This window comes from Actinomycetospora sp. NBRC 106375 (assembly GCF_030269665.1).
Lineage (GTDB): Bacteria > Actinomycetota > Actinomycetes > Mycobacteriales > Pseudonocardiaceae > Actinomycetospora.
Genome location: NZ_BSTS01000005.1, coordinates 224,990 through 338,713, shown reverse-complemented (window position 1 = coordinate 338,713; position 113,724 = coordinate 224,990). Strand labels below are relative to the sequence as shown.

The 113,724-nt window shown below is 75.1% G+C and carries 106 protein-coding genes and 1 tRNA gene (2 of these 107 only partly in view); 49 read left to right on the top strand and 58 right to left on the bottom strand.

Annotated features, from left to right (window positions below; translation table 11 throughout):
- The 5 genes from QSK03_RS11230 to QSK03_RS11210 form a co-directional block, all read left to right on the top strand.
- Window positions 1–316 carry the final stretch of a sulfurtransferase gene (locus QSK03_RS11230; protein WP_285651648.1) on the top strand. Its footprint begins 527 nt before the window's first position, so only the last 316 of its 843 coding nucleotides appear in the window; the start codon falls outside the window, past its left edge; it ends in the stop codon at window positions 314–316.
- Window positions 316–615, top strand: a complete 300-nt coding sequence (locus QSK03_RS11225; protein WP_285651645.1) for a DUF1416 domain-containing protein — start codon at window positions 316–318, stop codon at window positions 613–615. Before QSK03_RS11230 ends, QSK03_RS11225 begins: the two co-directional genes overlap by 1 nt.
- Before the next feature lie 251 nt (window positions 616–866).
- On the top strand, window positions 867–1,526 hold the full coding sequence (locus QSK03_RS11220) for a heme-binding beta-barrel domain-containing protein (protein WP_285651643.1): 660 nt from the start codon (window positions 867–869) through the stop codon (window positions 1,524–1,526).
- A gap of 12 nt (window positions 1,527–1,538) precedes the next feature.
- Complete coding sequence (locus QSK03_RS11215) at window positions 1,539–2,180, top strand: 5-oxoprolinase subunit B family protein (protein ID WP_285651641.1); 642 nt, start codon at window positions 1,539–1,541, stop codon at window positions 2,178–2,180.
- Window positions 2,177–3,079, top strand: a complete 903-nt coding sequence (locus QSK03_RS11210) for a 5-oxoprolinase subunit C family protein (RefSeq protein WP_285651639.1) — start codon at window positions 2,177–2,179, stop codon at window positions 3,077–3,079. The genes QSK03_RS11215 and QSK03_RS11210 overlap by 4 nt, the downstream gene beginning before the upstream one ends.
- Here QSK03_RS11210 and QSK03_RS11205 read toward each other — a convergent pair.
- Window positions 2,968–4,116, bottom strand: coding sequence for a hypothetical protein (locus QSK03_RS11205; RefSeq protein WP_285651637.1), 1,149 nt, complete (start codon window positions 4,114–4,116; stop codon window positions 2,968–2,970). The two genes, QSK03_RS11210 and QSK03_RS11205, sit on opposite strands and share 112 nt — an antisense overlap.
- Window positions 4,117–4,182: 66 nt before the next feature.
- Complete coding sequence (locus tag QSK03_RS11200) at window positions 4,183–5,190, bottom strand: DivIVA domain-containing protein (RefSeq protein WP_285651635.1); 1,008 nt, start codon at window positions 5,188–5,190, stop codon at window positions 4,183–4,185.
- Window positions 5,191–5,348: 158 nt separating this feature from the next.
- On the opposite strand from QSK03_RS11200, the gene QSK03_RS11195 reads away from it, so the two are divergent.
- The 4 genes from QSK03_RS11195 to QSK03_RS11180 all read left to right on the top strand — a co-directional run bounded on the left by QSK03_RS11195 (window position 5,349) and on the right by QSK03_RS11180 (window position 8,619).
- Window positions 5,349–5,792 carry a Fur family transcriptional regulator gene (locus QSK03_RS11195; RefSeq protein WP_285651632.1) on the top strand — a complete coding sequence of 148 codons (444 nt, stop codon included), beginning with the start codon at window positions 5,349–5,351 and terminating at the stop codon, window positions 5,790–5,792.
- Window positions 5,789–6,976 (top strand): CAF17-like 4Fe-4S cluster assembly/insertion protein YgfZ, encoded by a 1,188-nt coding sequence (gene ygfZ / locus QSK03_RS11190; protein ID WP_285651630.1) that lies wholly within the window; start codon window positions 5,789–5,791, stop codon window positions 6,974–6,976. The genes QSK03_RS11195 and ygfZ overlap by 4 nt, the downstream gene beginning before the upstream one ends.
- Window positions 6,973–7,941, top strand: a complete 969-nt coding sequence (locus QSK03_RS11185; RefSeq protein WP_285651628.1) for a threonine ammonia-lyase — start codon at window positions 6,973–6,975, stop codon at window positions 7,939–7,941. Before ygfZ ends, QSK03_RS11185 begins: the two co-directional genes overlap by 4 nt.
- Window positions 7,942–8,046: 105 nt before the next feature.
- Window positions 8,047–8,619 (top strand): RsiG family protein, encoded by a 573-nt coding sequence (locus tag QSK03_RS11180; protein WP_285651625.1) that lies wholly within the window; start codon window positions 8,047–8,049, stop codon window positions 8,617–8,619.
- Window positions 8,620–8,625: 6 nt separating this feature from the next.
- Here QSK03_RS11180 and QSK03_RS11175 read toward each other — a convergent pair whose 3' ends face one another.
- Complete coding sequence (locus tag QSK03_RS11175) at window positions 8,626–9,531, bottom strand: DUF8083 family protein (protein WP_285651622.1); 906 nt, start codon at window positions 9,529–9,531, stop codon at window positions 8,626–8,628.
- A gap of 136 nt (window positions 9,532–9,667) precedes the next feature.
- On the opposite strand from QSK03_RS11175, the gene QSK03_RS11170 reads away from it, so the two are divergent.
- Window positions 9,668–9,856, top strand: coding sequence for a DUF3073 domain-containing protein (locus QSK03_RS11170; RefSeq protein ID WP_285651620.1), 189 nt, complete (start codon window positions 9,668–9,670; stop codon window positions 9,854–9,856).
- A 79-nt stretch (window positions 9,857–9,935) separates the two neighbouring features.
- Window positions 9,936–10,157, top strand: coding sequence for a hypervirulence associated TUDOR domain-containing protein (locus QSK03_RS11165; RefSeq protein WP_285651617.1), 222 nt, complete (start codon window positions 9,936–9,938; stop codon window positions 10,155–10,157).
- Window positions 10,158–10,165: 8 nt separating this feature from the next.
- On the opposite strand, the gene purM is transcribed toward QSK03_RS11165, so the two are convergent.
- The 5 genes from purM to QSK03_RS11140 form a co-directional block, all read right to left on the bottom strand.
- A complete protein-coding gene (gene purM, locus QSK03_RS11160) occupies window positions 10,166–11,287 on the bottom strand; it encodes a phosphoribosylformylglycinamidine cyclo-ligase (protein WP_285651614.1) in 1,122 nt (373 codons plus the stop codon).
- 35 nt (window positions 11,288–11,322) lie between these two features.
- On the bottom strand, window positions 11,323–12,966 hold the full coding sequence (gene purF, locus QSK03_RS11155) for an amidophosphoribosyltransferase (RefSeq protein ID WP_285651611.1): 1,644 nt from the start codon (window positions 12,964–12,966) through the stop codon (window positions 11,323–11,325).
- 91 nt (window positions 12,967–13,057) lie between these two features.
- Window positions 13,058–15,226, bottom strand: a complete 2,169-nt coding sequence (locus QSK03_RS11150; protein WP_285651608.1) for a putative bifunctional diguanylate cyclase/phosphodiesterase — start codon at window positions 15,224–15,226, stop codon at window positions 13,058–13,060.
- A complete protein-coding gene (locus QSK03_RS11145) occupies window positions 15,219–16,025 on the bottom strand; it encodes an SAM-dependent methyltransferase (protein ID WP_285651607.1) in 807 nt (268 codons plus the stop codon). The genes QSK03_RS11150 and QSK03_RS11145 overlap by 8 nt, the downstream gene beginning before the upstream one ends.
- Window positions 16,026–16,102: 77 nt before the next feature.
- Window positions 16,103–16,504, bottom strand: coding sequence for a sterol carrier family protein (locus QSK03_RS11140; protein WP_285651604.1), 402 nt, complete (start codon window positions 16,502–16,504; stop codon window positions 16,103–16,105).
- 19 nt (window positions 16,505–16,523) lie between these two features.
- Between QSK03_RS11140 and QSK03_RS11135 the strand changes: the two genes are divergently transcribed.
- Window positions 16,524–17,213: an SGNH/GDSL hydrolase family protein gene (locus QSK03_RS11135; RefSeq protein WP_285651601.1), complete on the top strand. Its 690-nt coding sequence runs from the start codon at window positions 16,524–16,526 to the stop codon at window positions 17,211–17,213.
- A gap of 416 nt (window positions 17,214–17,629) precedes the next feature.
- Here QSK03_RS11135 and purL read toward each other — a convergent pair whose 3' ends face one another.
- Window positions 17,630–19,921: a phosphoribosylformylglycinamidine synthase subunit PurL gene (purL, locus tag QSK03_RS11130; RefSeq protein WP_285651746.1), complete on the bottom strand. Its 2,292-nt coding sequence runs from the start codon at window positions 19,919–19,921 to the stop codon at window positions 17,630–17,632.
- A gap of 348 nt (window positions 19,922–20,269) precedes the next feature.
- Between purL and QSK03_RS11125 the strand changes: the two genes are divergently transcribed.
- Complete coding sequence (locus QSK03_RS11125; protein WP_285651599.1) at window positions 20,270–20,779, top strand: hypothetical protein; 510 nt, start codon at window positions 20,270–20,272, stop codon at window positions 20,777–20,779.
- A 55-nt stretch (window positions 20,780–20,834) separates the two neighbouring features.
- Here QSK03_RS11125 and purQ read toward each other — a convergent pair whose 3' ends face one another.
- Complete coding sequence (gene purQ, locus QSK03_RS11120; protein ID WP_285651597.1) at window positions 20,835–21,515, bottom strand: phosphoribosylformylglycinamidine synthase subunit PurQ; 681 nt, start codon at window positions 21,513–21,515, stop codon at window positions 20,835–20,837.
- Window positions 21,512–21,748 (bottom strand): phosphoribosylformylglycinamidine synthase subunit PurS, encoded by a 237-nt coding sequence (gene purS, locus QSK03_RS11115; RefSeq protein ID WP_285651594.1) that lies wholly within the window; start codon window positions 21,746–21,748, stop codon window positions 21,512–21,514. Before purS ends, purQ begins: the two co-directional genes overlap by 4 nt.
- Window positions 21,749–21,790: 42 nt before the next feature.
- Between purS and QSK03_RS11110 the strand changes: the two genes are divergently transcribed.
- On the top strand, window positions 21,791–22,423 hold the full coding sequence (locus QSK03_RS11110) for an MBL fold metallo-hydrolase (RefSeq protein ID WP_285651592.1): 633 nt from the start codon (window positions 21,791–21,793) through the stop codon (window positions 22,421–22,423).
- Window positions 22,424–22,474: 51 nt separating this feature from the next.
- Here QSK03_RS11110 and QSK03_RS11105 read toward each other — a convergent pair whose 3' ends face one another.
- From QSK03_RS11105 to purB, 3 genes are all read right to left on the bottom strand, one after another.
- Window positions 22,475–23,188: a DUF2334 domain-containing protein gene (locus QSK03_RS11105; RefSeq protein WP_285651588.1), complete on the bottom strand. Its 714-nt coding sequence runs from the start codon at window positions 23,186–23,188 to the stop codon at window positions 22,475–22,477.
- 104 nt (window positions 23,189–23,292) lie between these two features.
- Entirely contained in the window at window positions 23,293–24,207 is a 915-nt protein-coding gene (locus tag QSK03_RS11100; protein WP_285651586.1) for a phosphoribosylaminoimidazolesuccinocarboxamide synthase, read from the bottom strand.
- A gap of 11 nt (window positions 24,208–24,218) precedes the next feature.
- Window positions 24,219–25,649, bottom strand: coding sequence for an adenylosuccinate lyase (purB, locus tag QSK03_RS11095; protein ID WP_285651584.1), 1,431 nt, complete (start codon window positions 25,647–25,649; stop codon window positions 24,219–24,221).
- Between the two features lie 119 nt (window positions 25,650–25,768).
- On the opposite strand from purB, the gene QSK03_RS11090 reads away from it, so the two are divergent.
- From QSK03_RS11090 to QSK03_RS11075, 4 genes are read left to right on the top strand one after another with little or no spacing between them, the layout of a single operon-like run.
- Window positions 25,769–26,977 carry a PP2C family protein-serine/threonine phosphatase gene (locus tag QSK03_RS11090; RefSeq protein WP_285651581.1) on the top strand — a complete coding sequence of 403 codons (1,209 nt, stop codon included), beginning with the start codon at window positions 25,769–25,771 and terminating at the stop codon, window positions 26,975–26,977.
- Window positions 26,974–28,638, top strand: coding sequence for a sensor histidine kinase (locus QSK03_RS11085; RefSeq protein ID WP_285651579.1), 1,665 nt, complete (start codon window positions 26,974–26,976; stop codon window positions 28,636–28,638). Before QSK03_RS11090 ends, QSK03_RS11085 begins: the two co-directional genes overlap by 4 nt.
- Window positions 28,635–29,078 (top strand): response regulator, encoded by a 444-nt coding sequence (locus QSK03_RS11080; RefSeq protein WP_285651576.1) that lies wholly within the window; start codon window positions 28,635–28,637, stop codon window positions 29,076–29,078. Before QSK03_RS11085 ends, QSK03_RS11080 begins: the two co-directional genes overlap by 4 nt.
- A complete protein-coding gene (locus tag QSK03_RS11075; protein ID WP_285651573.1) occupies window positions 29,075–30,103 on the top strand; it encodes a threonine aldolase family protein in 1,029 nt (342 codons plus the stop codon). The genes QSK03_RS11080 and QSK03_RS11075 overlap by 4 nt, the downstream gene beginning before the upstream one ends.
- Window positions 30,104–30,192: 89 nt before the next feature.
- Here the strand turns inward: QSK03_RS11075 and QSK03_RS11070 are convergent, their stop codons facing one another.
- The 6 genes from QSK03_RS11070 to purD all read right to left on the bottom strand — a co-directional run bounded on the left by QSK03_RS11070 (window position 30,193) and on the right by purD (window position 35,841).
- Complete coding sequence (locus QSK03_RS11070; protein WP_285651572.1) at window positions 30,193–30,972, bottom strand: potassium channel family protein; 780 nt, start codon at window positions 30,970–30,972, stop codon at window positions 30,193–30,195.
- A 34-nt stretch (window positions 30,973–31,006) separates the two neighbouring features.
- Entirely contained in the window at window positions 31,007–32,149 is a 1,143-nt protein-coding gene (locus QSK03_RS11065; RefSeq protein ID WP_285651743.1) for a pyridoxal phosphate-dependent aminotransferase, read from the bottom strand.
- A 59-nt stretch (window positions 32,150–32,208) separates the two neighbouring features.
- A complete protein-coding gene (locus tag QSK03_RS11060; protein WP_285651570.1) occupies window positions 32,209–32,631 on the bottom strand; it encodes a transglycosylase SLT domain-containing protein in 423 nt (140 codons plus the stop codon).
- A 611-nt stretch (window positions 32,632–33,242) separates the two neighbouring features.
- Window positions 33,243–34,214 (bottom strand): WXG100 family type VII secretion target, encoded by a 972-nt coding sequence (locus tag QSK03_RS11055; RefSeq protein WP_285651564.1) that lies wholly within the window; start codon window positions 34,212–34,214, stop codon window positions 33,243–33,245.
- 4 nt (window positions 34,215–34,218) lie between these two features.
- Window positions 34,219–34,515, bottom strand: coding sequence for a hypothetical protein (locus QSK03_RS11050; protein ID WP_285651561.1), 297 nt, complete (start codon window positions 34,513–34,515; stop codon window positions 34,219–34,221).
- A gap of 57 nt (window positions 34,516–34,572) precedes the next feature.
- Window positions 34,573–35,841, bottom strand: coding sequence for a phosphoribosylamine--glycine ligase (gene purD, locus QSK03_RS11045; protein ID WP_285651558.1), 1,269 nt, complete (start codon window positions 35,839–35,841; stop codon window positions 34,573–34,575).
- Between the two features lie 257 nt (window positions 35,842–36,098).
- Here purD and QSK03_RS11040 point away from each other — a divergent pair, with 257 nt between their 5' ends.
- Window positions 36,099–37,325: a glycerophosphodiester phosphodiesterase gene (locus QSK03_RS11040; RefSeq protein WP_285651555.1), complete on the top strand. Its 1,227-nt coding sequence runs from the start codon at window positions 36,099–36,101 to the stop codon at window positions 37,323–37,325.
- Between the two features lies 1 nt (window position 37,326).
- On the opposite strand, the gene QSK03_RS11035 is transcribed toward QSK03_RS11040, so the two are convergent.
- Window positions 37,327–37,626: a UBP-type zinc finger domain-containing protein gene (locus tag QSK03_RS11035; protein WP_285651552.1), complete on the bottom strand. Its 300-nt coding sequence runs from the start codon at window positions 37,624–37,626 to the stop codon at window positions 37,327–37,329.
- Between the two features lie 21 nt (window positions 37,627–37,647).
- Window positions 37,648–38,934, bottom strand: a complete 1,287-nt coding sequence (locus QSK03_RS11030; protein ID WP_285651550.1) for an adenylosuccinate synthase — start codon at window positions 38,932–38,934, stop codon at window positions 37,648–37,650.
- Between the two features lie 123 nt (window positions 38,935–39,057).
- Between QSK03_RS11030 and QSK03_RS11025 the strand changes: the two genes are divergently transcribed.
- Window positions 39,058–39,717, top strand: a complete 660-nt coding sequence (locus tag QSK03_RS11025) for a hypothetical protein (RefSeq protein WP_285651548.1) — start codon at window positions 39,058–39,060, stop codon at window positions 39,715–39,717.
- A gap of 154 nt (window positions 39,718–39,871) precedes the next feature.
- Window positions 39,872–40,126 carry a hypothetical protein gene (locus tag QSK03_RS11020; protein WP_285651546.1) on the top strand — a complete coding sequence of 85 codons (255 nt, stop codon included), beginning with the start codon at window positions 39,872–39,874 and terminating at the stop codon, window positions 40,124–40,126.
- A 7-nt stretch (window positions 40,127–40,133) separates the two neighbouring features.
- On the opposite strand, the gene QSK03_RS11015 is transcribed toward QSK03_RS11020, so the two are convergent.
- Genes QSK03_RS11015 through fbaA form a run of 3 tightly spaced genes read right to left on the bottom strand, consistent with a single transcriptional unit; the run spans window position 40,134 to window position 42,751 of the window.
- Window positions 40,134–41,228 carry an FUSC family protein gene (locus QSK03_RS11015; RefSeq protein WP_285651541.1) on the bottom strand — a complete coding sequence of 365 codons (1,095 nt, stop codon included), beginning with the start codon at window positions 41,226–41,228 and terminating at the stop codon, window positions 40,134–40,136.
- 13 nt (window positions 41,229–41,241) lie between these two features.
- Window positions 41,242–41,697 (bottom strand): DUF3151 domain-containing protein, encoded by a 456-nt coding sequence (locus QSK03_RS11010; protein ID WP_285651539.1) that lies wholly within the window; start codon window positions 41,695–41,697, stop codon window positions 41,242–41,244.
- Between the two features lie 19 nt (window positions 41,698–41,716).
- Window positions 41,717–42,751 carry a class II fructose-bisphosphate aldolase gene (gene fbaA, locus QSK03_RS11005; RefSeq protein WP_285651537.1) on the bottom strand — a complete coding sequence of 345 codons (1,035 nt, stop codon included), beginning with the start codon at window positions 42,749–42,751 and terminating at the stop codon, window positions 41,717–41,719.
- Window positions 42,752–43,111: 360 nt separating this feature from the next.
- Between fbaA and QSK03_RS11000 the strand changes: the two genes are divergently transcribed.
- The 3 genes from QSK03_RS11000 (at window position 43,112) to QSK03_RS10990 (ending at window position 45,235) form a co-directional block, all read left to right on the top strand.
- Window positions 43,112–43,669, top strand: coding sequence for a SigE family RNA polymerase sigma factor (locus QSK03_RS11000; RefSeq protein ID WP_460379062.1), 558 nt, complete (start codon window positions 43,112–43,114; stop codon window positions 43,667–43,669).
- Between the two features lie 86 nt (window positions 43,670–43,755).
- Complete coding sequence (locus QSK03_RS10995) at window positions 43,756–44,403, top strand: hypothetical protein (RefSeq protein WP_285651533.1); 648 nt, start codon at window positions 43,756–43,758, stop codon at window positions 44,401–44,403.
- Between the two features lie 85 nt (window positions 44,404–44,488).
- On the top strand, window positions 44,489–45,235 hold the full coding sequence (locus QSK03_RS10990) for a DedA family protein (RefSeq protein WP_285651531.1): 747 nt from the start codon (window positions 44,489–44,491) through the stop codon (window positions 45,233–45,235).
- Here the strand turns inward: QSK03_RS10990 and QSK03_RS10985 are convergent.
- The 4 genes from QSK03_RS10985 to QSK03_RS10965 are packed head-to-tail and all read right to left on the bottom strand — an operon-like array spanning window position 45,232 to window position 48,920.
- Window positions 45,232–45,900 (bottom strand): TrmH family RNA methyltransferase, encoded by a 669-nt coding sequence (locus QSK03_RS10985; protein WP_285651528.1) that lies wholly within the window; start codon window positions 45,898–45,900, stop codon window positions 45,232–45,234. The two genes, QSK03_RS10990 and QSK03_RS10985, sit on opposite strands and share 4 nt — an antisense overlap.
- Window positions 45,897–46,445 carry an orotate phosphoribosyltransferase gene (gene pyrE / locus QSK03_RS10980; RefSeq protein ID WP_285651526.1) on the bottom strand — a complete coding sequence of 183 codons (549 nt, stop codon included), beginning with the start codon at window positions 46,443–46,445 and terminating at the stop codon, window positions 45,897–45,899. The genes QSK03_RS10985 and pyrE overlap by 4 nt, the downstream gene beginning before the upstream one ends.
- A gap of 52 nt (window positions 46,446–46,497) precedes the next feature.
- On the bottom strand, window positions 46,498–48,114 hold the full coding sequence (locus tag QSK03_RS33125) for an SDR family NAD(P)-dependent oxidoreductase (RefSeq protein WP_352231979.1): 1,617 nt from the start codon (window positions 48,112–48,114) through the stop codon (window positions 46,498–46,500).
- Window positions 48,111–48,920 (bottom strand): TtfA family protein, encoded by an 810-nt coding sequence (locus tag QSK03_RS10965; RefSeq protein WP_285651523.1) that lies wholly within the window; start codon window positions 48,918–48,920, stop codon window positions 48,111–48,113. Before QSK03_RS10965 ends, QSK03_RS33125 begins: the two co-directional genes overlap by 4 nt.
- 152 nt (window positions 48,921–49,072) lie before the next feature.
- Here QSK03_RS10965 and QSK03_RS10960 point away from each other — a divergent pair, with 152 nt between their 5' ends.
- Window positions 49,073–50,722: an ABC-F family ATP-binding cassette domain-containing protein gene (locus QSK03_RS10960; protein ID WP_285651520.1), complete on the top strand. Its 1,650-nt coding sequence runs from the start codon at window positions 49,073–49,075 to the stop codon at window positions 50,720–50,722.
- Window positions 50,723–50,735: 13 nt separating this feature from the next.
- Here QSK03_RS10960 and QSK03_RS10955 read toward each other — a convergent pair whose 3' ends face one another.
- On the bottom strand, window positions 50,736–53,603 hold the full coding sequence (locus QSK03_RS10955) for an ATP-binding protein (protein WP_285651518.1): 2,868 nt from the start codon (window positions 53,601–53,603) through the stop codon (window positions 50,736–50,738).
- Between the two features lie 105 nt (window positions 53,604–53,708).
- Here QSK03_RS10955 and QSK03_RS10950 point away from each other — a divergent pair, with 105 nt between their 5' ends.
- Together QSK03_RS10950 and QSK03_RS10945 are read left to right on the top strand one after the other, a co-directional pair.
- Window positions 53,709–54,161 carry a MarR family winged helix-turn-helix transcriptional regulator gene (locus QSK03_RS10950; protein WP_285651515.1) on the top strand — a complete coding sequence of 151 codons (453 nt, stop codon included), beginning with the start codon at window positions 53,709–53,711 and terminating at the stop codon, window positions 54,159–54,161.
- A complete protein-coding gene (locus QSK03_RS10945; RefSeq protein WP_285651513.1) occupies window positions 54,158–56,776 on the top strand; it encodes a PEP/pyruvate-binding domain-containing protein in 2,619 nt (872 codons plus the stop codon). The genes QSK03_RS10950 and QSK03_RS10945 overlap by 4 nt, the downstream gene beginning before the upstream one ends.
- Here QSK03_RS10945 and QSK03_RS10940 read toward each other — a convergent pair.
- Window positions 56,761–57,858, bottom strand: a complete 1,098-nt coding sequence (locus QSK03_RS10940; RefSeq protein WP_285651510.1) for a class I SAM-dependent methyltransferase — start codon at window positions 57,856–57,858, stop codon at window positions 56,761–56,763. The genes QSK03_RS10945 and QSK03_RS10940 overlap by 16 nt on opposite strands.
- Before the next feature lie 75 nt (window positions 57,859–57,933).
- Here QSK03_RS10940 and QSK03_RS10935 point away from each other — a divergent pair, with 75 nt between their 5' ends.
- A complete protein-coding gene (locus tag QSK03_RS10935) occupies window positions 57,934–58,980 on the top strand; it encodes an alpha/beta fold hydrolase (protein WP_285651508.1) in 1,047 nt (348 codons plus the stop codon).
- Between the two features lie 78 nt (window positions 58,981–59,058).
- Window positions 59,059–59,718 (top strand): class I SAM-dependent methyltransferase, encoded by a 660-nt coding sequence (locus QSK03_RS10930; RefSeq protein ID WP_285651505.1) that lies wholly within the window; start codon window positions 59,059–59,061, stop codon window positions 59,716–59,718.
- Between the two features lie 139 nt (window positions 59,719–59,857).
- Here the strand turns inward: QSK03_RS10930 and clpB are convergent, their stop codons facing one another.
- Window positions 59,858–62,449: an ATP-dependent chaperone ClpB gene (gene clpB / locus QSK03_RS10925; protein WP_285651502.1), complete on the bottom strand. Its 2,592-nt coding sequence runs from the start codon at window positions 62,447–62,449 to the stop codon at window positions 59,858–59,860.
- 319 nt (window positions 62,450–62,768) lie between these two features.
- On the opposite strand from clpB, the gene QSK03_RS10920 reads away from it, so the two are divergent.
- Window positions 62,769–64,184, top strand: a complete 1,416-nt coding sequence (locus tag QSK03_RS10920) for an FAD-binding oxidoreductase (RefSeq protein WP_285651500.1) — start codon at window positions 62,769–62,771, stop codon at window positions 64,182–64,184.
- Between the two features lie 72 nt (window positions 64,185–64,256).
- Here QSK03_RS10920 and QSK03_RS10915 read toward each other — a convergent pair whose 3' ends face one another.
- The 10 genes from QSK03_RS10915 to QSK03_RS10870 all read right to left on the bottom strand — a co-directional run bounded on the left by QSK03_RS10915 (window position 64,257) and on the right by QSK03_RS10870 (window position 77,535).
- Window positions 64,257–64,757 (bottom strand): heat shock protein transcriptional repressor HspR, encoded by a 501-nt coding sequence (locus QSK03_RS10915; RefSeq protein WP_285651498.1) that lies wholly within the window; start codon window positions 64,755–64,757, stop codon window positions 64,257–64,259.
- Window positions 64,754–66,022, bottom strand: a complete 1,269-nt coding sequence (locus tag QSK03_RS10910; RefSeq protein WP_285651496.1) for a DnaJ C-terminal domain-containing protein — start codon at window positions 66,020–66,022, stop codon at window positions 64,754–64,756. Before QSK03_RS10910 ends, QSK03_RS10915 begins: the two co-directional genes overlap by 4 nt.
- A gap of 55 nt (window positions 66,023–66,077) precedes the next feature.
- The gene (gene grpE / locus QSK03_RS10905; RefSeq protein WP_285651493.1) at window positions 66,078–66,764 is read right to left on the bottom strand and encodes a nucleotide exchange factor GrpE; all 687 of its coding nucleotides are present in this window, start codon (window positions 66,762–66,764) and stop codon (window positions 66,078–66,080) included.
- A 212-nt stretch (window positions 66,765–66,976) separates the two neighbouring features.
- Window positions 66,977–68,839 carry a molecular chaperone DnaK gene (dnaK, locus tag QSK03_RS10900; RefSeq protein ID WP_285651491.1) on the bottom strand — a complete coding sequence of 621 codons (1,863 nt, stop codon included), beginning with the start codon at window positions 68,837–68,839 and terminating at the stop codon, window positions 66,977–66,979.
- 199 nt (window positions 68,840–69,038) lie between these two features.
- Entirely contained in the window at window positions 69,039–70,046 is a 1,008-nt protein-coding gene (locus QSK03_RS10895) for a C40 family peptidase (RefSeq protein WP_502872157.1), read from the bottom strand.
- 73 nt (window positions 70,047–70,119) lie between these two features.
- On the bottom strand, window positions 70,120–70,692 hold the full coding sequence (locus tag QSK03_RS10890; RefSeq protein ID WP_285651486.1) for a hypothetical protein: 573 nt from the start codon (window positions 70,690–70,692) through the stop codon (window positions 70,120–70,122).
- Window positions 70,676–72,616 carry a hypothetical protein gene (locus tag QSK03_RS10885; RefSeq protein ID WP_285651483.1) on the bottom strand — a complete coding sequence of 647 codons (1,941 nt, stop codon included), beginning with the start codon at window positions 72,614–72,616 and terminating at the stop codon, window positions 70,676–70,678. Before QSK03_RS10885 ends, QSK03_RS10890 begins: the two co-directional genes overlap by 17 nt.
- Before the next feature lie 158 nt (window positions 72,617–72,774).
- The gene (locus QSK03_RS10880) at window positions 72,775–76,005 is read right to left on the bottom strand and encodes an ATP-binding protein (protein WP_502872156.1); all 3,231 of its coding nucleotides are present in this window, start codon (window positions 76,003–76,005) and stop codon (window positions 72,775–72,777) included.
- Between the two features lie 67 nt (window positions 76,006–76,072).
- Entirely contained in the window at window positions 76,073–77,263 is a 1,191-nt protein-coding gene (locus QSK03_RS10875) for a hypothetical protein (RefSeq protein ID WP_285651481.1), read from the bottom strand.
- A gap of 5 nt (window positions 77,264–77,268) precedes the next feature.
- On the bottom strand, window positions 77,269–77,535 hold the full coding sequence (locus QSK03_RS10870) for a hypothetical protein (RefSeq protein WP_285651479.1): 267 nt from the start codon (window positions 77,533–77,535) through the stop codon (window positions 77,269–77,271).
- 560 nt (window positions 77,536–78,095) lie between these two features.
- Between QSK03_RS10870 and QSK03_RS10865 the strand changes: the two genes are divergently transcribed.
- Window positions 78,096–80,645 (top strand): heterodisulfide reductase-related iron-sulfur binding cluster, encoded by a 2,550-nt coding sequence (locus QSK03_RS10865; protein ID WP_285651476.1) that lies wholly within the window; start codon window positions 78,096–78,098, stop codon window positions 80,643–80,645.
- A gap of 162 nt (window positions 80,646–80,807) precedes the next feature.
- A complete protein-coding gene (dcd, locus tag QSK03_RS10860) occupies window positions 80,808–81,395 on the top strand; it encodes a dCTP deaminase (RefSeq protein ID WP_285651472.1) in 588 nt (195 codons plus the stop codon).
- On the opposite strand, the gene QSK03_RS10855 is transcribed toward dcd, so the two are convergent.
- Together QSK03_RS10855 and QSK03_RS10850 are read right to left on the bottom strand one after the other, a co-directional pair.
- Window positions 81,392–83,101 (bottom strand): diguanylate cyclase domain-containing protein, encoded by a 1,710-nt coding sequence (locus tag QSK03_RS10855; RefSeq protein ID WP_285651469.1) that lies wholly within the window; start codon window positions 83,099–83,101, stop codon window positions 81,392–81,394. The genes dcd and QSK03_RS10855 overlap by 4 nt on opposite strands.
- 207 nt (window positions 83,102–83,308) lie before the next feature.
- A complete protein-coding gene (locus QSK03_RS10850) occupies window positions 83,309–83,878 on the bottom strand; it encodes a glycosyltransferase family protein (protein WP_285651466.1) in 570 nt (189 codons plus the stop codon).
- A gap of 259 nt (window positions 83,879–84,137) precedes the next feature.
- Here QSK03_RS10850 and QSK03_RS10845 point away from each other — a divergent pair.
- The 3 genes from QSK03_RS10845 to QSK03_RS10835 all read left to right on the top strand — a co-directional run bounded on the left by QSK03_RS10845 (window position 84,138) and on the right by QSK03_RS10835 (window position 85,805).
- Window positions 84,138–84,211: transfer RNA gene (locus tag QSK03_RS10845), tRNA-Gly, on the top strand.
- A 530-nt stretch (window positions 84,212–84,741) separates the two neighbouring features.
- Window positions 84,742–85,257 (top strand): DUF3761 domain-containing protein, encoded by a 516-nt coding sequence (locus QSK03_RS10840; RefSeq protein WP_285651463.1) that lies wholly within the window; start codon window positions 84,742–84,744, stop codon window positions 85,255–85,257.
- A 38-nt stretch (window positions 85,258–85,295) separates the two neighbouring features.
- Entirely contained in the window at window positions 85,296–85,805 is a 510-nt protein-coding gene (locus tag QSK03_RS10835) for a GNAT family N-acetyltransferase (protein ID WP_285651461.1), read from the top strand.
- A gap of 1 nt (window position 85,806) precedes the next feature.
- Here the strand turns inward: QSK03_RS10835 and QSK03_RS10830 are convergent, their stop codons facing one another.
- From QSK03_RS10830 to QSK03_RS10820, 3 genes are all read right to left on the bottom strand, one after another.
- Window positions 85,807–86,289: an SRPBCC family protein gene (locus QSK03_RS10830; protein WP_285651459.1), complete on the bottom strand. Its 483-nt coding sequence runs from the start codon at window positions 86,287–86,289 to the stop codon at window positions 85,807–85,809.
- The gene (locus tag QSK03_RS10825) at window positions 86,289–86,648 is read right to left on the bottom strand and encodes an ArsR/SmtB family transcription factor (protein WP_285651457.1); all 360 of its coding nucleotides are present in this window, start codon (window positions 86,646–86,648) and stop codon (window positions 86,289–86,291) included. Before QSK03_RS10825 ends, QSK03_RS10830 begins: the two co-directional genes overlap by 1 nt.
- 76 nt (window positions 86,649–86,724) lie before the next feature.
- Window positions 86,725–87,603: an aminoglycoside phosphotransferase family protein gene (locus tag QSK03_RS10820; protein ID WP_285651455.1), complete on the bottom strand. Its 879-nt coding sequence runs from the start codon at window positions 87,601–87,603 to the stop codon at window positions 86,725–86,727.
- 51 nt (window positions 87,604–87,654) lie between these two features.
- Here QSK03_RS10820 and QSK03_RS10815 point away from each other — a divergent pair, with 51 nt between their 5' ends.
- Both QSK03_RS10815 and QSK03_RS10810 read left to right on the top strand, forming a co-directional pair.
- Complete coding sequence (locus tag QSK03_RS10815) at window positions 87,655–88,602, top strand: alpha/beta hydrolase (protein ID WP_285651452.1); 948 nt, start codon at window positions 87,655–87,657, stop codon at window positions 88,600–88,602.
- A 369-nt stretch (window positions 88,603–88,971) separates the two neighbouring features.
- Window positions 88,972–89,844 carry a transglycosylase SLT domain-containing protein gene (locus QSK03_RS10810; protein WP_285651450.1) on the top strand — a complete coding sequence of 291 codons (873 nt, stop codon included), beginning with the start codon at window positions 88,972–88,974 and terminating at the stop codon, window positions 89,842–89,844.
- Between the two features lie 82 nt (window positions 89,845–89,926).
- On the opposite strand, the gene QSK03_RS10805 is transcribed toward QSK03_RS10810, so the two are convergent.
- On the bottom strand, window positions 89,927–91,816 hold the full coding sequence (locus tag QSK03_RS10805) for a propionyl-CoA synthetase (RefSeq protein ID WP_285651446.1): 1,890 nt from the start codon (window positions 91,814–91,816) through the stop codon (window positions 89,927–89,929).
- Window positions 91,817–91,910: 94 nt separating this feature from the next.
- On the opposite strand from QSK03_RS10805, the gene QSK03_RS10800 reads away from it, so the two are divergent.
- Window positions 91,911–92,372 carry a MarR family winged helix-turn-helix transcriptional regulator gene (locus tag QSK03_RS10800; protein WP_285651443.1) on the top strand — a complete coding sequence of 154 codons (462 nt, stop codon included), beginning with the start codon at window positions 91,911–91,913 and terminating at the stop codon, window positions 92,370–92,372.
- 51 nt (window positions 92,373–92,423) lie between these two features.
- Window positions 92,424–93,848, top strand: coding sequence for an MFS transporter (locus QSK03_RS10795; RefSeq protein WP_285651441.1), 1,425 nt, complete (start codon window positions 92,424–92,426; stop codon window positions 93,846–93,848).
- 18 nt (window positions 93,849–93,866) lie between these two features.
- Here the strand turns inward: QSK03_RS10795 and QSK03_RS10790 are convergent, their stop codons facing one another.
- From QSK03_RS10790 to QSK03_RS10780, 3 genes are read right to left on the bottom strand one after another with little or no spacing between them, the layout of a single operon-like run.
- Entirely contained in the window at window positions 93,867–95,180 is a 1,314-nt protein-coding gene (locus tag QSK03_RS10790) for an amidohydrolase family protein (RefSeq protein ID WP_285651439.1), read from the bottom strand.
- A 12-nt stretch (window positions 95,181–95,192) separates the two neighbouring features.
- The gene (locus QSK03_RS10785) at window positions 95,193–95,834 is read right to left on the bottom strand and encodes a response regulator transcription factor (protein ID WP_285651437.1); all 642 of its coding nucleotides are present in this window, start codon (window positions 95,832–95,834) and stop codon (window positions 95,193–95,195) included.
- Window positions 95,834–97,135: a sensor histidine kinase gene (locus tag QSK03_RS10780; protein WP_285651434.1), complete on the bottom strand. Its 1,302-nt coding sequence runs from the start codon at window positions 97,133–97,135 to the stop codon at window positions 95,834–95,836. The genes QSK03_RS10785 and QSK03_RS10780 overlap by 1 nt, the downstream gene beginning before the upstream one ends.
- A gap of 133 nt (window positions 97,136–97,268) precedes the next feature.
- On the opposite strand from QSK03_RS10780, the gene QSK03_RS10775 reads away from it, so the two are divergent.
- Entirely contained in the window at window positions 97,269–97,709 is a 441-nt protein-coding gene (locus tag QSK03_RS10775) for a hypothetical protein (RefSeq protein ID WP_285651432.1), read from the top strand.
- Between the two features lie 32 nt (window positions 97,710–97,741).
- Here QSK03_RS10775 and QSK03_RS10770 read toward each other — a convergent pair whose 3' ends face one another.
- The 5 genes from QSK03_RS10770 to QSK03_RS10750 all read right to left on the bottom strand — a co-directional run bounded on the left by QSK03_RS10770 (window position 97,742) and on the right by QSK03_RS10750 (window position 100,669).
- On the bottom strand, window positions 97,742–97,867 hold the full coding sequence (locus QSK03_RS10770; RefSeq protein WP_285651430.1) for a hypothetical protein: 126 nt from the start codon (window positions 97,865–97,867) through the stop codon (window positions 97,742–97,744).
- 386 nt (window positions 97,868–98,253) lie between these two features.
- Window positions 98,254–98,946 (bottom strand): NYN domain-containing protein, encoded by a 693-nt coding sequence (locus QSK03_RS10765; RefSeq protein ID WP_285651427.1) that lies wholly within the window; start codon window positions 98,944–98,946, stop codon window positions 98,254–98,256.
- A gap of 41 nt (window positions 98,947–98,987) precedes the next feature.
- On the bottom strand, window positions 98,988–99,674 hold the full coding sequence (gene trmB, locus QSK03_RS10760; protein ID WP_285651736.1) for a tRNA (guanosine(46)-N7)-methyltransferase TrmB: 687 nt from the start codon (window positions 99,672–99,674) through the stop codon (window positions 98,988–98,990).
- Window positions 99,675–99,833: 159 nt separating this feature from the next.
- A complete protein-coding gene (locus QSK03_RS10755; RefSeq protein ID WP_285651425.1) occupies window positions 99,834–100,106 on the bottom strand; it encodes a hypothetical protein in 273 nt (90 codons plus the stop codon).
- A gap of 116 nt (window positions 100,107–100,222) precedes the next feature.
- Window positions 100,223–100,669: a hypothetical protein gene (locus tag QSK03_RS10750; RefSeq protein ID WP_285651424.1), complete on the bottom strand. Its 447-nt coding sequence runs from the start codon at window positions 100,667–100,669 to the stop codon at window positions 100,223–100,225.
- 135 nt (window positions 100,670–100,804) lie between these two features.
- On the opposite strand from QSK03_RS10750, the gene QSK03_RS10745 reads away from it, so the two are divergent.
- The 7 genes from QSK03_RS10745 to QSK03_RS10715 all read left to right on the top strand — a co-directional run bounded on the left by QSK03_RS10745 (window position 100,805) and on the right by QSK03_RS10715 (window position 110,336).
- The gene (locus QSK03_RS10745; RefSeq protein ID WP_285651419.1) at window positions 100,805–102,235 is read left to right on the top strand and encodes a dynamin family protein; all 1,431 of its coding nucleotides are present in this window, start codon (window positions 100,805–100,807) and stop codon (window positions 102,233–102,235) included.
- A 31-nt stretch (window positions 102,236–102,266) separates the two neighbouring features.
- Complete coding sequence (locus tag QSK03_RS10740) at window positions 102,267–103,961, top strand: hypothetical protein (RefSeq protein ID WP_285651417.1); 1,695 nt, start codon at window positions 102,267–102,269, stop codon at window positions 103,959–103,961.
- Between the two features lie 10 nt (window positions 103,962–103,971).
- Window positions 103,972–104,337, top strand: coding sequence for a DUF6802 family protein (locus QSK03_RS10735; RefSeq protein ID WP_285651414.1), 366 nt, complete (start codon window positions 103,972–103,974; stop codon window positions 104,335–104,337).
- A 40-nt stretch (window positions 104,338–104,377) separates the two neighbouring features.
- Entirely contained in the window at window positions 104,378–105,919 is a 1,542-nt protein-coding gene (locus QSK03_RS10730; protein ID WP_285651411.1) for a TldD/PmbA family protein, read from the top strand.
- Entirely contained in the window at window positions 105,916–107,334 is a 1,419-nt protein-coding gene (locus QSK03_RS10725) for a metallopeptidase TldD-related protein (RefSeq protein WP_285651409.1), read from the top strand. The genes QSK03_RS10730 and QSK03_RS10725 overlap by 4 nt, the downstream gene beginning before the upstream one ends.
- An 82-nt stretch (window positions 107,335–107,416) precedes the next feature.
- Complete coding sequence (locus tag QSK03_RS10720) at window positions 107,417–108,301, top strand: NAD-dependent protein deacetylase (protein WP_502872155.1); 885 nt, start codon at window positions 107,417–107,419, stop codon at window positions 108,299–108,301.
- Between the two features lie 205 nt (window positions 108,302–108,506).
- A complete protein-coding gene (locus QSK03_RS10715) occupies window positions 108,507–110,336 on the top strand; it encodes a phosphoenolpyruvate carboxykinase (GTP) (RefSeq protein WP_285651408.1) in 1,830 nt (609 codons plus the stop codon).
- Window positions 110,337–110,418: 82 nt separating this feature from the next.
- Here QSK03_RS10715 and QSK03_RS10710 read toward each other — a convergent pair whose 3' ends face one another.
- Window positions 110,419–110,793, bottom strand: a complete 375-nt coding sequence (locus QSK03_RS10710; protein ID WP_285651406.1) for an ester cyclase — start codon at window positions 110,791–110,793, stop codon at window positions 110,419–110,421.
- A gap of 48 nt (window positions 110,794–110,841) precedes the next feature.
- Window positions 110,842–112,407: a LuxR family transcriptional regulator gene (locus tag QSK03_RS10705; RefSeq protein WP_285651404.1), complete on the bottom strand. Its 1,566-nt coding sequence runs from the start codon at window positions 112,405–112,407 to the stop codon at window positions 110,842–110,844.
- Window positions 112,408–112,619: 212 nt separating this feature from the next.
- On the opposite strand from QSK03_RS10705, the gene QSK03_RS10700 reads away from it, so the two are divergent.
- Window positions 112,620–112,895, top strand: a complete 276-nt coding sequence (locus tag QSK03_RS10700; RefSeq protein WP_285651402.1) for a DUF3311 domain-containing protein — start codon at window positions 112,620–112,622, stop codon at window positions 112,893–112,895.
- Window positions 112,892–113,724, top strand: the 5' portion of a protein-coding gene (gene mctP / locus QSK03_RS10695; protein ID WP_502872153.1) for a monocarboxylate uptake permease MctP. The gene runs 829 nt beyond the window's last position; only the first 833 of its 1,662 coding nucleotides appear in the window; it begins with the start codon at window positions 112,892–112,894; its stop codon lies beyond the right edge, outside the window. Before QSK03_RS10700 ends, mctP begins: the two co-directional genes overlap by 4 nt.

Here is a 113,724-nt window from a genome sequence, read left to right as displayed (position 1 = left end):
GGCGCACCTCCCGCAGGAGCAGGCGCAGCGCGGCGGCCACATCCCCTCGGCGCTGAACGTGCCGTGGTCGAAGGCCGCCAACGAGGACGGCACCTTCAAGTCGGACGACGAGCTCCGGAAGCTCTACTCCGAGCAGGGCCTGGACTCCTCGCGCCCGACCATCGCCTACTGCCGCATCGGCGAGCGCAGCTCGCACACCTGGTTCGCCCTGCACGAGCTGCTCGGCGAGACCGACGTGAAGAACTACGACGGCAGCTGGACCGAGTACGGCTCGCTCGTCGGTGTGCCGGTCGAGACGGGAGACGGAAAGTCCTGATGTGCAGCGCACCTGACCAGAACGCCGACCTGCCCGCCGGCACCGACCTGAGCAAGGAGTCGGTCGTCGTCGGCAAGGTGACCTCCAGGGGCTCGCCCGTCGGCGGCGCCTACGTCCGCCTCCTCGACGGCACCGGCGAGTTCACCGCCGAGGTCGTCTCGTCCGCCTCCGGCGACTACCGGTTCTTCGCGGCCCCCGGCACCTGGACCGTCCGCGCGCTCTCGCGCTCGGGCAACGGCCAGTCCGAGGTCGCCGTCGGCGGTCCGGGCCTCTTCACCACCGAGGTCGCCGTCGCCTGACCCACCAGCGAAGTGCCGTCACGGACGCTCAGCGTCCGTATCGGTACTTCGATCACCGGGACGCTCACGTCGCCCGCTCGCCACGCCCGCACCGGGCGCGGCGGGCGGGCGGTGTCGTTTCGTTAGGGTGGGCCGGTGGCGTGGTTCTACACCGTCCTGCTCGCCGCGTGCAGCGCCGGGATCCTGACCGTCGGCGTCGCGCTGACGCGGCGACTCTTCCGCGACGAGGTCCTCACCGGCGAGGAGGAGAGATGAGCACGCCCCCGACCCCCGACGACGCCGACCTGCCCGAGGGCAGCAGCGGCAACGAGGCCATCCGGGCCGCGGCCGAGCGCGCCGAGCACACCCGCGACGCGAACCTCCCGGCCTGGCCCGATCTGCCGATCGAGAACGACACCGCCAACCTGCGCCTCGGCCCCGAGCTGAACGACGCGCTGCTCGGCCTGCTGCCACTGGTCGGGGTGTGGCGGGGCGAGGGCGAGGTCGTCTACCCGACGATCGACGGCCCGTTCCACTTCGGTCAGCAGATCACCGTGGCCCACGACGGTCGCCCGTTCCTGTCCTGGGAGGCGCGCAGCTGGATCCTCGACGGGCCCGGGGGCGCGGTCGTGCGCCCCGCCGCCCGCGAGGTCGGCTGGTGGCGCGCGCAGGAGGACGGCACGATCGAGCTCCTGCTCGCCCACCACACCGGGATCATCGAGCTCTACTACGGCGCGAGCCGCACCCAGACCTCCTGGGAGCTGCAGACCGACGCGATCGCGCGCACCTCCACGGCCAAGGAGGTCAACGGCGCGACGCGGCTCTACGGCATCGTCGAGGACGGCGACCTCGCCTACGTCGAGGAGCGCGCCATGGAGGGCCAGCCGCTGCAGCCGCACACCTCCGCCCGCCTGCACCGCGTCGTCGGCTGACGCGTCCCCACCGTGGAGGTCCGCCCGGCCGGCCCGGAGGCCCTCCTGGTCGACCTCGACGGGCTCGACCAGGTGGCCGCGGTCGGGTCCGCGCTGCGCCACGCCCTCGACCGGGGCCGGCTGCCGGGGATCGTCGACGTCGTGCCCGCCGCCCGCACGGTGCTCGTCACCGCGCCCGGCGACGGCGCGGCCCTGCGGGCGGTCCGGACACTGCTCGACGACGTCGACACCACCGCCGTCCCGGACCGGGACGACGCGGGCACCGTCGAGCTGCCCGTGGTCTACGACGGCGAGGACCTCCCGCTCGTGGCCCGGGACGCGGGCTGGTCGGCCGCCGAGGTCGTCACGGCGCACACCGGCGCGTCGCTGACGGTCGCCTTCGGGGGCTTCGCGCCGGGCTTCGCCTACCTCACGGGGCTGCCCGAGCCCCTCCAGCAGCCCCGCCTCGACACCCCCCGGGCCCGGATCCCGGCCGGCTCCGTGGGCGTCGCCGGGGAGTTCGGCGGGGTGTACCCGCGCACCTCGCCGGGCGGGTGGCGGCTGATCGGGCGGCTCACCGACGACGCGCCGACGCTCTTCGATCCCGACCGCGACCCGCCGGCGCTGCTGGTGCCGGGGACGACGGTCCGCTTTCGAGACGCGGGGTCGGCGTGACCCGCGAGCTCGTGGTCACCGAGGTCGGCCCGCAGGCCCTCGTCGTCGACCGCGGACGGCCCGGCTGGGCCCACATCGGCGTCCCGCCGGCCGGCGCCGTCGACGGCCCCGCGCACGCGCTGGCCCAGCGCCTCGTCGGCAACCCGGCCGACGCCGCCGGACTGGAGGTCCTCCTCGGCGGCCTCGCCCTCCGCGCCACGGCGGCGACCACGGTCGCGCTCACCGGCCCGCCCGGCGGCCTATGGCGGCACCGCGTCGGCGCGCCGGACCGGGCGCTCGCCTCCCACCAGCCCGTGCACCTGCTCGCCGGGGACGTCGTGACGGTTCCGCCGCCGAGCACGGGACTGCGCGGCTACCTGGCCGTCGGCGGGGGCATCACGGTCGACCCGGTGCTCGGCAGCCGCAGCGCGGACACCCTCTCGGGGCTCGGGCCGCCGGCGCTGGAGGTCGGCACCCGGCTCCCGCTCGGCCCACCGCCGCCCGTCCCGCCCGTCGGCACCGGCGCGATCGGCGTGTCGGTCGCCCCGGACGCCGCCGTGCTGCGCCTGCACCTCGGGCCGCGGGCCGACTGGGTCGACGGGGCCGCCGAGCGCCTGCGCGCCGGGACGTGGACCGTGGCCCCGACCGGTGACCGTGTCGGCGTGCGGCTCGAGGGCCCGCCGCTCGCGCGTGCGGCGGAGCGCCGCGGCGTGGAGCTGCGCAGCGAAGGTCTGGTCGGCGGTGCCGTGCAGGTGCCGCCGGACGGGCAGCCCGTCGTGTTCCTCGCCGATCACCCGACGACCGGCGGCTATCCCGTCGTCGGCGTCGTCGACCCCGCCGAACTGGCGGTGTTCGCCCAGCTCCGGCCCGGGTCGTCGGTGCGGTTCTCGCCGGTGGTGGGGTCGCCGCCGGGTACCTGATCCCCGGGGAGCAGGCCGAGGCCGCGCGCGACGACGGTCGCGAGCCGGTCCTCGTCGACGCCCACGAGACCGGCCACCTGCGCCGGGCTCAGTCCGGCGCGCAGCAGCGCGGTGACGTCCTTCTCCCCCGGCGCGCCGCCGGAGCCGTTCGCGCCGCCCTCCGCGGCCGCCAGCGCCGCCACCGCGGCGCCCGGATCCCGCAGGAGCACGGCGAGCAGCCGGTCCTTCGCCGACTCGGTGGCGCCGTCGGCCGGAGCCGCCGGCGAGGACGCGCGCGGCGTCGGGGACGGCGGGACCGCGGTCCCGTCCGCGCCGCCGTCGGGGCCCTCCGCATCGGCCGCGGCGTGGCGGGGTCGGTGGGCGGCCGGGGGCTGGTCGGCGTCAGGAGTGTCCGGCGCGGCGGCGGCGGTCGCGAGGCTCACGGCGTACGGCCGGAAGAGCGGCGCGACCGGACGGTCCGCGGCCGGGGTCGGCGGGGGGCCCGTGGCCGGGGCCGTCGGGGTGCTCGCGCTCGGGCTCACCGCAGCGCTCTCGCTCGGGGTCGCGGGGCCGTCCGCGGCGTCCGTGCCGGCCTCGTCGCCGTCGCCTGCCGTGTCCGCCCTGACGTCCGTGGCTTCCGTGAGCGCCGTGACCGCCGTGTCGTCCGCCGGTACCTCGGCGCCACCGTCGGGCGCCGCGCCGCTCGCCGACGTCTCGCGGTCGTCTCCCGCGAGCCCCGCCCGCACGGCGTCGACGTCGAGCGGATCGGTCGACGGGTCCGCGTAGTCCGCGCGCGACGTCTCGTCCGGGGAGTCACCCAGGTTCGACACGGGCTTGCGGGTCACGTTCCGGGGCGCCGCCTCGCCCGGCGGGCCGGTCCACGCGGCCTCGGGGTCGGCCCGTCCCGCCTCGAGCGCCGGCGGCGGCCAGGCCGCGGCGGCCGCGGCGCGCCGCGCGCGGCGGCGGCGCACACCGGAGACGACGATCAGCACCAGGGCGATCACCAGGAGGACGGCAGCCACCACGATCCACGTGATCGGGGACTCGAGCACGCGCATGACCGCAGACGGTACGCCGTCCGGGCGCGTCGCGGCGGGTCGAACGGTCACTGACCGTCGGACGGGTCACCCGTCTGCCGCACGCTCCGGCGTCGATGGGGCCGGACGGGTCGCCGCCGTCGAGGGGTGGGCGCCCTCGGTCACCTCGACCGCGTCCGCCGACCCGGTGTCGGCGTCGGGCCCGGTGTCGGGCGCCGTGTCCGCCGTGTCCGACGCCGTGTCCGACGGCGAGTCCGACGCGGTGTCCGTCGCGTCCCCGGGGGCCGGCGTGGCACCGACGGTCAGGGTGTCCTCGACCCCGGCCGCGGCGATCTGCTCGCGGGACGCCTCGACGGTCGGGTCCTGCCCGCGGGCGCGGCCGTCGGCGGCCGGCACGGCCGTGGGCGCGGGCGCCCCGGGCGGGACGGGACGCCCCGCGCCGTGGGGCGGGCGCGGAGCAGGGCCGGGCGGCGCGGGCGGACGTCCCGGACCCCGCCACGGGCCGGGCGCGGGCCCGGGTGCGCCCGAGGCCGCGGGCCGCGGCGGGACGGGCGGACCCGCCGACGGGCGCACCGGCCCGGAGACGATGTCGTCGAGACGGCCGCGCAGGCGGACGAGCTCGTCGACGACGGCGTCGCGCTGGGCCCGCAGCTCGGCGAGCGCGGCGCGGGACTCGGCGTGCTCGGCCAGCAGGGACTCCGCGGCCTTGCTGCGCACGAGCTGCGCCTCCTGCTCGGCGGCCTGCAGGATGCCGCGCAGGCGGTCGTTGAAGGCGCCCACCATGTCCGGGTTGCCCGCGACCTCCTCCTCGGCGAGGGGCGTGCGGCGCGCCTCCGGGATCGTGTCGGAGAGCCGCCCTTCGAGGGCGGCCGCGTCCGGGCCGGGCGCGGAGCGCCGGCGTTCGCGGACGGCGAGCTGCGCGCGGAGCTGCGCGTTCATCCGGCGCAGGCCGGCCACGTGCTCGTCGACCTGGCGGCGGTCGTAGCCCCGCAGCACGACGTCGAAGTGCGGACCGGGGCTGTCCTCCTCGATGCCCGAGAGGTCCAGGTAGTGCTCCGCGTCGGGCGGTGTGCGTCCCTGCTCACCGGTCGTCATCATCACCTGCCTGGGGCCGGGAACGGCGGAGCGCCGGCTGTGGGCGCGGAACCCTGCCGATCGTAGGGACCGCGGCAGCCCCGTGCACGGAGCGGCGGCGGCCCGACGCGCCGCGTGCACCCGTCGGAGGACCGCCGGCGAGGCCTACCATCAGTGGGGTGGACACCGAACTGCGGCAGACGCTGCACCGTCGCGGCCTGCGCATGACCCCGCAGCGCCAGCTGGTGCTCGACGCGGTCGCGGAGCTCGGTCACGCCACACCGGAGACGATCTGCACCCGGGTGCAGGAGATCGCACCCGCGGTGAACATCACCACGGTCTACCGGACGCTGGACCTGCTCGAGCAGCTCGGGGTCGTCAAGCACACGCACCTCGGGCACGGGGCGCCGACGTACGCGACGTCCGAGCACGAGCACGTCCACCTCGTCTGTCACCACTGCGGCCGGGTCGACGAGATCGAGGCCTCGGCTCTCGACGACCTGGCCGGCGCCCTGCGGGAGTCGCACGGCTTCCGCCTGGACGCCACGCACGTCGCGCTGTCGGGCACCTGCCGCGACTGCGCGGACCGCGCCGACGCCGAGCTCGCGGAGGACGCCCCGTGACCTCTTCCCCTTCCTTCGACGAACCGGGGGCCGTTGCGCCCCAGCCCGCCGACGACGGCACGGAGCCGGAGCTCGACGCCGCCGTCCCCGCCCACTACGGCGACCCGTTCGGCGAGCAGCGCGCGCTGACCCGCCGCGCCGGGGTCGTCGACCGCTCCCAGCGCGGGATCCTGCGCGTCACCGGGCCCGAGCGGCTGAGCTGGCTGCACCTGCTGCTGTCGCAGCAGGTCGCCGACCTGCCCGACGGCGCGGGCACCGAGGGCCTCGTTCTCGACGCCCAGGGCCGCATCGAGCACCACGCCGTGCTCGCCCACGTCGACGACACGGTGTGGCTCGACGTCGAGCCCGGCCGGGCGGCCGCGCTGGCCGACTACCTCGACCGGATGCGCTTCTGGTCCCAGGTCGAGGTGGCCGACGCCACCGGGGAGTGGGCCCTGCTCTCGCTCGTCGGGCCCGCCGTGGACGAGGTGCTCACCGCCGCGGGCGTGGACGCCCCCCACGGCGACCACGCGGCGGCAGCGCTCCCGGGCGCCGGAGACGGAGCGCAGCGGAGCTCGACCCATGAGACCGGCATCGTGCGGCGCATGCCCTGGCCCGGTCCGGACGCCGAGGGCGCGGTCGACCTGATCGTGCCGCGGGACGGCCTCGCGTCGTGGTGGTCGCGGCTGCGCGGCGCCGACGCCCGCCCCGCGGGCCACGACGCGTTCGAGGCGCTGCGGGTCGCGTCGCTGAAGCCGCGTCTCGGCCTCGACACCGACGAGCGCGCCATCCCGCACGAGATGGGTTGGATCGGCGAGGCCGTGCACCTGCAGAAGGGCTGCTACCGCGGCCAGGAGACGGTCTCGCGCGTCGCCAACCTGGGACGTCCCCCGCGGCAGCTCGTGCTCCTGCACCTGCAGTCCGGGGACGACCCGCTGCCGCTGCCGGGCACGCCGGTGCTCGCCGCGGAGGGCGGGCGCGCGGTCGGCCGGATCGGCAGCGCGGTGCGTCACCACGAGCTGGGGACGGTCGCGCTCGCCCTGCTCAAGCGCTCGGCGATCGCGTCCGCCACCGGCGCCGAGCTGTGGGTGGCGCCGGAGGGCGAGGGCTTCGTGCCGGGCCCGGCCACCGTCGACCCCGACTCGATCCCGCCGGACACCGGCGAACCGCCCGGGCGCGCGGCGATGCGGCGGCTGAAGGGGTGACCCTCCTCGGCCCCGACGACGTCGCCGCGGCCGCGGCGGTGCTCGCCGGGGTCGCCGAACGCACGCCGGTCCAGGACCTCACGGGGGACCTCGCCGGTCTCGCGGTCAAGCGCGAGGACCGGCAGCCGATCGGCGCGTTCAAGCTGCGCGGGGCCTACCACGCCGCGAGCCGCCTGACGCCCGAGCGGCGCGCGGCCGGGCTCGTCACCCACTCCTCGGGCAACCACGGGCGCGCCCTCGCCTGGGTCGCACGGCAGCTCGGTGTCCCGTGCACGGTCGTGGCCCCCGACGACGCCGTGGCCGCCAAGGTCGCCGCGATGGCCGACCTCGGCGCCCGGCTGGTGCGCGTCCCCGCCGACCGGCGCGAGTCCGCGGCCGACGCCGTCGTCGCCGAGACCGGCGCGACCCTGGTCCCGCCCTACGACCACCGTGACGTCATCGCGGGGCAGGGCACGGTCGGCGCCGAGATCCTCGCCGACCGCCCGGACGTCGAGCGGGTCGTCGTCCCGGTCGGCGGCGGCGGGCTGATCAGCGGCATCGCGGCGGCGCTGCGCGGGTCCGGGGTGCGCGTGGTCGGTGCCGAGCCCACGCTGGCCGGGGACGCGGCGGCGAGCAAGCGGGCCGGTGAGCGGGTCCGCTGGCCCCGGGAGAGCGTCGCCGCCACGGCCGCCGACGGCCTGCGCGCCACCGTGCTCGGGGAGCTCACCTGGCCGCACGTCCGCGATCTCGTCGACGAGGTGGTGACCGTCGACGAGGAGGCGATCGCCGACGCCACCCGGCGCCTGCACCGCGCCGGCGTGCCCTGCGAGGCCAGCGGCGCCGTCTCCACCGCCGCCTGGCGGGCGATGCCGCCCGAGGATCGCGCGCGGCGCACGGTCGCCGTGGTCAGCGGCGGCAACGTCGACCCCGCGTGGCTCGCCCGGGTGCTGGCGGACGGCGGGAGGCCCGTGCCGACATCCGGGTGACACGCCCAGCGCCGAGCGACCGGCGCGCGCGCGGCACGCACCTCTCGACGCGTCGACCCGGGTGCGGGATGACATCCCCCACGTCGGTCGCGCACCATGGCGCACATGATCGAGTTCCGGCAGGGCGGTCGTCGGCGCCTCGACCGCGTGCTCGACCCCGCCTTCCTCGCCGACCTGACGACGTGCCCGATGGACGACGTCCGCGCCAGGCGTGACGACGCGGCCCAGGAGGAGACCGACCTGTCCTACCTGCGCCGTCTGCTGCACGCGCGGATGGACATCGTCCGGTTCGAGCAGCGCCGCCGCGTCGCCGCCGACCGGGGCGAGGACGCCCCGTCGCTGGTCGACGAGCTGCCACGCATCCTCGCCGACAACGCCCTCGGCCCGTCCGCGGGCCGCGGCCGGCACCACACCGTGCAGCCCTCGCGCGCCGAGTCGCACCGGCGCCACGTCGAGGCCTTGCTCGCCGACACCGGCCTCTCCGACGTCGCGAGCCTCTCCGAGGCCGACCTCACGGCCGCCGCGACCGCGTACGCCGAGGAGGAGGGCTCCGTCTCCGAGCACCGCGGCCGCGTGCAGCAGGTCATGGACGCCTGCAACGACGAGCTGGGCCGGCGCTACCGCGACGGCTCCGCCTCGGTCGACGACCTCCTGCGCAAGGAGCGCGAGGGTGCCTGACGGCAGCTAGTTCGCGCGCTGGTGGGCCGCGACGCCGGCCCAGAAGTCGCGCAGGCGCCGGTAGCTCCCCATCGCCCGCTCGGCGTCGCCGGCCCGCAGGGCCTCGAGCGCCTCGGCGACGTCCTCGGCGGAGGTGTCGGCCGCGAGCGTCTGGTCGTCCATCAGCTGCACGAGGCCGCCGTAGTCGAGCTCGACGAGCGCGCCGGCGTCGAAGTGGCGCATCCACCGCGCCGTGTCGCGCAGCACGTCCGACGGCCCGTCCTCGCCGAGGGTCTCGGTCAGGAGGTCGGCGCCCTGGTCGGCGCGGGCGAGCGCATCGGCCATCGACATGCGCCAGTAGCAGCGGCGGGCCGGCGCCTCGGGTGCGGTGACCGCGTCGTCGCTCGGCAGCACCAGGATGCGCTCGGCCGGGTCGACGAGCGCGAACCACGGCAGGGGGACGGTCCAGGTCGCCGAGACGATGTGCGTGGCCGAGTCGCCGAGCTCGGCGACGACGGCCTCCGCGCGGGAGCGCACCACCGACTCCTCGACCGGCAGCGCCGCGCTGCGCAGCACGGGCGTCTCGCCGCTGAGGAACCCGACCAGGGCCGCCGCGGCGCGGGGGCGGGTCTCCAACGGGCACACGAGCGTCTTCGGCCCGACCGGCTCCTGCCCGCTCGTCCCGCCCGGTCCCTCGGCCAGGAGCACGTCGGCCGGGCCGTCGTAGGACGTGCCGTCGCTGCGCTCCCCGGGGAGCAGCCGCGGCGGGACGCCCAGCTGTGCGCGGAGACACACATCACGATCGCGACGTCCGGCGTCGACCACCGGCACCGCGCCGCGGGTCAGACCGGCCCGCACCCGCGCTGCCAGCGGTCCCTGCAGCGCACCGAGGGGTTCGTAGACGCGCAGGTAGCAGACGAAGGGAGCGGGCACGGGCGCCGATCGTGCCATGTCACGTCGCGACCCCGATCGGACACACGGTATTGTCGTGGGTACGAGAGTTACCTCAGATTTCAGGGGGCCGCCGGAACAGTCCGGCCGCCCCCGCCCTGTGCGAGGGGGTCCAGCCATGGGACGCGGACGAGCCAAGGCCAAGCAGACGAAGGTGGCCCGAGAGCTCAAGTACAGCTCCCCGAACACGGACTTCGACGCGCTGCAGCAGGAGTTGGGCAGCGGCGACGACCGGTTCACGCGACGCTCCGACGACGACGAGCAGGTCGACGCGCGCTGGGGTGAGTACAGCTACGACGAGCGGTGACCTCCGCTCTCCTTCGCTGACACGGTTCCCTCCCGGGGACGGCGTGCTTCGCCGCCCACCGGGCGGGTATCCGCGCCTCGTGACCAAGGCGTTCAGCAAGGGCGACGACGTGAAGTGGAACTGGGGTCCCGGCCAGGCCGAGGCCACCGTGAAGGAAGTCCACACCGATCGCGTCGAGCGCACCATCGACGGCAAGAAGAAGACCCGCAACGGCTCGGACGACAACCCGGCCTACGTGCTGGAGCAGTCCGACGGCCAGCGGGTGCTCAAGCTCCACTCGGAGCTCATGCCCGACGACTAGCGGCCACCTCAGAAGCGGGGGTGGTCGCCCCTCAGGACCGCGTGCCCGTGCTTCTTGCCGGCCTCGTCGTCGTCGGCGGTGGCCCGCACCTCGCCGAGCACCCAGGACGGCACGTGCTTGGCCGTCAGCACCGCCATGGCGCGGTCGACGTCGTCGGGCGGCAGCACGACCACCATCCCGACGCCCATGTTGAAGGTGCGCTCCATCTCCTCGCGGGTCACCCGGCCGCGGGAGGCGATGAGCTTGAAGACGGGCGCCGGGGTCCACGTCGTGCGGTCGAGCTCGGCGGTGACGCCGGCGGGCAGCACGCGGGCGAGGTTGGCGCACAGGCCGCCGCCGGTGACGTGCGCGAAGGTGCGCACGTCGGTCTCGGCGGCCACGGCCAGGCAGTCGCGGGCGTAGATGCGGGTGGGCTCGAGCAGCTCCTCGCCCAGCGTGCGGCCGAACTCCTCGACGTGGCCGTCGAGCGACATCCGCCCGATCTCGAGGAGCACCTGGCGGGCCAGCGAGTAGCCGTTGGAGTGCAGGCCCGACGCGGCCATCGCGACGACGGTGTCGCCCGGCCGGACACGGTCCGGTCCGAGCATCCCGTCCGCCTCGACGACGCCGACGCCCGTGGCCGACAGGTCGTAGTGGTGGGGCTCCATGACACCCGGGTGCTCGGCGGTCTCGCCCCCGAGCAGCGCGCAGCCGGCGAGCCGGCAGCCCTCGGCGATACCCGAGACGATCTTCTCGACCTTCTCCGGCACGAGCTTGCCGATGGCCAGGTAGTCCTGGAGGAACAGGGGCTCGGCCCCGCAGACGACGAGGTCGTCGACCACCATCGCCACCAGGTCGCGGCCCACGGTGTCGTGCTTGTCGGCGGCCTGCGCGACCGCGAGCTTGGTGCCGACGCCGTCAGTGGACGCCGCCAGCACCGGCTCCCGGTAGCGCCCGGTGCGCAGCGCGAACAGCCCCGCGAACCCCCCGATGCCGCCCAGGACCTCCGCGCGCGACGTCGACGCCGCCAGCGGCTTGAGCCGGTCGACCGCACGGTCCCCCGCCTCCACGTCGACCCCGGCCGCGGCGTAGCTGGCGCCGGTGCCGTGCGGATCGGCCGCGCGCGCCGGGTCCTCGGGGGCGTGGGTCATCGGTCGGGTACCTCGCAGGGCGGGTGGGAGGGGCGTCAGGGACGGCTCAGGGCGTCCTCGGCACCGTATCCCGGGCTGCCGAGCAGCTCGCCGGTCGTCCGTCCGGTGTGCACCACGGGTCCGCCGGAGTCGCCGTCGCCGCAGCTGGCGCCGGTGACGTCCTCGAGGAGGTGCTTGCCGACCATCGCGTCCGAGGGCAGCGGGATCGGGTACTCGCCGGAGAAGCACGCCGTGCACAGCCGCGACCGCGGCTGGTCGGTCGCCGCGACGAGACCTTCCTGGGAGATGTAGCCCAGGCTGTCCGCCCCGACGGAGCGGCGCACGCCCTCGTCGTCGAGGCCGTTGGCGATGAGCTCGGCCCGCGAGGCGAAGTCGATGCCGTAGAAGCAGGGCCAGCGCACCGGCGGGCTCGCGATGCGCACGTGCACCTCGACCGCGCCCGCCTCGCGCAGCATCCGCACCAGCGAGCGCTGGGTGTTGCCGCGGACGATCGAGTCGTCGACGACCACGAGGCGCTTGCCGCGGATGATCTCGCGGAGCGGGTTGAGCTTGAGCCGGATGCCCAGCTGGCGGATGGTCTGCGAGGGCTGGATGAAGGTGCGGCCCACGTAGGCGTTCTTGACCAGGCCCTGGCCGTAGGGGATGCCCGAGCCCTCGGCGTAGCCGATCGCGGCCGGCGTGCCCGACTCGGGCACGGGGATGACGAGGTCGGCCTCGGCGGGGTGCTCGCCGGCGAGCCGGCGCCCGATCTCGACCCGCGCGGAGTGCACGCCCCGGCCGGCGATCGAGGTGTCGGGGCGGGCGAGGTAGACGTACTCGAAGATGCAGCCCTTCGGCTCCGGCGCGGCGAAGCGGGAGCTGCGCAGGCCCTCGGCGTCGATGGCGATCAGCTCACCGGGCTCGACCTCGCGGACGAACGAGGCGCCGACGATGTCCAGCGCTGCGGTCTCGGAGGCCACGACCCAGCCGCGGTCGAGGCGGCCCAGCACCAGCGGGCGCACGCCGTGGCGGTCGCGGGCGGCGTAGAGCGTGGTCTCGTCGCAGAAGGCGAGGCTGAACGCGCCCTGCAGGTCGGGCAGCAGCCGCAGCGCCGCCTCCTCGACCCCGAGGTCGGCCGCGGAGTCGGCGAGCAGCCCGGTGACGACGTCGGAGTCGGTGGTGGCGCCGTCGAGCGCCGAGCGCCCCCGGTGCGCGCGGTGCGCGTGCCCGTTGCCGGCCGCGGCGCCGTCCCGGCGGCGGACGAGCTCGGCGGTGTTGACCAGGTTGCCGTTGTGCCCCAGCGCCAGCCCGGTGCCCGCCGCGGTGGTGCGGAAGGTCGGCTGGGCGTTCTCCCAGGTGGGCGAGCCCGTGGTCGAGTAGCGCGTGTGGCCGACCGCGAGGTGGCCGCGCAGGGACGACAGCGTCTGCTCGTCGAAGACCTGGCTGACCAGCCCGAGGTCCTTGAACACGACGATCTGTCGGCCGTCGCTGACGGCCATCCCGGCGGCCTCCTGGCCGCGGTGCTGGAGCGCGAAGAGCCCGAAGTAGGTGAGCTTCGCGACCTCCTCGCCGGGGGCCCAGACACCGAAGACGCCGCACTCCTCCTTCGGCCCGTCGTCGAACGACGGCGCCTCGGGAGGCGGGGAGGTGGAAGGCGTCGTGGTGAGGGCGGGCCGTGGATCGGGTCCGGCTGGGTCCACCGGGACGGCTCCTTGTCGACGGTGATGCCACGAGTCGTGCCGGGACCCAGCCTACGCGCACCGGCCCGTCCCGGGGACCGCGACGCGGCTCTCAGCGGCCGGTCGTGACGGCCAGCGGCGCGCCCCGGCGCAGCAGGTCCGCGACGTCGGCGGCGGGCAGCGCCGGCGCGAAGAGCCAGCCCTGGCCCTCGTCGCACCCGAGCGCCCGCAGCCGGGTCGCCTGTGCCGCGGTCTCGACGCCCTCGGCGGTGACGGTGAGGTCGAGCGCGTGGCCGAGCGAGACGAGGGTGCCGACGATGCGCTCGTCGACCTCGTCCGAGAGCTCCTCCTCGCGCAGGCCCTCGCCGAAGGAGCCGTCGAGCTTGATCACGTCGACGGGGAGTTTCCGCAGGTAGGAGAGGTTCGAGTAGCCGGTGCCGAAGTCGTCGACGGCGATGCGCACGCCCATGGCCCGCAGGCCGTCGAGGGCCTTGAGCGGGGCGCCCTCGTCGGTGGTGAGCGCGCGCTCGGTGAGCTCGACCTGCAGGCGGTGCGACGGCAGGCCGGTGCGGTCGAGCAGCGCGGCCACCTCGGCCACCAGCCCGGGTTCGTGGAGCTGGCGCGGCGCGACGTTGACGCTGACGAACGGGGCGCCGTCGCCGAACTCGGCGTACCAGTCGCGTGCGTCACGGCACGCCATCTCCAGCACCGCCCGCCCGAGCGCCACGATGACGCCGGTCTCCTCGGCGGGCCCGATGAACAGCGACGGCGAGAGCACGCCGAGGCGCGGGTGCTGCCAGCGCACCAGCGCCTCGACACCGCGGACGCGGTGGTCGGCCAGCGACACCAGCGGCTGGTAGAGCACGAAGAACTCGCCGTGCGCCACGGCCGAGGGCAGCGCGGCCGAGAGCGTGAAGCGGGCGGTCTCGGCCTCGTCTCGGCCCGGGTCGTGCACGGCCCAGCGGCCGCGACCCTCGGCCTTGGCCGTGTAGAGCGTGATGTCCGCGGCCCGCATGAGGTCGACGGCGTTGGTCTCGCGGACGGCCTGTTCGACGACGCCGATGCTCGCGCCGACCGAGAGCTCCTGCCCGGCCAGGGGCAGCGGCGGCGAGAGGGCGGCCAGCAGCCGGTCGGCGAGGGTCACGAGGCGGTCGACGCCGTGGGAGTCCTCGACGAGCACCACGAACTCGTCCCCGCCCGAGCGCGCGACCAGCTCGCCCTCGCGGGTGCAGTTCTCCAGTCGCCGGGCGACCTCCTGGAGCATGAGGTCGCCGACACCGTGGCCGAGGCTGTCGTTGATGGTCTTGAAGCCGTCGAGGTCGAGGAAGCACACGCCGACCCGCCGCGTGGAGTCCGGCCCGGCCTCGGCGAACACCCGCTCGAGGCGCTCGGTGAAGCGCGCGCGGTTGGCCAGCGTGGTCAGCGGGTCGTGGTAGGCCTGGTAGGCGAGGTGCTCCTGCAGGCGGTGCCGGTCGGTGACGTCCTCGAGCATCGCGAGCTGGTAGGCGGGCCTGCCCTCCTCGTCGCGCACCAGCGACAGCGTCAGGTGCCCGACGATCTCCTCGCCGGTGCGCCGGTAGAACCGCTTCTCGAGGCGGAAGTTGTCGATCTCGCCCCGCACCAGGCGCTCGTAGAGCTCCCAGACCGACCGCGCGTCGTCGCGGTGGGCGAGGTCGCTGACGCGCAGCCGACGGAACTCGTCGGCGGTGTGCCCGAAGATGCGCATCATCGACGGGTTGACCTCGAGGATGCGCCCCTCCATGTCGCCGAGCCCGATCCCGATCGCGGCCTCGTGGAAAATCGCGCGGAACCGGGCCTCGCTGGCGTGCAGAGCCTGCTCGGTGTGGTGGCGCGCGACGAGCACCGCCCGCCGGATGGCCTCCTGCTCGTCGAGGGTGCGGTCCCGCAGCGTCGCGGCGTACCCGGCGGCGAGCGCCGCGGTGACGGCGTGGACGGCGGGGCCCGTCCCCGGCCCGTACAGCGCGGGGATCTGCTCGGTCAGCATCACCAGCGTCCGCTCGACGGTCGCCGTGCCGGTGAAGTGGGCCGCGACGAGGCGGCGCCCGACCTCCGCGCCGTCCTCGGGGCGCGGCGGGTCGGCGAGGACGGCGTCGACCACCATGACGGCGAGCTCGCGCAGGTGCGCCTGCAGCTCGTCGGACGCCATCGGCACGTAACTGGTGCCCTCGACCTCGTCGGCCCACGCGGCGGCCAGGGTGTCGACGGGGTCGGCTCCCGGCCGACGGCCGCTCCCGGGAGCGGCGGGCACGCGCTCAGTCACGACGGCCCACGGCGGCGTAGCCGGTGAAGCGCTCGGGCGCCGTGAGCGGCGCGGACGGGTCGTCGGGGCGCCACTGCGGCAGGAACACCAGACCCGGCTCGACGAGCGTGAAGCCGTCGAGCAGCCCGGCGACCTCGTCGCGCGTGCGCATCGTCATCGGGGTGGCCGTGCGGCGGTAGAGCGACTGGTGCTCGCCGGCGCGGTCGGGGGCGCCGTCCGCGCTCGCGTGGCTGATCACCAGGTGGCTGCCCGGCGCCAACGCCTCCCGGTAGCGCGCGAGCACGTCCGCCGGCCGGCGCTCGTCACCGACGAAGTGCAGCAGGGCGACGACGAGCAGCCCGACCGGTCGCGAGAGATCGAGCAGCGACCGCGTCGCCGGCGCCCCGAGCACCCCGTCGACGTCCACCAGGTCGGCCTGGACGACGCCCGTCCGCGGGTCGTCGGCGAGCAGGGCGCGCGAGTGGGCGACCGCCACCGGGTCGATGTCGACGTAGACCACCCGGGCGTCGGGGCGCACGGCCTGGGCGACCTCGTGGACGTTGCCGACCGTCGGGATCCCCGAGCCGATGTCGAGGAACTGGTCGATGCCCTGGTCGGCGAGGTGGCGCACGGCGCGGCGCAGGAAGGCGCGGTTCGCCTGCATGATCCTCGGCAGCTCGGGCCAGTCGGCGACCGCGGCGGCCGCCATGGCCCGGTCGGCCGCGAAGTTGTGCAGCCCGCCCAGGTAGTGGTCGTACACGCGCGCGGCGCTCGGTCGCTCGACGTCCACGCCGTCGGGAACCCAGCTCGGCCGCTCCAACCGGGCCTCCCCTCCCCTGGACCAGCAGTGTGGTCACGGTCCGGTCATGGCGATAGTACGGGCACTACCGGTACGGCTCAGCCGTTCTCACTCGTTCGGTGAACATCCACCACCGGGAGCCATCGGGCGATCTCGGGCGCGCGGTGCCCGGAGACCGAGACCCGGTCGGTCGCGCCCTCCCAGGTCAGGAGGCCGAGCGCGAGGGCCAGCCAGGTCGCCGCGTCGGTCTCGACGACGTTGGGCGGGGTGCCCCGGGTGTGCCGCGGGCCTTCGATGCACTGCACCGCCCCGAACGGCGGGACGCGGACCTCCACGGAATGGCCGGGGGCGCGGTGCTCCAGGCTCCGCAGCGACGAGCGCACGGCGGCCGCGAGCACGGGGCGCGGCGGACGCTCCACGGTGTCCGGGTCCCGGACCCAGGGCACCACGGCCAGGAGGTCCTCCCGCACATGGGCGGGGTCGGGGGCTCGGCGGGGCACGGTCGTCCAGGATAGGGGCGTGCCGTGCGTCCGCTCCCTCGTCCTGCTCGGCGTCCTCGCACCGTTCGCGTGGCAGGCCTGGCGGCTGTGGGGCGCGGCGACGATGGAGCCCGACCACGCCGCGTACTGGCGGCGTCGCCGGCGCAGCCCCGGGGGCGTGCTGCTCGTGGCGCTCGGCGACTCGCTGGCGCAGGGGCTGGGCGCGGTGCACCCCGAACGGTCCTGGGCGGGCCGGCTCGCCGACGCCATCGAGGCCCGCGACGGCGTGCGGGTCCGGGTGGTGAACCTCGGCGTCTGCGGCGCCACCGCCGCCGACGTCGTCGCCGACCAGCTCCCGGCCGTGCCGCCGGAGGCGTTCACCGACCCCACCGCGCTGATCGCGCTCGCCGTCGGCACCAACGACGCCGCGCAGGACACGCCCGTCGACGCCTTCCGCCGCGACCTGGAGACCCTGTGCGCGGCGCTGCCCGCCGGGTCGCTCGTCGCCGACGTGCCCGACCTGCAGCGCGGCGTGGTGCGCGAGCGCGGGATCGTGCTCGCCGAGATCGCCCGCGAGGTCGTCGCCGCCCACCCGGGTCTGCGCCCCGTCGCGCTCGAAGCCGCGACCCACGACATCAACCGCGTCCTCGACTCCGGCCCCGACTTCGCCCACCCCAACGGCCGCGGCTACCGGCGCTACGGCGCCGCCTTCGCCGCAGCACTGGGGTGACGTGCCAGCGAAGTGCCCCTATCGGCGTGCTCCCCTCATCGACGCTGAGAGCGTCCGTATCGGTACTTCGATCACCGGGGTGTCAGCGGTGGGCCACCGCTGACACCGAGTGTCCGTAGCGCCACACGCTCGAACGCTCGGAGATCAGGGGCGCGCCGTGCACGTCGGCGGGCGCCCGGAGGTGCCTGACGCGCTCCTGATCTCGACCGCGACCCGGCTGCCGACACGACCGGCACGTTCCGCAGGCGTCCGGGCCCAACGATCATGCGCAGCGTGCCCCCTCGCGGCGCCCGCCCTCCCGACGCGCCGCCACCTCCCGTGATCAACGGGGACTTCACGCGCGTAGAAGCAGCGAACGTCCAGCTGAGCACGCCGATAGGGCGTTCGCTGCAACCACCCCGGGCGACGCCCAGGGGTCAGTCGAGGGCGGCGGGGAGGGTGGCCTCGCCGAGGGCGCGGAGCTCCGCGAGCGGGAGGGCGTCGACGCCCTCGATGCGCAGCACGTCACCGCCGACCTCGCCGAGCCGGGCGGCGGGCTGGCCGGCCTCGGCGCAGCGGCGGGCCAGCTCCGGCTCGTCGCCCGGCGCGACCGTGACGAGCATCCGCGCGCCGGACTCGGAGAAGAGCACGGTCGCGAGGTCCAGCCCGGGGGCCGGCGGCCCGGTGACCGTCGCGCCGCGACCCGTCGCGAGCGCGGCCTCGACGAGGGCCTGGGCGAGGCCGCCGTCGGAGAGGTCGTGCGCGCCGGAGAGCAGGCCGTCCGCACCCGCGGAGGCCATGAGGGCGGCGAGCCGGGCCTCGGCGGCGAGGTCCACGCGGGGCGGGGTGCCGCCGAGGTGGTCGTGCAGCACGCCGGCCCAGGTCGAGCCGTCGAGCTCGTCGCGGGTCCCGCCGAGCAGCCAGACGGCGTGCCCCTCGGGCCCGAGGCCGTGGGGGACGGCCCGTGCGACGTCGGCGAGGATCCCCAGCACCCCGACCACCGGCGTCGGCAGGATCGCGGCGGTGCCCGTCTGGTTGTAGAAGCTGACGTTGCCGCCGGTGACCGGGAGGGCCAGGGCCGCACAGGCCTCGGCCAGGCCGCCCACGGCCTCGGCGAACTGCCACATCACCGCCGGGTCCTCGGGCGAGCCGAAGTTGAGGCAGTCGGTGACGGCCACCGGGACCGCGCCGCTCGAGGCCACGTTGCGCACCGACTCGGCGAGGGCGAGCTGCGCACCGGCGCGCGGGTCGAGCTGGCAGAACCGGGCGTTGGCGTCGATCGACACGGCGACGCCCCGGCCGCCGGCCTCGTCGACGCGCACGATCCCGGCGTCGGCGGGTGTGGCCGCGGTGGTGTTGCCGCGGACGTAGCGGTCGTACTGCTCGGTGACCCAGGTCCGCGGCGCGAGGGCGGGCGAGGCCACCAGCGCGCGGATCTGCGTGGCGATCTCGTCGGGTGCGGTGGGCCGCGGCCGCCCGGCGACGGTGTCGGCCTGCAGCGCGTCCTGCCAGTCCGGCCGGGCGTAGGGGCGCTCGTAGACCGGCCCGTCGTGGGCGACGGTGCGCGGCGGGACGTCGACGACGGTCTCGCCGCGGTGGGTGATCTGCAGGTGCTCGCCGTCGGTGACCTCGCCGATCACGGTGGCGGTGACGTCCCAGCGCCGGCAGACGGCCATGAACGCGTCGACGTTCTTCGGCGTGACCACGGCGCACATCCGCTCCTGCGACTCGCTGGAGAGGATCTCGGCGGCCGTCATGTTCTCGGCGCGCAGGGGCACCGCGTCGAGGTCGACGTGCATGCCGCCGTCACCGGCGCTCGCGAGCTCGCTCGTCGCGCACGACAGCCCGGCGCCGCCGAGGTCCTGGATGCCGACGACGAGGCCGTCACGGAACAGGTCGAGGCAGCACTCGATGAGCACCTTCTCGGCGAAGGGGTCGCCGACCTGGACGCTCGGCAGCTTCTTGCGACCGGTGTCCTCGGCGAAGGTCTCCGACGCCAGGACCGAGACGCCGCCGATCCCGTCCAGCCCCGTGCGCGCCCCGAACAGCACGATCTTGTTGCCGGCGCCCGAGGCGAACGCGAGGTGCAGGTCCTCGTGGCGCAGGACGCCGACGCACAGGGCGTTGACGAGCGGGTTGCCCGCGTAGCTCGGGTCGAAGACGACCTCGCCGCCGATGTTGGGCAGCCCCAGGCAGTTGCCGTAGAAGCCGACGCCGGAGACGACACCGGGCAGGACCCGCGCGGTGTCCGGGGCGTCGAGCGGGCCGACCCGCAGCCCGTCCATCACCGCGACCGGCCGCGCGCCCATGGCCATGATGTCGCGCACGATCCCGCCGACGCCGGTGGCGGCGCCCTGGTGCGGCTCGACGTAGGAAGGGTGGTTGTGTGACTCGATCTTGAACGTGACGGCCCACCCGTCGCCGACGTCCACCACGCCCGCGTTCTCGCCGATGCCCGCGAGCAGCCGGGCGCGCATGGCCTCGGTGGTCGTCTCGCCGAAGCGCCGCAGGTGGACCTTCGAGGACTTGTAGGAGCAGTGCTCGGACCACATCACCGAGTACATGGCGAGCTCGGCCTCGGTCGGGCGCCGCCCGAGGATCGCGCGGATGCGCGCGTACTCCTCGTCGCGCAGACCGAGCGCGGCGTGTGGCTGCGGTTCGTCGGGCGTCGCGGCGGCGCGGCCGACGGAGTCGGGGGCCGGGGGAGCAGCGGGTGTGTCGGGGATCACGGGGTGCACGGGGGCCGGACCCGGGGGGACGGTCACGACGACGAGGGTAGGCGCAGTCACGGGCGGCCCGACGGGGCCCGGGACGGGGCTCACCTGACGGTCGCGCACGGTGAGCGCGTCGCTACCCACGACGTGCGGTCGACAAACCCCCGAACGACCGCCTCATCACTTCCATCGACCGACGTTCACCACACGCCCACCGTGTGCACCACCACATGTTCCAGCGTGCTAACCCGTTCGCTCGATCGGATGGCCGCTCATGGGCCAACACGGTCGTTTCGTCGCGACACGGCGCGGGCGTGTCGGGCAATACCCGGGGGTGTCGGACCCTCGATACATCATGGAGCCATGACCACCGCCTCCGTCTCCACGGCGACCGGTTCGGCCTCCGGTGACACGGCCGGGGACCCGCCCGCGCCGGGGGCAGCCGACGCTCTCGCCGGGCTCCACCTCGTGCTCGACCGCGACCTGCTCGGCGTCCGCCGCCACGATCTCGAGCTCGCGGGCCGTGTTCCCGAGAGCGTCCGCGCGCACGTCGACACCGCCGCCGGCATGCTCGAGTTCCTGATCGACGACGGCGCCGGCGGTGTCGTGGTGCTGGCGCTGGCACCCGGGGCGCGGGGCGACACCGTCGTCCCGCTGCTGCCCGCGACGCAGCCGGCGGAGCCGGGCGGTCGCGACGTCTCGGCGCACGAGCCGTTCGACGAGGTGGTGGGCGAGGCCGTCGAGGACGTGTCGCGCCTGCTCACCCACGTCGAGCGGCCCGACGAGATGCGCGCGCTGGTGCTGCACCTCGGCGGCCGGATGCTGATGGTCTACGCCGACCTGTGGGAGCTGCGGGTCACGCTGCTGCCGTAGGCCCTCCGAGCCGACCGGCGCCCACGGGCTCCTTCGACGCCTGCGTGCCCGTCGGCTACGCCGCCGTCGTGAGGCCCGCCACGACCGAGGTGAACAGGCCCAGGCCGTCGGTGCCCGGGCCGGTGAGCGCGTCGATCGCGTGCTCGGGGTGCGGCATGAGGCCCACGACGCGGCCGTCGGCCGAGCTGATGCCCGCGATGTCGCGCAGCGCGCCGTTGGGCGCGGGCTCGGTGTAGCGGAACACCACGCGGCCCTCGGCCTCGAGCGCGTCCAGGGTCGCGGTGTCGGCGACGTAGCGCCCCTCGCCGGACTTCAGCGGAACCCGGATGTCCTGGCCGACGGTGAACCCCGCGGTCCAGGCGGTGGCGGCCTCGACGCGCAGCCCGACCTCGCGGCAGACGAACCGCAGGCCCTGGTTGCGCACGAGCGCCCCCGGAAGCAGACCGGCCTCGCAGAGGATCTGGAACCCGTTGCAGATGCCGAGCACGGGCATACCGGCGCGGCCGGCCTCGACGACCGGGCCCATCACCGGCGAGCGGGCGGCGATGGCGCCGGCACGCAGGTAGTCGCCGTAGGAGAACCCGCCGGGCACCACCACGGCGTCGACCCCGCGCAGGTCGGCGTCGTCGTGCCACAGCTCGACGGCCTCGCCCCCGGCGTAGCGCACGGCCCGGGCGGCGTCGACGTCGTCCAGCGTGCCCGGGAACGTGATCACCCCGATGCGGGCTCCCGTCACGACACCCTCCGCACGACCCACTCCTCGATCACCGGGTTCGCCAGCAGCGTCGCCGCGATGTTCTCGAGCTCGGCGTCGCCGACGGTGTCGTCGACCTCCAGCTCGAAGTGCTTGCCCTGGCGGACGTCCGCCACCCCGGCCACCCCGAGCCGACCCATCGCACGAGCCACGGCCTGGCCCTGCGGGTCGAGGATCTCGGCCTTCGGCAGGACGTCGACGATCACGCGAGCCACGCCCGCCAGGTTACCGGGCGGGCGAGGGGGAACTCGGGTGGCGTGGAACTCGTGCACCTCGGCCACGCGTGCGTCGTCGCCGACACCGGCTCGGCCCGCATCCTGTTCGACCCCGGCGCCTTCTCGCAGGGCTACGAGACCCTCGAGGGGCTCGACGCGGTGCTGATCACCCACCAACACTTCGACCACCTCGACCTCGACAAGCTCCCCGCCCTGCTCGAGCAGAGCCCCGACGCGGAGCTCGTCGTCGACCCCGGCACCGCGGAGCAGCTGCGCGAGCGGGAGATCGCGCACACGGTCCGCGAGCCCGGCGAGTCCTTCACCGTCGGCGGCGCGACCGTCGACGTCGTCGGCCACGACCACGCCGTGATCCACCCGGACATCCCGGTGATCCGGAACAACGGCTACCTGCTCGACGGCACCGTGCTGCACCCCGGCGACGCGTTCACCGTGCCCGAGCGCACGCCCGACGTGCTCCTCCTGCCGACCGCGGCGCCCTGGCTCAAGGTCTCCGAGGCCGTCGACTACCTGCGTGCCGTGGCGCCGCCGCTCGCGGTGCCGATCCACGAGGCCGTCCTGGCGAACCCCGACCTGCACTACGGGATGTTCTCGAACCTCAAACCCCAGGGCACCGAGGTCCGGATCGCCCCGCGCGGGGTGGCTCTCGCCATGTGAGCAGTTCGGACGGCGATAGCCGGCCACACTTCTCACGAGCGCGGAGCGCACCTATGCCGTGATCGACCAGTGCTCGGGGTCGCCGGTGACCGGGGCCCGGCGCGGGCCGCGGCGCGACACGAGCTCGCCCGCGCCGAGCGGCGTCGCCCCGGCCGCGAGGGCGTCGTCGACCAGCTCGCACGCGACCGCGGGGTCGACGCCGGTGTGCAGGGCGAGGTGCACCAGCCGGGGCTCCCCGCGGCGACGGGTGACGCGTCGCGGCGGCGCTCCCGGGCCGGTGACCGGCCCACGCCAGGAGGTGCTCGGCGCGCCGTCGGCGTCGAGGCGGTGGACGCCCGCGTCGTCGACGAGCAGCCCGAGACCGGCCGCCGCGAGGGCGGTGCGGGTGCCGGCGGACACCGCCCAGCCCGGCGCCGCGAACCCGTCGACCGCGAGGCCGAGGGCGTCGCGGCTGCGCAGCGCGGCCGTGAGGCGCAGACCCGCCTCGTGGGCGGGCAGCCGCCGGTAGGGACGGCGGGCGTCGGCGGCGTCGGACCGGGTGCCGTGCAGGAGCACGGTGTCGCCGACGTGGCGGCGGGCGGTCGCCCACGCGACGACCTCGGGGTGCGGGCGCGGCCCGGCGAGCAGGGTCGCCGGGACCCGGCGGGCGTCAAGGGCGTCGGCCAGCGCGACGGCGGCGTCGAGGGGAGCGCCGGGCGCGAGCCCGGACACGGAGACCAGGAGGCGGGCGGCCACGCCGGAGGCGTGCGGCGGCGTCACGATCACGCCCCCATGAGGCCAGCCGGAGATGCCGTCCGTGCGACCGGGGGGTGAACACCGCGACTCGGGCCGGCGACGGCCTCACGCCGGACGTCGTCGCAGGTCAGCCGTCACATCGCGGGCGGCCACTCCCGGCCGGTCAGGCGCGTGTAGGCCTCGATGTAGCGCTGCCGGGTGGCGTCGATCACCTCGTCGGGCAGGGGTGGCGGCGCCTCGCCGGAGTGACGGTCCCAGCCCGAGGCCTCCGAGGTCAGCCACTCGCGCACGAACTGCTTGTCGAAGCTCGGCTGCACGCTGCCCGGCGCGTAGCCCTCGGCCGGCCAGAACCGTGACGAGTCCGGGGTGAGCACCTCGTCGCCGAGCACCAGGGCCCCGTCGGGCGAGAGCCCGAACTCGAGCTTCGTGTCGGCCAGGATGAGCCCGCGCGAGGCGGCGTAGGCCGAGCCGCGGGCGTAGATCGCCAGGGTCTGGTCGCGCAGCGCGCCGGCGAGCTCGCGGCCGACGGTCCCCGCGACGGTCTCGAAGCTGACGTTCTCGTCGTGCTCGCCCAGCGCCGCCTTCGTCGCCGGGGTGAAGATCGGGCCGGGCAGCATGCTCGCCTCGGTGAGCCCGTCGGGCAGCGGCACCCCGCACACCGCGCCGTCGCGGCGGTAGTCGGCGGTGCCGGAGCCCGCGAGGTAGCCGCGGGCGACGCACTCGACGGGGATCATCTCGAGGCGGCGCACCAGCAGCGCGCGGCCGCGGACCTCGGCGGGGATGCGGTCGTCCCGGGCGGCGATCAGGTGGTTCGCGACCGGGGGCGCGGCGACATCGGCCGAGCCCGAGTCCTCCTGGCCGAACAGCTCGAACCAGAACACGCTCATCGCCGTGAGCACGCGCCCCTTGTCGGGGATCGGCGTGGACAGGACGTGGTCGAACGCCGAGATCCGGTCGGACGCCACGAGCAGCAGCGTCTCCTCGTCGACCTCGTAGAGGTCCCGGACCTTGCCGGAGGCCAGGTGCCGGTAGGTGCTGATCGAGACCACGGGCGGGCAGGCTAGAGGATCGGGGCGGGCGTGTACGCCGCCGCGTCGGGACGGGCGGCGACGAGCGCGTCCACCTGCCGGGTGACCTCGGCGATCTGCGCGCCCGCGGCGCCGACGAAGGCCTGTGGGTCGCCGACGGCGGCGTCGAGGTCGGCGCCGGAGAGCCCGAGGCGGGCGTCGCTGCCGAGCCGGGCGAGCAGGTCGTTGCCCTCGGCGCCCTTCTCGCGCATGTCCAGCGCCACGGCGCGGGCGTGCTCGGAGATGATCTCGTGGCCGGTCTCGCGGCCGACGCCGGCGCGCACGGCCGCCATGAGCACGGCGGTCGTCGCCAGGAACGGCAGGTAGCGGTCGAGCTCGCGGGCGATCACAGCCGGGTAGGCGCCGAACTCGTCGAGGACCGTCAGGATCGTCTCGAGCAGCCCGTCGATCGCGAAGAACGCGTCGGGCAGGGCGACGCGGCGCACGACGGAGTCGGAGACGTCGCCCTCGTTCCACTGCCCGCCGGCGAGCTCCGCGACCATCGCGGCGTTGCCGCGCAGCACCACCGCGAGCCCGTTGACGCGCTCGCAGGAGCGGGTGTTCATCTTGTGCGGCATCGCGCTGGACCCGACCTGGCCGGGACGGAAGCCCTCGGTGACCAGCTCCTGGCCGGCCATCAGCCGGATCGTCGTGGCCAGCGACGACGGCCCCGCCGCCAGCTGGACCAGGGCGGAGAGCACGTCGTGGTCGAGCGAGCGCGGGTAGATCTGCCCGACGCTCGTGAGGACCTCGCCGAACCCGAGGTGGTCGGCGACGCGGCGCTCCAGCTCGGCGAGCTTGCCGGCGTCCCCGCCCAGCAGCCCCAGCATGTCCTGGGCGGTGCCCACCGGCCCCTTGATCCCGCGCAGGGGGTAGCGGTCGATCAGCTCGGCGACCCGGCGGTGCGCCACGAGCGTCTCGTCGGCGGCGGTGGCGAACCGCTTGCCGAGGGTCGTGGCCTGGGCGGCGACGTTGTGGCTGCGCCCGGCCATGACCAGCTCCCCGTACTCGCCGGCACGACGGGCGAGCCGGGCCAGCACCGCCACCGTCTTGTCCGCGACGAGGCGCAGCGACTCGCGCACCTGCAGCTGCTCGACGTTCTCGGTGAGGTCGCGGCTGGTCATGCCCTTGTGGGCGTGCTGGTGCCCGGCCAGCGCATCGAACTCCTCGATGCGCGCCTTCACGTCGTGGCGCGTCACGCGCTCCCGCGCCGCGATCGAGGCGAGGTCCACGTCGCCCACGACGGCGCGGTAGTCGTCGACGACGCCGTCGGGCACGTCCACCCCGAGCTCGCGCTGCGCGGAGAGCACCGCGATCCAGAGCTCCCGCTCCAGCGACACCTTGCGCTCGGGCGACCACAGCGCGGTGAGCTCGGGTGAGGCGTACCGCGCCGCGAGCACGTTCGGAACCGTCGGACCACTCACCTGGCCGAGCCTACGGGCACGATCGGCGCACGAGCTCGTGCCACCGCCCGGTCCCGGTACGGCCTCCTACTACGGTTCGGGTGAGCCGTGAGCAGGCCCGGAGCCGGGGAGGAGGGCGCATGGAACCGGTCGAGCCGGACGCGTCCGTGCCACTGCGGGTGCTGCTCGTCGAGGACGACGACGCCGACGCCATGCTCGTCACCGAGCACTTCGCCGATGCCGAGCTCGCGGTCGACCTGCGGCGGGCGCACTCCCTCGCCGAGGCCGAGCGATCGCTCGAGGCGTTCGTCGGGGTCGGCGACGGCGTCGAGACACCCGACTGCGTCCTGCTCGACCTCGCGCTGCCCGACGCGCACGACTTCGAGGGCCTGCGCCGCCTCCTGCACGTCGACGGCCCCGCCGTCCTCGTGCTCACCGGGCGCCGCGACGAGAAGCTCGGGGCGGACGCCGTCGCCGTCGGCGCCCAGGACTACCTCGTCAAGGACGCCGTCGACGGCCCCGCGCTCGCCCGCTCGGTCCGCTACGCCGTCGAGCGTCGCCGCAGTGACCGGGTGCGCCGCGCGCTGCGCGACGCCCAGCTGCGCGCCGACGAGAACGCTCGCTTGGAGAGGGGCCTGCTGCCCTCGCCGCTGCTGTCGGACCCGGAGATCCGGATCCTCGCCCGCTACGAGCCGGGCACCGAGCAGACGCTGCTCGGCGGCGACTTCTACGACGTCGTCGAGGGCCCCGACGGCTCGCTGCACGCGGTGATCGGCGACGTCTGCGGGCACGGGCCGGACGAGGCGGCGCTCGGGGTCAGCCTGCGCATCGCCTGGCGGACGCTGGTGCTCAGCGGGATCGACCCCGACCGGGTCCTGCCGACGATGCACGAGCTGCTCGTCAGCGAGCGCGACCACCCCACGCTGTTCACCACGCTCGCCGCCGCGACGATCGACCCCACCCGCCGGCGGCTGACCCTGCGGCTGGCCGGCCACCCGCCGCCCGTCCTGGTCGGCGAGGGCCACGACACCCGCATGCTCTCCAGTGAGCGGCTCGGGCTGCCGATCGGCATCGGCGCCGAGCACGGATGGCAGCCGCTGGAGGTCGAGCTCCCGTCGAAGTGGGCGCTGCTGCTCTACACCGACGGGCTCATCGAGGGACGGCAGGCGTCGGGCGACGTGCTGTGGACCGACGGCCTGCAGACGCTCCTCCAGGAGGCCACCGCGGGCCCGCCGCCCTGGCGCGAGGACCCGGGGGCGATGCTGGACGGCGTGATGGAGCAGGTGCGGGCGCTGTCGACCGCGCGCACCGACGACGTGGCCGCCGTCCTGCTGGTGTCCGACCGGTGAGCGCGCCGACGACCAGCTCGGACGCCGCCCCCGCCGTCACGGACGAGGACGGACCCTCCGGACCGGCACGCCCCGGGCCGCGGCCCCGCAGCCGGGTCCGGGCGGGCCTCGGGCGCTGGTCCCTGGACCGCATCCTCGCGGTCACGGGCGCCGTGCTGGCGGTGCTCCTGGTGATCGCGGCGATCGTCGGCGCGGTCGGGCTGTCGGCGCTGGACGACCGGCGCGTCGAGCTGGTCGACCAGATCGGCCCCGCGCTCGTCGCCGCCCAGCAGCTCGACGCGGCCACCGTCGACCAGGAGACCGGCATCCGCGGCTACGCGCTGGCGCGGACCCCGGACTTCCTCCTGCCCTACGAGCAGGGCCGCGCCGAGGAGGCGCGGCTGATCCCGGCGATGCGGGCCCTGGAGACGACCCAGCCCGAGGCGCTGGCCGACCTCGCGGCCGTCGAGTCGGCGACCGCGAACTGGCGCGCGGTCTACGCCGACCCGACCGTCGACGCGCTCGCGCGGGGGGCCGCGCCGCCGCCCCCGGAGGTGGGCAAGGCCGCGTTCGACCGGGTCCGGGGCGCCCTCGACGCCCAGCGCGGCCGGCTGCTCGCCCTGCGCGACGAGGCCCGCAGCGCCCTCGGCGGCGCGGCGACCACGCTCACCGTCCTCGGCGTCGTCACCGTGCTGGGCCTCGCGCTCGGCGTCGCCGCCCTGCTGCTGTGGCTGCGCCGCGTGGTGGTCGTGCCGACGCACCGGCTGGCCCGCGAGGTGCGCGAGGTGGTCGACGGCGACCTCGACCACCACGTCCTCGCCGCCGGGCCGAAGGAGATCACCGAGCTCGCCGAGGACGTCGAGGCGATGCGCGTGCTGATCGTCCGCGAGCTCGCCGACACCGAACGAGCCCGCCAGGAGCTGGACCTGCGGAGCCAGGAGCTCGCCCGCTCCAACTCCGACCTCGAGCAGTTCGCCTACGTCGCCTCGCACGACCTCCAGGAGCCCCTGCGCAAGGTGGCGAGCTTCTGCCAGCTGCTGCAGCGCCGGTACGCGGGCCAGCTCGACGAGCGCGCCGACCAGTACATCGAGTTCGCCTCCGACGGCGCCAAGCGCATGCAGGTGCTGATCAACGACCTGCTCGCGTTCTCCCGCGTCGGGCGCCAGGGCGACTCGATGGAGGTCGTCGACCTCGACCGTCTCGTCGACCGCGCCACCGAGAACGTCGCGGGCGCCCTCGAGGAGAGCGGCGCCGTCGTCGAGCACGGCACGCTGCCGTCGGTGCTCGGCGCGCCGGCCCTGCTCACGACCGTGTTCCAGAACCTGCTGGGCAACTCGCTGAAGTTCCGCGGTGACGAGCCGCCCCGGCTGCGCGTCGACGCCGAGCGCGACCCGGAGGACCCGGACCGCTGGCTGCTGCGGTTCGCCGACAACGGCATCGGGATCGACCCCGAGTACGCCGAGCGGATCTTCGTGATCTTCCAGCGACTGCACGCCCGCAACGCCTACCCCGGCACCGGCATCGGGCTGGCGATGTGTCGCAAGATCGTCGAGCACCACGGCGGCGGGATGTGGCTGGAGCCGCACGCGCCACCGGGCACCACCTTCGTCGTGGCCCTCCCGGTCCTGCCCGACATGCCCGATCCGTCCGCACCCACCGGCCCCGCCGAGGAGTCCCCGTGACCGACACCGATCCGATCACCGAGATCGACGTCCTGCTCGTCGAGGACGACGCCGGCGACGTCCTCATGACCCAGGAGGCCTTCGAGCACCACAAGCTGCGCAACCAGCTGCACGTGGTCTCCGACGGCGTCGAGGCGCTCGCCTTCCTGCGCCGCGAGGGCGAGCACGCCGACGCCCCGCGCCCGGGGCTGATCCTGCTCGACCTCAACCTGCCGCGGAAGGACGGGCGGGAGGTGCTCGAGGAGGTCAAGAACGACGAGTCGCTGCGCAGCATCCCGATCGTCGTGCTGACCACCTCGCAGGCCGAGGAGGACATCCTGCGCAGCTACAACCTGCACGCCAACGCCTACGTCGCGAAGCCGGTGGACTTCGAGCGGTTCATCCAGGTGATCCGCCAGATCGACGACTTCTTCGTCTCGGTGGTGAAGCTGCCGAAGTGACGATCGACCTGCGCTCCGACACGGTCACCCGGCCGTCGCCGTCCATGCGCGAGGCGATGGCGGGCGCCGAGGTCGGCGACGACGTCCTCGACGGCGACCCCACCCTCGCCGCGCTGCAGGACCACGTGGCCGACCTCCTCGGCGTCGAGGCCGCGCTGTGGACGCCGACCGGATCCATGGCCAACGCCATCGCGCTCATGCACCACCTGACACGCGGTGACAGGTTCCTGGCGCCGGTGGGCGCCCACGTGCTGGAGGCAGAGCTCGGGACGTCGGCCTGGCTCGCCGGCGGGCTGCCCGCGCCGCTCGAGCACTCCGCGGGGCCGGGGCGCCCGACACCGGCCGACGTGGTGCGCGCCGCAGGCGGGGCCGGGCCCTACTTCGGGCTTCGGACGTCGCTGCTGTGCCTCGAGAACACCCACAACGGCGCCGGCGGGGCGGTGACCCCGGTCGACGAGCACCGCGCCCTGGTCGCCGCCGCCCGCGACGCCGGACTGGCCGTGCACCTCGACGGCGCGCGGCTCTGGCACGCCGCGGCGGCGCTCGACGTGCCGCCCTCGGCGCTGGTCGCCGGCGTCGACACCGTCAGCGTCTGCCTGTCCAAGGGCCTCGGGGCGCCGGTCGGCTCGCTGGTGGCGGGCTCGGCGGCGTTCGTCGACCGGGCCTGGCGGCTGCGCAAGATGCTCGGCGGCGGCATCCGCCAGGGCGGCGTCCTCGGCGCCCCGGGGCTCGTGGCGCTCGACCAGCGCAAGGACCTCGCCGACGACCACCGCCGCGCCGCCCGTCTCGCCGCGGGCCTGCAGGCGCTGGGCTGGCCGGTGATCGCGCCCGACACGAACATCGTCCTCGTGCCGACGCCCGCGCCGGGCCCGCTCGTCGCCGCCCTCGCCGACACCGGCGTCCGCGCCGTGCCCTTCGGCCCCGGCGTGCGGTTCGTGACCCACCGCGACGTCGACGACACCATGATCGAGACCGCCCTCGACCGCGCCGCCGCGATCCCCGCCCCGGCCTCCACGTCGGCGTAGCACGGGGTCGGCGTGTTCGAGCAATGCGGCTTTCCTGGCATGTGACACCAGGATCGCCACACGCTCACCGGGACGACACGCCGACGGGCTCAGCCGGGCGCGGACTCCGAGGGTCGGCGCTCGGCCTCGAGCGCGTCGAGCCGGCCCCGGAGATGGCGCAGCTCGGCCAGCAGCTCGTCGTGCCGTGCCCCGGCCGGATCCCCGCCCGGGGCCGACACCGCCTCCGACGCGTCCTGGGCCCCGACCTGGTCGAGGAACCACGTCGCGATCGCCGCGGTCACGGTGCCGAGCACGGCGATCCCGGCGAGCATGAGCCCGGCCGCGACGAGGCGGCCCTCGGTCGTCACCGGTGAGAGGTCGCCGTAGCCGACGGTCGTGATCGTCGTCAGCACCCACCAGAGCGAGTCGCCGAACGTCACGATCGTCGCCTCCGGCGCGTCGCGCTCCGCCTCGTACACGCCGAGGGCCGCGACGACGCTGAGCAGCGACACGGAGACGATCAGGTAGCTGCCGACCCGCCCGCGGAAGTCGTCGCGCAGCACCCGCCCCAGCACCGAGATCGCGGCGACCAGCCGCAGCAGGCGCAGGAAGCGGAAGAACGGCGCGAGCGCCACGAGGAGATCGATGGGGTGGCGCACGACGAACCGCACCCGGCGGCGGGCGAGCGCGATCCGCACGACGTAGTCGATCACGAACAGCGCCCACACCACCCACAGCGCGACGTCGAGCCACCACCACCCGACCTGGCCGGGGCGGGTGGCGAGCACCTGCACGGCGTAGACCGCGAGGTACACCACGGCGAGGCCGGTGAGCGGGTAGTCGGTGCGCCGCTCCCAGGCCTCCAGCCGGGCCTCGCCCTCGGGTTCCATGGGCGGAACGTAGTGCCCGCCGCGGCCGGGTGCCTCAGAGCGTCGGGATCCAGCGGCCGAGTCGGTCGAGGCCCTCGCGCAGGTCCTCGGTCGCCCCGGCGAACGACAGCCGGATCCAGGTGTGCCCGTCGATCGGGTCGAAGTCGATGCCCGGGGCGACCGCCACGCCGGTCTCGTCGAGGATCCGCTTCCCGAACGCGAGGGTGTCGTCGGTGAGGTGGGCGACGTCGGCGTAGACGTAGAACGCGCCGTCGGCGGGCGCCAGGCGCGTCAGCCCGAGCTGCGGGAGCCCGTCGAGCAGCAGGCGGCGGTTGAGCGCGTAGCGCTCGACGTGCCCGTCCGCCTCGGCGATCGACGCGGGGGTGAACGCCGCGAGCGCCGCGTACTGCGCCGGCACCGGCGGGCAGACCGTGAAGTTCCCGGCGATCACGTCCACGGCGCGCCGCAGCCGCTCGGGCACGATCAGCCAGCCCAGCCGCCACCCCGTCATCGACCAGTATTTCGAGAACGAGGTGACGACGACCGCCTCGTGCGAGGTGCTCCAGGCGCTCGCCGTCGGCGGCGCGTCCCCGTACTCGATCCCGTGGTAGATCTCATCGCTGATCAGCTGGACGCCGTGCTCGTCGCACCAGCGGGCGAGGTGCGCCAGCTCGTCGGGCTCGATGACGCTGCCGGTCGGGTTGGCCGGGCTCGCGACGACGACACCCTTCGGCAGGCTGTCGAGCTCCTCGAGCATGGCCACCGTCGGCTGGAAGCGCGTCTCCTCCCCGCACGGCAGCTCGACGACCTCGCACCCCAGCGCCGCGAGGATGTTCCGGTAGCAGGGGTAGCCGGGCCGGGCGAGGACGACGGTGTCGCCGGCGTCGAACGCGGCCAGGAACGCGAGCAGGAAGCCGCCCGACCCGCCGGTCGTGACGACGACGTCCTCCGCCTGCACCGTCGCGTCGCCGTAGCGGGTGCGGTGGTGGGCGGCGATCGCCTCGCGCAGCTCCGGGGTCCCCAGCGAGCCGGAGTACCCGAGGATCTGTTCGTCGAGGGCGCGCGCCGCCGCGTGGCGCACGTCGACGGGCGCAGGCGTGGAGGGTTGGCCGGCCGAGAGGTTGACGAGGTCGCCGTGCGTGCGGGCGCGCTCCCCGGCCGCCGCCCAGACGTCCATCACGTGGAACGGGGGGACCATCGCCCGCGCCGCGGGCCCGAGCCGCGCCAGAGTCGTCACCGCACCACCCTGACACGCGCTCAGTAGCCGACGTACGCGTCGCCCCGCGCGACCGCCTCGACCCCCGGCACCTCCGACACCGACCCGTATCGGTCGATCGCGTACCGGACCCCGGCGATGATGTTGTCGATCGGGTCGGTGATCTCGTCGTGCCCGTCGAGCTTGTACGAGTCGAACGTCGGGCCGATCGTCTGCATCAACCCCTGGGACGGCGTGCCCTTCGCGGCGTTGGAGTCGGTGTTGTTGATCGCCTCGGGGTCGCCGCCGGACTCGTGATCGATGATCGTCGCGATGTCGTCGGGGTCCATCTTGTCCATCGGGACGCCCTTCGCCTGCAGCACGGCCTGCGCCTCGCGGATCCAGTCCCCGACCTGACCCTCCGGGCCGCCGGTCGGCGTGGCCGCTGGTCCTCCGGAGTCGCCGCCGGTCGACGCTCCCGTCACCGCGCCTCCGGCGTCGTCGTCCTCCTGCCGGTCGTCGGCGCCCCGATCGTCTCCCGAGTCATCGTCTGACCCGGCGTCCGAACCGGAGGAGTCGGTGTCGTTCGCGTCTCCTGGGCCCGAGTCGCCGTCGTCCGCATCGCCGTCGTCCGCATCGCCGTCGTCCGCGCCGCCGTCGCCTGCGTCGCCCGCGTCCGAGCCCGCGTCCGAGCCCGCATCCGAGCCCGATCCGGAGTCCGAGCCCGATCCGGAGTCCGAGCCCGATCCTGAGTCCGAGTCCGAGCCCGATTCCGAGCCCGATTCCGAGGCGTCTGCGCCGGAGCCGGAGTCCGAGGCGTCCGAGCGCGAGTCAGCGGTATCTCCGGCGCCGTCGGGTCCGGAATCAGCCGAGCTACCCGCGGTGGCGTCGGAGTCGGTCGAGTCGACTCCTGCGTCAGATGCGCCGGAAACCGAAGCGTCCGCATCGTTCGAACCGGTCGAGTCGCCGCTCGTCGAGTCGCCGCTCGTCGAGTCGCCGCTCGTCGAGTCCGCGCTCGTCGAACCCCCATCGCCCGACGCCGATGCTCCGGGATCCGAAGCGTCTGCGTCGCCGGTGCCGGTCGAATCCGTGCCCGTCAAGTCTCCACCCGTCGAGTCCGTGCTCGTCGAGTTCCCGCCCGCTGAACCGCCGTCACCCGACCCTGATGCTCCGGAATCCGAAGCATCTCCACCCCCGGAGTCGCCCCCGGAGCCGCTGCCCGAGTCGCCGCAGTCCCCGGACGACGAGCCGGACGCGTCCGAACCCGCGTCCGAACCCGAGCCCGAGTCGGAACCCGAGGGTCGGAACCCGAGCCGGAGGACGAACCGTCCAGCGACGACGTGTCGGTGAAGTCGCCGGAGTCGTCACCACCGGCGAGGTCGATCCCCTGACCACCGCTCTCCGCCGCCGGGACCGTCGCGATCCCCCGACCGAAGCCGGACTCGGCAGGGATCCAGCCCGAGCGATCCGCACCGACGGAGGCGATGGGCCGCGCGTCCGGCGTGGCGAGACGGGAGAAGGCGGAGGCCTCGGCCACCACCTGGCGCAGCGCCGTCGCGGCGTCGCCGAGCGAGGTCTCGGCGCGGGCGAGCGCCGCCCGGGTCGCCGCGGTCGGCTCGGCCATCGCGGCGGCCGCGAGCTGGTCGGCCATCGGGGCGCGCGCGGGGTCGGCAAGGGCCTCGGCGCGGGCGGCGCGCGCGGCGTCGAGGGCGCGGGAGACCTGCGCGTCGACCTCGTGGCGCAGGCCGGCGAGCTCCTGACCGGCGGCGTCGACGCGGGCGCGGATCCGTGCTTCGGTGTCGAGGGTCCGGGTGCCCGCGCGTCCGAACTCGTCCAGGTAGCCGGTCAGCGCGTCCGCGCCGCGGCCCTGCCAGGCACGGCGCACGTCGTCGCCATGGCGGCCGAGCGCGCGCAGCGACCCCTGCACCCCGTCGGCCATCGCCGCGAGCCCGCGCCCCATCCCGAGGAGCACCTCGGGGTCGATCCGCTGCACGCGGGCGAGGAGCTCGCCGAGCTCCCGCCCGCCGGGCTCGGCGGCCAGGGCACCGACGGCGTCGAAGGCGGCCACGAGCTCAGGCCGCGGACAGGCTGACGGCGGCGTCGCGGTCGCTCGACCGGATCGCGGTGATCGCGGCGTCGAGGGCGCGGTCGAGACCGTCGAGACGGGCCCCCGCCGACGCGAGCTCGCCGCCGAGCACCCGGACGACCTCGTCGAGCGCCCCCAGCATCGCCCCGGCCGAGTCCAGGTCGCCGAGGCCGCCGGCGGGCACGGCGAGGTGGTCCGCCGACGCCGGCACGCGGCGGGCCTCGGTGGCGAAGCCGGTGCGCGCCTGCTCGAGGGCCGCCGCGCCGAGGACGAGGTCGGGCATGCCGGCGAGACTAGGTCGGCGCGACGCGCCGGTGGTGCGGTTCGGGAGAACTCGCCCTCAGGCCCGGACGGGCATCGCGACGAGCCCCGCGGCGGCGTCGCGGGCGATGTCGGTGCGGTGGTGCCCGCCGGGGAGGTGGACCGCCGCGAGGCGCTGGTAGGCGTCGGCGCGGGCGGCGTCGAGATCCGTTCCCGTGCCGACGACCGACAGCACGCGGCCACCGCTCGAGACCACCGCACCGTCGTCGCGTCGGCGCGTGCCCGCGTGCAGGACGCCGGGCCCGTCGGCGCCCTGGATCACGTCGCCGGTCCGGACGGCGCCCGGGTAGCCCTCGGCGGCGACGACGACGGTGACCGCGGCGCCGTCCGACCAGGCCGGCGCCGGCTCCTCGGCGAGGCGCCCGGTCGCGGCGGCCAGGAACAGCGAGGACGGCGAGCTGCGCAGCAGGGCGAGCACGACCTGGGTCTCGGGGTCGCCGAAGCGGCAGTTGAACTCGATCACCTGCGGCCCGGACGAGGTCAGCGCGAGCCCGGCGTAGAGCAGGCCCGAGAACGGGGTGCCGCGGGCCGCGAGCTCGGTGACGACCGGCGTGACGATCGTGTCGACGACCTCGTCCACGAGGCCCGCCGGCGCCCAGGGCAGCGGGGCGTAGGCGCCCATCCCGCCCGTGTTGGGGCCGGCGTCGTCGTCACCGAGGCGCTTGAAGTCCTGCGCCGGGAGCAGGGGGACGACGGAGGTGCCGTCGACGACGCAGAACAGCGAGGCCTCGGGGCCGTCGAGGAACGACTCGAGCAGCACGGGGTGGCCGTTCTCGAGCACCGCGGCGGCGTGGCGTCGTGCGGCCTCGACGTCGGAGGTGACGAGCACGCCCTTCCCCGCCGCGAGCCCGTCGTCCTTGACCACCCACGGCGCGTCGAATCGGGAGAGCGCGGCGTCGAGGTCACCCGGGTTGTCGACGGCCTCGCTGCGGGCGGTCGGCACGTCGGCCGCGGCCATGACGTCCTTGGCGAAGGCCTTCGAGCCCTCGATGCGTGCCCCGGCGGCGGTCGGGCCGAAGCAGAGGATGCCGGCGTCGCGCAGGGCGTCGCCCACGCCCGCGACCAGCGGGGCCTCGGGGCCGACGACGACGAGGTCGGCGCGCCAGGATCGAGCGAGGGCGACGACCTGTTCGCCCGAGGAGGGGTCGGCGAGACCGGGGTGCTCTGCCAGCGCCGCCGTGCCCGCGTTGCCGGGGGCCGCGGCGAGGGCGGTCACCTGCGGGTCGCCGGCGAGGACGAGCAGCAGGGCGTGTTCGCGGGCTCCGGAGCCGATGACCAGGACGCGCACGCCCGACACGCTACGGGGACGTCGCCGAGCGCCAGGCGGTGCCCGGCGTCGATCCGCCGCACGGACGGCCACGGCGTGTCGCGCGGCGAGGATGTGGCGATCCTGGCGTCAGACGCCAGCAAAGCCGCATTGCTCGAACAACACGCCCACCCCGGACCCCGCCGACTCCCGCCGACCCCCGGCGACCCCCCGCCGTTCACCCCGGCGTCGGGGAGCACCGGTGGCGGAGCGGAGGAGGACCCGGGATATTGCGGCCGATGACGATGCCGGGGTCGGTTCCGTTCGCGTTGTCCCGTCGCTCGGCGCTGTGGGGCGGTCTGGCCGCGGCGGGGGCGTTCGCCGCCGGGTGCGCCGACACACCTCCGCCCACCGCGGCTCCGGCGGGCCCCACGACGACGCCCGGCGGCCCGCAGCCGACCCCGTCCCCGGGTCCCGCCGGGACGGCGCCGACCGAACCGTCGCGGATCCTGGTCGTCGGGCACCGCGGCGCGTCCGGCTACCGCCCCGAGCACACGGCGGCGTCGTACGAGCTCGCGATCCGGATGGGCGCCGACGCCGTCGACGTCGACCTCGTCCCCACCCGCGACGGCGCGCTCGTCGCCCGCCACGAGCCCGAGATCGGCGGCACCACCGACGTCGCCCGCCACCCCGAGTTCGCGTCGCGGCGCACCACGAAGGTGATCGACGGGACGCCGGCGACCGGGTGGTTCACCACCGACTTCACGCTCGCCGAGCTGCGCACGCTGCGCGCGGTCGAGCGCATCCCGCAGACCCGCCCGCACAACACGCTCTACGACGGCCGGTACGAGATCCTCACGTTCGACGAGGTCCTCGACGTCCTCGACCGGCTCGCCGCCGAGCTGCACCGGCCGGTGGGGGTGCTGCCCGAGGTCAAGCACTCCACGTACTTCGCGAGCCTCGGCCTGCCCGTCGAGCCCCCGATGGTCGAGACGCTGCGCCGCCGCGGGCGGGATCGCGTGGACTCGGGCGTGATCATCCAGTCGTTCGAGACCGCGAACCTGCGGGCCCTCAAGGCCCAGGTCGGCTGCCCCCTGCTGCAGCTCGTCGACGCAGCCGGGACGCGGCCCGCCGACCTCGCCGCGGCGGGCGACCCGCGCACCTCGGACGCCCTGCTCACCCCGGCGGGGCTGCGGGACGTCGCCGGCTATGCGACCTGGCTGGGCCCGAGCAAGGAGTGGATCGTGCCGCTCGGTCCCGACGACGCGGCGGGCCCGCCGACCGCGCTGCTCCGGGACGCGCACGCGGTGAACCTGCGCGTCATGCCGTTCACGTTCCGCAACGAGAACGAGTTCCTGCCCGCCGGCCTGCGGCGCGGCGGGGCGGGTGGGAACGGGGCAGGAGCGCCCGCCGACACCTACGGCGACGCGTTCGCCGAGTACCGGCAGTACGTGGGGCTCGGCGTCGACGCGGTGTTCAGCGACGACCCCGACACCGCGCTCGCCGCGGTGACGCCACCACCCTGACCTACGGCGCGAGCCGCCGGTCGACGTAGCACCAGCGCCACGTCTCGTTCGGCTCGTGCGAGCGCATCACGGCGTGGCCGGTGTCCTCGTGGTGCTTCGACGCGTGCCGGTACGGGCTCGAGTCGCAGCACGCGACGTGCCCGCAGTCGAGGCACTTCCGCAGGTGCGCCCAGGCGGTGTAGCCCTCGGCGCGGCAGTCCGGACAGATCAGTGTCTCGCCGTCACGGGCGACGGCATCGGGCAGCGGGTCCGAGGTGATGCCCTCGGTGCCGATGACGAGGAGGTGTTCGCAGGCGCCCACCTCCACCACTCTACCGGGGGATCACACCCCGACGTCCCGCGTGACCGTGGCGTCCCGGCCCGGCCCAACCCCGATCGCCGAGACGGGTGCGCCCGCGAGCTCCTCGATCCGCTCGACGTAGTCGCGCGCCCGCTGCGGCAGGTCGGCGAAGCTGCGCGCACCCGAGATGTCCTCGAACCAGCCGGGCATCGTCTCGTAGACCGGCGTCGCCTCGGTGAGGTCGGACTGCCGCATCGGCATCTCGTCGACCCGCTGCCCGCCGACCTCGTAGCCGACGCACAGCGGCACGTTCTCGAGCCCGGAGAGCACGTCGAGCTTGGTGAGGAACAGGTCCGTGAGGCCGTTGACGCGCACCGCGTAGCGCGCGATCACCGCGTCGAACCAGCCGCAGCGGCGGCTGCGCCCGGTCGTCACGCCGAACTCGCCGCCGGCCTTGCGCAGGTACTCGCCGTCGGCGTCGAACAGCTCGGTCGGGAACGGACCGGAGCCGACGCGGGTGGTGTAGGCCTTGAGGATGCCGATGACCCGGCCGATGCGCGTCGGGCCGATCCCGGAGCCGGCGGCCGCCCCGCCCGCCGTCGGGCTCGAGGAGGTCACGTACGGGTAGGTGCCGTGGTCGACGTCGAGCAGCGTGCCCTGCGACCCCTCGAGCAGGACGGTCTCGCCGCGCTCCAGGGCGTGGTGCAGCGCGAGGCGGGTGTCCGCGATGCGGTGGGCGAAGCCCTCGGCGTGGCCCAGCACGGTGTCGGCGACCTCGTCGACGTCGAGCGCCCGCCGGTTGTAAATCTTGACGAGCACCTGGTTCTTGAGCTCGAGCGCTGCCTCGACCTTCTCGCGCAGCAGCTTCTCGTCGAGCAGGTCCTGCATCCGCACGCCGACCCGCGCGACCTTGTCCTGGTAGGCGGGGCCGATGCCGCGACCGGTCGTGCCGATCCGGGACTTGCCCAGGAAGCGCTCGGTCACTTTGTCGATGGCCACGTGGTACGGCATGATCACGTGCGCGTCCGCGGAGATCAGGAGCTTCGCCGTGTCGACGCCCTTGGCCTCCAGGCCCGCGAGCTCCTCGAGCAGCACGCCGGGGTCGACCACCACGCCGTTGCCGATCACATTGGTGACACCCGGCGTCAGGATGCCGGACGGGATGAGGTGCAGCGCGAAGTTCTGGCCGTCGGGGAGCACGACGGTGTGCCCAGCGTTGTTGCCACCCTGGTAGCGCACGACCCACTGGACCTGCTCACCGAGGATGTCGGTGGCCTTGCCCTTGCCCTCGTCGCCCCACTGGGCGCCGATGAGGACGATGGCCGGCATGTGACACTCCCTGACCTCGACATCGAAAGACGCGCACAGGGAGGACGGGCTCGCCCCGTGCATCGGAAGGGTAGTCCACGGGTGTCCGCCGTCTCGTCCTCACGGGGGGTCCCGACGCGCGCGGTGACCTGCGGGGACGCCGCCCGGACCCGGTGGGCGTCGCTGATCGACGATCTCGGGCCCCTCGCCCTGCCCGCGTTGCCCGCCCGCGGGGACGTCGATCCCCTGCTCGACGGGCTCCCCGACGGCGCCCGCCTCGTCGTGGCCGGCGACGACGCCGCCCTCGCCGCCGTGCTCGTGCGCCTGCTGCGCCGTGAGCGTCTCGGCGTCGAGCTCGCCCTGCTGCCCGCGCCCGGCTCACCCGCGGCGGCGGTGTGGGGCCTGCCGACCGAGCCGGGGATCGCGCTGTCCGTCGCCCGCGAGGCCGCGGCGCGCCCCGGTCCGCTCGTGCGCGACGACCACGGCGGGCTCGTCGTCGGGCGCCACGAGGCCGGGGCGCTCCACGGCGAGATCTACTGCGACGAGCAGCGCCTGATCCGCGGCGACGCCGCCGGCGTGGTCGTCGCCCCGCACCCGGCGGGCGGGGTCGCCGTCGCCGTCACCGGCCCCCGCCGGCTCGCGGGGCTGCGGCCGGGGCGGGTCGTGACGCGGTCGGGGCGCGCGGCACAGCTGGGGTGCCGGCCGCCCGTGACGATCACGCGCGACGGCGTGCCCGGCGACCGCCCGGTGCCGCGCCGCAGCTGGTACCGGCACACCGAGGACTGGCTGCTCGCCCGACCGTGAGCGCGGCGTGCGGTGACCGGACGGCTCCGTACGATCGACGGCGCCCCGCCCGACGGTCGGCCGGTCGACTGCACAGTGCGACCACTCAGCCACCGTCCGTGCCTATCCGTCGACGATCACGCATGGCGCCGCGCCACCGGGGTACGCCACTTCCATGCTCGCGGTGGTGGTGCTCCTCCCGATCGTGCTCATGATCGGTGCGTGTCTGCTGGAGCGGTTCGAGGCACACGCCACCCACGTCCGGCCCGAGGGCCGCGCCCACACGCCCCGGCCGGCGACCCCGGCCCCGAGCGCCACCCCGGTCCCGGCCCTCGCCCTCGTCCCCGGGACCGCTCAGCCGGCCACCGACGGACCCGCCGCGGGCGCGATCGACGACCCCGACACCCTCCGGCTTCCCCGCGCGTCCTGAGCCGCCGTCACCCCTCGTCCCGGCCCCGCCGGGTGCTGGTCGTCGCCGCCACCGCCTCGCCGCGGTCCATCCCCGCGGCGTCGAGGAGATCCACGAGCAGCGAACGGACCTGGGCGAGCACCACGTCCGCCGAGTAACCGCCCCCGTGCGCCGGCACCAGCCCGACGGCGTCGAGCAGCGCGCTGCGCGCCCCGTCGGTCGACTCGCCCCGCGTCAGCTCGCCCCGCAGCTCCGCGACGCCGTCCGCGACACGGCGCAGGACCGCGACCAGCTCCGGGTCCGGGCGCTCCCCGTCCCGCACGGCGGCGTGCGCGCGGCGGGCCAGCACGCGGGCGTCGCGCAGCGCCAGGTCGACCGGCCGGACCGCCGCCCGGATCCGCGCCAGCTCCCCGCGGTGCCGGCGCCGCAGCGGCGCGATCGCCGTGATCTCGAAGCCCGCGTCGACCGCGTCGACCAGGGCGTCGACCCGACCCTGCGTGGCACGGGCCCGCTCGAGGACCGCCGCCGCGGCGTCGACGTCGCCGGCGTCGAGCGCGTCGGCGGTGCCCGTCAGCGCGGCCTCGAGCTCGGTGAGCAGCGCCGAGAGCCCGCGACGGGCGCGGGTGAGCGGGTGCGACGGCAGCGTGGCGGCCATCGCCAGGCCGATCGCGGCCCCGATCAGGGTGTCGATCCACCGGGAGAAGGCCGCCGTCGTGCCGGGCGGCTGCAGCGTCGCGACCAGCACCGCCGAGACCGCGGCCTGGTTGAGCAGCAGGGCACCGACGTCGAACAGGAGCGCCGCGAGCAGCGCGAGCCCGACGACGACGCTGATCTGCCACCAGCCGGGACCGATCAGCGCGACGATGAGGTCGCCGACCCCGACGCCGACGCTCACCCCGACGGCGAGCTCCACCGAGCGCCGCAGCCGGTTGGTCAGCGAGACGCCGAGGACGAGCACGCACGCGATCGGCGCGAAGAACGGCTGGGTGTGGCCGACGACGTCGCGCGCCACGAGGTAGGCGAGCCCGGCCGCGAGCGCGCACTGCAGCACCGGCACGCCGGAGTCGCGCAGGCGCCGGGCCCGGGACCGGGCGATCCCGCGCAGCCGTTCCCCGGCGCCCATGATCCGGCCGGGCTCAGGCGAGCCCGAGCGCCTCGACGGCCTTCGGGTCGCTGTCGTCGAGCAGCTGCACGCAGCGTTCGACCTCGTCGGTCTCGCCGATCGCCCGCGCCGCTTTGGCGAGCGCGGCCACGGCCCGGAGGAACCCCTGGTTGGGCACGTGGTCCCACGGCACCGGGCCGAAGCCCTTCCAGCCGTTGCGGCGCAGCTGGTCGAGCCCGCGGTGGTAGCCGGTGCGGGCGAAGGCGTACGCGGTGACGTGCTCGCCCGCGTCCTCGGCCCGCTCCGCGAGGGTCGCCCATCCCGCCGAGTACGTCGGGAAGTCGGCGACGACCGTCGCGGGGTCCTCGCCGTCCTCCAGCCGCCGCGCCGGCTCGGGCGTCTCCGGGAGGTAGGTCGGCTGGGGTCCGAGCAGGTTGTTGCCAAGAGGGCCGTCACCGCGCCCGGCACCGGGTCCCATCGGGATCGTCATACCGGCATTCTCCCGGGCGTCACCGGCTCAGCGACTGCCCGGTGGAGCGCAGGTTCTCGCAGGCCGTCGTGACCCGCTCGCCCATGGCGACCTCGGCCTTCTTGTTGTAGCTGCGCGGGTCGTAGGCCTTCTTGTCGCCGACCTCGCCGTCGATCTTCAGCACGCCGTCGTAGTTCGAGAACATGTGCGCGGCGATCGGCCGGGTGAACGCGTACTGCGTGTCGGTGTCGACGTTCATCTTGACCACGCCGTAGTCGAGGGCCTCGTGGATCTCCTCGAGCAGCGAGCCCGAGCCGCCGTGGAAGACGAGGTCGAACGGCTTCGAGCCGTCGGGGAGCCCGAGCTCCTTCGCGGCGACCTCCTGGCCCTTCTTCAGCACGTCGGGGCGGAGCTTGACGTTGCCCGGCTTGTAGACGCCGTGCACGTTGCCGAACGTCGCGGCGAGCAGGTAGCGGCCCTTCTCGCCGCCGCCAAGGGCCTTGACGGTGCGCTCGTAGTCGCCCGGCGCGGTGTAGAGCTTCTCGTCGATGTCGGCGGAGATGCCGTCCTCCTCGCCGCCGACGACGCCGATCTCGACCTCGAGGACGATCTTCGCCTTGCCGGCCTTCTCGAGCAGCTCCTGGGCGATCTCGAGGTTCTCGGTGAGCTCGACCGCCGAGCCGTCCCACATGTGCGACTGGAACAGCGGGTTCTGCCCGCGGTCGACACGCGCCTGGCTGATCGCGATCAGCGGACGGACATAGGTGTCGAGCTTGTCCTTCGGGCAGTGGTCGGTGTGCAGCGCGACGTTGATCGAGTACTTCTCGGCCACGACGTGCGCGAACTCGGCCAGCGCGCTCGCGCCGGTGACCATCTCCTTCACCGACTGGCCCGAGCCGAACTCGGCCCCGCCGGTCGAGAACTGGATGATCCCGTCGCTCTCGGCCTCGGCGAAGCCGCGCAGCGCGGCGTTGATCGTCTCGGAGGACGTGCAGTTGATCGCCGGGAAGGCGAAGGCGTTCGCCTTCGCGCGGTCCAGCATCTCGTTGTAGACCTCGGGGGTCGCGATGGGCATCGTCGTGCCTCCCAGGAGCTCCTCGACACGGCCGGTCACCGCAGGCTGCGGGCGGCGGGCTGCGGCGCAGTATGACTCAGCGGCCCGTCCGGGCGCTGCGTCGTCGGGGTGTGAGCCGAGCCGGACCCACGGCTGCTGCCGCGGATGCGGCGCGGGTGGCCGGCTGGGCCACGCGGGTGACAGTGATCCCGAGCCGGGCCGGGGCCCCGTCCCCACCGGGACCACAGGTCGTGAAGGGCTATCGTCGAGGACGTGGCCCACCCCGGCGAGAGCGCCGTCGAGCGCACGCTCGGCAGCCTGCGGGCGATCGACGCGGTCGCTCCCGCCGATGCGTCGGTGGCGCATCCCTCCGCGCCGCCCATGGCGCCCCCGCGGCCCGACGGGTTCCCGGGCCCGGCGCCGGCGGGCGGCCCGGTCGCCACCCGGCCCGACGAGGCACCGCGCACGCTCGAGGATCTCTACCGCGAGCACCGGATGCGGTTCGTCCGCCTCGCGGTGCTGCTCGTCGACGACCCGGCGACCGCCGAGGACGTCGTCCAGGAGGCCTTCACGGGGCTGCACCGGCACTGGGGCCGCCTGCGTGACGAGCACGCGGCGCTGGGCTACCTGCGCACGGCGGTGGTCAACGGGTCCCGGTCGGTGCTGCGGCGTCGCCGCACGGCCCGGGAGTACACGCCGCCGCACACCGCGGACGCCCGCTCCGCCGAGTCGCTCGCGATGCTCTCCGCGGAGCACCAGGCCGTGGTGTCCGCCCTGAGCAAGCTGCCGCGCCGGCAGCGCGAGGTGCTGGTCCTGCGCTACTACGGCGGCCTGTCCGAGGCCGAGATCGCCGAGGCCACCGGCATCAGCAAGGGCACGGTCAAGTCGACGGCGAGCCGTGGCCTCGAGGCCATCGGCAAGCTCGTCGGCGGCGTCTGAGCACTCCTCCACCGCCGATCGAGTCCCGTCGACGTCACCGGACGGGCCCTGGGGTGACTCCGGGTGCGCGTCTACCATCGCCCGGGATGGACGACGAACGGCTGCTCGCCGAGGCTCTGCGCGCGCACGCCGCCGGCGGGGTGTCCTCGCCCGGTGGCACGTCGACCCCGCCGTCCGCCGAGCAGACCGCCGAGGACACCGGCGCCGACTCCGGGGGCTCCCGGCTGCGGGACCGCTTCCGGCCGCTCACGCGGAACCGGAAAGCCGAGGAGGCCGACCTCGACGCCGCGTCCGACGTCACCCAGACCACGGCCCGGCCCGACCCGTCCGTCGTGCCCCCCGCACCGCCGCGCCCGACCGGGCCGACCCCCGCTCCGGGCTTCCCGGCCACGGGCCGTCCCGGGCCGCCGCCCGCGCGCCCCGCTCCGCGCCCGACGGCGGTCACCGGGGAGCGCCCCTGGCCCCGGACCGGCCCGCCCCAGCCCGCGCGTCCCGGACCGCCCGTGCCCTCGGGGCCCGTCGCCCGGCCCGGGATGGCCAACGTGCCGCACCCGCGTCCCGCCCCGGCCGGCCCGACCGGCGCGATCCCGGCGGCCCGCCCCGTCGGCACCGACCGGGACGTCCCCGCGCCGTGGACGCCCGCGCGGATCGCGTGGTGGTCGGGCATGGCCCTGCTCGCCGGGGCCGTCGCCGGCGCGCTCGCCGCCGTCGGGACGCTCGGGCTCCCGGGCTGACCCGGGCTTCACACGGTCCCACCCTCAGGCGTTTCGGGGTGACCCCGGAGCCCGCTCCCAGGCGCGCCGCGTACGGTTCTGGAGCGTGTCGCCCACGCTCAGCGCCGCCACGACCACGGTCCAGGCCCTCGGTCCCGAGTGGCTGGACCCGCAGTACATCATCCAGAGCCTCGGGCCCTGGGCCCTCGCCGGCGTCTGTCTGATCATCTTCGCGGAGTGCGGCCTGCTGGTCGGCTTCTTCCTGCCCGGGGACTCGCTGCTGTTCATCACGGGGCTCGCGACGGTCACCGGCCTGATCCAGGCCCCGCTGTGGCTGGCGTGCCTGCTGCTGGTGGTCTGCGCGTTCGCCGGCAACGCCCTGGGCTACTACATCGGGCTCAAGGCCGGCCCGGCCATCTTCGACCGCCCGAACTCGCGGCTTTTCAAGCGCGAGAACGTCGAGCGCACCCAGAAGTTCTTCGACAAGTACGGCAACCGCGCCATCGTCCTCGGGCGCTTCGTGCCGATCGTGCGCACGTTCATCACGGTCATGGCCGGGGTCGGGCGCATGGACGCGCGCCGCTACCTGACGTTCTCGCTCATCGGCGGCGTCGCCTGGGCGGCCGGGGTCACGCTGCTGGGCGCCGTGCTGGGGCAGTTCGACTTCGTCAAGAACAACATCGAGGCGATGCTCATCCTCGTGGTGGCGCTCTCCCTGATCCCCATCGCGATCGAGATGATCAAGGCGCGCCGGGAGAAGAAGCTGGGCGCCCAGGGCCTCGCGGAGGACGTCATCGACGGCGCCACCGACGAGCCCACCCAGGTCATCGACACCCGGAACCTCGAGCGCTAGCTCGTCGCGTGCGCGCGGATCCACGCGTGCATGGCGATCCCGGCCGCGACGCCGGCGTTGATCGACCGCGTCGACCCGAACTGCGCGATCGCGAGCACCGCGTCCGCCCCGCCCGCGGCGTCGGGGGTCAGCCCGACGCCCTCCTGACCGAACAGCAGCACGCAGCGACGGGGCAGCGTCGCGGTCTCCAGCGGGACGGCGCCGGGGCCGTTGTCCACCGCGACGACACCCAGCCCCTCCCCCCGCGCCCATGCCAGCAGAGCGGTGACGTCGGCGTGGTGGTGCACGTGCTGGTACCGGTCGGTGACCATCGCGCCGCGCCGGTTCCAGCGCCGCCGCCCCACGATGTGCACCGCGGCCGCGGCGAACGCGTTGGCGGTGCGCACGATCGTGCCGATGTTCGCGTCGTGGTGGAGGTTCTCGATGGCGACGTGGAACGGGTGGCGCCGCGCGTCGAGGTCGGCGACGACCGCCTCGCGCCGCCAGTAGCGGTAGCGGTCGACGACGTTGCGCCGGTCCCCGCCGGCGAGCAGCTCGGGGTCGTAGCGGGGGTCGTCGGGCCACGCGGCGGGCCCGCCCGGCCAGGGTCCGACGCCGACCGGCTCGGGCCCGGTGCGCCATTCGGTCGGGCCGGGCTCGTCCTCGGCGGGCCGGTCGGGGCTCACAGCCCCAGGTCGGCGAGGCCCAGGAGCGACCGGCACGCCAGCCCCCGGGCCTCGACGGCCTCGGTGGCGCCGGTCCCGCGGTCGACGACCGTGACGACGCCGACGACCTCCGCGCCGGCCTCGACCAGCGCGTCGACCGCGGTGAGCACGCTGCCCCCGGTGGTCGAGGTGTCCTCGACGGCGAGCACCCGGCGCCCGGCGACGTCGGGACCCTCGATCCGCCGCTGCATCCCGTGGGTCTTCGCCGCGGAGCGCACCACGCAGGCGTCCACCGGGGCCCCCGGCGCGTGCATGACGGCGAGGGCGACCGGGTCGGCGCCGAGGGTGAGCCCGCCGGCCGCGTCGTAGGACCAGTCGGCGGTCAGCTCGCGCACGAGGCGCCCGATCAGCGGGCCCGCCTCGTGGTGCAGCGTCGCGCGGCGCAGGTCGACGTAGTAGTCGGCCTCGCGGCCCGAGGACAGGGTCACGCGCCCGTGCACCACCGCGAGCTCGGTGACCAGCGCGGCCAGCCGGGCCCGCGCCTGGGCGTCGACGGGCTGTGTCATCGGTCGAGCTCCCCTATCGGCGTGCTCCCTTGGACGCTCCGTCTCCCGGCGATCATCCGCGCCCCGTCGCCGTCCGGGCGGCGAGCGCGCGCAGCAGCGCCCGCGGCACGACCCGCGCCACCCCGACGATCGCCTTGTACACCGCTCCCGGCACGGACACCGCCTTCCCCGCCTCGAGGTCCGCCATGCCCTCGGTGACCACCTGGTCCGCGTCGAGCCACAGCCACTCCGGCCCCCAGCGGTCCTCGCCGAGGCGGGCGTGGAACTCGGTGCGCGTGAAGCCCGGGCACAGGGCCATGACCCGCACCCCGGTGCCGTCGACCGAGAGGGCGACGTTGCGCGAGAGGGCCGTCACGTAGGTCTTGCCCGCGCTGTAGACCGAGCCCCGCCCCGGCAGGAAGCACGCCACGCTGGACACGTTCACGACGTCGCCGCGGCCGCGGGCGACCATGCCGGGCAGCGCCGCGGCGGTCAGCTCCAGCACGGCACCCATGTTGACCTCGTAGTTCGCCCGCAGCACGGCCGGGTCGGTGTCGAGGAACTCGCCGGCCGTCGCGTAGCCCGCGTTGTTGACCAGCAGCCCGACCGGTCGCTCAGGGGCGGCCAGCCGGTCGGCGACCTTGCGGCGCCCGGCCGCGGCGGCCAGGTCGGCGACGAGCACCTCGACCTCGATCCCGTACCGCTCGCGCAGCCGCTCGGCCGTCGCGTCCAGACGCTGGGTGTCGCGGGCGACGAGGACGAGGTCGTGCCCGGCGACGGCCAGGTGCTCGGCGAACGTCGCCCCGATGCCCGAGCTCGCCCCGGTCACGAGGGCCGTGCCCTCGCGCGGGCCCCGCGGTCCGCGCCGCCCGCGCCACGCGGCCACCGGCGAGGAGCGCCGGAACCCGCCGGCGGCCCGCAGTGCGGGGAACGGCACGAGGCGGGAGACCCCGACGACCGCCTTCGCCCCGACGCCGGGCACCGACAGCGCACGGCCCGCGGCGTGGTCGGCGAGCGCGGCCACCACCACGGCGTCGGCGTCCGGCGGGGCCACGCGCAGCGGCACCGCGTCGAGCAGCGTGTGCTCGCCGCGGCCGGTCCCGGGCTGCGGCGGGGTGGGGCAGACGGTGGTGAGGGTGAGCCCGTCGCGGGCCAGGGCCTGGGCCAGCGACTCGGTGAGCATCGCGACGTACGCCTGCGCGGCGCCGTCGATCCCGGCGGCGCCGGGCGCGGACAGGTAGGCGGCGGGACCGGCCACGGTGATCACGCCGCCGGGGCCCGGGTGACCGCGGGCGATCATCCCGGGAAGGGCCGCGCGCACCAGCCCCAGCGCGGCGCCGGCGCTGCGGTCGAGCGCGGCCCGCACCTCCCCGGGGTCGGCGCCGGGCAACCCGTCCGGGCTCGGGGCGGCCGGCCCGACGACGAGCAGGTCGATCGGGCGGACGTCGGTCTCCAGGCGGCGCACGACCAGGTCGAGGTCGTCGACGTCGGCGAGGTCGCCGGGCAGGACCTCGGGCCGCGGGTCCTCGCTCGTGGCGTTGAGCTCCGCGGCCAGGGCCTCGAGGGCCCCGCGCTCACCGCCGGCCAGCACCAGCTCGTCGCCGAGGGCGTGCAGGCGCCGGACGAAGGCGCGCCCGAGATCGGTGTCCGCGGACGTCACCAGGGTCCGACGCGGGATCGGGCCGCTCACCGCCCCGAGGAGGAGCTGCTCCGGGCACCGGGCCCGAACTCGTCGTCCTCCACGTCGTAGGGGATGTCGGCGGGGCTGTCGCGGTGGGTGGGCCGCGGCTCGTGGTGGTCGTCCCCGTCCTCGGGGCCGTCGTGGCCCTCGGGGACCGGCGCCTCGTAGCCCTCGTCGTCGGTGCCGACCGCCGCGTCCTCCAGCGCCACCGACACCTCGACGAGGGCCTGCAGCAGCGTCTGGACGCGCTCGGGGTCGGCGCCCGCGTCGATCGTCGCGAGCACCCACGTGTCCTCGGCCCAGAGCAGCGGCACGTCGTCGCCGACGAGGTCCGCCGCGCGGGCGACGTCCGGGGTGATCAGCGGGCGGGCCTGCGCGACGGAGGTGACGAAGGCGTAGCGCTCGCCGACCTGGCCGAGCGAGTCGAGCCCGGCGTCGTCGGGCAGCGGGGCCGAGGGCAGGCGCAGCTCGAGCGCGACCGGCAGCGTCGCGACGCCGCGCACGGCCGCGACGATCCCGGTGATCTGGCCGGCCTGCTCGTGGTCGAAGACGTGGGCGAGCCGGCGGCCGCCGGGGCCGGGGACCGCGCCGGTCGCGAGGTCGAGCGCGCGCCCGTGGCCTCCCTGGTGCACCGCGCCGTAGCGCCAGCGGCTGGGGAGCACGGGGTCGACGTCGACGAACTCCCAGCTCTTCTGCTCGGCCCACCGGCGTCGGTCGCGCCGGTGCCCGCCGGTGCGCGCGCGGTCGGAGAGCAGGAGCAGCGCCCCGCCGCCCGCGGCCAGCGCCGCGATGACGAACCAGACCCAGGCAGGCACGTCCTGCAGGGTACGACGCCCGCGTCCCCCCTTCGTGCAGGCCGTCACCGGCGCGCCGTTCCTATGTGAGCGAAATTCCCGGTCATAGCCGGGAATTTCGCTCACATGGCGGCACGGAACCGGGTCGCGGGGCGCGGTTAGGCTCGGTGATCGTGAGCGCCACGCTGGTCGCGCGGGACCTCGCCGCCGCGCACGGCGCCCGCGTGCTGTTCTCCGGTCTCGACCTCGTGGTCGCGCCGGGCGACGTCATCGGGCTGGTCGGCGTCAACGGCGCCGGGAAGTCCACGCTCCTGCGGCTGCTCGCCGGGCTGGCCGCGCCGGACCAGGGGTCGATCGCGGTCACCCCGCCCACCGCCACCATCGGCCACCTGCCCCAGGAGACCGCCCGGGTGCCGGGCGAGACCGTGCGCGCCTTCCTCGGCCGCCGCACCGGCGTCACGGCCGCGGCCGCCACCCTCGAGACGGCCACGACGGCCCTGTCCGACGGCGTGCCCGGGGCCGACGACGCCTACGCCGTCGCCCTCGAACGCTGGCTGGACCTCGGCGGCGCCGACCTCGACGAGCGCACCGGGGAGGTCGCCGACGACCTCGGGTTCCCGGCCGCCCTGCTCGACGCGGAGATGACCTCGCTGTCCGGCGGGCAGGCGGCGCGCGCCAACCTCGCCTCGTTGCTGCTCGCCCGCTTCGACGTCTTCCTGCTCGACGAGCCCACCAACGACCTCGACCTCGCCGGCCTCGAACGCCTCGAGCGCTGGGTCCGCGAGCTGCGCGCGGGCACGGTGCTGGTCAGCCACGACCGCGAATTCCTCGCGCGCACCGTCACCTCGGTCCTCGAGCTCGACCTCGCCCAGCAGCAGGTCACCCAGTACGGCGGCGACTACGAGGCCTACCTCGCCGAGCGGGAGACCGCCCGCCGGCACGCCCGCGAGGCCTACGAGGAGTACGCCGACAAGCGCGGCGAGCTGACCGCGCGGATGCAGACCCAGAAGCAGTGGGTGGACAAGGGCGTGCGCAACGCCCGCAAGAAAGCCACCGACAAGGACAAGTTCATCAAGCACCACAACGCGGCGACCGCGGAGAAGCAGGCCGCGAAGATCGCGCAGACGGAGCGGCGGCTCGAGCGCATGGAGGTCGTCGAGGAGCCCCGCAAGGAGTGGGAGCTGCGCCTGTCGATCGCGGCCGCCCCGCGCTCGGGCACGGTCGTCGCGACCCTCGACGGCGCGGTCGCGCGGCGGGGCGACTTCACCCTGGGCCCCGTGACGCTCCAGCTCGACTGGGCCGACCGCGTCGCGATCACCGGGGCGAACGGCGCGGGCAAGTCGACGCTCCTCGCGCTGCTGCTCGGACGTCTCGCCCCCGACGAGGGCCGGGCGTCGCTCGGGTCCGGGGTGGTCGTCGGGGAGGTCGACCAGGCCCGGGGGCTCCTGACCGGGCGCACCTCGCTGCTCGACGTGTTCTCCCGCGAGCCCGAGATCGACCGGTGGCCCACGGCGGAGGTCCGGACGCTGCTGGCGAAGTTCGGGCTCGGCGCCGAGCACGTGCACCGCGGGGCGGACACGCTCTCGCCGGGCGAGCGCACCCGCGCGGCGCTCGCGCTGCTCCAGGCCCGCGGGGTGAACCTGCTCGTGCTCGACGAGCCCACCAACCACCTCGACCTGGCCGCCATCGAACAGCTCGAGTCGGCGCTCGCGGCGTTCGAGGGCACGCTGCTGCTCGTCTCCCACGACCGCCGCCTGCTCGCCGGTGTCGCGACGACCCGGCAGTGGCACGTGGACGCGGGGCGGGTGCTCGAGACCGCGTAGGACCGTGCGTCGCTCAGAGGCGCGCCAACGCCTCCCGGGCCAGGTCGACGAGGCCTTCGTCGTCACGGGCGGCGCCGCGGCGCTCGGCGCGGCCGGCCTCCGTGGCGCCGAGGCGCGCCCGCAGGGTCGCCCCCAGGTCCGCGAGGCGGAGGGCGTCGGCGCCGAACACCGCGCCCCCCGAGCGCCGCGCCACCAGGCCCCCGAGCAGCTCCGCGGCGAGGGCGTCGTGACCGGCCTGCCCGAGCAGGTCGACGACCGCGCGCAGCCCGACCCACTGGTGCGTGCGGTTGCCCGTGCCGCGCCAGTGCTCGAGCGACTCGGCGGCCGCGCGCGCCGCGGCGGCGACGTCACCCCGGCGCGCCCGCAGGGACGTCACGGTCACGAGCGCGACGCCGAGCGCGTACTGCTCGCCGACCGCCCGCGCGCGCCGCACCGCGTCCTCCACCAGCTCCAGGGCCGTGGTCGGGTCGCGCTCGACGCGCACCTCGCCGCGGACGTAGACGCTCCAGGGCCGCATCAGCGTGTCGCCGGTGTCGCGGACCGCGACGTCCAGGGCGTCCGCCTCGGCGAGCGTCGCGTCGTGGTCCCCCTCGTAGGCCGCCGCGAGGACACGACAGCAGGCGGCGAGGACCCGCACCCGCTCGTCCCCGGCGGCCGCGGCCAGGCGCTCCGCCTCCGCCGCGGCCCGCGCCGATTCCGCGCCCCGCCCGGCGAACCCCGCCACCTCGGACTGCAGGTAGGCCAGCACCGCCGCGGCGCGGTCGTGGCCGTCGCAGAGCGCCCGCCGACCGGCGGCGACGTGCTCCTCGGCCCGCGCGAGGTCGCCGGCGAACCGGGCCCCTTCGGCGGCGACCGCGTGCACCATCGCCCGCGACCGGCCGAGATCGGCACCCCCGGCCAGGAGCGCCTCCGCCCAGGCGAAGAGCTCCGGGGTCATCCGCACCTCACCGACGTCGACGAGGGCGGCGACGAGCGCGCCGGCGAGCGCCGGGTCCTCGGTGGACGCCCAGGCCACGGCGGCGCGCAGCTCGTCCCACTCGGCCTCGACGGCGGCGAGACGGCGGGCGGCGTCCGGCCCGGCCGGCGGCCCGGTGCGCCGCAGGAACCCCAGCGCCTCCTCGGCGTGCCGGCGGCGCAGCGTCGCGGTCTCGCCGCGCTCGGCGAGCCGCTCCCGGGCGAAGGCCCTCACCGTCTCCAGCAGTGCGTAGCGCGACGGGCCGGGACGGGTGTGGTCGACGGACGCGGTCACGAGGGACTTGTCGACGAGGTCGGCGAGCACGGCGTCCGCGTCCTCGCCCGCGACGGCCCGCGCGGCGCCGAGCGTGAAGTCACCGGCGAAGACGCCGAGCCGGTCGAGCAGGGCGCGCTCGCGGTCGTCGAGCAGGCGGTAGGACCACGCGACCACGGCGTGCAGGGTCCGGTGTCGACGGTCGGCGACGCGGTGCGGGCTGCGCAGGATGCGCAGGTGGGCCGGCAGGCCGGCGACGAGCTCGGCCGGCGAGAGCACCCGCATGCGCGCCGCGGCCAGCTCGAGCGCGAGCGGCAGGCGGTCGAGCCGCCGGCAGGCCTCGGTCACGGCGGCCCGGTTGGCGTCCGACACCGCGAACGTCGGGTCGGCCGCGCCCGCCCGCTCCGCGAACAGGGCGACGGCCGCGGCCTCGTCGAGCGGCGGGACGGGCCGGACACGCTCCCCGGGGACGCCGAGCGGCTCCCGGCTCGTGGTCAGCACCGCCACGGTCGGGCACGCGGCCGCGAGCGTCGTCACCAGCGCGGCGACCGCGTCGACCACGTGCTCGGCGTTGTCGAGCAGCAGCAGCACCCGCCGGCCGCGCAGCACCGCCGCCACCCGGTCGTCGGGGCCGGCGCCCCCGGTCGACGCCCCCGGCGCGCCCACGGCCGCGACGACCGCGGCGGCCACCTCGTCCCCGCGCGAGACCGTCGCCAGCTCGGCCACGACGACCCCGTCCGGGGCGGTGCTCGCGGCCGCGACGTGCCGGGCGAGCGTCGTCTTCCCGACCCCGCCGGGCCCGATCAGCGTCACCGGCCCGTCCCCGAGCACCCCGAGCACCCCCGCGAGCGCCGTCTCGCGACCCACCATCGGCGCCGGGTGTGCAGCGAACGCGCCGTTCGCTGCTTCCAATGCAGCGAACGGCGCGTTCGCTGCATCCACAGGCGCCGGAGTCCCCGCCAGCACCACCGCTTCCAGGCGCCGGAGCTCCGGGCCCGGGTCGAGACCCAGCTCGTCGGCGACGAGGCGGCGGTAGGCGGCGACGGCGGCGAGCGCGTCGGCGCCGCGTCCCGCCCGGTGCAGCGCCTCGACGAGCAGCTCGCGGCGCCGCTCGCGGAACGGCGCGGCCGCGACGAGCTCCTCGAGCCGGGCGACGGCGGCCTCGGGGCGCCCGAGGTCGAGGTCGGCGCGCGCCCGGGCGTCCTCGGTGTCCGCGTGCAGCTCCGCGAGGCGGGCCGCGACGGGGCGGAACGGGTCCTCGTCGGCGAACTCGGCCAGCGGCGGGCCGCGCCACAGCGCCAGCGCTTCGTCGAGCACCGCCGCGGCGCGCGCCGGGTCCACCGACCGCGCCCGCTCGCGCAGGTCCGCGGCGACGCCGGCGTCGAGGGCGCCGGGCGGCAGGTCGAGGACGTAGCCGGGCGGGCGGGTGAGCAGGACCCCGTCGCCGAGCACCCGCCGGGCCCGCGCGACGGCGCTGTGCAGCGCGGCCTCACCGTGCGCCGGCGGCCGGCCGGGCCACACGTGCTCGACGAGCCTGTCGGCCGCGACCACGCGGCCCGGGTCGAGGGCCAGGACCGCGAGGAGGCGCCGCACGCGGGCCGAGCGGACCGGGGCGTCGTCGACCGCGATCGCACCCAGCACCCGCAGTCGCATGACGTCTCCCCGGCCATCCGTGCGCCAGGATTTTAGGACCCCTTGACCTGGTCACGTCCCAGTGCTTGCATATCTGCACACATTGCATGACTGCAAGGATCAGCGATGGACGAGCGCGAGGACCTGGCCGCGAGCTTCGGCCACATGCGCCGCGCGATGATCCCCGCGTTCCTGCTGGACCTGCTCGGCGCCGTCGACGGCGGTGACGAGCTCTCGCTCACCCAGCTCGCCACCCTCTACGTCCTCGACGCCGGCGAGCCGATCTCCCTCGGTGTCCTCGCCGACGAGGTCGGGCGCTCGGTGTCGGCCGCGAGCCGGCTCGTCGACGGCCTCGTCCGCCGCGGCCTGGTCGAACGCCTGGAGCACCCGGGCGACCGGCGGGTCCGCCGGGTGGCGATCAGCAAGGACGGCGGGGCCCTGCTCCGGCGTCTCGAACGCACCCGGGCCGACGCCCAGCTCCAGATCATGAACCGCCTCGACCCCGCGGACCGGGCCCTGGTGACCCGCGCGATGGCCCTGCTCGGCGACGCCGCCCGGCAGGAGGGGAGCCCCAGATGACCCACGACGGCTACGTCCTGCCCCTCGCCGCGATCGACCCCGCCGCCGCGGAGACCCTCGGGCACGTCGGCGGCAAGGCGGTCAACCTCGCTGCGCTGGTGCGTGCCGGGCTGACGGTGCCCGCGGGCGTCTGCGTCACGACGGCGGCCTACCGGCACGCGGTCGGGTCGGCGCTCGACGCCCTGCTCGCCGACGCGGACGGCCTCGACCCCGCCGTGCTCGCCGAGAAGGCCCGCGCCGCGGTGCTGGCGGTCGAGGTCCCGCCCGACGTCGCCGCGGCCGTCCGCGCCGCGTGCCCGGAGGGGCCGGTCGCGGTGCGCTCGTCGGCGACGGCCGAGGACCTGCCCGACGCGAGCTTCGCCGGTCAGCAGGACACCTACCTCAACGTCGTCGGCGTCGACGCGGTCCTCGACGCGGTCCGCCGGTGCTGGGCCTCGCTCTGGACCGACCGCGCGGTCGCCTACCGCGCCGCCCAGGGCATCGACCGCGCCGCGGTCGCCCTCGCCGTCGTCGTGCAGGAGATGGTCGACGCCCGCTGGGCCGGGGTGCTGTTCACCGCGAACCCGGTGACGGGGCGGCGCCGCCAGGCCGTGATCGATGCCGCGCCGGGGCTCGGGGAGTCGGTGGTCTCCGGGTCGGTCGACCCCGAGCACCTCGTCGTCGACCCCGACGGCACGATCAGCGAGCGCCGCGCGGGCGCGGGCGGCACCGTGGTGCGCGCCCGGCCGGGCGGTGGCACCGACCTCGAGCAGCACGGCGGCGCGGCGCTGGACGACGCCGACGTGCGCACGCTGGTCGCGCTCGGCCGCCGCGTGGAGGCCCTGTTCGGCGCGCCCCAGGACATCGAGTGGGCCGTCGACGGCGCGGGGACGGCCTGGCTGACGCAGTCGCGCCCGATCACCACGCTGTACCCGCTGGTGCCGGGCCGCCCCGGCCTGCGCCTGTACCTGTCCGCCAACGTCGCCCAGGGCGTGTTCCGTCCGTTCACCCCGTCCGGGCTCTCGGCGGCCCGGCACCTCGCCACCGGCGTCGCCCGCCTGCTCGCCACGCCCGTCGACGACCCCGAGCAGGGTCCGCCGATGCTCTCGGACGCCGGGGAGCGCGCGTTCGTCGACCTCACCGACGTCCTGCGCAGCCGCGTGGGGCGCGCCGGCGTCCGCGGCGTGCTCGGCGTCATGGAGACCCGCTCGGCGGAGGTCATCGCCACCCAGCTCGACCGCCCCGAGCTGCGCATCACCCGGCGCTCGCCGCTGCCCGCGCTCCGCCGGGTCGGGCGGGTGGCCCTGCGCTACGGCATCCCGCCGGCGGTGGTCGGTGCCTGGCTGCGGCCGGCCCGGGCCCGCGACCGGGCACTCGCGCTCGTCCGCGACGCCGAGGCGACGCTGCCGGCGCCCGCGGGCGCGACGCCGGCGCAGCGGGTCGACCACGTCCGGCGGCTGCTCGCCGACGGGTTCGCGCCGATGGCGCCGCGCATCGCCCCCGCCCCGGCGGCGGGGTTCCTCGCCCTCGGGCTCGCCGCGAAGCTGCTCGGCGGCCGCGCCCACCCGGGCGAGCTCGGCACGGTCCTGCGCGGCCTGCCCCACAACGTCACCACCGAGATGGACCTCGCCCTCTGGGACCTCGCCGTCCGGCTCCGGCAGGACCCGGACACCGTCGCCGCCCTGACGGGCACCGCGCCCGCCGATCTCGCGGCCCGGCGGGACACCTGGCCCGCGGTGCTCGGCACGGGGCTCGGCGCCTTCCTCGCCGTGCACGGCCGCCGCGCGGTCGCCGAGATCGACCTGGGCCTGCCCCGGTGGTCCGAGGACCCGACCCACCTGCTGGGCGTGCTCGCCAACTACGTCCGTCTCGACGACACCGAGCGGGCGCCGGACGCGGTGTTCGCACGGAGCGCCGCCGAGGCCGAGGCGACGATCAGGGAGCTCGCCAGCCGGGCCGGCGGCCTGCGCGGGCGGGTCGTGACGCTCGCGCTGCACCGGGCGCGGGACCTCGTCGGTCTGCGGGAGCTGCCGAAGTACTGGCTGGTCACGGTCCTCGGGGCGGCGCGTGCCGAGCTCACGATCGTGGGCGCCGACCTGGCCGCCCGCGGCCGGATCGAGCACGCCGACGACGTCTTCTTCCTGAGCTTGTCGGAGGCCCGTGAGGATCGGGACCACCGCGGCCTGGTCACAGCACGACGGGCCACCTACGCCCGCGAGCTGCGCCGCCGGCACGTGCCCCGGCTCGTGTTCTCCGACGGCACCGAGCCCGAGGCGCTGGGCCCGGCGGACGCCGCGCCCGACGGTGCCCTGACCGGCGTCCCGGCCTCGGCGGGCGTCGTCACCGGCCGGGTCCGCGTGATCACCGACCCCCAGGGCGCCCACCTCGACCCCGGCGACGTGCTCGTGTGCCCGTCGACCGACCCCGGGTGGACCCCGTTGTTCCTCACCGCCGGCGGGCTGGTGATGGAGATGGGCGGGTCGAACTCCCACGGTGCCGTGGTCGCCCGCGAGTACGGCCTGCCCGCCGTGGTCGGTGTCCGCGACGCCGTCGCGCGCCTGACCGGCGTCGACGAGGTCCGCGTCGACGGCACCGCCGGCCGCGTCGAGCCGCTGCCCGGTCAGCAGAGCCGGTAGAACCGGAAGATGTCGTTGTCCAGCTCGTCGAGCACCTCGACCGCGGCGAAGCCGGCCGCACGCGCGTAGCCCTCGAGCGTGCCGCGGCGCATCACCGTGCCGGTGCCCACCGAGCCCGGGGTCGACAGGCCGTCGGGCAGGCAGCACATCAGCGAGAAGCCGTAGAAGAGCTGCTCGACCTCGTCGCCGTCGGGCGCGAAGGCGTCGGCGACCTTCTCGTCCATGATCAGCACGGTGCCGCCCGGGGCGACGGCTCGGCGCATCCCGGCGAGCACGGCGACCGGGTCGGGCATGTCGTGGACGCACTCGAAGGCGCAGACGAGGTCGTAGGCGCCGGCCTCGGCCGCCTCGATCCCGGCGTGCTGCACCGCGACGCGATCGCCGACGCCCTCGGCCGCGGCGTGACGGCGCGCCGCGTCCACCGAGGCGGCGTCCACGTCGAACCCGTCGACCGTCGCGGACGGGTAGGCCCGCGCGATCCCGATCGGCGACCAGCCCTCGCCGCACCCCACGTCGGCCACCCGTCCGCCGGCGCGCAGGGCCGCGTCGACGTCACCGAGCAGCGGCAGGTGGTCGCGGGCCAGCGCGTCGCGCAGCAGCGGGCGGTTCTGGGCGGACTGGCCCTCGCGCGCGTCGTCGCCGAAGGTCTCCCAGCTCACCCCGCCGCCGGTGCGGTAGGCCTCGAGCAGGTCGTCGATCCGGCGCAAGGACGCGACGAGGATGCGGGCGAACGGGGTCAGCACCGCCTCGCTGTCGAGGTCGGCGAGCACCGGCACGTGCGCCGCGGGCATGGCGAAGCAACGCTCGTCGGGCGCGGCGCCCGGGTCGTCGACGGTGAGCAGGCCGCACACGGCCTGGTACTCCAGCCACTCGCGGGCGTAGCGGGCGGCGGTGCCCGTGCGGGCGGCCAGCTCCGGGGCCGTCGCCGGGCCGTCCTGGGCCAGCGAGCGGTACCAGCCGAGGCGGTCGCCCAGGTAGAGCGCGGTCGTCTGTTCCATCCCGAGGATGCCGGCGAACACGGTCTCCGCACATGCCTCGGTGGTCCGGCCATCAGAGGGGACATCGGTCTCGAGCGTCGTCATGGCCCGACGGTGGCGCGCGGCGCTGTCAGATCGCTGCCGTCCCGCTGCCGGTGGCCGCGGGCCCATACTCGCTCCATGGGCTCGCCGGACGAGCCGACGCGCCAGACCATCCGGTTCGCGCGGTCGGAGGCACGCACGGTGGCGTGGGCCGCGGTCGGGACGGGCCCGCCGCTCGTGGTCGGCGGCTGGTGGATGGGCCACCTCGAGCTGAACTGGGCCGACCCGGGCTTCCGGGACTTCGTCACGGGGCTCGCCGCCCACCACACCGTGGTGCGCTACGACCGGCCGGGCGCGGGGCTCTCCCCCGGTCCTCCGGAGCGGTCCCTCGACGGCGAGGTCGCCGTGCTCGCCCAGGTCGTCGACGCGCTGGGCGGCGGTCTGGTGACGCTGCTCGGGGGGTCCGCGGCCGGTCCCGTGGCGGCGGCGCTGGCCGCGCGGCGCCCCGAGCTCGTCGAGCGCCTCCTGCTCTACGGCACCTACGCCGACGGCGCCCGGGTCGCGCCGCCCGCGGTGCGCGAGCAGCTCGTCGCCCTCGTCGGCGCCCACTGGGGCCTGGGCTCACGGGTGCTCGCCGACCTGTTCCTGCCCGGCGCGACCGCCGAGGAGCGCGACGAGTTCGCGCGCTACCAGCGGACCTCGGCGAGCGCCGACGCCGCGGCCGCCTCGCTCGCCGCCACCTACGCGTTCGACGTCCGGAGCGAGCTCGGGCGGATCACCGCGCCGACCCTGGTGGTGCACCGCCGCGACGACCGCGCCATCGCCTTCGACCTCGGCCGCGAGGTCGCCGCTGCGATCCCCGACGCGACCTTCGTCGCCCTCGAGGGTCACGACCACCTCCCCTGGCGCGGGGACGCGGCCGCGGTGCTGCGGTCGTTGTCGGACTTCCTCCCGGGATCGTCCGGGCCCGCGCCCGCGGCGACCCCGGCGAGCGTCCTGTCCGCGCGCGAGCTCGAGGTGCTGCGGCTGGTGGCCCAGGGCCTGGCGGATCGCGAGATCGCCCGCAGGCTGGACCTCAGCCCCCACACGGTGCACCGGCACCTGGCGAACATCCGCACCAAGCTGGGCCTGCCCTCCCGGGCGGCGGCCACCGCGTACGCCGCACGCCACCACCTGCTCGGGTAGTGGCCCGATCCGGCCACCCCCGGTGATGGCCGGGACGAGCGAAGCGCCCGACCCCGATCGCCGGGTGTGCTGAGGCCCATGACCAGCACCGATGTCCCCGACGTCCACGTCCCCACGCCGCACCCCGTCCGCGGGCCGCTCAACGCCGCGTTCTTCCGGCTCGTCGACGGCTACGGCCACCGCGTCCTCGGCGACCGCAAGGCCGCCCTGTTCACCGACCTCCCGCGCACCGTCGTGGAGCTGGGCGCGGGGACCGGCGCCAACCTGCGCCACTACCCCGCGGGCACGCGGGTGATCGCGATCGAGCCGAACCCGGCGATGCACGCCCCGCTGCGAGCGGCGGCCGCCCGCCACCACGTGGACCTGGAGATCCGGGCGACCGTCGCCGAGGACACCGGTCTCGCCGACGCGAGCGTCGACGCGGTGGTCAGCACGCTCGTGCTGTGCACCGTCGCCGACCCGGCCGCAGCGATCGCCGAGGCGCGGCGCATCCTGCGGTCGGGCGGGCGCCTGATCGTCCTCGAGCACGTCGCCGCCCCGGAGGGCAGCGCCGTCGCCCGGCTCCAGCGGACCCTGCAGTCCGGGTGGCGGTGGGCGTTCGAGGGCTGCGAGCTGCAGCGCTACACCGGTGAGCTGCTCGCCGGCGCCGGGTTCGCCGAGGTCGACCTCGAGCGCTTCCGCGCCGGCTGGATCTTCCTGCCGGTCGACCACCTCGTCGCAGGCACCCTGCACCGCTGACTCGGCGGATCGGGGCACATCCTCGCGGGGGCGTGAACGAACGAAGGGCGCTCTCGCTGCTTCCGTAGCAGCGAGAGCGCCGTTCGTTCACCACTCCCGCACGCATCCGGTCGCGCCGGCTGCTGCAGGTGCGCCAGGGTCAGGCGGCGCGGGAGACCACGAGGCCGCCGGTGCCGTGGTCGGCGGACTCGTCGAGGTCGACCTGGACCGTGTCGCCCTCGCGCACCTCGCCGGCCAGCAGAGCCTTGGCCAGCTGGTCGCCGATGGCCGACTGCACCAGCCGGCGCAAGGGCCGCGCACCGAAGATCGGGTCGAAGCCCTGCAGCGCGAGCCACTCGCGGGCGGCCTCGCTGACGGCGAGCGTCAGGCGGCGGGCCGCCAGGCGGGCGCCGAGCCGCTCGAGCTGGATGTCGACGATCGACGTCAGCTCCTCGGTCGACAGCGCGTGGAAGACCACGACGTCGTCGAGCCGGTTGAGGAACTCCGGCTTGAACGAGCGCCGCACGACCTCCATGACCTTCTCCCGGCGGCCCTCGTCGTCGAGCGAGGTGTCGACGAGCGCGGCGGAGCCGAGGTTCGAGGTCAGCACGAGGATCGTGTTGCGGAAGTCGACGGTGCGGCCCTGGCCGTCGGTCAGTCGCCCGTCGTCGAGGACCTGCAGCAGCACGTCGAAGACGTCCGGGTGGGCCTTCTCCACCTCGTCGAGCAGCACCACCGAGTACGGGCGGCGCCGGACGGCCTCGGTGAGCTGGCCGCCCTGGTCGTAGCCGACGTACCCGGGCGGCGCGCCGACGAGGCGGGCCACCGAGTGCTTCTCGCCGTACTCGCTCATGTCGATGCGGATCATCGCCCGCTCGTCGTCGAACAGGAACGCGGCCAGCGCCTTGGCCAGCTCGGTCTTGCCGACGCCGGTGGGCCCGAGGAACAGGAACGAGCCGGTGGGACGGTCCTCCTCGGAGATCCCGGCGCGGGCGCGGCGCACGGCGTCGGACACCGCGCGGACCGCCTCGGCCTGGCCGACGACGCGGTGGCCGAGCTCGTCCTCCATGCGCAGGAGCTTCGCCGTCTCGCCCTCGAGCAGGCGGCCGGCGGGGATGCCGGTCCAGGCCGAGACGACGTCCGCGACGTCGTCGGGGCCGACCTCCTCCTTGAGCATCTCGGGCACGACGGCGGCGGCGTCGGCGGCCTCGAGCTCCTTCTCGAGCGCGGGGATGCGCCCGTGGATCAGCTCCGCGGCGCGGCCGAGGTCGCCGTCGCGGGTGGCGCGCTCGGCCTCGCCGCGCAGCGTCTCGAGCTGCTCCTTGAGCCCGCGGCTGGCGTCGATCGAGTCCTTCTCGCCCTGCCACCGCGCGGTGAGCGCGTCGAGCTCCTCGCGGCGCTCGGCGAGCTCGGCGCGCAGCGCGCGCAGGCGCTCGGCCGAGGCGGCGTCGGACTCCTTCTCCAGCGCCATCTCCTCGATCTCGAGGCGGCGCACGGCCCGCTCGACCTCGTCGATCTCGACGGGCCGCGAGTCGATCTCCATGCGCAGCCGCGAGCTGGCCTCGTCGACGAGGTCGATGGCCTTGTCGGGCAGGAAGCGCGCGGTGATGTAGCGGTCCGACAGCGTGGCGGCGGCGACGAGGGCGGCGTCGGTGATCCGCACGCCGTGGTGCACCTCGTAGCGCTCCTTGAGCCCGCGCAGGATGCCGACGGTGTCGTCGACCGTGGGCTCGCCGACCAGCACCTGCTGGAAGCGGCGCTCCAGCGCCGGGTCGGACTCGATGTGCTGGCGGTACTCGTCGAGCGTCGTCGCGCCGACCATGCGCAGCTCGCCGCGCGCGAGCATCGGCTTGATCATGTTGCCGGCGTCCATCGCGGACTCGCCGGTCGCGCCGGCGCCGACGATGGTGTGCAGCTCGTCGATGAAGGTGATGACCTGTCCCGCGGAGTCGGTGATCTCCTGCAGGACGGCCTTGAGCCGCTCCTCGAACTCGCCGCGGTACTTCGCGCCCGCGACCATCGAGCCGAGGTCGAGCGAGACGACGCGCTTGCCGCGCAGCGACTCCGGGACGTCGCCGGCGACGATGCGCTGGGCGAGGCCCTCGACGATCGCGGTCTTGCCGACGCCGGGCTCGCCGATGAGCACGGGGTTGTTCTTGGTGCGCCGGGACAGGACCTGGACGACGCGGCGGATCTCGGCGTCGCGGCCGACCACCGGGTCGAGGTCGCCGGAGCGGGCCCGCTCGGTGAGGTCCTGGCCGTACTTCTCCAGCGCCTGGAAGGTGCCCTCCGGGTCGGCGGACTTCACGCGCCCCGAGCCGCGCACCTTGGTGAACGCCTCCTTGAGCGCCTCGGGCGTCGCGCCGTGGCGGGTGAGCACCTCGGCGGTGCGTCCGCCGGCCGCGGCCAGCCCGACGAGCAGGTGCTCGGTGGAGACGTACTCGTCGCCCATGTCGGCGGCGAGCTGCTGGGCGTGCTGCAGGACGCGGGCCATCTCGCGGTCGAACTGCGGCGCCGCGACGCTGGAGCCGCTGGCGCTCGGTAGGCCCGTGAGGACCTTGCCGACGTCCGAACGGACGGCCGACGGGTCCGCCCCGACCGCGCGCAGCAACGGCTCGGTCAGCCCGTCGGTCTGATCGAGCAGCGCGGCCGCGAGGTGGGCCGGCGAGACCTGCGGATGGCCGTCGACGGTCGCCGCGCGGACGGCGTTCGACACCGCCTGCTGGGTGCGGGTGGTGGGGCTGAAGTCCATCGATCCTCCTGGGGCGCGGGCGGGCGGCCCACCCTCCGCCCTGTTCTTGAGTCTACTTGGCTCAACTCTGGGTGTGCGGCGTTTCTTCCCGAATCACCGGATTCCCGACCGGTCACCCACAGCAACGACGACGAGCGGCACCGGATCGAGTCGTCGTCGCTGCTCACGGTGGTCGCGAGCACCGTCCGGCGCACCTGGTGGCCCGGACGACGCGGGGGCGTTGGGGACCCTGCGTGACGATCCCGCACGGGCTGTCATAGTGGGCCGCTCACGCGGGTACTTCGTGCCCGCGGCGGGGGGCCGGGGAGGAGCGACCAGGATGTCGGCGGAGCCGCTGTCGGGAGGCGGCCCGGAGGACCCGGGCCCGGGGCAGCCTGCGCCGGCGGCCGGTAAGCCCGCGCGCCGTCTCGCCGCCGTGCGCACGGTGCCGCCGCCGCCGACCACACCCATCGTCGTCCCCGGCCGGCACGCCGCCGCGGAGGACGGGAAGCGCCCGGACGAGAGCGCCGCGGCGCCCGAGCCCGCCGCACCCCCGGAGAGCGCCGCACCTCCGGAGCCCGTCGCACCCCCGGAGCCCGCTCCGGCACCGAGCCCGGCCCCGGCCCCGGCCTCCGTGTTCGAGACCCCCGAGGCGCAGGCCGCCCGCCGGGTGCGGGAGACGTGGGCCGACGTCGAGCCGCAGGTCGACGAGCTCGCCGAGTGGTTCGCCGCGCTGCTGTTCAGCCTGGCGCCCGCCGTGCGGAGCCTGTTCCCCGCGCGCATCACCGAGCCCGCCCGGCGGCTGCTGCGCTCGCTGGTGCTGCCGATGACGACCGTCGACCGGCCCGACCAGCTGCGCACGGTGCTCGAGCCGCTGGTGCGCGAGCACCGCGCGCTGGGGCTGCACGCCGAGCAGTACGAGGCGCTCGGCGTCGCGATGATCGGGGCGATGCGCCGCTTCGCGCCCGCGTGGGACGAGGGCACCGAGCACGCCTGGGTGCGCGCGTTCTCGCTGGCGGCGGGCCCGATGGAGCACGCCGTGCGCGCCGCCGCCGACCCCGCGGTCGCCGAGGGCACGGTGGTGTCGCATCGCCGGCTGAGCTGGGACCTGGCCGTGCTGCACGTCGCGCCGGACACCCCGGTGCCGCACCGCGCCGGCCAGTACCTCACCGTCGAGATCCCCCAGCGGCCCCGGATGTGGCGGCCGCTGAGCCCGGCGACCGCCCCGCGTCCCGACGGTCTGCTGGAGTTCCACGTCCGCGCCGTCGAGGGCGGCTGGGTGAGCCGGGCGATGGTGGCGCACGCGTCGGCGGGCGACCGGTGGCGCCTCGGGCCCGCCTCCGGGCGGCTCGGGCTCGACCCGCGCAGCACCGCGCCGGTGCTCATGGTCGCCGGCGGCACCGGAGGGGCGCCCGTGCTGGCGCTGTGCGAGGACCTGGCCCGCTGGACGCGACCGCGCCCGTGCACGGTGTTCCTGGGCGGGCGGGTCGCCGAGGACCTCACGGTGCTCGACCGCCTGCGCGTGCTAGCCGACCGGCACCCGTGGCTCGAGCTGGCCGTGACGTGCGAGGACGACCCGCTCGACGAGCACACGCTGCCCGGCACGCTGCCGGACGCGGTGGTGCGCAGCGGCGACTGGTCGCAGCACGACGTGCTGCTCTCGGGCTCACCGGCCATGATCCGCGCCTCGGCGCAGGCGCTGCTGATCGACGGCGTGCCGCTGGATCGCATCCACTACGACCCCTTCGCCCACTAGCCGCTCCAAGGAGATGCGGCCGTCAGCGCTCATGCCTCGCACTGCCGACCGACCTCCGTCGCGCTCCGATGGTTACTCCCGTGGTCGGGGCCCCGGCTGCCACACGACGACCGACTGGGTGCGTCGCGCCGGCAGACGGTCGCCGCGGGAGGGATTCTCCGCGTTCGCGGCCGCCTGCTCGGCCGCGGCGCGCCAGCGGGCGAGCTCTTCGGTGACCTCGCGGAGCCGGTCGGTCAGGGCGCCGACCTCGCGCTCGAGCTCGATGATCCGCTTGATGCCGGCGAGGTTGACCCCGTCGGACTGCGAGAGCCGCTGGACCTCGCGGAGCACGGCGATGTCGCGCACCGAGTAGCGCCGCCCGCCGCCGCTCGCGCGGCCCGGGGTGACGAGGCCGATGCGGTCGTAGCTGCGCAGGGTCTGCGCGTGCATGCCGGCGATCTGGGCGGCCACGGAGATCACGAAGACGGGCGTGTCCTCGTCGGCCCACGCCGGCAGGGAGGGGATGGAGGCGGACGCGGCGCCGAGCGGGGACGGCCAGGGCCCCCGTTCGCCGCCTGCACCGCGCCCGGTCATGACGCCGTCTCCCTCCGTGCGGCGGCCTCGGCGCGCCGGGTGAGGTCGGCGCGCGGGTCATGGTCGGAGGTGGCGGCGACGTAGGCGTCGAGCGCCTCGCGGGCGGCCGAGCTCAGCCGCTGCGGCACGGAGAGCTCGACGGTGACGAGCAGGTCGCCGGTGCGCCCGTCCTTGCGGTGCACCCCGCGCCCGCGGACCCGCAGCGTGCGGCCGCTCTGGCTGCCGGCGGGGACCTTGAGCGAGACCTTGCCGTCCATGGTCGGGACGGTGATCGTCGTGCCGTCGACGAGCTCGGGGAACGTCACCGGCACGGTGAGCGTCAGATCGTCGGCGTTGCGCTCCGAGCGACCGAAGAGGTCGTCGGCGTTGACGTGGACGACGACGAACAGGTCGCCGGCGGGACCGCCGCGACTGCCGGGCTGACCCTGGCCGGCGAGGCGGATGCGCTGGCCGTCGTCGACGCCCGGCGGGATGCGCACGGTGAGCGTGCGCGAGCGGGTGCTCACGCCGTCGCCGCCGCACTCGGGGCAGGGATCGTCGACGATCGAGCCGGTGCCCGAGCAGTCGCGGCACGGCTCGCTGAAGGCGAAGGCGCCCTGGCTGCGCGACACGACGCCGGCGCCGCCGCAGGTCAGACACGTGCGGGGGCTGGTGCCGGGCTTGGCGCCGTTGCCGCCGCACGTGTTGCAGCGCGCCGGGGACGCGAGGCGCAGCGGCAGGGTGGTGCCGCCGACCGCCTCGGCGAAGTCGATCCGCACGTCGGTCTCGACGTCGGCCCCGCGCTGCTCGCGCGGTCGGGTGCCGGCCGTGCCCGGGGTCGGGCCGGTCGTGGTGCCGGCACCGCCGACACCGCCCCCGAACAGCCCGCCGAGCAGGTCGCCGAGCCCGCCGGCGCCCTGGGCGCCGCCGCCGCGACCACCGAAGAGGTCGCCGACGTCGAAGCCGCCGGAGAAGCCGGTGCCACCGGCCCCGGCCCCGGCGCCCGCGCCGGCACCCCGGCCGCCGCCGAAACCGCCGAAGCGGCCGCCGGCGAACAGCGTGCGCGCCTCGTCGTACTGTTGGCGCTTCTCGGTGTCGGAGAGCACGCCGTACGCCTCGCCGGCGGCCTTGAAGCGGGCCTCGGCCTTGGCGTCGCCGGGCTTGGCGTCCGGGTGGTTCTCCCGGGCGATCTTGCGGTAGGCCTTCTTGATGTCGTCCGCGGAGGCGTCCTTCGCCACGCCCAGCTCGCGGTAGTAGTCCTTCTCGACCCAGTCACGGGCGCTCATGGCGGGACTGCTCCTTCCGCGGTGTGGGGGGTGGGGTGGTGTTCAGGACGCCCTGTCAGGAGGTGCCGGCGTCGGCCGGCTGGGAGGTGGTGTCCGCCGGGGCGGACCCGTCGGAGTCGGTGACCCCGACCATCGCGGCGCGCAGCACGCGGTCGCCGAAGCGGTAGCCCCGACGCATGACGGTGGTGACCGTCGGGCCCGACACCTCGGACGAGGTCTCGTGGGCCACGGCCTCGTGCACCGACGGGTCGAAGGCGTCGCCCTCGGCACCGAACGGCGTGAGGCCCGCGCGCTGGAGCGTCTCCGTGAGACGGTCGGCGACGAGCTTGAACGGGCCGGTCAGGTCGCCGTGGCTCGCGGCGCGCTCGACGTCGTCGAGCACCGTGAGCAGCTCGCCGGCCACGGAGGCCTTGGCCGCCGCGACCGTCGACTCCTTCTCGCGCTCGGTGCGCCGCCGGAAGTTGGTGAACTCCGCCGACACGCGCTGCAGGTCGGCGGTGCGCTCGGCGAGCTCGGAGCGCACGCGCTCGAGCTCCGGGTCGGCGGCCGCACCGTCGGTTCCGGCCTGGCCGGCCCCGCCGCCCTCGGACAGCCCCGCGGCTGATGCCGCGGCGGCGAACTCCGCCGCGCGGGCCTCGCCGGCGATGGTGTGGGCGCCCTCGGGCGCGGCGGTCTCGCCACCGTCGGTGGCGCCGTCCGGCTGGGCCGTGCCGGCCGGAGCGTCCTGACCGGAGGTGGGCACCCCGCCGACGCTCGAGTCGGTGCTCGAGTCGGGAGAGTGTTGCCCGACGACCGGATCCTGCACTGTGACCTCCTCGGGAGGACCCGGCGCCTGGCGCCGGGACGGTGTGGCCTGGGGGAACCGCGAGCGGAGGGGCCGCCGGTCGGGATGAGACGGAGTCGAGCTCCGCTTCGCTTCGTCTCCTCGATGCCGGCGGCCCCACCCGAGGCGCGTCAGTCCTTCTTGTCGTCGTCGACGATCTCGGCGTCGACGACGTCGTCGGCCTGGTCGTCCGCACCGCCCGCGGCAGCGCCACCGGCCGCGCCGGCCGCGCCGGCACCACCCTCGGACTGCTGCTGGGCGTACAGCGCCTGGCCGAGCTCCTGGGACTCGGTGGCGACCTTCTCCGAGGCGGCCTTGATCTCCTCGGTGTTGTCCTCACCCTGGAGCGCGGTCTTCAGCTCGGCGACCGAGCCCTGGACCTTCTCCTTGACGTCCGACGGGAGCTTCTCGTCGTTGTCGGTGATGAACTTCTCGGTCTGGTAGACCAGGGTCTCGGCCTGGTTGCGGACCTCCGCCGCCTCGCGGCGCTTGCGGTCCTCGTCGGCGTGGGCCTCGGCGTCGGCGACCATGCGGTCGATCTCGTCCTTGGACAGGGCCGAGCCGCCGGTGATGGTCATCTGCTGGGACTTGCCGGTGCCCTTGTCGACCGCCGAGACGTTGACGATGCCGTTGGCGTCGATGTCGAAGCTGACCTCGATCTGCGGCACGCCCTGCGGGGCGGGCGGCAGGTCGGTGAGCTCGAACATGCCGAGCTTCTTGTTGTAGGCCGCGATCTCACGCTCGCCCTGGAAGACCTGGATCTGCACGGACGGCTGGTTGTTCTCCGCCGTCGTGAAGACCTCGGACTTCTTGGTCGGGATCGTCGTGTTCTTCTCGATCAGCCGCGTCATCACGCCGCCCTTGGTCTCGATGCCAAGGGAGAGCGGGGTGACGTCGAGCAGCAGGACGTCCTTGACGTCGCCGCGCAGCACACCGGCCTGCAGGGTGGCGCCGACCGCCACGACCTCGTCCGGGTTGACGCCCTTGTTGGGCTCCTTGCCGCCGGTGAGCTCCTTAACCAGGTCGTGCACCGCGGGCATGCGGGTCGAGCCGCCCACCAGCACCACGTGGTTGATCTGGCCGACGGAGATGCTGGCGTCCTTGATCACCTGGTTGAAGGGCTTGCGGCACCGGTCGAGCAGGTCGGAGGTGATCCGCTGGAACTCGGCACGCGAGAGCGTCTCGTCGAGGAACAGCGGGTTCTTCTCGGCGTCGACGGTGATGTAGGGGAGGTTGATCCCGGCGCTGGACGAGCTGGAGAGCTCGATCTTCGCCTTCTCGGCCGCCTCACGCAGGCGCTGCATCGCCATCTTGTCCTTGGACAGGTCGATGCCCTGCGAGCCCTTGAACTTCTCGACGAGCCAATTGATGATCCGCTCGTCCCAGTCGTCGCCGCCGAGGTTGTTGTCGCCGTTGGTGGCCTTGACCTCGACCACGCCGTCGCCGATCTCGAGCAGGGACACGTCGAACGTGCCGCCACCGAGGTCGAAGACCAGGATGGTCTGCTCGTGCTCGCCCTTCTCGAGGCCGTACGCGAGGGCGGCCGCCGTGGGCTCGTTCACGATGCGCAGGACGTTGAGGCCCGCGATCTGGCCGGCCTCCTTGGTGGCCTGCCGCTGGGCGTCCTCGAAGTAGGCCGGGACGGTGATCACCGCGTCGGTGACGTCCTCGCCCAGGTACGCCTCGGCGTCCCGCTTCAGCTTCTGCAGCGTGCGGGCGCTGATCTCCTGCGCGCTGTACTTCTTGTCGTCGATCTCGACGGACCAGTCGGTGCCCATGTGCCGCTTGACCGACCGGATCGTGCGATCCACGTTGGTCACCGCCTGGTTCTTGGCCGACTGGCCGACCAGGACGTCGCCGTTCCGGGCGAACGCGACCACCGAGGGGGTGGTGCGGCTGCCTTCGGAGTTCGCGATGACCGTCGGCTCGCCGCCCTCCAGGACGGCGACCACGGAGTTGGTCGTGCCGAGGTCGATGCCGACCGCTCGCGCCATGCTCGTGTCTCCTCTCGAGACCCGTGGGATCCGGGTGTTCCGTTGAGTGCTCTGCGCTCAAGTATTGGCCCACGGAGCGGTGTCCGCAAACCAGACCTGAGCCGCCTGCGCTCAAGTGTGTCATCCCGACCAACGGAGCATGACACGAGGTTGTTCCCGGGCGGCTCAACTTCGCCGAAGACGCCGATCCGGCCCCTGGTCAGGCCCGGTCCGACCCCGTCCCGGGGCGGGTCGCGAGCGGCAGCAACTGGCCCTCGTCCCAGCTCACGGCCCGGGTCCCGAGCGGCACCCCGGTCTGCTGGGCCTCCATCATCTGCCCGTTCCCGAGGTACATGGCCACGTGGTGGATGGTGTCCGGGTCGGACCTGTCGTACGCCCAGAACAACAGATCCCCGGGCTGCGCCTGGTCGACGGGGACGTGGGCGCCGGCGTGGTACTGGTCACGCGAGACGCGGGGCAGCACGATCCCGGCGCGCTCGTAGGCCCGCAGCATCAGCCCCGAGCAGTCGTAGCTGCTCGGCCCCGTCGCCCCCCACACGTAGGGCTTGCCGGTCTCCGCGGTCGCGAACTCGATCGCCGTGCGCGCGACGCCGGGCGGCAACGCGGCCGCTGGACCCGGTCCCGCGTCCGCCGCGGGCTGGCACTCCTGGATGGCGCCGGTGATCCCGGCGAGGTCGGTGACCAGGCTGTTGGCGAGCGTCTCCCACTTGGCGTAGGCGTTGGGGAACGCCGAGCGCTGCACGATCTGGGCGGCCTGCGTGACCGGCATCGTGTCCCAGCCGGGCACCGCGAGCAGGCGCTCGAGGAAGGTCCGGGTGGCGTACACGGGGTCGCGCACCTGCTCGGGACTCCCCCAGCCCTGGCTCGGGCGCTGCTGGAACACCCCGAGCGAGTCGTGGTCGACCGCGATGTCCATGCCGACCGTGCCCATCTGGGACTCCTGCATCGCCGTGGCCAGCGCGACGACCCAGCCGCGCGGCGGCACGGCCATGCCCTTGGCCACCCCGATGATCGTCGACGCGGTCTGGCGCTGGACGGCGTCGAGCTCGGCCGAGGTCTGCGGCGCGCTCCCCGACGGCGCCCCGGTGCCGGCCTCGCAGCGCCCGGCGCCGGCGTCCTCCCCGCCGCCGGGGACGAACTGGCCGACGACGAGCAGGCCCGCGGCCAGCACGACGACCAGGAAGCCCGCGAGCGCCGCCACCGGCAGCAGCAGGCGCAGGATCCGGAAGCCGGGCGGCAGCCGGGGCGGGGTGATCACCGTGACATCCCTGGGCCGCCCCTCAGGACGCCCGGTCGTAGCCGGAGACGCGCCAGTCACCCGGCCCGACCTGCACCAGGAGCAGCTCCAGGCGCACGGCGTCGGTGGGCACCTGCACGCGCACGGCCTCGGGCCGGACCTCGACCGCCTGCGGCGGCCCGGTGACACGCGAACCGGGGACGTTCGACGGATCGACCGACGCGAGCACCGCGAGGTACTCGTCGGTCGTGTACGGCGCGAGCCCGGCACTCCACTGGGCCGGGGTCGTCCCGGGCGGGTGCGTGGCCCACGCCTGTGTCCAGCGCTGCGCGACCGCGAGCGCGACCGGGGGCGCCTGGTCGAGGGGCAGCGTGCGGGGGCTGAGCTCGGTGACCTGCGGGGCGGCCGGCGCGGTGGCGGGCGCCGGGCCCGGCGCCGGCCCGAGCGCCCGCCCGGACCCGGCACTCCCGCCGGAGCCGCCGGCGAGGGCCGAGATCCCGATCGCGACGGCGGCGAGCACGACCAGCACGCCGATCAGGCGCGCCGGGGAGTGCAGCGGCCACTCCCACAGCGCGCGATAGGCCGCCGCGCGCCCGCGCCTAGTCCGGATCGGCACGCGGGCCTCCCTCGGCGGGCCGCGGGGCGCTCGTCCGCGTCGACCGGCGCGAGGACCCGGCGCCGACCGGGCGGCTGGGGCGGTAGATGCGGTAGACCGGCGCGCCGTCGACCAGCTCGGCCTGCACCGGACGCTGCGGACCGCCGGCGTCCCCGGTGCGCGCCGCCACGCTGCGGTAGAGGCTGCGGTCGGCGTCGCTGACCGCGGCGCGGGCCGGGGTGGAGTCGCGGTCCCCGCGGGGCGTGCCACCCGGGACCGCGGTCGTCCCGGTGGTCGCGGCACCCGCCGGCAACGCCCGCTGGGCGGCCCGGCGCGAGGCCAGGGCGGCCGCCGGGTCCGCGTCGTGGGCGGTGGCGCCGCCCGCGCCGACCCGTTCGCTGTCCACCCGCATCGGGCCGGCCACGGTGGCCACTTCCGCGGTCGCGGGGTCGGCGCGCGGGGGACCGGTGCTCTCCGGACGCCACCCATCGCCCGCGGTGGCCGCGCCCCGGCGCTCGGACCACCAGTCGTCCTGGCGCTGCGGCGATCGCGGCAGGAACCGCGAGAGCGCCCCGGAGCCCGCGGGCGGCAGGAAGCCGCTCATCTGGTCGCGGGTCAGCGTGACCATCGCCGAGAGCCGCCGGAACGGGCGCGCGAGCGCCCACAGCACGATGGTGACGACGCCCGTGACCAGCAGCCCCAACCAGGTGTCGACGCCGGACCCGGGGCGGAACAGGGCGATCACCATCAGCGAGTGCAGCCCCGCCATCGCCCCCACGAGCAGGGTGTTGACCAGCGCCGCGCCCCCGATCCGCAGGGTCGCGGGCAGCACCTCGGGCTTGAGCAGGGCGAGCACGGCGAGCGCCGGGGCGATCATCACGAGCAATCGGATGATCAGCATCGAGACGAGGATGAGCAGCTTGCTCATCAGCTGGAACAGCCCGATGCAGACGGCCTGGATCAGCGCCAGCATCCCGGCGCCCGTGCGCGAGCCCTGCCGGCCCTGGAAGTAGCTGTAGCGGTCACCCGCGCGGTCGGCGACGGCCGTGTACTGCTGTTTCTTCGCGTCGGCCGTGGCCTGCGTGTCCTGGCCGCTCGCGATCTCCTGCTTGGTGAACGTCTGCGCCCGCAGCAGCTCCCGGCCCATGTCGCGCGCCTGCGGCACGTCCGCGGCGCCGAACTCGCCGCGCAGCCAGTTGTTGTAGACGATCTGATCGGTCAGCACCGTCGGCAGGGTGTTCGCGTCGCCCACTCCAACCTGCGACAGGAAGCCGCGCTGCATGGCGGTCACGCCGTCGAGCAGGACGCCGTCGAGCATGCTCGACCAGCGCACCGGCGCGGCGTAGGCCGCCGCCGCGATCGCCAGCGCGATCACCGCGATGCCCGCGCGCTGGGCCTGGCGCGAGAGGTCGCCGCGCATCGCCAGGACCAGCAGGATCGCCGCGAGCACGATGAGCGCGAGCCCGACCCACGTCGTGAACACCGCGCCGTACATCGCCTGCGTCCCGGCCTGGACCACGCCGTCGAGCGGCTGGAGCAGCCCCGAGCCGCGCTCGATGAGGTAGTGCGACCAGTTGACGCCGCCGACGACGAGCTTGGCGAGGTTGAAGAACTGGTTGCCCAGCCACGTGTCGGTGGCCGCCGCGGGGTCGCGGGCGGCGCCCGGGCCGCAGCCGAGGTCGTAGGTCCACCAGATCTGCCCGGCGTACCCGACCTCGTCGTAGACGCTGCCCGGCGCTCCCACCCCCAGCGGCGCGGGGTCGAGCGAGCCCACGAGCCCGGTGCCCGGCCGGTCGGGGTCGGGCGCCGCCTTGCAGTCCAGCGGCGCCGCCGACGCGGGCAGCGCGAACAGCACGAGCCCGGTGAGCAGCGACGTGACGAGCACCGCGGCGCGCCGCCGCCCCCGCGTCCGGGTCCGGGTCGTCTGCTCGCGGTCCCTACGCACACGGGGTGTGCGAGCAATGCGGCTTTGCTGGCGTCTGAAGCCAGGATCGCCACATGCTCGCTCGCGCGACACGCCGAGAAACCTGGAGGCATCCTGCGCACGTCGCGACCGCCGCCACCCGATGACGAGGGCGGCGGCGAGGATCGCGACGGCGAGGATCACCCCGGGGCTCCGGGCCCTCGCCGCCCGGCGCCCACCCGGCGGGCGGGGTCCGTCGCGTCGTGTCCCTCCCGCCAGCCCGGCGCCCGGTCGGCGGGGGTCGTCACCGTCACGTCGTCGGCGAGCTCGCCGACCGCGTCGCCGGTGGCCTCGCTCTCGTCCATGACCCAGGCGTCGGCCCACTCGTCGTCGCCGGCCGCGGTGGCCGCCGGCGCCGGGGTGCGGTCGAGGTCGTCGTCGAGGTCGTCGTGGAGGTCCGGTGCGAGGTCGTCGAGGCCGGGCGGCAGGACCCCGGCGCCGTCGCGGTCGTCGTGCCGCTCGTCGAGGACCGTCCCCTCGACCACCGTGCGCTCCACGAGCGGGTCACGCGGCGGCGTCACCGGCGACACGCGCGCCGTGCCCGGCGGCGGCGTCGGGACCGAGCGCGGCGGGAACGGCGGTGACGCGGGGCCCGCACCCGGGGTCGGCGCCGTCGGTCGCGCGGGCTGCGGGGCGGGCGGCGGCCCGGCCGCGGGCACGACCGGCACCGGGCCGGTGCGCTCCGCGTCGGTCTCGGGCGGGGCGGCCGGGCGCTCGCCGGGCGCCCCGGCGGGCAGCGTCCGGACCCGGCGGACGTCAGGGTTCGTGTCGAGGGTGTCGCGCAGGTGCTCGAGGTGCGGGCCCTCGAGGTCGATGCGGATCTTCTCGACGCCGCCGTGGCCGTCGGCGAAGACGAACTGGCGCGGGGTGTCGTCGGGCCGGTCGTCGTGGCGCGGCCGCGGCGAGAGCGTGCCGAGCATCTCCTCGTAGCCGACGTCGGTGGGCACCCGCAGCAGGCGCAACGCCTCGGCCTGCGCCTCCTCGTCGTCGGTGCGCCCGACGAACACGGCGTTGACCAGCGACGCGAACCCCGGCACCCGCAGCAGGTCGCCCGCGAGCTGGGAGGCGAACATGGCGCGCACGTTGAACTTCCGCGAGTCGCGCGCGAGGCGGTCGATGAGCACCTTGCCGGTGGGGATCTGCGACAGGAAGTGGGTCTCGTCGAGCGCGACGCCCTTCCGCAGGTTCCGGTCCGACGTGTAGATGGTGCGCTGGGTCAGCCAGGACGCGAGGTTGAGCAGCTCGACCGCCAACGACTCGCCGTCGGTCCACTCCTCGCGCGGGCTGCCCGGACGCGGCAGCGCCATGCCCTGCATGGTCAGGACGGTGAGCCGGTAGTCCTGCTCGCCCTGCCACGGGTCGTCGCGCGGGTCGGCGTTGCGGTCGGGGAACAGCAGCGCGGCCTGCGGCAGCTCGCGGCGCTCCTCCAGGAAGTCGGCGACGACGTCGGCGTGCTCCTCACCCTCCCGGGCGTGCCGGCGCAGGACCGCGATGACCTGGCTGGGGTCACGGTCGGGGGCGCCCCCGACCTCGCGCACCGCGCGCAGCAGCACGATCCGGGTGTGGGGCATGCGCGCCACGTCGAAGGGCAGCAGGCCGGTCAGGACGTCGAGCACGAGGCGGCGCCGGGTGGCCGCGGCCAGGGAGCGCTCGCGGCGCCACGCCTTGTCCGGGTCGTCCTCGTCGAGGAAGTGGTCGCGCCGGGGCTCGGCCACCACCCGGTACGGGTTGAGGATGCCTGGGTCGGCGCCCAGCAGGTGGATGTGGCGCGAGAACGGGGCGAGCTCCGGGAGTTTGGTCAGCTCGGCGAGCGGGCCCGAGGGGTCGAGCACCGTCCAGCGGGCCCCGGCGCGCAGCGTCTTGTAGACGAGCAGCCCGGTGAGGAACGACTTGCCCGAGCCGAGGCCGCCGACGACGGCCGTGAGGCCCGAGGCGCGCCGGACCTCCTGCGCCATCCACGGGTCCCACGCCACCGGGCGGCGGGTCGCCGTGCAGGTCTCCCCGAGCATGATCCCGCGCCGGTCGCCCACCGACGCCGACGCGGCCGGCACGCCCGCGGCCACCCACGTCACCGAGCCGCGCCGCCGGTAGGCGGTGGAGGCGAGCGGCTCGCCCGGGATGAACTCCCGGGCGTAGGCGTACTGCGCCTCGGGGTGCTCCATCGCGACCCGCGGGCGGTAGAGGTCGAGCACCTGCTGGGCCCGCGTCAGCGCCTCGCCCTCGTCGCGGCCGGACACCGCGACCCGCCACCAGCCGTAGACCCGCGTGTTGAGCTGGGTGAGCCCTCCCGAGAGCTCGTCCTCGATCTGCAGCACGCGGTCGGCCTGGCGCGAGAGCGACATCGGCGGGTCGAGGTCGTGGTCGTGGGTGTAGTGGCGGATCTGGCTGCGCACCTTGCCCATCTGGCGCTGCAGCTCGCCGGCGACCTCCTCCGGCTTGCGCACGTAGATCCGCGCCGACCACTCGACGGGGAACGGCAGGCGGTCGCTGCGCTGCATCCACGGGTCGTCGGCCTCGGGGATCCGCAGCGCGTCCATCAGGCCCACCGACAGCACCGCGACGTGGCGCTGCACCGGCTGGGTGCCGAACCGTCCCAGCACCTGGACGGTCGGGGCGTACGGCTCCTGCTGCAGGGCGACGCCGTCGGTGAACGCAGCGAGGTCCTCGGACTCCCAGTGCTCGCCCGACGCCGGGGTGACCGTGCGCGGAGCGGGCAGGCCCAGCGAGCACGAGCGGTGCATCAGCCACGCCATGTCCTCGGCCGTCGCCGGCACCGCGTCGAGCCCGGCCCGCGACACCAGGGCCTCGACGTGCGCGATCTCGGACTCGAGCGCCGCCAGCTCGGCGGTCGCCGCCGACGGGACGAGGCGCCCGAGGATCGGGGCGGCACCCTCGAGCCAGCGGTCGACCACCGACCGGCCGGACACCTCGACCCCGAGGAAGACCTCCTTGTCGGACATCGACAGCCCCATCAGGTGGCGCTGCTCGCCCTCGAGGAAGCCCTCCCAGGTCAGCGCCCCCGAGACGTCGGGGAGCCGGCCCGGCGCGTTGTGGTCGAACGCCTCGGCCCACAGCGCGACCGGGTAGGGGCGCGAGGTCACGCGGACGTGCAGCCACCGGCCCTGCAGCTCGCCGACCTGCGTCGCGATCTGGCGGATCAACGTCTCGCGCTGGGAGTCGCTGCGGAAGCTCCAGGGCTGCGGGGCGAGCCGGTACCAGGCGGTGACGCTCGAGGCGGTGCGCGCCAGGTTGCCGTCGATGGCGCGCAGCGCGATCGCGGGGCGGTAGCCGGCGGCCGGGGACTCGCCGGTCAGACCACGACCGCGGCGGGCCCCCGAGCCGTTCGACGGCGTCGCACAGGCCGGGCGCAGCCCGCCGCCGCTCGGGCCGGCCTCGATCGCCTCCGGGGCCGGGCCGGCCTCGACGGCCCTGCGGGACCTACTCCGGCGCAGCACCGTCGCCCCCTCGCCCGCCCTGCGGGCTGCTGGGGCCGTACCTCCGCGCGCGCGTGCCGGGACCGAACGGCGCCTCGGGGGTCGCCGGCTCGTTCGACATCGGCCAGCCGGCCCGACGTCGGGGGCGGACCGGTCGCCGCTGGGTGCGGTCGGGGTCGGCGTCGGACGCGGAGCCGGCGGCCCGGGGGCGCTGCGCCCGCCGCGCGGAGACCGGCTCGCGGCGCGTCCCGGCGCCCGTCCAGGCCGCGATGTCCGCCTCCGCCGACCGCGGGTCGGGCACCGGGGGCAGCTCGGGCCGGGGCGCGTCCGGCGCGGCGGTGCCGTCGGTGGGCTCGACCGGGTCGCCGACCTCGGCGGCCGACGGCGGACCGAACCCGTCGCCGGCCGTCGTCGCGGTACGTCCGGAGGTGCTCGTCGAGGTGCGCGGGGTGCTGCGGCGGCGGCGCGCGGGGGCGTCACCGGACGGGCGGGCCGTGGTCGTGCCCCGCGTCCGGCGCCGGTGGGACGCCGGCGTGTCCTCGACCCCGGGGGTGAGGTGGGCGCCGGCGCGGGGGGCCGGCTCGTCGGGTGCCCCCGACGGTGCGGTCGCCGGTGCCCCGGACTCCGTGTTCTCCGACGCCTCCGACGCCTCCGACGGGTCGGGTGTCGTCGCCGCCGACGCGCGGGGCTCCACGACCTCGTCGTCGCGGGGCGGCGGGCCCCACACGTCCCCGGCGGACGGGGCGGCGGCCCGCCGGACCCGCGGGCCGTCGGTGGCGGCCGCGGGGTCGCTGCCGCGCGGGAGGGCGACGGCCGTCGGGGCGCCGGTGAGCTTCGGCCGGTCGCGGTGCACGGTGACGTGCCCGGTGGTGAGCGCGCCACCGGTGACGCGGGTCCGGGCCCGGGGCCCGCGCAGCTCGTGCACGAACAACGTGAGCCACTCGAGGAGGGGCCGCTCGTCGTTGATGCGCCGCGACACGAAGCGCGTGATCCCAACGGTGATGAGCAGGGCCCACGCCACGGAGAAGAAGCCGAGGTCGATGCCGAGGCGACGCTGGACGAACATCACGACGAGCATGACCAGCAGGCCCACGCCGTAGGCCGAGTACCGGGCGCGCCACGGGAACGTCGCGCGCGGCGGACCGAGCCAGACGGCGTCGACGCGGTACACCTCGTCGTCGGTGCGGATGTGCACCCGCGTCACCCCGTGATGAGCTGTGCGAAGAACGCCCCGACGCGTGCGCCGGCACCCGGCGTGAGGGCGATCCCCAGCGCGATCAGGCCGATGATCAGGCCGATGCTGCGGCGGGCGACGCCGGCGTTGTCACCGCGGCCGCCGATCCACAGCATGATGATCGCGATGCCCAGGAGGATCAGCGGGACGATGTTGTCCTGGATCCATCCCTGGAGCCCGCCGGTCCCCGGAGCCTGCGCGACCACCTCGGCGCCGAGGAACGTGACGGTCATGGCGGTCCTCCTGCGGACGTGCTGGTCGAAGTGCCGGGAGCCGATCTCGGCCGGTCGAGTAAACACGGCGGTCGCGGGGATTCAAACCACCTCGGCATGCGGCGCGCGGGGGCCCGCCGCGGCGTCCGGGCACCCCTCTCGGACTCCTTCCCCCACAGGCGTCGACGCATCGTCCACCCTCCGCGACCGGCGGGCCGCCGCAGCCCGCTCTCCTGGTCCGGATGAGCCTATCGTGATCCACACGGCACGGGCGGTCATCACACTCCGGCGCGGCGCGATCGAATTCGCGATCGCAAAGCATCGCCCGATGGGGGACGGAGACACGCCGGGACGCCCCGGACGCGGCGCCCGGGCGCGTACGGAGCGGAGCCGCCCGGCCCCGCGGGAGCACCCGTGCCGCTGCGGTTACCGGTGAGTAGCATCAATCACCTCTCGCAGCGCCGACGGCGCTACCGGCCGTTACAGTGCCGCCCACACCGTCGTTGCGGTTCGTTGCACCTCGTTGTCTCAGTTGTCTCACCGGGTCTCCACCACGACCCGGCTCACGGGGAGGTCCCGTCGTGGTCGTCCGTTTGGTCCTGGGGCTCGCCCTGACCCTGGTCGTGGCGGTCGTGGCCGCGCGCCGGGCCTGGTGGCTCTACACCCTGATCACCTCCGGCCAGCCCGACGCGAAGCGCGCCGAAGGTCTGGGCGCCCGCGTGCGCACGCAGTTCGTGGAGGTGTTCGGGCAGCGCAGGCTGCTGCGCTGGTCGATCCCCGGCCTCGCCCACCTCTTCACGATGTGGGGCTTCATCATCCTGCTGACGGTCTACATCGAGGCCTACGGCGCCCTGTTCGTCGAGGACTTCCACATCCCGCTGATCGGGCACTGGGCGGTCCTGGGCTTCCTGCAGGACTTCATCGCGATCATGGTGCTGATCTCGATAATCGCCTTCGGGATCATGCGCATCCAGCAGGCGCCGGAGCGCCGCGCGCGCACGTCCCGCTTCTACGGCAGCCACACCGGCGGCGCCTGGCTGATCCTGTTCCTCATCTTCAACGTCGTCTGGTCGCTGTTCGCCTTCCGCGGCACGTCCTCCGCGGCCGGCAACCTGCCCTACGACTCGGGCGCCTGGGCCTCGATCGGCGTGGGCTATCTCTTCTCCGGCGTGTCGGAGACGACGCTGTTCGTGCTCGAGACGATCTTCCTGCTGATCCACATCGCCGTGGCGCTGATCTTCCTCGTGGTCGTGCTCTACTCGAAGCACCTCCACATCTTCATCGCGCCGGTCAACGTCTCGGCCAAGCGCTACCCGAAGGCGCTGGGCCCGATGCTGCCGCTGGAGCACGAGGGCAAGCCGATCGACTTCGAGGACCCGCCCGAGGAGGCCTCGTTCGGCCGCGGCAAGATCGAGGACTTCACCTGGAAGGGCATGCTCGACTTCGCGACCTGCACCGAGTGCGGCCGCTGCCAGAGCCAGTGCCCGGCGTGGAACACCGGCAAGCCGCTCTCGCCGAAGCTCCTGATCATGGACCTGCGCGACCACATGTTCGCGAAGGCGCCGTACATGATCGGCGGCAAGGACATGCCCGAGGAGGGCGCCGCCACCCAGGCCGGCGCGAACAACCCGGGCGAGCCCGTCCACGACGGTCACGGCGTGCCCGAGTCCGGGTACGAGCGCTACCGCGCGAGCGACGACGTCCAGGCCTCCCGCCCGCTCGTCGGCACCGCCGAGGACCTCGGCGTCATCGACCCCGAGGTCCTGTGGTCCTGCACCTCGTGCGGGGCGTGCGTCGAGCAGTGCCCCGTCGACATCGAGCACGTCGACCACATCATGGACATGCGCCGCTACCAGGTGCTGATCGAGTCCGAGTTCCCCACCGAGCTCGGCACCCTGTTCAAGAACCTGGAGAACAAGGGCAACCCCTGGGGCCAGAACAACTCGGCGCGCATGGAGTGGGCGAAGGACCTGCCCTTCGACGTGCCCGAGTTCGACGGCGAGCTGCGCCCCGAGACCGAGTACCTGTTCTTCGTCGGCTGCGCCGGCGCGTTCGACGACAACGCGAAGAAGACGGTCCGCGCGACGGCGGAGCTGCTCCACATCGCCGACGTCGACTACGTCGTGCTCGGCAAGGAGGAGAGCTGCACCGGCGACCCGGCGCGGCGCTCGGGCAACGAGTTCCTCTTCCAGATGATGGCCGCGCAGACCAAGGAGATGCTCGACGCCGTCTTCGAGGGCCGCGAGCCGGGCACGCGCAAGATCGTCACGACCTGCCCGCACTGCATGAACACGCTCGGGCGCGAGTACCCGCAGCTCGACGGCCACTACGAGGTCGTCCACCACACCCAGCTGCTCAACCAGCTCGTGCGCGAGAAGAAGCTGGTGCCGGTGGCCCCCGAGGCCTCGCCCGTGCCGGCGGGTCGGATCGACATCAACCCGGCCACCGGCCTGCAGTACCACGGGCCGCACAACGACGGCACCGAGCGCGGCCTCATCCCTGCCAACGGGCACGGCACCCCGGGCCACGACGGCGACCAGGCCGCGCCCGCCGCGGTCGCGCTCGCCGAGAAGGAGTCGACGAACGGGCACGCAGGGTCGAACGGGAACGGGCACGCCGGCTCGAACGGTGGGGCCCGCAAGACCGTCACGTACCACGACCCCTGCTACCTGGGCCGGCACAACGAGGTCTACAGCCCGCCGCGCGAGCTGGTCGAGGCCGCGGGCGCCGAGCTCAAGGAGATGCCCCGTCACGCCGACCGCGCGCTGTGCTGCGGCGCCGGCGGCGCGCGGATGTGGATGGAAGAGAACATCGGCAAGCGCATCAACATGGAGCGCGTCGACGAGGCCATCTCCACCGAGTCCGAGACGATCGCGACCGGCTGCCCGTTCTGCCGCGTGATGCTCACCGACGGGCTCACCGAGCGCCAGAGCGAGTCCAAGGCCACGGGCACCGAGGTCATGGACGTCTCGCAGATGCTCCTCGCGGCCGTGAAGCGCGGACAGCCGGCCGAGACGCCCGAGGCCCCGGGCGACCCGGCCCCGGACGCCGAGACCGATGGACCCGGCGACTCGGATCCCGAGACCGCCTCGACCTCGCCCAACGTGCAGAACCCGTCGACGGAGAACTGACGGGCCCCGTCCCGACCTCGCCCTGATGAACGAACGGCGCTCTCGCTGCTACCGACGCAGCGAAAGCGCCGTTCGTTCTTCCAGGGTAGGCGCGGACGGACGCCGGCCTGCGCCGGACGGCCGTCCTGCGCACGCGGTGCACGACGTCGATAGGGTCCGCGCGTGCTGCTCTCCGACGGCGACATCCGCGCCGAGATCGCGGCCGGGCGCGTCGGGCTCGACCCGTTCGACGCCACGCTGCTGCAGCCCTCGAGCGTCGACCTGCGCCTCGACAGGCACTTCCGAACGTTCAACAACCACGCCTACACGCACATCGACCCGTCGCTGCAGCAGGACGACCTGACGCGGATGGTCGAGCCGGCGGATGACGAGGCGTTCGTCCTGCACCCCGGCGAGTTCGTCCTCGGCTCGACCTACGAGGTCATCACGCTGCCCGACGACGTCGCCGGGCGCCTCGAAGGCAAATCGAGTTTGGGGCGTTTGGGGCTCTTGACCCATTCTACGGCGGGCTTCATCGACCCCGGCTTCTCAGGGCACGTGACGCTCGAGCTCTCGAACGTCGCGAACCTGCCGATCCGGCTGTGGCCCGGGATGAAGGTCGGGCAGCTGTGCCTGTTCCGGCTCTCGTCGCCCGCCGAGCACCCCTACGGCTCGCCGGTCTACGGGTCGCGCTACCAGGACCAGCGGGGGCCGACGCCGTCGCGCTCGTACGTCAACTTCCGCCGCGGCCTGCCGGAGAACGACTCCTAGTCGACCAGCCCGCCCGCGCGGTGGACGCGGTTGCGGCCGGCGTTCTTCGCCGAGTACAGCGCCCGGTCGGCCTCGCTGAGCAGGGCCTCGCCGTCCCCGGCGTGCTCGGGCAGCCCCGCGACACCGAACGACGCCGTGACCAGCTGCTTGTCGCCGCGCCGGAAGTCGGCCTCGACCCGGGTGCGCAGGCGCTCGGCGAGCTTGGCGGCGTCGTCCGGGCCGCCGCGGGTGACCAGGATGGCGAACTCCTCGCCGCCGTAGCGGTAGGCGGTCTCGCCGTCGCGCATGGCCGTGCGCAGGGTGCTCGCGACCTCCTGGAGCACGACGTCGCCCTGCTGGTGGCCGTAGCGGTCGTTGAGCTCCTTGAAGTGGTCGAGGTCGAGCATGATCACCGACATCGGCGCGGAGTGCCGCTTGGCGTTGGCCACCGCGGAGTCGAGGTCGGCGCCGAGGCGGCGGCGGTTGGCGAGCTGGGTCAGCGGGTCGAACTGCGAGAGCCGCTCGGTCGCCGCGTGCAGCCGGCTGGCCTCGATCGCGGAACCGGACAGCGTCGCCAGCATCTCGACCGCGGACAGCCGCTGGCCGTCGACCTCGCCCTCCGGCGAGTCGTAGCACTCGAGGATGCCTATCACGCGCGCACCGACGACGAGCGGCACCGCGACGGCGGCGTCCTCGCCGGTGTCGGGGTCGCCGCGCGAGATCTGCCCGTAGCGCGCCGAGCGACCGACGACCCCGACGCCGAGGTGGCAGTGGGTCTCCATGGGCGCGACGGCGCCGCGGTCGGAGTCGTAGGCGAGCTCGAGGCCGTTGCCGTCCTCCTCGAGCAGCCACAGCAGCACCCGCCCGTCGGTGACCGCGACGGCGGCCTGGACGGTGGAGTCGATGACGTAGCGGGTGTTCAGACTGCCCGCGATCTCGCGGGTCATGATCAGGATGGTGCGCAGCCGGTCGGTCTGGGCCTGCAGCCGCTCGGCCTGGGCGGCGGCCTCCTCCCGCTGCCGGCGCAGGGCGACCGTCATGTCGGCGAGGCCGTCGCGCAGGGCCACGAGCTCGGCCGAGCCGGAGACCGGCTCGGGCGGGGTCAGGCGGCCCTCGCCGATCCCGCGCACCGAGGCGAGCAGCCCGTCGACGGGCGTGACGACGTGCTGCTGCAGCCGCCGCCGGCCGCGGAGGGCGACGACCAGCGTCGCGACGCCGACCGCGGCGATGCACACGCCCACGATCCACTGGGTGGCGACGGCGCTGCGATCCGCCGCCTCGATCGCACCCAGCGTGTCCGCGCGGGTCGCGTCCTTGCGGGCGCGGTAGTCGTCGAACAGCGCCGTGCCCTGTTTCAGGAAGGTCTCGGCGCCGCCCGGCGGGGGCAGCCGGCGCGCCTGGTCGGCCCACTCGGTGCGCCAGCGCTGCTGGGCCAGGAGCAGCGCCAGCACGTCCTGCCGCAGCTGCGGCTCCTCGAGCAGGGTGACCATCTGGGTGTCGGCCGCCGCGAGCGCCGGCGAGGCGTTGGTGGCGGCGTCGGCGAAGAACTGGTCGCCGGTGGCGAGGTAGCCGCGCAGCGAAGCGTCCATGTCGAGCATCGCCTGGTGCGAGTCCTCGATCGCGAGCAGGCCGTCCTGCAGACGGTTGTCGGTCGGGGTGTTCACGGCGACCGACCAGACGAGCCGGAAGACCACGAGCACGACGATGAGGAGGGCAGCGACCGACACCGTGAGGCCCAATCGCTGGACCTCATGGATCAGCCGCGGTGCTCGCCTCACCGGTCCCCCGCCTCCCTGGTGCGCCCTGTGTCCACCAGGTCCATCAGGCTTGCGGGGCATGACGTTAGCCGCGAGCGGGTACTTGCTCTACTTTTCGTGCTCCCGTCATCACTGAGTGATGCTTTCGCGGCCCACGATCGCTGTGGGTGACGTTCGTCAGGCGGACAGCGTCCGGTGCGTCGGGAGCCGCACGACCCGCGGGCCGTCGCCACCCGCGAGACGCTCGCGCCACAACCGGTGCGCGGCCGCCGCGGCGCGGACATCGGACGGTGCCGCCTCGGGCGCTTCCTGGGACGCGACGAGCGCCCCGATCGCCGCCTGGTTGGCGACCTCGACGGCGTCGCCGTCGTCGTTCGGCACTGCCACGACCGGCACCCCGCGCCACACCGCCGCCTGGGTGGCCGCGAGCGCGGTGGGCGAACCGCCGCGGACGAGAACGGCGGCGGGACGGTCGTCGGCGACGAGCGCGTCGAGTCGCGGCAGCAGTGCGGCGAGCTCGCGCACCGGCCCGGGCTCGGTGTCCTCGACCAGCAGCACGCGCCCGGCGAGGGCGCCGAGGTCGTCGAGGGCCTCGTCGACGGCCATCGGGTCGGGGCCGGTGGCCACGAGCACCGGGACGACCTCGGGGTCCCGCTCGGCCAGCGGCGCCAGCGCCCCGGCGTCCTCGCGGGACGCGACGATGACGAACAGCTCGGGCTGGCGGTCGGCCTGCTCACGCGCGGTCATGGCTGCCCCCCTCCGTCGGCGCCTGGAGCTCCCTGTCGCTGACCAGCCAACACGACCTGTGGGCCCAGCAGCAGGGCATCGTCGCGGATCTACCCCGACGACCTAACGTCCCCTCACGCTCCGTGGGAAAGGATCGCGCCCAATCTGTGATGTCCCCGTGATCGGGCGGTGAACCACACCGGTGTAGTCACGCTGGGCGGCAGGCCCGGGTGGGTCCCGCCGGGCCGCGGAGGCGCCGTGTAGGCTCGGAGAGCACCGCGCGAGTGTAGTTCAATGGTAGAACATCAGCTTCCCAAGCTGAGAACGCGGGTTCGATTCCCGTCACTCGCTCCACGCCTGTTCTCGCAGGTCAACGGCCCGTCACCGGATCTCCGGCGATGGGCCGCCGTTGTGCACGGACCCGTCCTCCGCGTGCCCTGGGCGGCGTCGCGGCTCCGCTGTCGGGGTCATGGGACGTGGGCGGGATGGTGCCGCTCCCTGCGGGCGATGCTTCGGATCTCGCAGCATCGCCAGTGGGCCACGTCCGGCTCCGTGGAGCAGGTGGCGCCGTCCGCTCGGGGCGCTTCGAATTCCGAATTATCTCCGGTGGCGGGTGCGGCGGGCCGACCCCGCAGGGGTGGCGCCTGGCGCCTGTGGTGCTGTCAACAACCACGACGTCGGGGGGACAGTGGCCGTGAGCGGTCGGACGAGCTGCCGGTACGAGGACGACGCCCCGACGGTGCGGCTGCGCCCGCACCGTCCCGGCCCGTTGGGCGTCGTACACGGCCGGCAGCGGCACTGGCACCCGCTCGCCCGATTCACGTGGTGGGGCATTCCTGCTCCCGGTCGCGATCTTCGCGTGGTCCTCCTGGCGGCTGCGCGGGGTGGCCCGCGGCGCGGGCTTCGTGCTTGCCGGCTTCGTGCTGCTCGTCGGTGTCCTGGTCGTGACCGCGCCGGCCCCGCCGCCCACCACGACCGCCGCACCGGTGAGCACCACGACCAGCAGCACCGTCGGGAACACCACGCCCACCGCCACGCCCGCCCCGGTCGCCGTGCCCGCGGCCCTCCCGGCGGCCCCGCCCGTGGTCACCCCGGCCCCGCTCGCCGTGGCCGAGCACCCCACGACACCGGCGCACCCGACAATCACCCCGCGACGGGCGACACCCCGACCCGCGTACACGGCGCCGACCCGCCCCCGGGCCACGGCTCGAGTGCCGCAGGCCGGCAGCGGCCACGGCGACACCTACACCAACGTCGACGGCAACCAGGTGCAGCGGCCCGTCGCCGCCTCGTCGCAGCCGTCCGGGGCGACCGCGAAATGCAGCGACGGCTCGTGGAGCTTCTCCCAGCACCGCCAGGGCACCTGCTCCGGCCACGGCGGCGTCGCCCGCTGGCTCTGATCCCCGACATTCGTGGCGCCGTCCGCGACGATGCCGAGGTGCTGGTGCGGCGGGAGCGACCCGGGGACGCCCCCTGCGTGCGGGCGGTCGTGGCCGCCGCGTTCGCCGGCGACGACGGTGCCGAGCCGATCGAGGTCGGGCTGCTCGACCGGCTCCGCGACGACGGCGGATGGCTGCCTGCGTTCTCGCTGGTCGCCGGCGAGGTCGTCGGCGAGGTCGTCGGCCACGTCGTCGCCACCCGTGGGCACGTCGGCGAGCAGCCGGCCCTGGGCGTCGGCCCCGTCGCGGTCCCGCCCGACCACCAGCGCCGCGGCGTCGGCTCCGCGCTGATGCACGGCGTGCTCGCCGCGGCCGAGGCCCGGGAGGAGAGCCTGGTCGCGCTGCTCGGCGAGCCGGCGTTCTACGGACGCTTCGGCTTCCGACCGGCCGCGGAACACGGCGTCGAGGCACCGGACGCGGCGTGGGGACGCTTCTTCCAGGTGCGCGCGCTGGCCGGTGACCCGCCGCGGGGCCGCTTCCGCTACGCCGCGCCGTTCGTCGAACTCTGACTCAGCCGGCGGCCAGCAGCTCGTCCAGCTGCTCGTAGCCCTCGCGCACGCCGACCTCCATGCCGCTCGCGACCATCGCGTCGCGGGCCTCGACCGACTCGAACAGCGACGTCCCCTCGATGCGGCTCCGCCCGTCACCGAGGTCGGTGAAGACCATGGTCTCCAGGCTGACGGAGTCGGGGAAGCCCTCGAAGGTGAAGGTCTGGACGATCCGCTCGTTCGGCCGGACCTCGTGGAACGAGCCGAAGAAGACGTAGGACCCGTTGTCGTCGCGGTGGGTGTAGCGGTACGAGCCGCCGGTCGCGGCGTCGAACTTGTCGATCTCCATCGTGAGGTCGCGCGGGCCGAGCCATCGCTTGACGAGGTCGGGCTCGACATGGGCGCGGAAGACGTTCGCGACCGGCGCGTCGAACTCGCGGGTGATGACGACGGTCGGGGCGGCCGGGTCGGCGGTGATCGTGGTCTCGCGGGTCGTGGTGCTCATCAGGATGCTCCTCGTGCGGTGTCGGTCCGGGGGTCCTTCTCGGTGTCCATCTCGGCGAGGACGTCGTCGAGACGGCGATAGCGCTCCTCGGCCTGGCGCCGGTAGCGCTCGATCCACTTGGTCATCAGGTCGAAGACCTCCGCCTCCAGGTGGACCGGCCGGCGCTGTGCCTGGCGGGAGCGGCTGACGAGTCCCGCCTCCTCCAGCACCTTGAGGTGCTTGGAGACCGCCTGGACGCTGACGTCGTAGGGCTCCGCGAGCTCGTTGACGCCGGCGTCCGCGACGGCGAGGCGGGCCACCATGTCGCGCCGGGTGGGGTCGGCGAGTGCCGAGAACACCCGGGAGAGCTGGTCGTCCACGCTGACTCCTTGTTCAACCTTGCGGTTGAGCAAACCGTAGCGCGGGATCCCTCGTTGTTCAACCCCTCAGTTGAACTCAGAGGTGGGAGAGGAACCAGTGGATCGCGGGGTCCCAGCCCTCGGTGTCGGCGAAGTGGTCGCGCAGGCCGAGCAGGAACGCCGCGAGATGCAGCGCCCGCAGCCGGGAGAACGTCCGGAACGCCGGGACGTCCCCGTAGCCCGCGGCCGCTGCCGCGCGACCCTCGGCGTCCCAGCCGAACATCCCGAGGTCCCAGCCCAGCGGGCCGCGGCACGCCTCCTCGAAGTCGATCCACACGGGACCGTGGGCGCCCACGACGAGGTTGTTCGCGTGCACGTCGCCGTGCAGGGGCTGGATGGGCACCGACGGGTGGCGGGCCTCCGGGAGCAGCTCCGCGGCGGCGTCGCGCAGGAGCGCCTCCTCGCCTCGCGCGAGCACCCCGGTGTGGCGCTCGAGCGCGGCGAGACCGTTCTCGATGTCCGCGGCGACGGGCTCGAGCCCGGGCAGCAAACCGGGGTACGCGGCGAACACCTCGTGCAGCTCCCGCAGCATCCCGGCCTGGACCGTCGGCGTGACGGGCTCCGCGGCCGGATCGGGCCGGACCCAGGTCCAGAAGCTGAGGTGGTGGCCGTCCTGCTCGTGGGGCCCGGGCGGCACCTCGGCGCTCGGCGGCGCCACCGGCACCCCCTGCTCGTGCAGCCAGGTCCCCACCGCCAGGTCGCCCGCGACGTGGGGGCCGGGGTCGCGGACCTCGGCGGTCCACGTCGGCACCCGCACGACCACCGGCGCCGGCCGCAGGTGCAGGACGACCGAGAACTGGTCCCCCAGCTCGGCCGGGTCGTCGACGGGAAGACCGAAGCCGCGGGCGACGGTCAGGGCGGCACTGCGGGCGTCGCTCGAGCGGGCGGCACGGCGCTCGGACGGCGTGGAGGTCATCGCGACGCACGCTAGCGAGCGCACCGGTGGGGCGGGGGCGAGGATGCGGCCATGACCGACTCCCGGCTCGATCCCGAGCTCGCGACCGCGATCGACCGGCTCGGCGCCGACGGCTGGCTGCCGCTGACCCGCGACGACGTCGCCGAGGCGCGCCGCAACTACCGCGAGCTGGCGCTGATCCGGCGCGGGGACGCCGCGGCGGTCGGGTCGGTGCACGACGACGTCGTGGTCGCGGCGGCCGGGACGGACGCCGACGTGGCGGTCCGCGTCTACGAGCCCGCGGGCGAGCGGCGCGCGGTGACCGTGGTCTGGCTGCACGGCGGCGGCTGGGTGCTCGGGGACCTCGACACCGGCGACGGCGCCGCGCGGCGGGTGTGCGCGCACCTCGGCGTGACCGTCGTGTCCGTCGACTACCGCCTCGCCCCCGAGCACCCCCACCCCGCGCCGGTCACCGATGCCTACGCGGGCCTGCGGTGGGCGGCGCTGCAGCGGCCCTCGAACCAGCTGGTGGTGGCCGGCGACAGCGCGGGCGCCGGCCTGGCCGCGGGCGCCGCCCTGCTCGCCCGGGACTTCGGCCCGCGGCTCGACGCCCAGCTGCTCCTCTATCCCGGTCTCGACCCGGCGATGTCCGCGACGTCGGTCGACGAGAACGCCGCCGGGCCGTTCCTGACCCGCGCCGACATGGCCTGGTTCTGGGAGCGCTACGCGCCCGAGCCGGCGCTGCACGGGGACCCCTCGCTGAACACGCTGCGGGCCGCCGACGAGCCCGGCGGTCTCGACGGCGTCGCTCCCGCCGTCGTCGCGACCGCGGAGCTCGACCCCCTGCGCGACGAGGGCCGCGCGTACGCCGGCGCGCTCGAGGCCGCGGGCGTCCCGGTGCGCCGGCTGGCCGGCGACGGGCTCGTGCACGGGTACTTCGGGCTGGCCGCGGCCTCGTCGGCGGCGCGGGTCGAGGGCGACCGGGCCCTCGACGCGCTGGCCGACCTGCTCGGTGGTTGAGGTCCCGACACGCGCGAACCGAGGAACGGCGGCCCGCTGCGGTGAAGGGTCGCCGAGCCCATCGGCCCCGGTGAGGCCCCGTCGGAGCGGACCGTCCGTCGCACGGAGGACCGCTCGACGTCCGTGATCGTCCGCCCACGGGCAGGCACGGAAGCGCATCCGACCCGACCGGCCGCCCGTCGGACCTCCCGTCGCCACGACCCGGCGAACCGGGGCGCCACGAAGGCACCTCGGACGGGGGAGGGGTCGCGAGCGGCTCTCACCGGATCGCTATGTTTCGAGCAGTCCGATCACGGAATGGTCACGCCGGCACGCTCCCCCTCTTCGCGCCGCGGGCCTCATCCCGACGACGAGCTGAGGTGACGACGCGTGGCGCGACACGGGCGCAGCGGGCGCGACGACGAGCCGGAGACCACTCCCTTCTCGCTCGGGGCTATCCCGAACGGCCGCCGGTCAACCCTCCGTTCCTCGTCGACCACGGGCTCCGTCCTCGTCGCCGCCGTCGCCGCCGGTGCCGTCCTCCCGGCCGTGCAGACGCTCGGCACCCACGTCGCCGACGCCGAGGCGCCGCAGGCCACGAACGTCGCGGCCGTCGACCCGGCCGCGACCACCGCGGCCCTCTCCCTCGCCTCGCAGCACCGGGCCGCGCCCGGCGGTGTGGGCGGTGCCGTGGCGGGCGTCAGCCCGATCACCATGCCCGCGTCGGCGGCGACGTCCTCGTCGCCCTCCTCGTCGTCGGACGACGAGCCCAGCGCCGGCGACCAGACCGACGTCTCCGCCCTGATGAAGTCGATGAGCGTCGAGCGTGAGAACGGGCCGCTGGAGTTCGGGCGGGCCTACGACGCCGGGAACGAGCGGACCCTCGACGGCCAGATCGCCAAGGCCCTCGGCCTCCTGGGCCTCCCGCAGCGCCTCGCTCCGGGCGTCAAGAAGATCATCATGCGGGAGTCGACCGGCAACGCCGACGCCGTGAACGACTGGGACTCGAACGCCTCGGCCGGCACCCCGTCGAAGGGCCTGATGCAGCTCATTGACACGACGTTCCGCAACGCGGTGCTGCCCTCGCTCGCCGACCGCGGCATCTTCGACCCGGTCGCGAACATCACCGCCGGCGTCCGCACGATGATCGCGAACCACAGCATCGAGGACGTCGCCAACGGCGGGCTGCGCAACTCCTCGGGCAACTACGTCGGCTACGGCGGCTCGGCGCTGCCGGACGACGGCCTCGGCCGCGCCGGCTAGGTGCCCTATCGGCGTGCTGAGTTGAATCGCGCTGGTAGGAGCAGTGTGGACGGCTATCGCCGTCCACACTGCTCACCTGCCGTCAGGCACCCGGCCCCTTCTGGAGCACCGGGCGCAGGGTGTCGAGCACGCTCGCGTCGTCGATCGTCGACGGCACGGCCTCGTCCTTGCCGTCGGCGATGCCGCGCATGGTCTTGCGCAGCACCTTGCCCGAGCGGGTCTTGGGCAGGGCCGGCACGACTGCGACGTTCTTGAACGACGCCACGGCGCCGACCTCGTCGCGGACCATCGCGACGAGCTCGGCGGAGAGCTCGGACTCGTCGCGCTCGACACCGGCCTTGAGCACGACGAAGCCGCGCGGGACCTGGCCCTTCATCGAGTCGTAGACCCCGATGACCGCGCACTCGGCGACGTCCCGGTGCCCCGAGAGGACCTCCTCCATGGACCCGGTGGACAGGCGGTGCCCGGCGACGTTGATGACGTCGTCGGTGCGGCCCATGACGTAGAGGTAGCCGTCGGCGTCGAGGTAGCCGCCGTCGCCGGTGAGGTAGTAGCCCTCGTAGCGCGACATGTACGACTCGCGGAAGCGCTCGTCGTCGTTCCACAGCGTCTGCAGGCAGCCCGGGGGCAGCGGGAGCTTGATCGTGATCGCGCCCTCCTCGCCCCGCGGCAGGACGGTGCCGTCGACGTCGAGGATCTCCACCTGGTAGCCGGGGACGGGCACCGACGGCGACCCGGCCTTGAGCTCCATCGGCTCGAGACCGCGGAGGTTTGCCGCGATCGGCCAGCCCGTCTCGGTCTGCCACCAGTGGTCGACCACCGGCACGCCGAGCTTCTCCGACGCCCACGTCCAGGTCTCCGGGTCGAGGCGCTCCCCGGCGAGGAAGAGCGTCTCCAGCGTCGAGATGTCGTAGTCGCGCAGCAGGACCGCGTCCGGGTCCTCCTTCTTGATGCCCCGGAACGCGGTGGGGGCGGTGAAGAGCGCCTTCACCCCGTGCTCCTGGATCACGCGCCAGAACTGGCCGGCGTCGGGCGTCCCGATCGGCTTGCCCTCGTAGAGCACGGTCGTCGCCCCGATGAGCAGGGGCGCGTAGACGATGTAGGAGTGCCCGACGACCCAGCCGACGTCGGAGGCGGTGAACATGACCTCGCCGGGACCGACGTCGTAGACGTTCTGCATCGACCACGCCAGCGCCACCGCGTGACCGCCGTTGTCCCGCTGCACGCCCTTGGGCTTGCCGGTGGTGCCGGAGGTGTAGAGGACGTAGAGCGGGTCGGTGGCCTGGACCGGCACGCACTCGGTCGGCTCGGCGTCCTCGACCGCCTGGGCCCAGTCGACGTCGCGCTCGGTCATCTCGGCGGTGTACTGCGGGCGCTGGAAGACGATCGAGCGGCCCGGGTCGTGCGAGGCCAGCTCGATGGCCTTGTCGAGCAGCGGCTTGTACTCGATGACCCGCTTGCCCTCGATGCCGCACGAGGCGCTGACGATCGCCGAGGGCTGCGCGTCGTCGATGCGCACCGCGAGCTCGCGGGCGGCGAACCCGCCGAAGACCACCGAGTGGACCGCGCCGAGCCGCGCACAGGCCAGCATCGCGACGGCGGCCTCGGGGATCATCGGCATGTAGATGATCACCCGGTCGCCCTTGCCGACCCCCTGCGAGCGCAGGACGCCGGCGAACGTGGCGACGCGGTCGCGCAGCTCGCGGTAGGTGAACTTCTGGCGATCGTCGGTGACCGGCGAGTCGTGGACGAGGGCGAGCTGGTCGCCGCGCCCGGCGTCGACGTGGCGGTCGAGGGCGTTGTGGCAGGTGTTGAGCTCGCCGCCGGCGAACCACGTCGAGAACGGCAGCCGCGACGCGTCCATGATCGTGTCGGGCTCGCGGTACCAGTCGATGAGACCGGCGGCCTCGCGCCAGAAGCCGTCGGGGTCGGTCATGCTGCGGTCGTAGGCCTGCCGGTACTCGCCACTCATGGCCCGGACACTAACCACGCGCCGGGACCCGGCGCACTGCCCGAACGGACGCACACAGATCGTCCCGTTCCGGAAAGTTCCGTATCGTGACGACATGGCGCGCGTGACCCCGGACCTGAGCTTCCTCCTCGACAAGACGAGCGAGTCGCTGGCCGCGCGGATGACCACGGCCCTCGCCGACCTCGGGCTCACCGCGCGGCAGTACTGCGTGCTCGACAAGGCCTCCGCGGCCGACCGCACCCAGGGCCAGATCGCCGAGGAGGCCCTGCTCGACAAGACCACGATGGTCACCACGCTCGACGGCCTCGAGCGCGCGGGGCTCGCCCGCCGCGTGCCGTCGCCGACCGACCGCCGCGCCCGGCTGGTCGAGACCACCGCCGAGGGCGAGGCGCTCGTGGAGAAGGCCGCGACCGTCATCCAGGGCCTCTACGACGAGGTCCTCGGGGCGCTCGGGGCGGATCGCGACACCGTCGTCGACGGGCTGACCCGGCTCGTCGAGGGGCCCCTGCGCGGCGGGGTGGACGCTCGCCCGCCGCGGCGGTCGTCCCGAACGTGATGAGTCTACTCGGGATAGTTCTGAAATAGACGTTCTGCTACGGTCGGAGCCATGCTGCTCGCCGACCGCCGCACCGCATCCCCCTGGATCGCGCTCGCGGCACTCAGCACGTCCATGCTCATGATCATCTTGGACGGGACGATCGTCAGCGTCGCCCTGCCCGCCCTCCGGGACGACCTGGGCTTCACCGACGCCGGCCTGTCGTGGACCGTCAACGCCTACCTCGTCCCGCTCGGCGGGCTGCTCCTGCTCGCCGGACGCCTCGGCGACCTCGTGGGCCGTCGCCGGATGCTCGTCGCGGGCCTCGTGCTCTTCGTCCTCGCCTCGCTCGCCTGCGGGCTGGCGACGGGTCCGGCGATGCTGGTGGCCGCCCGCGCCGTCCAGGGCGTCGCCGCGGCGATGGCGTCGTCGGTGGTGCTCGGGATGGTGGTGTCGCTGTTCGACGACGGGGGAGACGGAGCGGAGCGGAGCTCGACCCGACGAGAGCGCGACCGCGCGCGGGCGCTCGGCGCCTACGCGTTCGTCGGCGCCGCGGGCGCCTCGCTGGGCCTGCTGCTCGGCGGGGTGCTCACCGAGGCCGTCGGATGGCGCGCGATCTTCATCATCAACGTGCCCATCGGGGTGGCGGCGACGGTGCTGGTGCTGCGGTGCGTGGCGGCGGACCCCGCGCGCCACGACGGGACCCGCCCGGACCTGCTCGGCGCCCTGCTCGTGACGCTCGGGCTCGCCGCGCTCGTGTTCGCGATCGTGGAGTTCTCGTGGGTCGCCGGGGCGGCGGCGCTCCTGCTGCTCGCGGGCTTCGGCGCGCGCCAGGCCCTCGGTGCCGCCCCGCTCGTCCCCCCGCGGGTGCTGCGCTTGCGGTCGGTGTCGCTGGGCAACCTCGCCCAAGTGCTGACGATCGCCGCGATGATGGGCTTCCAGTTCGCCACCGCGCTGTTCCTGCAGCAGGTGCTCGGCTACTCGCCGGCCGCCACCGGCCTGGCGATGGTGCCGGTCGCCGCCGTCATCGGGGTTGTCGCGCTGCGGGTCGCCGGTCCCCTGATCGCGCGGTGGACCGCCCGCCGCGTGCTGCTCGCGGGGTTGGGGCTGCTGCTCGCCGGCTTCGCGGTGCTCGTGGTCGTCCCCGGCACCGACTACCTCACCGACCTCCTGCCGGCGCTGCTGCTGCTCGGGCTCGGCGCGGGTCTCGTCATGCCGTCGGTGACCTCGGTGGTCATGAGCGACGCGGACGCCGACACGGCCGGGCTGACCTCGGGCCTCGCCAACACCGGCCAGCAGGTCGGCGGCGCGATCGGGATCGCGGTGCTCGCGGCCGTGGCGTCGGGACGCGCCCAGGCGCTGGCGTCGGAGGGTGTCGCCCCGCTCCTGGCGCAGGCGGAGGGCTTCCGCACCGCCTACCTCGTCGCCGGCGCCCTCGTCCTCGCCGCCGCCCTGGTCGTGACCCTCGGCCTGCGTGAGCAGTTGGCGCCCCGGTAGGGGCGCCAACTGCTCACATCAGGCCTTGACCTTGGCGGCCACGCGGCGGGCCCCGGCGAGCACCTCGCCGGGGTCCACGCGCGTCAGGGCCCCGTCGGCGAGCACCGGCTCGCCCGCGACCCAGACGTCACGCACCCCGCGGGCGCCGCTGGCCCAGACGAGGTTGGAGATCAGCTGCTCGTCGTCGTCCGGGTCGACGAAGGCGGCGTCGTCCAGCGAGACGTGCACGAGGTCGGCCCAGGCGCCGGGGGCGAGGACGCCGAGGTCGTCGCGACCCAGGGCGCGGGCACCCTCGCGCGTCGCCATCGCCAGCGCGGCCCCGGCGGTCAGCGCGGTGGCGTCGGCGCCGCGCTGGCGGGCGAACAGCGAGGCGAGGCGCTGCTCCTCCCAGAGGTCGAGGTCGTCGTTCGACGCGGGCGAGTCGGTGCCCAGGCCCATCCGGACACCCGCGGTGCGCAGGTCGGCGACCCGGGCGACGCCGGCCGCGAGCTTGGCGTTGGAGCCGGGGCAGTGGGCGACGGCGACGTCGTGACGGGCGAGGATCGCGATGTCGGCGTCGGAGAGCTGGATCGCGTGCGCGGCGAGCACCCGCCCGCCCAGCGAGCCCGTCGACTCGAGCATCGCCGGCACCGACCCGAACTCGGCGCGGACGGCGTCGTCCTCGCCCGGCGCCTCGGCGACGTGGAGGTGCATCAGCGCGCCGCGCTCCTTCGCCAGCCCCGCGGTGGTCACGATCGCCTCGGTGGGCAGTGTGTACGCCGCGTGTGGCCCGTAGCCGAGCTCCACCCGCTCGCCGGGCCCGAAGCGCAGCCCGTCGGCGTCGATCCACCGGCTGATCGCGTCGCGCATCTGCTGCCAGGTCCCGAGGCGCTCCATCCCCGGCGCGGTGATGATCCCCGGCGTCAGCACGACCCGGGACCCGATCTCGAGCACGGCCTCCACGACGTGCTCGCACTGGAAGTACATCTCGGCCGACGTCGTGACCCCGCCGCGCAGCATCTCCGCGGAGCCCGCGAGCATCCCCGCGCGCACGTCGCCGCCGTCGAGCTTGGCCTCGGCCGGCCAGATGACCTCCATGAGCCAGCGCATCAGGGGCAGGTCGCCGCCCATGCCGCGCAGGACGGCGAGCGGGGTGTGGGCGTGGGTGTTGACCAGACCCGGCATGAGCAGGCCCGGCACCTCGGTCGTCGGGGCGTCGGTGGCCGGGGCCGCGGCGAGGGGCCCGACGTGCACGATCCGCCCGGCGTCGTCGACGTCGACCACCGCGTCGCGCAGGACGCTCATGGGCTCGTCGCAGGGCAGGACGACCGGGGCGTGGAGGCGCTGGCTCACGGGGCCAGTCTCTCAGCGCCCCAGACCGAACCACGCCAGGACGGCCAGGACGCGGCGGTGGTCGTCCGCGGCGTCGCGGGCGAGACCGAGCTTGTCGAAGATCGACGACACGTGCTTCTCGACCGCGCCCTGCGACAGGGTCAGGCTCCGGGCGATCGCCGTGTTCGACCGCCCCTCCGCCACCAGCGCCAGCACCTCGCGCTCCCGCGCCGTGAGCGCCGCGAGGGGGTCCTGCCGAGCGAAGAGCGCCGAGACCACCTCGGGATCGAGCACGCTGCCGCCGGCCGTGATCCGCGCCAGGGCGTCGGCGAGGTCCTCGAGGCGGGTGACCCGGTCCTTGAGCAGGTAGCCGACACCGCCGCCGTCCCGGAGGAGATCCGCCGCGTAGGACATCTCGACGTACTGCGACAGGACGAGCACCGCCGTGCCGGGCACCTCCCGGCGTGCGCGGAGGGCCGCGCGCAGCCCTTCGTCGGTGAAGTCCGGAGGCATCCGCACGTCGACGACGGCGACGTCCGGGCGATGCGCCACGACGGCGTCGACCAGCGCCCCGCCGTCCCCGACCGCCGCCACGACCTCGGCCCCGTACTCCCCGAGCAGCCGGACCAGCCCCTCCCGCAGGAGGACGGAGTCCTCGGCGAGCACGACGCGCATCAGCCCTCCCGCCCCGGCAGGCTCGCGGTGAGCACCGTCGGCCCGCCGGCCGGGCTGGTGATCGCCAGGGTCCCGTCGACGGTCGCGACGCGGTCGGCGAGCCCGGCGAGGCCGTGGCCCTTGCCGGAGTGCGCGCCACCGCGGCCGTCGTCGGCCACCGAGACGACGAGCCGGTCGTCGTCGACGACCGCGGTCACCGTCGCCTGCGACGCGCCGGCGTGCTTGGCCACGTTGGTGAGCGCCTCCGTGACGACGTAGTACGCGGTGGTCTCGACGGCCGCGGGCAACCGGGCGGGGACGTCGACGTGGAGCGCTACCGGCAGCGGGCTGCGGGCGGCGGCCGCGCCGAGCGCGGCGTCGAGGCCGCGGTCGGCCAGGACGGGCGGCGCGATCCCGCGGGACAGCGCGCGCAGTTCGGCGAGGGCCTCACGGCTCTGCGTGATCGCCTCGTCGAGCAGGGGGCGGGCCCGCGCCGGGTCGTCGTCGAGGCGCCGCGACGTGGCCTCCAGGTCCATCGTCATCCGCACGAGCCGCTGCTGCGGTCCGTCGTGCAGGTCGCGCTCGAGGCGGCGCAACGTGGTCGCCTCCGCGGCCACCGCGGCGCGGCGTCCGGCCGCGAGCTCGTCGGCGCGGGCGCGGAGGGCGGCCGTCTGGTTGGTCAGCAGGCCCCGCGCGAGCCCGGCCCGGAGCGCGACCAGAGCGCGGACCAGCCACGGGAGCAGGGCGAGGACGACCGCGCCGAGCACCGTGTTGACGACGATCTCCGCCGGCCGCGAGGTGGTGCCGGTGACCAGCCAGGACAGGCCGTGGCGGTCGTCGGGCAGGGTCCACTCCCAGGCGACGAAGAGCAGCCCGCCGAGCCCGCCGACGCCCCACGCGACGACGAGCACGGCCGCCGCGAGCCGCACCGGGAAGGCGATGACGGCGTGCAGGACGTCCCGCCAGGCCTGCGGGTCGCGCACCATCGCGAGCGACACCGCCGGGCGGCCCGCACCGGGCACGGCGACCCGGTAGTGGTGGGGCGGCAGGTCGCGGCCGGTGACGCGCTCGGTGCTGCGGCGCTCGACGGTGGCGAGACCCCGGCACGCCCAGAGCGTCGCGGCCAGGACGGGGACACCGAGCCAGACCACGAGCGTCGACACGCCCAGGACGAACCCCGCGACCGCCACCGCGAACGCGGCGACGCCCAGCGGCAGCCCGGCCAGCAGGTACCCGACGCGGGGCCAGAAGCCGGGAGCGTGATCGTCGTGCGGGCGGGCGGCGTCCTCGACGGGCGGTCCGGCGAGCGTCATCTCGGTCATGCCTCCGGACCCTGCTCGCCGCGCCCGGCCACCCCCAGCCGGTGCTCCTCCGGGTCAGGGTAGGGACAACCCCACCGCGGACGGGGCGCCTGCCGGCTGTCCGGGAGCCCCGACGCGACGGAGCGTGGCCGGCATGTCGAGCCTCACCGCCGCACCGCCCGTCCCCCGCCCCGTGCGCGCCGCGGTCGTCGTCTGGCTGCTCGCCGTCGGCGCCGGGGTCGCCGAGACCCTGGTCCACCTCGCCCTGCCGGACCCTCCCGGTCCGGGGGCGCTGGTCAAGCGCGCCCTGGTCTACGCCGGGGTGGTCGCCCTCGTGCTCGCTCTGCCGAGCGGCCGCAACGTCGTCCGGTGGACGCTCGCCGTGCTGCTCGGTGTGGTCGGGACCGCGTCGCTGGTCGTCGAGCCGATCACGTGGCTCTCGACGGGCGCCTCCCCCGTCGAGTACCTCGCCGGCGCGGGCGGCGCCGAGATCGCGGTGGTCGTGCTGCGGACCGCGCATCTCGCCGCCGTCGTCGTCGCGCTCGTGCTGATGTTCCGTCCGACCGCGAACGCGTTCTTCCGTCGCCCCACGTGAGTGCTTCCCTGCCCTCCGGCGCAGGAAAGCGCTCACGTCCCGGCGGCGAGGGACGCCAGTGTCCGGAGCTGGCGTCGCATCATGACCAGGTCGCCCACGGCGAGCAGCCGGCGCAGCAGCGCGCCGCGGCGGGTGCCGTCGACGGCCACCGTCGCCACGAGACGGGATCCGGCTGGGTCGGGCTTGACCGCATAGGTGATCGCGAACTCGGCGACCGGGCCCCGTCCCCGCCGGGCCCGCCGCAGGGTGAGGTGCTCGCCCGGCGCGAACGAGTCGACGACGAACAGGACGAGCAGCCGCTGCCCGACGCGGAGCTCGTCGGCGCCCGGGGTCAGGGTCCGGGGGCTGCGGTGCCCCCGGTTGTCGACGAGGTCGTAGCTGTACGGCGCGACGGTGAGCTGGCAGACCCAGCGCCACAGCGTCGCCGGCGGTGCCGTCGAGGTGACCCCCCGCGTCCACCGGGACCGCGGCGCGGGGACGAGCGCGTCGGCCGGGCTCCGCCGCGCCCGCTCCTCGGGCGTCGTCCCCCAGTGCTCGGCGCGGACTAGCGCTCCAGCAGCGAGCGCAGGGAGCGCAGCGGCGGCAGCCAGGCGCCGTCGTCGGGCAGGGTGTCGAGGCTGACGCGCGGCAGGGGCTCGCGGAACACGCCGTCGATGTCCTCGAGGTCGAGGAAGTCGACGATCTCGGAGGCCACCGCGAACGCGGCGTACTCCCGGAAGCCGATCACCGTGACCGTGATGCCCTGCGCCACGAGCGACTCGAGCGGCTCGCGGAACGCGCGCCCGTCGCCCGAGGCCACGACGACGTGGGCGAGCCCGCCCTCGCTCCGGCGCAGCTCGATGTGGGCGAGCATGTCCTCGTCGACGTCGGAGTCCTCGACGACCTTCGGCTTGGCGAACACCGCGAAGCCGACGTTGCGCAGCGCCTCGACCCACGGCCGCACGATCTCGGTGGAGCCGGGGACGACGTTGGTGAACACCGTGGCCTCGGCGACGCCCTCCGGCCCGGCCTCGCCGAGCAGCCAGCGGCCGACGGCGTCGAAGCGCGGGCGGAACGCCGACGTGGGGCGGGTGCCCAGCAGCGAGCCGAGGCTCATGTCGATGTTCGGCGCGTCCCAGACCAGCAGCGTGCGGGCGGGCGGCGCGTCCGTGGCGGCGTCGTCGCCGGCGTCCTCGATCCCTCCGGACAGGGCGGCAGGCGGGGTGGCCAGGTCGGCGGGTGAGGGGGACGGCGACACGGGCCCGACTCTAACCGCCCGGCGGCGGACGCGACGGGTGCTCAGGACTCGCCTCCCTCGGGGGTGCGCCGCACCAGCAGGAGGTCCCGGCTGGGCCGGCCCTCCTGCTCGGCGCGGGCCTCGAACTTGGTGCGGGGACGCCACGGCGGGCGCGGGGCGAACCCCCTGTGCCGGTTCTCCAGCAGCGGTTCGGCGTCGGTGACCTCGCGCATCCAGTCGGCGTAGTCGGCGACGTCGGTGGCGAGGTGCAGCGTCGCTCCGGGCGCCAGCCGGGAGGCCATCAGCGCGACCGTGGCGGGCTGGACGATGCGCCGCTTGTGGTGGCGGCGCTTGGGCCAGGGGTCGGGGTAGAACACGCGCAGCCCGGCGAGGGAGTCGGGCGCGACCAGGTCCTCGAGCACGGTCACCGCGTCGCCGCGCAGGAGCCGCAGGTTGTCCAGGCCGCGCTCCTCGACGCGCATGAGCAACTGGGCGAGCCCGGGCGGGTAGACCTCGACGGCGACGTGGTCGGTGTCGGGCTCGGCCGCGGCGAGGGCCGCCGTCGTCTCGCCCATCCCGGAGCCGATCTCGAGACGCAGCGGCGCGACGCGCCCGAACCACGCCCGGGCGTCGAGCCGGCCGTCGCCGTCGCGCGGCGGGGGCGCCGAACCGTCCCGGTCGAAGCCGGGGCCCGTGGCGCCGAGGCGCGGCCAGAGGCGGTCCCACGCCCGGTGCTGGCCGGCCGTCATCCGCCCGCCGCGGTCGGCGAAGCTCACCACCGAGCGCCGCGGGACCGCCCCCCTCACGACGTCACCGTCCGACGTCGGCAGCGTGTCGTGCTCGGGGGCCATCCCCCGATCTTCACACGGGATTCGCGGTCGGGACCGTACCGGGACGGCGCGACGACCTCAGTGACGTCGCGGCGACGTGAGCGTGCTGCGGTCGGGGGTGATGCGGGTCCGGACGGACGCGGCCGGGACGCCCAGCACCGAGGCGACGAGCCGGCGGGCCGCCCCGGCGGCGTCGGCGAGGCGATCGACGACGACCTGCTGACCGGACACGCCGAAACGCAGCGTCCAGCCGGCGGAGCCGAAGGTGGCCGTCACCGGGTGCACGACGTCGGACAGACGCGGCAACGGCATGGTCAGCGGCTCGGCGACACGTGCCGGTCGCCGGGTCAAGGGGACGAGGGTCACACCCGTCCATCGTTGCGGTCCCGCCGCGGGTTAGCCGTTCGACCCCGGATGACCCGGTCGGGCGATCGGAGGGCCCGGAAGGCCCTCCCGGCGACGGGTGCTCAGTGCGCGGTGCCGCCGGACGGGGGACCGCCCTCGATCACCTGCTGGCGCGGGCTCTGCCGGGCGCGGCGCGACTCCTCGTACTGGGCGCTCATCTCCGACTCGAGGGTCTCGCTGCGGCGCCGACTGCGGACGCGGGAGAGGAGCAGCAGCGTCAGCCCGTGCAGGACGCCGAGCACCAGCATGACGCCGCCGAGCTGGGTGACGACGATCTGCACGGTGCCCTGGACGTCGAACGGCCGGAACGTCGAGATGAGGGCGAGGAAGCCCAGCGCGACCAGGTGGAACAGCACCCCGAGGAGGCGGTTGGTCGACACCGCGACCTCTTCGGAGTCGAAGACGTCACGCAGGAAGCCGATGCCCGAGCGCATGAGGATCTGGCCGACGACGATGGTCAGGATCGCGCCGGTCACGACGATGAAGATGTACGTGCCGGTGTCGAGCACAGGCGCTTCCCCTCCCGGGTGACGGTTCGTGAGCAGTCTCCCCTGACGGGCGATCACGCGAAACCCTCGGCGACGTGTGCGGACCGGGACCTGCGTGACGGGTGGGGCGCCTACTGTGCGACCACTGTGGGCCCCTTGCGCAGCGCGGTCGTGGCGACATGCCGCGCGCTCGGCCCGCGTGTGTCGCTGCCGACGGCCGACGCGGTGGACGCCGTCGCGGCCCGGATGCTCGCGTCGCCCTCGCTCGTCGTGGCGGGACCGGTCTCGTCGGGCAAGTCCACGCTGGTCAACGCCTTGGTCGGACGCCGCGTCGCCCCGACCGGCGCGGGCGAGTGCACCGGCTTGACCGCCCATTACGTGCGCGGCCCCGCGGACCGCCTCGACGTGGTGCTCGTCGACGGGTCCCGGCGGCCGCTGCCGCTGGCCGCGGGCGGCCGGGTGCCCGCAGCGGTGGGCGACCGGCTGGGCGTGCGGTCGGACGACGTCGACCACCTCGTCGTCACGCTCACCAGCGCGGCGCTCGACGCACTGACTGTGATCGACACCCCCGGGACGGGGTCGGCGCATCGCCCGGACGGCGTGGCCGGCGGCGCCCACGCGGACGCCGCGCTCGTCGTGCTCCCGGCGACGGCGCACCCCGGCGACCTCGACGTCCTGCCCGGGCCCGCCGCGCACGGGCCCGCCGGGGTGATCGCCGTGCTCGGGCGGGCCGACACCGTGGGCCCCGACGACGGGCGCGAGCAGGCGGTCGAGCTCGGACGCCGGCTCGGCGACCGCGTCGGCCCGGTGACCCCCGTGATCGGCCTGCTCGCCGAGACCGCGGTCACCGGGGCGCTGCGCACCGAGGACGTGGGGGCCCTGCGGGTCCTCGCCGGGGCGGACCCGGCGGTGCTCGAGGTGGCGATGCTCGACGCCGAGCTGTTCGCCACCGCCGACCTGCCCGTGCCCGTCGACACGCGCCGCCGGCTGCTCGACCTCCTCGATCTTCGGGGTCTCGCGCTCGGGCTCGCGCTGCTGCGCGCGGACGCGGCCGCCGGGGTCGGCGAGCTCTGCGACGCGCTGCTCGCCGCGTCCGGGCTCGCGACGCTGGTGTCCCGGCTGCAGGACGAGGTCCGCGCGCGCACCGATCTGCTCGCCGCGACCGCCGGCGTGCGCGACCTCGCGGCGCTCGCCGACGACCGCACGCGCGCCGAGGCGCGCGACGGGACGGGCAGCGGCGAGGGCACGCGGATCGCCGACGCGACGGCCGCGCTGGCGCGCCGGGAGGCGTTCACCGAGCGCTCGCTGCTCGCGGCGCGCGCCCGGCTCTGGGCCGGGGCGCTGGGGCTGCCCGTCGAGCTGCTCGAGGAGGTCGACCGCCTCGCCACCGCCGCGCCGCCCGACGTCCGCCTGGGCCGCCCCGGGGCCGGCTCGGTCGAGCTCGCGGGCCACGCGGCGCGGCGGGCGGCCTGGTGGCGGGCGTACGGCGCGTGGGGCTCACCCCGGCGGATCGCCGACCTCGCCCACGTCGTGCACCGCACGTACCTGGGGCTCTGGCGGGAGCTGACGTCGGGGCGGGCGGCGTGAGCGGGAGACGAAGCGGAGCGGAGCTCGACCCATGAAGGACGTCCCGGCGCAGGTCGCCCGCACCCGTGAGGACCTGACGACGCTGCTCGCCCGGCTCGACGCCGGCGCCGCCGCCCGCGCCGCCGCCCCGCCGCCCCCGGCCCGCCCGACCGTCGTGCTCGTCGGCGCGCCCGGGCGGGGTCGTGGGGAGCTGCTCGCCGCGCTCCTGGGCCTCGACGCCGTGCCCGAGCGCGGTCCCGGCGGCGCGCTGCACGTCACCCACGACCGCACTCCGGTCCCGCTGCTCGAGGAGCTGGACCTCGTGCTGCCGGCCCGTGCCGCCGACCCCGGGACCTGGCCGGTGGACGGGGCGACGGCCGCGCTCGTCCTCGCCGACGCCGCCGCCCCCCTCGGCACCGAGGAGCTCGACGCCCTCCGGCGCGCCGCGGGCCGCGTCGACACCGTGGTCTTCGCCCTGACCCGCACCGAGGCCCACCGCGGGTGGCGCACGGTCCTCGAGGCCGACCGGGCCCTGGTCGCCGAGCACGTCCCCCGCCTGGCCGCGGCGCCGTGGTTCCCGGTCGCCGCCGCGCTCGCCCGGCGCGCCGACGAGCTGCCGCGCGACGGCGCCGAGGCCCTGCGCCGCCGCTCGGGGCTCGCCTCCCTGCAACGGGAGCTGCACCGGCTCGTGGCCCGGCGCCGCCGGATGCTCGCCGAGGCGAACGCACTGCGGCTGCTCGCCGCGGAGCTCGACGGCGTGGCCGCGCGGGCGGAGGCGACGCGGGCGGCCCTGCGGGCCCCGGGTGACGGCGACCTCGCCCGCCGCCGCGACGAGCTCCACGCCGCGCGGGCCGCGCTGCGCCGCGACCACCACACCCGGTGGCGCGCCGACCTCGCCGCCGCGCGCGTGGCCGCCGCCGACGACCTCGCCGGGCGGGTGCGCGCCCTCGGCGTCGCGGTGCGCGCCCGCATCGACGACGCCGACCGCACCGGGCTCGCCGCGATCCCCCGCGAGCTGGCCGGCGAGGTCGAGGCCCTCGCCGCCGGTGTGCTCGACGCGCTCGGCGCGCGGCTGCGGGAGCTCGTCGCGGCGACGCTGGCCGACCTCGTCCCGGCTGCGGAGCTCCCGGCGCTGCGGGTCACCGAGCCCGCCGAGCCCGCCCTCGTCCCCCCGCCGCGGTCCCGGCCCGCCGAGGACCGGCTGCTCGTCGTCGCCGGCGCCTCGGGCGGTCTCGGCCTCTCCCGCCTCGCCCTGCTGCCCCTGATCGCGGTGCCGCTCGCCCCGGCGGTGCTGGGCGCCGCGCTCGTCCCGGTGTCGGTGGGGCTCGGGCTCGGCGCCGCCGGGTGGGTGGCCCGGGCGCGGCGGCTCGCGGCGGACCGCGCGCACCTGCGGCAGTGGTCGGTCGAGGCGCTCGCCGAGGTGCGCGGCGACCTCGACCGGGTGCTCACCGACGCCCTGATCACGACCGAGCGGGAGGTGACCCTCGCGCTCGACGCCGCGCTCGCCGACCGGGCGCGCGACCTCGACGACGCCCTCACCGACGCCGACCGCGCGCTGCGCCGCGCCGGCGCGGACCGCGCCGAGGCCGACCGCGCCGCCGCCCGCGTCGCCGCCGAGGCCCGGGACGGACACGATCGCGCCGAGACCCTCCTGCGGCGCCTGGCCGCGTTGCGGGACCGGATCGACGGCACCGATGTCGCGATCGATGTCCCCGAACCGCACCCGCGGGCGGCGCCCTCGACCTAGCCTCCGGGACATGGTCGAGCTGGATCCCGGGCTGCACCCCGATACCCACGTCGATCCCGGCGCGCCCGCCGAGCTGCTCGTCACCGCAGCCGACGGCGCCCACCCGCTCGGTCCCCCGACGGTCGACAGCGACGCCGACGGCCGGGCCGACACCGCCGTCGTACCCGGCCCCGACACGCTGGTCCTCGGCACCGACCTCGACGGCGACGGCCACGTCGACGTCCTCACACAGGTGCACGAGGACGGCTCGGCCACCACCGCGGAGCTGCCCGAGCCGGGCCCTGCGCTCGGGGACGGAGGGCCGTGGGACGAGGGACCGGCGCCGCCCCCGCCGACCATCGACCCGGTCACCGGGGGCTGGGTCCGCGACGGTTGATCCGCAACCCGGTCGACCGACACCGGTAGGTTCGGCGCCCATGGGGGGTCCCGCTGGTCAGGCGATCGGGTACGCGGTCGGGCACGCCGTCGACGAGGACTTCCTCGCGCTACCGCGGGCCGCCCTCGCGGACGCCGCGCTCGACGCCGCCCGCCGCGGCGGCGCCCAGCACGCCGACCTGCGCGTGCAGCGGCTGCGCACCCAGCACCTCGAGCTGCGCGACGGCCGCGTCGTCGTCGCCGCGGACCAGGAGACGTGCGGTCTCGCGGTCCGGGTGCTGCGCGACGGCGTCTGGGGTTTCGCCGCGCACGTCGACCTCACGCCGGAGACCGCCGCGGCCACGGCCCGCCGGGCCCTCGACGTCGCCGGGACCCTCGCCGCGCTCGCGACCGAGCGGGTCACCCTCGCCGACGAGCCCGTGCACGCCGGCGTCTCGTGGGTCTCGCCGTACGACGTCGACCCCTGGACCGTGGACGTCGCCGACAAGATCGCGCTGCTGACCGAGCGCTCGACCGGACTGCTCGCCGCGACCGGCGTCGACCACGTCGCGGCGAGCTGCGTGCAGCTCAAGGAGCAGACGTTCTACGCCGACACCGCGGGCACCAGCACCACACAGCAGCGGGTGCGCGTCGACCCGGACATCACGATCACCACCGTCGACCGCGCCGGCGGCGGCTTCGAGACCCTGCGCACGCTGGCGCCGCCGGCCGGGCGCGGGTGGGAGTACCTCACGGGCACCGGGTGGGACTGGGACGCCGAGCTCGCGGAGCTGCCCACGATGCTCGCCGAGAAGGTCACGGCGCCCACCGTCGAAGCCGGTCCGACCGACCTCGTCATCGACCCCACCAACCTGTGGCTCGTGATCCACGAGTCGATCGGGCACGCCACCGAGTACGACCGGGCCATCGGCTACGAGGCCGCCTACGCCGGCACGAGCTTCGCGACGCCGGACCAGCTCGGCACGCTGCGCTACGGCAGCGACGTCCTCACCGTCACCGGCGACCGCACCGTCCCGCACGGGCTGGCCAGCGTCGGCTACGACGACGACGGGGTCGCGGCGCAGGAGTTCGACCTCGTGCGCGACGGCGTGCTCGTCGGCTACCAGGTCGACCGGTCCTTCGCGCCGCGCCTGGGGCTGGACCGCTCCAACGGCTGCGCGTACGCCGACTCCGCCGAGCACGTGCCCCTGCAGCGGATGGCGAACGTGTCCCTGCGCCCGGACCCGGACACCGACCGCTCCACCGCGGCGCTCATCGACGGGGTGTCCGACGGGCTCTACATCGTCGGCGACCGCTCCTGGTCGATCGACATGCAGCGCTACAACTTCCAGTTCACCGGCCAGCGCTTCCACCGCATCCGGAACGGCAAGCTCGCCGGACAGGTCCGTGACGTCGCCTACCAGGCCACGACCACCGACTTCTGGGGCTCGCTCGAGGCGGTCGGCGGGCGCTCGACCTGGCGGCTCGGCGGGGCGTTCAACTGCGGCAAGGCGCAGCCGGGGCAGGTCGCGCCGGTCAGCCACGGCTGCCCGTCGGCGCTGCTGCGCGGGGTGACCGTGCTCAACACCGGGAGCGGGTCGTGAGCGCGCCCGGCGCGGGCCTCGTGGAGCGGGCGCTGGAGATCGCCGCCCGCCAGGTGCCCGACGCGGGCGCCGTCGCCCTCGTCCGCGAGGTCTCCGAGGCGGTCGTCCGCTGGGCGAACTCCACGCTGACCACCAACGGCCACACCGTCGAGCGGCGCCTCTCGGTGATCCTGCTCGTGCCGCTGCACGGCGGCACCGGCGCGGGCGTGGCGACGGTGCCCGCGCCCACCGCGCTCGCCGCCGGCCCCGAGGGCGACGCGGTGATCGGCGAGGCGATCTCGGGTGCGGTGCAGGCCGCCCGACGGGGCGGTCCCGCGCGCGACGCCGCGCCCCTGCCCACGCCGACCGGGGACGCCGACCAGGACTGGGCCGACGACGCCGGCGAGACCTCACCCGCCGTCTTCGCCCGGCTGGCCGAGGACCTCGGCGCCTCCTTCCGCCCCGACGAGACGTCGTTCGGGTTCGGCGAGGAGCGCGTCACCACCACGTGGCTCGGGACCTCGACGGGGCTGCGGCACCGCTGGGTCGAGCCGGCCGGGTCCGTCGAGCTCAACCTGAAGGACCCGGCGACCGGCGGCTCGGTGTGGGGCGGCGAGGGCGCCACCGACGTCGGCACCGTCGACGTCGCCGCGCTCGTCGGGCGGCTGCGCGACCGGCTGCCGTGGGGCGCCCGGCGGATCGACCTGCCGGCGGGCCGCCACGAGACGATCCTGCCGCCGTCGGCAGTCGCCGACCTGATGATCTACATGGCGTGGTCGATGGGCGGGCGCCCGGCGCAGGAGGGCCGCTCGGCGTTCTCGCGGGTCGGCGGCACCCGGGTCGGCGAGAAGCTCGGGAGCATCCCGCTGACCCTGGCCGGCGACCCCGCCGCGCCCTGCTTCGGAGACCTCGCCTACACCCCGGTGCTCGCGACGACCTACTCCGGCGACGAGCTGTCGGTGTTCGACAACGGCGCCGCCACCGGGCGGGTGGAGTGGGTGCGCGACGGCGAGGTGGCGACGCTGGCCTACCCGCGCGCGGCGGCGGCGGAGTACGACGCGCCCTTCGCCGCGCCCACCGACAACCTCGTGCTCACCGGCGGCGAGGAGGCGACGCTCGAGGAGATGGTCGCCTCGACCGACCGCGGCCTGCTGCTGACGTGCCTCTGGTACATCCGCGAGGTCGACCCGGCGACGCTGCTGCTCACGGGCCTGACCCGCGACGGCGTCTACCTGGTCGAGCGGGGCGAGATCGTGGGCGAGGTCAACAACTTCCGCTTCAACGAGTCGCCGCTCGACCTCCTGCGCCGCGTCACCGAGGCCGGCACCACCGAGCGCACGCTGCCGCGCGAGTGGAAGGACTGGTTCACCCGCGCCGCCATGCCCCCGCTGCGCATCCCCGACTTCCACATGACCTCGGTGTCCCCGGGCCGCTGAGATACGTGAGCGAACTCTGGGCCCATAGCCCCGAAGTTCGCTCACGTAGGGGCGCATGATGGGGAGCGTGGTCCGGTCGGTGATGCGGTACACGGCGCCGCAGGACGCGTGGGAGGCCGATGTCCCGGTCCGCGGCGACGTCAACGCGCTCGCGACCTTGATCGCCGAGGGCGGGGCGCTGGTGCTCACCGGCGCCGGGATCTCCACCGACTCCGGCATCCCCGACTACCGCGGCCCCACGAGCGCGACCCGGCGCCACGCCCCGATGACCTACGACGCGTTCGTCGGCGACCCCGTCGCACGGCACCGGTACTGGGCACGCAGCCACGTCGGCTGGCCCCAGATCGCGGGCGCGCGCCCGAACGACGGGCACCGCGCCGTCGCCGCGCTCCAGCGCGCCGGCCTCGTGCAGGACGTGATCACCCAGAACGTCGACGGGCTGCACCAGGCCGCCGGGGCCCGCGACGTCGTCGAGCTGCACGGTGCCCTGGGACGCGTGACGTGCCTGGGCTGCCGGGTGACCCTGCCCCGGGGCGACGTCCAGGCGCGGCTCGCCGCGCTCAACCCCGGCTTCGACGCCCGCGCAGGAGAGATCAACCCCGACGGCGACGCCGAGCTCGCGGACGCCGAGCTCGACCGGTTCACGATGACCGCCTGCCCCGCCTGCGGCGACGGCCCGCTCAAGCCTGACGTCGTCTTCTTCGGCGAGTCGGTCCCCCGCCCGCGGGTCGACCACTGCTTCGATCTGGTGCGGCGAGCGAGGTCCCTCGTGGTCCTGGGCTCGTCGCTCACCGTGATGTCCGGTCTGCGCTTCGTCCACGCCGCGTCACGGCGTGACCTGCCCGTCGCGGTCGTGACCAGCGGACCCAGCCGTGCCGACGCCGCCGCCGACGTTCGTCTGACCGGTGCGCTGGGCGAGGTATTGCCGGAGGCCTTGGACACGCTGGGTTTGCTCGATCGAGCCTGAATCGTTCAGCTTGATCGTGGAAGTGAGTCCCCCGACAGCGCTCGGCGGTGTCCTCCCGAAGAAGTCTCGTTAACGTCGTGACATCCCGATGGAGGCTCCAGGGGCACGGCGTCGTGCCCCCGCTGCCTCTTTCCCCGAGGCGACCGGGGCCGCCTTCGCGGTCGCGGTGTTCGGCGAGTGAGCGAACGACCGACCGAGGAGACGCATGACTGCCGTTCCGACCATCCAAGGACTCGAGAACCCGCCGATCAGCCGCCGCGAGGTACTCGAGTGGGTGGCCGAGGTCGCGGACCTCACCACGCCGGACCGCGTCGTCTGGTGTGACGGGTCCCAGGACGAGTGGAACCGGCTCACGTCGGAGCTCGTCGAGGCCGGAACGTTCGTGCAGCTCGACCCGGACAAGAAGCCGAACTCCTTCTACGCCGCCTCCGACCCCGACGACGTCGCGCGGGTCGAGGAGCGCACCTTCATCTGCTCGGTCGATCCGGCCGACGCCGGGGTCACCAACAACTGGATGGACCCGGCCGAGATGAAGGCCACCATGCGCGAGCTCTACCGGGGCTGCATGCGGGGCCGGACGATGTACGTCATCCCGTTCTGCATGGGCCCGGTGAACGCCGAGCACCCGAAGCTCGGCGTCGAGATCTCCGACAGCGCCTACGTGGTGACGTCGATGCACATCATGACCCGCATGGGTCCCGCGGTGAACGAGCGTCTCGAGGCGGAGGACTCGGAATGGGTCCCCGCGCTGCACTCGATCGGCGCGCCGCTCGAGCCCGGCCAGCAGGACGTCCAGTGGCCCTGCAACGACACGAAGTACATCAGCCACTTCCCGGAGACCCGCGAGATCTGGAGCTTCGGCTCCGGGTACGGCGGCAACGCGCTGCTGGGCAAGAAGTGCTACTCGCTGCGCATCGCCTCGGCGATGGCACGCGACGAGGGCTGGCTCGCCGAGCACATGCTGATCCTCAAGCTGATCAGCCCGGAGGAGAAGGCGTACTACGTCGCGGCCGCGTTCCCGTCGGCGTGCGGCAAGACGAACCTCGCGATGCTGCAGCCCACCATCCCGGGGTGGCGCGCCGAGACGGTCGGTGACGACATCGCCTGGATGCGCTTCGGCGACGACGGCAGGCTCTACGCCGTGAACCCGGAGTACGGGTTCTTCGGAGTGGCCCCCGGCACCAACTGGAACACCAACCCGAACGCGATGCGCACGATCGAGCACGGCAACGCCCTGTTCACGAACGTCGCGCTCACCGACGACGGCGACGTCTGGTGGGAGGGCCTGGAGGGCGACCCCCAGCACCTCACCGCGTGGACCGGGGACGACTGGACGCCCGGCTCGGCCAAGCCGGCCGCCCACCCCAACTCGCGGTACACCGTGCCGATCTCGCAGTGCCCCGTCGTCGCTCCCGAGTGGGACGACCCGCAGGGCGTGCCGATCTCGGCCATCCTGTTCGGCGGCCGCCGCAAGACGACGATCCCGCTGGTCACGGAGTCGTTCGACTGGCAGCACGGCACCTTCATGGGCGCCACCATGTCGAGCGAGATGACGGCCGCCGCCAAGGGCGGCAAGGGCCAGGTCCGCCGCGACCCGATGGCGATGCTGCCCTTCCTCGGCTACAACGTCGGCGACTACTTCGCGCACTGGGTGAACGTGGGCAAGAGCGCCGACGCCACCAAGCTGCCGAAGATCTTCTACGTCAACTGGTTCCGACGCGGCGAGGACAACCGCTTCCTGTGGCCCGGGTTCGGCGAGAACAGCCGCGTCCTGAAGTGGATCATCCAGCGGCTCGAGGGCAAGGCGGCCGCGACGGAGACCCCGATCGGGCACATCCCGAGCGCCGACCAGATCGACATCGAGGGCCTCAGCGAGCCGCTGGAGGACATCGAGGCATCCCTGCGCTTCGACCAGGACGAGTGGCGCGAGGAGGTGCCGCTCATCGAGGAGTGGTTCGAGAAGATCGGCGACGCGCTGCCGACCTCGATGCGCGACGAGTTCGCGGCGCTGAAGCAGCGCCTGGGCGTCGGCTAGGACGGCCCGCGAACGAACGAACGGCGCTCTCGCTGCTTCCGGAGCAGCGAGGGCGCCGTTGGTGTTTCCGGGGGCGACGCGTTCAGCCGTCACCGAGCCCCGACATGTCGTACTCGCCCCACATCTCGGCGACTCGGCCATCGACGAGGCGGTAGAACTCCATCCCGGTCATCGTCACGGGCTCACCGTCCCGGGCGGCCCGGACCGTGAACCGCACGGCGACGCGGTCGCCCTCGCCCACGAGGTCGTGGATCTCCACTCGGCAGTCGTCCAGGCCGGCGTGCATCGTCGCGGCGAGCTGCGTGAGCCCCGTGATGTCGGAGGGCAGGTCCGAGGGGAGCGCGTGCGTCACGAACCCCGGCGTCACCAACCCCTCCAACGTGGCGGCGTCGTCGGCCGCGAACGCGGCGAAGAACCGCCGCACCGTCTCTTTCGTCGACTGCTCGGTCGTCGTCATGGGACCGACGGTGGGCCGATCGCGCGGAAGGGACATCGGGGCGCGCCCCTATCCGGGCCCGGATCCCACCTGTGCGGCGTGCGCGACGGCCTGGGCGCGGCTGGTGAGCCCGAGCTTGGCGAGAATCCGCCCGACGTGGTGCTCGACGGTCCTGCCGCTGATCACGAGGCGCTCGGCGATCTCGCCGTTCGACAGCCCGTGCCCGACGAGGACGAGGACCTCGCGCTCGCGATCGGTGAGGACCGTGGCACGACGTCCACCAGCCGGGGTGGCGACACCGAGCGTCCGCAGCAGGGCCGACGCGGTGTCGGCGAGCGGACGGGCGCACAGGCGGTCCGCGGTGACGAGCGCGGCCCGGGCCTGGGCGATCGCGGCGGTCGGGGAGGCCGGGGCGAGAGCGCCGGCCAGCTCGAGGCGGGCCTGGGCCGCCTCGAGCGGCAGCCGCGTGCGGGCGAAGACGGTCACGGCCTCGTGCAGGCACACCCGGGCACCGTCGGCGTTCCCGTCGGCCAGGCACAACCTCCCGCGCGCCTGCGCGGCGAGCCCCGGGAGCACCGTCGCGGCCGGGTTCTGCGCTGCCGTCGCCGCCAGCGCGGCAGCGGCGTCGCGGGCGGCCCCGGGGTCGCCGCCCATCAGCTCGGTCCCGACGAGGAGCGCGAGCAGTCGGCCGGTCGCGACGTCGTCGAGGCCACCGCCGCCGAGCGCGCGGCCCAGCACGTCGCGCGCGAGGTCGATCTCGGCACGCGCGAGGTGCACGCCGGCGAGCGGGCGCACGGCGTCCTCGTGGTGGTCGAGCCCGTCGAGGAGGACGGCCGCCTCCTCGATCCGGCCCTGCCCGACCCGGAGCTCGGCGAGGCGGCACAGCACGAGCTCGCGCATGTTCGGGTTGCGCCCCGCGAGCACCTCGGCCGCCCTGCCCAGCTCGGCGTCCGCCTCCTCCCAGCGCCCGGCACGGATCAGCAGGCCGCCGTAGTAGGCGCGGCAGTACCCGCCGACGGCGACCAGCCCTCGGCGGCGCACCACGCCGTCGGCCGCTCGCAGCCACTCCTCGGCGCGGCCCACGTCGGAGGTCCGCTCGCAGGCGTGGAAGAGCCCGCAGAAGACACCCTCGACGACCGACAGGTCGATCACCTCGTCGGCGCACAGCACACCGAGGGCCTCGTCGAGCAGCGCCATCCCGTCGGCCACGAGCCCCGAGAAGACGAGCATGATCCCGAGCGACCCGAGCGCTTCGCACTCGAGGTCGGCGTCGCGCACGCTCCGGGCCGTCGTGATCGCGCGGCGGTAGAGATCGCGCTGTGCGGCGAGGTCGTCACCCTCCTGGGCGCGCGCGAGCAGGAGCCAGCCGTGCCCGTCGGGGTCCTCGCCGGCCTGCTCCACCAGGGCCCGTGCCCGGCCCACCCACCCGCGGTGGACCGCCCACTCCCCGAACACCGACCCGCGGAACCACCCCGCCGTCCGGGCCGCCCGCGCCGCCGCGAGCAGCTCGCCCTCGCGGCGGTAGGCGTCGTAGGCGCGTTCGTAGGCGTCCAGGGAGCCCGCGTAGTCGACGGCTCGATGCCGCTCTCGGGCGCGGGCCTCCCACCACGCCCCGGTCTCCGGCTCCCCCGCCACGCCGTCGAGCCTCGACCTCCCCGTGCCGCGACGTCCAGGGCTTCCTGACCCGCCCGGGCACCGCGCACAACGGTCGGTGGCGCGGTCCGTCGTCCTGACCCTCCGGAGCCGTCATCGGACTGAGAGTCGCGCAAGCGCTTCACCCCGACGTCACATCGGGCCTACCATTGCTCGACGCTGCGTGAGCGGCACTCGACGAGGAGGTCAGAGCGATGACGACGTCCGCCCCACCACCCGGGGAATCCGCGAACCCCGCGGAGGAGTCACCGCCACGGGGCTGGACCGACGTGCGCTTCCGCCCGGTCAACCTGCTGCTGCTCCTCCCGCTGATCTCGATCCTGCCGTTCCTGTTCAACAGCGAGGAGCCGACGCTCGCGGGGATGCCGTTCTTCTACTGGTTCCAGCTGCTCGTGATCCCGGTCGGCATCCTCTGCACGGTCGCGGTCCACCGCCTGACCCGGCACGTCGACGAGGAGGGCGAGCAGTGAGCGGCACGCAGACCGTCGAGCTGGTCATCTTCACGCTGCTCTTCCTCGCCGTCGCCGCCATGGGCTTCCTGGCGAGCCGGTGGCGCCGGGCGGCGGACATCAACCACCTCGACGAGTGGGGCCTGGGCGGGCGGAAGTTCGGCTCGTGGGTGACGTGGTTCCTGCTCGGCGGGGACCTCTACACCGCCTACACGTTCGTCGCGATCCCGGCGCTGCTGTTCTCCTCCGGCGCGCTCGGCTTCTACGCGGTGCCCTACACGATCATCGCGTTCCCGCTGGTCATGCTGCCGCTGCTGCGGCTGTGGTCGGTCTCGCGGGTGCACGGCTACGTGACGCCGGCGGACTTCGTGCGCGGACGCTACGACTCCCCGCTGCTGGCGCTGCTGATCGCGATCACCGGGATCGTCGCGACGATGCCCTACATCGCCCTGCAGCTCGCCGGGCTCGAGGCCGTGCTGCGCACCATCGGCCTCAACGGCAGCGGGTTCTGGGGCCACGCGCCGCTGTTCGTCGCGTTCGTCGTGCTCGCGGCCTACACCTACCAGTCCGGTCTGCGGGCGCCGGCGCTCATCGCGGTGGTCAAGGACCTGCTGATCTACATCGTCATCCTGGTCGCGATCATCTACCTGCCGCTGAAGCTCGGCGGCTGGGCGACGATCTTCGACGCCGGGCAGGCGAAGCTCTCGCAGCCCTCGCCCTCCACGGGCCAGCCGGCGGGCTCGATCCTGCTCACGGCGAACAACCAGCTCCAGTACGCGACGCTCGCCCTCGGCAGCGCGCTGGCGCTGTTCCTCTACCCGCACTCGGTGACCGGCGTGCTCTCCAGCCA

What these genes read in the sequence shown, in the direction of transcription:
- QSK03_RS11225 (WP_285651645.1), top strand. Translation starts at nt 316, where the DNA reads ATGTGCAGCGCACCTGACCAGAACGCCGACCTGCCCGCCGGCACCGAC.
- QSK03_RS11220 (WP_285651643.1), top strand. Translation starts at nt 867, where the DNA reads ATGAGCACGCCCCCGACCCCCGACGACGCCGACCTGCCCGAGGGCAGC.
- QSK03_RS11205 (WP_285651637.1), bottom strand. Translation starts at nt 4,116, where the DNA reads ATGCGCGTGCTCGAGTCCCCGATCACGTGGATCGTGGTGGCTGCCGTC.
- QSK03_RS11200 (WP_285651635.1), bottom strand. Translation starts at nt 5,190, where the DNA reads ATGACGACCGGTGAGCAGGGACGCACACCGCCCGACGCGGAGCACTAC.
- QSK03_RS11180 (WP_285651625.1), top strand. Translation starts at nt 8,047, where the DNA reads ATGATCGAGTTCCGGCAGGGCGGTCGTCGGCGCCTCGACCGCGTGCTC.
- QSK03_RS11170 (WP_285651620.1), top strand. Translation starts at nt 9,668, where the DNA reads ATGGGACGCGGACGAGCCAAGGCCAAGCAGACGAAGGTGGCCCGAGAG.
- purM (WP_285651614.1), bottom strand. Translation starts at nt 11,287, where the DNA reads ATGACCCACGCCCCCGAGGACCCGGCGCGCGCGGCCGATCCGCACGGC.
- QSK03_RS11125 (WP_285651599.1), top strand. Translation starts at nt 20,270, where the DNA reads ATGACCACCGCCTCCGTCTCCACGGCGACCGGTTCGGCCTCCGGTGAC.
- QSK03_RS11090 (WP_285651581.1), top strand. Translation starts at nt 25,769, where the DNA reads ATGGAACCGGTCGAGCCGGACGCGTCCGTGCCACTGCGGGTGCTGCTC.
- QSK03_RS11070 (WP_285651572.1), bottom strand. Translation starts at nt 30,972, where the DNA reads ATGGAACCCGAGGGCGAGGCCCGGCTGGAGGCCTGGGAGCGGCGCACC.
- QSK03_RS11065 (WP_285651743.1), bottom strand. Translation starts at nt 32,149, where the DNA reads ATGGTCCCCCCGTTCCACGTGATGGACGTCTGGGCGGCGGCCGGGGAG.
- QSK03_RS11050 (WP_285651561.1), bottom strand. Translation starts at nt 34,515, where the DNA reads ATGCCCGACCTCGTCCTCGGCGCGGCGGCCCTCGAGCAGGCGCGCACC.
- QSK03_RS11040 (WP_285651555.1), top strand. Translation starts at nt 36,099, where the DNA reads ATGACGATGCCGGGGTCGGTTCCGTTCGCGTTGTCCCGTCGCTCGGCG.
- QSK03_RS11030 (WP_285651550.1), bottom strand. Translation starts at nt 38,934, where the DNA reads ATGCCGGCCATCGTCCTCATCGGCGCCCAGTGGGGCGACGAGGGCAAG.
- QSK03_RS11020 (WP_285651546.1), top strand. Translation starts at nt 39,872, where the DNA reads ATGCTCGCGGTGGTGGTGCTCCTCCCGATCGTGCTCATGATCGGTGCG.
- QSK03_RS11015 (WP_285651541.1), bottom strand. Translation starts at nt 41,228, where the DNA reads ATGGGCGCCGGGGAACGGCTGCGCGGGATCGCCCGGTCCCGGGCCCGG.
- QSK03_RS11010 (WP_285651539.1), bottom strand. Translation starts at nt 41,697, where the DNA reads ATGACGATCCCGATGGGACCCGGTGCCGGGCGCGGTGACGGCCCTCTT.
- fbaA (WP_285651537.1), bottom strand. Translation starts at nt 42,751, where the DNA reads ATGCCCATCGCGACCCCCGAGGTCTACAACGAGATGCTGGACCGCGCG.
- QSK03_RS11000 (WP_460379062.1), top strand. Translation starts at nt 43,112, where the DNA reads ATGGCGCCCCCGCGGCCCGACGGGTTCCCGGGCCCGGCGCCGGCGGGC.
- QSK03_RS10995 (WP_285651533.1), top strand. Translation starts at nt 43,756, where the DNA reads ATGGACGACGAACGGCTGCTCGCCGAGGCTCTGCGCGCGCACGCCGCC.
- pyrE (WP_285651526.1), bottom strand. Translation starts at nt 46,445, where the DNA reads ATGACACAGCCCGTCGACGCCCAGGCGCGGGCCCGGCTGGCCGCGCTG.
- QSK03_RS10955 (WP_285651518.1), bottom strand. Translation starts at nt 53,603, where the DNA reads ATGCGACTGCGGGTGCTGGGTGCGATCGCGGTCGACGACGCCCCGGTC.
- QSK03_RS10950 (WP_285651515.1), top strand. Translation starts at nt 53,709, where the DNA reads ATGGACGAGCGCGAGGACCTGGCCGCGAGCTTCGGCCACATGCGCCGC.
- QSK03_RS10945 (WP_285651513.1), top strand. Translation starts at nt 54,158, where the DNA reads ATGACCCACGACGGCTACGTCCTGCCCCTCGCCGCGATCGACCCCGCC.
- QSK03_RS10940 (WP_285651510.1), bottom strand. Translation starts at nt 57,858, where the DNA reads ATGACGACGCTCGAGACCGATGTCCCCTCTGATGGCCGGACCACCGAG.
- QSK03_RS10935 (WP_285651508.1), top strand. Translation starts at nt 57,934, where the DNA reads ATGGGCTCGCCGGACGAGCCGACGCGCCAGACCATCCGGTTCGCGCGG.
- QSK03_RS10930 (WP_285651505.1), top strand. Translation starts at nt 59,059, where the DNA reads ATGACCAGCACCGATGTCCCCGACGTCCACGTCCCCACGCCGCACCCC.
- clpB (WP_285651502.1), bottom strand. Translation starts at nt 62,449, where the DNA reads ATGGACTTCAGCCCCACCACCCGCACCCAGCAGGCGGTGTCGAACGCC.
- QSK03_RS10920 (WP_285651500.1), top strand. Translation starts at nt 62,769, where the DNA reads ATGTCGGCGGAGCCGCTGTCGGGAGGCGGCCCGGAGGACCCGGGCCCG.
- QSK03_RS10915 (WP_285651498.1), bottom strand. Translation starts at nt 64,757, where the DNA reads ATGACCGGGCGCGGTGCAGGCGGCGAACGGGGGCCCTGGCCGTCCCCG.
- QSK03_RS10910 (WP_285651496.1), bottom strand. Translation starts at nt 66,022, where the DNA reads ATGAGCGCCCGTGACTGGGTCGAGAAGGACTACTACCGCGAGCTGGGC.
- dnaK (WP_285651491.1), bottom strand. Translation starts at nt 68,839, where the DNA reads ATGGCGCGAGCGGTCGGCATCGACCTCGGCACGACCAACTCCGTGGTC.
- QSK03_RS10870 (WP_285651479.1), bottom strand. Translation starts at nt 77,535, where the DNA reads ATGACCGTCACGTTCCTCGGCGCCGAGGTGGTCGCGCAGGCTCCGGGG.
- QSK03_RS10850 (WP_285651466.1), bottom strand. Translation starts at nt 83,878, where the DNA reads ATGACCGCGCGTGAGCAGGCCGACCGCCAGCCCGAGCTGTTCGTCATC.
- QSK03_RS10830 (WP_285651459.1), bottom strand. Translation starts at nt 86,289, where the DNA reads ATGAGCACCACGACCCGCGAGACCACGATCACCGCCGACCCGGCCGCC.
- QSK03_RS10820 (WP_285651455.1), bottom strand. Translation starts at nt 87,603, where the DNA reads ATGACCTCCACGCCGTCCGAGCGCCGTGCCGCCCGCTCGAGCGACGCC.
- QSK03_RS10815 (WP_285651452.1), top strand. Translation starts at nt 87,655, where the DNA reads ATGACCGACTCCCGGCTCGATCCCGAGCTCGCGACCGCGATCGACCGG.
- QSK03_RS10805 (WP_285651446.1), bottom strand. Translation starts at nt 91,816, where the DNA reads ATGAGTGGCGAGTACCGGCAGGCCTACGACCGCAGCATGACCGACCCC.
- QSK03_RS10800 (WP_285651443.1), top strand. Translation starts at nt 91,911, where the DNA reads ATGGCGCGCGTGACCCCGGACCTGAGCTTCCTCCTCGACAAGACGAGC.
- QSK03_RS10795 (WP_285651441.1), top strand. Translation starts at nt 92,424, where the DNA reads ATGCTGCTCGCCGACCGCCGCACCGCATCCCCCTGGATCGCGCTCGCG.
- QSK03_RS10785 (WP_285651437.1), bottom strand. Translation starts at nt 95,834, where the DNA reads ATGCGCGTCGTGCTCGCCGAGGACTCCGTCCTCCTGCGGGAGGGGCTG.
- QSK03_RS10780 (WP_285651434.1), bottom strand. Translation starts at nt 97,135, where the DNA reads ATGACCGAGATGACGCTCGCCGGACCGCCCGTCGAGGACGCCGCCCGC.
- QSK03_RS10775 (WP_285651432.1), top strand. Translation starts at nt 97,269, where the DNA reads ATGTCGAGCCTCACCGCCGCACCGCCCGTCCCCCGCCCCGTGCGCGCC.
- trmB (WP_285651736.1), bottom strand. Translation starts at nt 99,674, where the DNA reads ATGACGGCCGGCCAGCACCGGGCGTGGGACCGCCTCTGGCCGCGCCTC.
- QSK03_RS10740 (WP_285651417.1), top strand. Translation starts at nt 102,267, where the DNA reads ATGAAGGACGTCCCGGCGCAGGTCGCCCGCACCCGTGAGGACCTGACG.
- QSK03_RS10735 (WP_285651414.1), top strand. Translation starts at nt 103,972, where the DNA reads ATGGTCGAGCTGGATCCCGGGCTGCACCCCGATACCCACGTCGATCCC.
- QSK03_RS10730 (WP_285651411.1), top strand. Translation starts at nt 104,378, where the DNA reads ATGGGGGGTCCCGCTGGTCAGGCGATCGGGTACGCGGTCGGGCACGCC.
- QSK03_RS10720 (WP_502872155.1), top strand. Translation starts at nt 107,417, where the DNA reads ATGCGGTACACGGCGCCGCAGGACGCGTGGGAGGCCGATGTCCCGGTC.
- QSK03_RS10715 (WP_285651408.1), top strand. Translation starts at nt 108,507, where the DNA reads ATGACTGCCGTTCCGACCATCCAAGGACTCGAGAACCCGCCGATCAGC.
- QSK03_RS10710 (WP_285651406.1), bottom strand. Translation starts at nt 110,793, where the DNA reads ATGACGACGACCGAGCAGTCGACGAAAGAGACGGTGCGGCGGTTCTTC.
- QSK03_RS10700 (WP_285651402.1), top strand. Translation starts at nt 112,620, where the DNA reads ATGACGACGTCCGCCCCACCACCCGGGGAATCCGCGAACCCCGCGGAG.